The following is a 115,343-nucleotide window of genomic DNA, read 5'->3' as shown; positions in this document are numbered from 1 at the left end:
AGTAAGCGCTGCCATGCGAAAACGAAATCTTTCGCTGTTACAGGATCACCATTTGACCATTTTGCATCTTTTCGCAGTTTAAACGTATACTTTTTACCATCTTCACTTTTCGTACTAGACTCTGCCGCAGCAGGAATTGGCTTATTATCTTTATCAAGGCGATATAGGCCTTCCATCGTGTTCCCTAAAATTTGCGCACCTAATGTATCAGTAGATTTAGAAGTATCCATCGTCGGAATTTCTTGGTTTTCCGTACGATTTAATACTTGTTTCGCTGCATATTTAATATCTGATTTTTTTTCTTCCCCACTATTTGATGTAGTAGTCGTTTTCTTTTCCCCACCTGACCCAGAACATGCTGTCAATGCAACACTCATCGCTAAAACTGGTACTACAACCGCCGTTAACTTTTTCAGCTTTTTTCTCTTCATTTTTGTACCCTCCCTAATTATATGTACATTACCAACCCTTGAGAGACCCCTTATTAAAGATTCATTTTTCTGAAATTTACAACTAATGTTATTCTACTCTTTTTTTCGCATTTGTAAATAGTTTAATTTTAAATATTCTGACTTTTTATTTTGGTAGGATTTATCCCCATCTACTATATGTACATACTATACACCTTATTCTCCTCTATTTAACCATACTAAAAATTAGTATTTTAAGCTCACAAAAAAAGCATTTCAAAGTAGCCAAGCTACTTTGAAATGCTTTTTTAACTCTATTATTTTTCAGTTACATATGCCCATTTAAAGCTAAATTCTGGACTGATATTATGTTTTACTACTCCCTTTACATTTGGTTGTAAAACATAAGAATCTCCACGTTGATATAAAGGTACAATCGCTACATCTTCTTCAAGTAATGTTTTTTCAGCTTTCCCTAACTCTTCCCAACGTTTTTTCGCATCGCTCATTAATTCCGTTCCAGCTTTTTTCACCATGCCGTCATATTTAGGGTCAGAGAAGCTCATTTGGTTATGAGAATGTCCAGTCTCAAACATATCTAAGAACGTCATTGGATCTGCATAATCCGGATTCCATCCGCCATACGAAATATCATATTGTTGTTCAGTCTCTAATTTTAGTTTTTGCTTAAATGGTTGAAGTTTAATATTAACTGTTACACCTTTTAAGTTTTTCTCAATCTGATCTTTAATATATTCGCCAACTTTTTTCGCATTACCAGTATCGTAGTTTAAGAATTCAATCGTAACTTGATCTTTTCCAAGTTCTTTTTTCGCTTCTTCCCAAGCTGCAGCAGCTTTTTTAGGATTTGGTTTCAAACCGTTTTTAAATGTTTCTTGGAAATCTTTACCGTCCGGTCCAGTTGCTAATCCTTTTGGTACTAAGAAGTCAGCTTCTTTTGATCCATCATTTAAAATTACATTTGCTAAATTCTTTTTATCAATTGATAGCGCAATTGCTTCACGTAATTTTTTGCTCTTTAATGGCGTGTCTTGTCCATCACGTTTTTGGTTCATACGAATGAAATACGTACTCACTTGTGAATATGTGCCAAATTCATCTTTCTTGCTTCTATATTTATCTACGAACTCTCCAGTTAATAAAGCAAAGTCAACTTGACCGCTATCATATAAATTGATAAGAGTTGCTGGTTCTTTAACAACACTGAAGTTAACTTCTTCAAGTTTTACAGTCTTTTTATCCCAATATTGATCATTTTTCTTTAATTGCCATCCTTGTTCATGCTTCCAATCTTTAAGAACGAACGGTCCATTATAAACTGTTGTATCAGACTCTATACCGAACTTCTCCCCTTTTTCTTTTACGAATTTTTCATTTAATGGGTAGTACGATGGGAATGCTACTAAGTTTAAGAAGTACGGTACCGCTTGCTCTAATTCAACTTCAAGCGTAAGATCATCTACTGCTTTCACTCCTAATTCAGCTACAGGTTTTTCACCTTTATTAACCACTTCTGCATTTTTAATTGGGAATGCGATAAATGCATACTCAGCAGCTGTTTTTGGATCTAATAGACGTTGCCAAGCATATACGAAATCTTTCGCCGTTACTGGATCTCCATTTGACCATTTTGCATCTTTACGTAGTTTAAATGTATATTTTTTACCATCTTCACTTTTCGTGCTAGATTCTGCTGCAGCTGGAATAGGCTTATTATCTTTATCAAGACGATATAATCCTTCCATCGTATTCCCTAGCATTTGTGAAGATACTGTATCTGTTGATTTAGAAGAATCCATCGTTGGAATCTCTTGGTTTACTGTTCGATTCAACACTTGTTTTGCCGCTAATTTCCCCTCTGACTTGCTATCTCCACTTGAGTTTGTGCTTGTCTTCTTATCTCCACCTGATGTAGAACATGCTGTTAACGCCATGCTCATTGCTAAAACCGGTGCTACAACTGCTGTTAGTTTTTTCATTTGTTTCTTTTTCATTTTGTACCCTCCCTAATTCTTAACGATAGCTATTAAAGAATTTTCTGATAATTCTGTTTTTCTCTATATATTTATCAGACGATTCTTACTAATTCTTATTCTACTAATTTTTTAATTTTTGTAAAGTATTATTATTGAAAATTTTTAAAAAATTATTTTTTTACAGTAATATTCATAAAAATTCCATATTTTGTTCAAACCTTATTTCGCATTCATACACATTCGTTGTTTTAATCACTTTCATCTCATTTACCACTTGAATACTTGTTAATTATTGCTAATAAATAATGCATATATCTAAAAACATCTTTTCTACAAAAATAAAAAAGTCAGCAAAGCTGACTTTTTACCCGACCATTTTTTCTCTTTTCATTTCCTCTACTACTCTCGTATACTTCTCATCATCAAATTCATTTTCACTTTTCGCAACAACTACAGTTGCAATACCGTTACCAATTAAATTAACGATAGCACGTGCTTCTGACATGAAACGATCTACACCAAGTAATAACGCTAAACCTTCTAATGGGATAACATTCATTGCAGATAGAGTAGATGCTAGTACAATGAATCCCCCGCCGGTTACTGCTGCTGCTCCTTTAGATGTAACTAACAAAATAGCTATTATAGTTAATTGTTGACCTAGTGAAAGATCAACGTGAAAAACTTGCGCTAAAAATATAGTTGCCATTGATAAATAAATCGTTGTTCCATCTAAGTTAAAAGAATAGCCTGTTGGAATGACTAAACCTACTACCGGTTTCGAACACCCGAAGTCTTCCATCTTTGTCATCATCCGCGGCAGTACTGATTCTGACGATGATGTCCCGAGAACAATAAGTAATTCTTCTTTAATATGCGCTAAATATTTCCACAAACTAAATTTGTACAGTTTACAAATAAAATTTAAAACAATAAAAACAAATAATACCATTGTCGCATATACACAAATCATTAATTTACCAAGTGGTATGAGCGTGCTTAAACCATACTTCCCAATTGTAAATGCCATCCCACCGAATGCTCCAGCCGGTGCTAATTTCATTACAATTGATAAAATGTTAAAAAATACTTTCGATAATCTTTCAAAAAAGTCAATAACCGGTTGTCCATTTTTCCCTAACATCGTTAACCCTGCGCCGAATAAAATGGAGAAGAACAGAACTTGTAAAATATCACCTTTGGCAAATGCTTCAAACATGTTAGACGGCACGATATGTAAAAAGAAATCCATCCATTTCATTTCTTGTCCGCTTTGTACATATTGTGAAACATCTCCGCCCTTTAGTTTTGAGGGATCTAATCCATCTCCTGGACGTACAACATTCGCTACGATGATACCAATAATTAAAGCCGCTGTTGTAACAATTTCAAAATATAATAGTGCCTTCCCACCAACACGGCCTACCTTTTTCATACTTCCCATACTTGCAATACCGAGCACAATTGTTAAAAAGATAATCGGTGCAATAACCATTTTAATCATATTGATGAATGTTTCACCAATTGGCTTCATTTGTTGTCCAACACTCGGCCAAATTGCCCCTACTGCAATACCACAAATAATGGCCACAATAACTTGGAATGTTAAATTCTTTACGATTCTCATTTTTGATACTCCCCTGTATTTTCATTTCTCCCATACTATTTCAATAATTGCTAATGATATATTCTATGTAATAGCCCCCCTGTTATTTAACTTAAACTATAATTTTATGTTACACTATTATCTTAAACTTGAAAATAGTATATAATATTTACGGATAAAAGACATACTATTTAACATAATAAAAAAGCAGACATTACATCTGCTTTAATTCTCCTCAATCTTTTTTTCACTTAATCCTAGATGTGTTCTAAGAGTATTACTCAAACTCTGTAGATCTTTTTTATTAGGATTATAATAATATACACGTTGCCCGTTTGGGCCATTAGGTAAGTATAAATCATCACCAGCTAATTGTATTTTTTCAAATGAACCGTTTAAACCGTATTTATAAAAAGATAAAATATCATCCATTACTAAATTTGTTTTAAAATCACCATCAACCGCCTCAACTATTTTTTCTAGCTTCGTAATCGATCCTACACTTTTTAATTTACTTAAAATCGCTTCAATAACAAGTTGTTGGCGCTGTCCTCTCATTGCATCACTATCAATATGGCGCGTTCTTGCTAGTGCAAGTGCTTCTTCCCCATTTAATTTTTGTAATCCTTTTTTCAAATGAATCGCATCAGGTTCATCTTTACTATTTTGCTCCGTAAATTCAACTGGGACATCCACTTCAATACCATCTAACCCATCAACAATTTTAATAAAGGAACCAAAATTAAATTTCACAAAATAATCAACAGGCACCTGTAACAATTTTTCTACCGCTTCCACAGAAGCTTGCGGTCCTCCATCTTTACCATTTTTAACGAAACCACTTCCATATGCATGGGTTATTTTATCTTTTTTCTTTTCAACTGGAACATATGTATATGTATCACGCGGTATGCTCGTTAATTTCACTGTTTTATCGTCTTTATTAAAAGTCGCTAACAATAATGCATCTGTATGAAATGCACCATTATATTCCTTTTGTCGTTCTTGATTTTCATCAATTCCCATAATTAAAAGTGAAACATGATTTGCAATTGGCTTTACAGATTTCTCACGTAAATTGGATTTTTCACCTCGTGCTAAATTCAAATTAGATTTTTGTACAAGACTAGAAGTTTTCATATATACATAGGCTCCATAGCCAATTCCACCAAATAGTAATACCGCCAGTAGTAAACTTATTATCTTTTTCTTTTTATATTTTTGCTTATTTTTCTCTTCTCTTAAAGATGAATGATTCCCCATTTACTCTCCTCCTGTTTCTATTCATCCAATATGTTTTTCATTTTTTCATATTTAGCGCTATCCTTTTGAAACATACTTTCTTTCAATCCCTTATCTATTTGTATCCATTCAGTCGTAACTGAATATTGAATCAAGCCTTCTTGAAAACTAAGAAATTTCAACATAATCCCTGTATTTTTCTCCACAACCATTTCGAATTTCCCTCTTAAATCTTCAGAGGTGCTAACAGCCATCTCTATGTTTATAACTCCTTCAATTTTGTAACAATCTAATCCAAGATATTTCGTTTCTTTATAATTCCAATCTTTATATCGAATTAATAAATCTGCGAATTCTGATTGAATACTATATTTAGCTAGCCCTACATATTCATCATCATATCTCTTTTTCTCATCTGATTTTCTCACTAACCTTTCCGTAGGATTTAATTTTAATAGTTCATTGTTTCTTTCTTTCGGGTTCCATTTTGTCTCTTTGTAAGTATACTTCTCATCATCAAACTCTTTTTTCTTCCCCTCGTTATATATAATTGTTCGTTTTTTGGCTAGTTTATCTTCTTTCGAAGAGATACCTCTTTGTTTCTCCGTATCAATCGCATACTTATATGTTGTAGCAATTCTTGATGAGCTAGAATATTCCTCAAATTGTCCTGAAATATTTTTAAAATAATCAATAGAATCTAGCATTTTTTGATGAATCTTTTCTTTATCTGGATAATGTACATTCGATTTTATTTCTTCTTCATTTTCATAATCAGAAAACGCTTTTTTCTTTACATATTCAAATACTCCACCATTTTGCGCAAAACTTTGTATAGAAAACTCAGACATAGATACCACTGAAAGTATACAAACCGCTGCACTAATTATCATCATATGAATTTTGTAACTCTTCTTTTTTACCTTAAGATTATGTAGCGTGCCGTTAATCTTTTCATTTAACTCTGGAGGTACTATAACATTTTCATCTTTTATTCTCTTTTTTAATTTCTCATCAAATAATTTTTCATTATCCATCCTTTACACCCCCTATTCCATCTTTAATCGTTTTTGTAGTTGTTCCCTCGCACGTGATAATCTTGATTTCACTGTTCCTTTCGGTATTTCTAACAGCTTTGCTATACTCTCTTGATTCATGTCTTCATAGTAATAAAGCACCGTAACAGCTCTTAATTCTTCATGTAACGATTGAATCGCATTACACAAATCTATATCTTCATACTGATCACACGCACTCATAATGTAATCATTCTCTTCTGTCACAATTACATTTTTATACGCTCTAATAATATTGTTACACTCATTTATTAGTATTCGAATTAACCAAGTTTGAAAAAATTCTTCTTTTCTTAATTTTTTTATATTTTCATAGGCTTTTAAAATTGTTGTCTGTATCGCATCCTCTATATTTGTCTCATCACGTAACATCGCCTTTGCTATTCGATACATCTTCGCTTTTTCTGTATGTATAAGCGCTATAAAGGCTTCATGATCACCTTTTTTCGCTAAAGAAACATCCGTTTCTTCTTTTACAATCATTTTATATAAAGGGATTACTTTCACAATTGCTCCTCCTGTTTCATCCTCACTTCATCACTTCCAATTTAACTTTACATGTATTAGACGTATGAACCTAGAAAAAGGTTCACTTTTTTGAATATTTCTGTAATTAAAAAAAGAAATATCCTTTATAAGTGTTATGTGATAAACATACTAGTTTAAATTTACAAATAAAAAAAGCCCACTTTCTCAGTGGACTTTCTACTCTATAACGGTAAATCCCTCTTCCTAAATACTACAATCGCTACGATAAAAATACAAAGCGCTACAGTAGTTAACCCTATACTTACCGGCCATATATTATATGATCCTTCAGCAATTTCTTTCGGACGAAACAGCGTAAATAATGATAGGTTTTTCATCCATTCTAACTTATCACTTAACTTCCCTACCATATCCAATACGAAAAATAAGATAGTTAAACTCGCTGAATAACTTAGTGCTTTTCTTTCGTCATTACATATACAAGAAAAGAAAAATGAATACGCACTAACGACTAAAAATATGAGCCCTCCGACTACATTTATCTTCAAAAATAATTCTTTATTTAAGTTGTTATCTTGTAAAAACCATTCTGCACCTACTAACCCAGCTACATACGTAACAGATACAATAATTAGAAGTCCCAATATGAGAACAGCAGCTTGTGTAATCGCAATTTGCACTCTAGATACAGGTGTTGCTAGCAAGTATGCCATTGCTCCTTTATCTACATGACGAGCAATTAAATGTGTCGCAACTGTTACGCAAAAAATTGTTAAAATGATAATAAACAATAGACTATAGTATTCGCCCGCTAGAAAATCCATTACGTTTTGAATCGGACTTTCCATACCAACGATTTTTTTCACACTATCAGGCATGGCAGCTATTAATTCATTTAGCCCTTTCGCTGATACCATTGACGGGAATATCCAAATTAATAACCACAGATATAAAGCTGCACCAGACGCATAACTCAAAATACTTTTTTGTGTTTCTTTCAAACTAGCTAAAAATAATTGCTTATTCATGCGTTACCCCTTCTTTCTTATCGTAATAATGCATAAATAAATGTTCTAAATCCATCGCTCTCGTTTGAAGTGCCGTTACATTATAGTTTGAAAGTGTTTGTAAAACAGTTTGATAGTTTCCTTGTACAATGATAGATGCCTCTCTACCTTTTACCGCTTCAAATTGCAAATTACACTTTGTAAGGGACTCAATCTCTTCTTGTGATGATACTGTTACATCTATCACCTGTCTTCTCATACTTTGTAAATTGTGAATATTTTCAACCGTTACGAGTCGACCATCTTTAATAATAGCTACTCTGTCACAAGTTCTCTCAATTTCAGTAAAAATATGTGATGACATTAGGATTGTTTTTCCTCTTTGCTTTTCCTCTAATATTAAATCTATAAACACTTGTTGCATAAGTGGATCAAGTCCAGATGTTGGTTCATCTAAAATTAACACCTCTGGATCGTGCATAAATGCAGCGACTATCCCTACTTTTTGCTTCATTCCTTTAGACATTTTGCGAATCGGTGTTTTCACATCAAATTGCAGACGCTCTATCAGTTCATCTCGTCTTTTCGTATCCTTTAATCCACGCATTCCCTGCATTAATTTTAAAAACTCTAATCCATTCATTCCTTCAATAAAAGAAATTTCACCTGGCAAGTAACCAACTTCCCTTTGAATTTTCGCTGCTTCATTCCAACAATCTAATCCAAAAATTGTCGCTTTACCAGCTGTCGGTTTTATAAATCCCATTAAATTACGAATTGTCGTTGATTTTCCGGCACCATTCGGTCCTAAATAACCAAATACTTCTCCCTCTTTTACATCAAATGTAATATGAAACAAACCTTTTCCATTCGAAAACTGTTTTGTGACATCTTGAACTGAAATCATAATTCCACCTCATTTTTTGAAATATTTAATGTTTGATATTTCAAAATTATTGTACTCCTCATCTTCCATATTCGCAACAACTTTTTGAAATATTTATTAGTCCATATTTCAAAATTATTGTTTTCCATTATTTTTTCTTGTATATTTTAAGTGAGGTGATTGCATTGAACGGCTTTGAAAGAGTAAAAGAAAAGAAAAAGCGTGCCATTAAAGAAGCAGCATTCGTATTATTTTCAGAACGTGGATTTAATGAAGTGAAAATAGAACATATCGCAAAAGAAGCAAACGTTTCTCAAGTTACAATTTATAATCATTTCGGAAGTAAAGATGCGTTATTTAGGGAGCTTATACAAGAATTTATCATATCTGAATTTCAATATTATAAAGAGCTTGCAGAAGAAAAATTACCTTTTCATGATATGATGCAAAAAATGATTGTAAGAAAAATGAATACTGGCGGATTATTTCAACCTGATATGTTACTACAAATGATGCAAAGGGACGAAGAACTCCGTAAGTTTATTTATAGTTATCAAAATGAAAAAATCCTACCCTGGTATTTAGAAATATTAGAACAAGCTCAGCGCAAAAACGAAATTAATCCACACCTTACTAAAGAAATGATGTTACTTTACATTCAAATGTTTACAAAATTAGGTGATGAATTTGGAGCACAACTTCTTGAAGGAGATCGGGAAAAACATATAAAAGATATCGTTACGATGTTCTTTTATGGACTGTCCGTCCCAGAAAAATAATTGTTTCTAAAAAACAAATACAATCACCAAAAAGCCCTTTGGATATTTAAATCTCAAGGGCTTTTTCATATCAAATAAATAGCTAAAACTAACTTTATCTTAAAGAAGTTAAATGCTGCTTTATAGATAACACCTTATTATAGATTAACTCTTTTAGCATAACAGGCTGAATTGAAATAATCGTTTCACCGAAATTCAGAAAATAATTTGAAATAAAATCAGATTCTTGCTTGTTAAAATAGCCTGTTATAATGTAATTTTCATTTTCCTTTTGCAACCTCATGGAAGGGTAATTCTCTTTATCAAAAATGTCTTTTCCTTTTTGATTAACAATGACGCTAAAATCAATTGCATCAGACTTTCTGTGAAAGGTAGTAAGATAACTTAATAATTCTTCAAGATTTTTTGGATGAACATTGCTTGTTTCCACAATAGAAAGAATTTTATCACATCTAATTATTTGAACATGATTTGTCTCAAAATTAAAGATTTTAGCATACCACTGGCCAAATTTAGATTCTATTCGAATAAATTGGGCAACCAATGCTTTCTCCTCACCTTTTTTTAAATATGTTAAATGATAAACTTGCTCAGCAAAAATTCCCTGTAAAATTTCTTTTAAGAACGGACTAAAATTACTATGATTTGTTACTTCAAAGGAAAGCGTTCGTTCCATAATTGAAATATTTTTACTCACATTATCAGGTAATACATGTTTAAATTTATTTTCAAGCGCAATACTTTCTACATTAAATGGTTTTGTCTTGTATCCATTTAGCGTAAGAATTGAAAAGTATAACGCATACATTTCATCCACACTAAAATAAATTGGCGATAACACACTATTTTCTATAATTTTATAACTTCCATTTCTACCTAATTCAGAATATATGGGTACACCTATTTCTTCCAATGATTGAATATCTCGCAACGCAGTACTTTTAGAAATATCATATCTAGCCATTAAATCTTTTAAATTAAAATATCTTTTATTATTTAAGAAAATAAGCATGTCATTTATTCGTTCAGTTTTTTTCATATTTCCCTCCCAAAAAGGTATCATGTATTGAAACCTTTTTAATCTATATTATAATTATCAACTAATAAAGGAGTTATATATTTATGACATTAGAGATAGCTATTTTTCTTTCAATGAACGGGCAAGCAAAGGAGGCGATTAACTTTTATACACGTAATTTAGAAGCCAAAAAATTAATGATTGTTACGTATGAAGAACTGGCGAAAAGAGATAGTTCTTTTAAAATTACAAGTGAAAATAAAGATCATATTGCTCACTCTGTTTTACAAATTGGGAATACAAAGCTAATGATAGCAGAAGATACAATGAAGCATAATGAACGTTATAACGTTGGAAATAACATGTCACTTTGCATTCAAAGCGCTAATTTAGAAGAAATACAACGGTTTTATAATAATTTAATTTCCGATAAGCATGTGAAAATAATCTCTCCGCTAGAAAAAAATATATTTAGTGAAGCATATAGTATTATTGAAGATCCTTATGGCATACAAATCCAATTAATGTATGATAAACGACTAAACTAATTAATTAATCATATTCACATATTCCTAATAAAAAAGACACGAATTTCGTGTCTTTTTATTTTATAGAAATGACTCTACCCTTTTCACTACTTTCAATCGCTAATTGAATCATTTTAATAACATCTAAACCTTCTTTTGCTGTTACAGGTAGTTCCTCACCATTTAATATACTATCTCGTACACCTTTATAATAATTGTCATAACAACCGACTTCTGTTGGAATACGCTCTAAGCTTTCTTCTGTTTCTAAAGTAGCAAAATTCTCTTCATCGTCTACTCCATAACCGTTATCACCTGGCTTCATTCCATTTTTTAATTGCTCTTCCTGCGAATCCATACCGTACTTCACGATAGAACCTTTCTCTCCATGCACTATAAAATGTGGTCCAGCTTTTTTCACATAACTGCTACTACGTAAAATGACACGTTTAACTCCGTAATGAAGTACTATGTGGAAATAATCATCCACCTCTGCACCTGGTCGTTGTTTTATTACATCTGCACTTATCGCATCTGGTTTCCCGAATATTGATAACGCTTGGTCAATTAAATGCGATCCTAAATCGTATAATATACCGGAGCCTGGTAGATTTTTTTCTCTCCATCGATCACGTACATGTGGACGGAAACGATCAAAATTCGATTCATATGCGTATACATTCCCTACTCTGTTTTCTCCTAACAATTTCTTAATTGTTAAGAAATCATTATCAAAACGACGATTATGATATACGCTTAACATTACATTATGCTGCTCTGCTAATGAAATAAGCTCTTCCCCTTCTTCAATTGAGACAACAAATGGTTTTTCTACAACAACATGCTTACCATTTAAAATTGCTTCTTTTACATATGGAAAATGAGTTGTATTAGGTGATGTAATAACAACTAAGTCAACATCAGCTCGCTTCACCAATTCATCAATTGTACTAACAACATTAGCGTTTGGTAATGTGTCTTTTACTACCTCTTCTTTTGAGGATAATACAGCACGAATATCATATTCTTCTATTGTTTGTAATAGTGGGATATGAAATGTCGTACTAGAAAAACCAAATCCTACAATCCCTACACCTATTTTTTTCATGTTGCCCCTCCATTTGTGCCGCTTTAACGAGCAGTAAGATTCCTAACCCAAAATTCAGTGAAAGCTAAGGAATTAGGTGAGGAATCAACTGCTTGTTAAAGCCCGATTAGTTGAACTTTATGAGAACGATTTCATTCAGTTATTATAACAAGATTATTATTATTTACATAATAAATTGCCTAGAAAAAAGCATCTTGCTACTATTCATAGCAAGATGCCCTCTTTATTCTGGTCTTTTCTTCGTCCACGTTTCTACTACTTCACCAGTATCATTAACATCTAGCACAAGGCTACCATTACTATACCGGTCTTTATTTCGATACGCTTTCGGATCAATTTCTTCTACAATGTTTTTCTCTGTCTTCATGTAAACTAATTCATCGTCCCGAACGATTTCAATACCGACAATGCGGTACGGATTACGTTTTAATTCTTTGAAAATAACAAGACCTCGCTTCGCCCTCGTTGATTTCTCAATTTCTGATGCTTTTAGGCGTTTTACAGCACCGCGCTGTGTTACGAGAATAAGTTGATCTTTGTCACCATTTAACGGTTTACCAGAAGCGACATAGTCATCTTCTTTTAAATTAATTGCTTTCACTCCAGCAGCTCTTACACCGACTGGACTTACTTCCTCTTCATGGAAAATAAGTGCATATGCACCGTGTGTAGCAAGAACGATATCACTCGTTCCATCTGTCGCAAATATATCGACAACTTCATCATCTTTTTTCAAGTTTACAGCAACGAATGCTCTTGAATAACGCTGAACTTTATATTGATTTAATTCTGTTTTCTTTATCATACCATTTCTTGTTACAAATACGATAAATCGTTTTTCTTCCTCAAAGTTCGGTACAACAGTTGCCCAAATGATTGTTTCATCCCGGTCGAGTGAAACGATATTAGCAACGTGCTGACCTAAATCTTTCCAACGAATATCTGGCATTTCGTATACTGGCAGATATATATAGTTTCCTTTATTCGTAAATAAGAGGACTGTCTCTGTCGTATTCGTATCGAATCGTTCAAGTAAGATGTCACCCTCTTTCATACCGAAGTCTTTGCCGTTTGAGGCATTATGTGAGCGCCATCCAGTACGTTTCACATATCCTTCTTTCGTTACAGTAACGATGACATCTTCTTGTGGGATCATCACTTCTACATCGATTTTAATTTCCTCGATTTGATCTTCAATAATCGCGCGTCGATCATCACTATACGTTTTCTTAACTCTCTTTAAATCAGTTTTAATTACTTGAAGTAATCTTTTTTCACTTTGTAAAATTGCCTGTAGCTCAATAATTTTCTTATTAAGCTCATCTGCTTCTTCTTGTAACGCCGTAATGTCTGTATTCGTTAAGCGATATAATTGCAAGGAAACAATTGCTTCTGCCTGTGCTTCTGTAAAGCCAAATTTTGCACTTAAATTATCTTTTGCATTACGCTTATCTTTTGAAGCTCGAATCGTTTCAATAACTTGGTCTAAAATCGATAATGCTTTCTTTAAACCTTCTACAATATGTTGACGATTTTCTGCTTTTCGTAATTCATATTGTGAACGTCTCGTAATAACCTCTTTTTGATGTCCAATATAAGCATCCAAAATTTTCGGTAATGTCATAAGTGTTGGACGACGATTATTGATCGCTACCATATTAAAGTTATATGGAATTTGTAAATCTGTATTTTTATATAAATAATTTAAAATACCTTCGGCGTTTGCTTCTTTCTTTAATTCAACAACAATTCGTAAACCAGTACGATCTGTCTCATCACGCACTTCAGCAATACCATCTAACTTTTTATCTAGACGTAATTCATCCATTTTCTTTACAAGGTTTGCCTTATTCACTTCGTAAGGAATTTCAGTGATTACAATTTGTTGTTTCCCACCGCGCACTGTTTCAACTTCTGCTTTTCCGCGAATAATAATTTTACCTTTACCTGTTTCATACGCCTTTTTAATACCATCAATCCCCTGAATAATACCGCCTGTTGGGAAATCTGGTCCTTTCATAACTGTTAATAAATCGTCAACAGTACTATTTGGCTTATCGATACGCATCATTGTAGCATCAATAACTTCTCCAAGATGATGGGGAGGAATTTCTGTTGCATAACCAGCGGAAATCCCTGTAGATCCGTTCACTAATAAATTGGGGAACGCTGCTGGTAATACAACTGGTTCTTCACTCGTATCATCAAAGTTTGATACGAATTCTACTGTTTCTTTATCAAGATCACGTAATAACTCAGATGCAATTGGTGATAAACGAGCTTCCGTATAACGCATTGCTGCTGCTGGATCCCCGTCAACACTACCGTTATTACCATGCATTTCAACTAAAACATTACGTACTTTCCAAGTTTGGCTTAAACGTACCATCGCCTCATATACAGAGGAATCACCATGTGGATGATAATTACCAATAACGTTACCGACTGTTTTAGCTGACTTACGGAACGCTTTATCATGTACATTACCTTCTACATACATAGAATATAAAATACGTCTTTGTACTGGCTTTAAGCCGTCACGCGCATCTGGAAGTGCACGATCTTGAATAATATATTTACTATAACGTGCAAAGCGATCACCTAACACGTCTTCAAGCGGGAGGTCATGAAACTTCTCTGCTTGCATGTTATTCCACCTCCGTCTCCATAATCATTTCATTTTCTAAAATATTTCCTTCTTCTTGCATACCAAACTGTACATTACGTTCAATCCATTTACGGCGCGGTTCTACTTTATCACCCATTAATGTTGTTACGCGGCGCTCTGCTCTTGCTGCATCATCAATTTTCACGCGAATTAATGTACGCGTTTCAGGATTCATTGTTGTTTCCCATAATTGATCCGCATTCATTTCACCAAGTCCTTTATAGCGTTGTAACATATAGCCTTTTCCAACTTTTTTCGTTACATCGTCTAATTCCTCATCTGACCAAGCGTATTCAATTACCTCACTCTTACCTTTTCCTTTACTTACTTTGTATAAAGGAGGAAGTGCGATAAACACTTTACCAGCTTCGATAAGTGGCTTCATATATCTGTAGAAGAACGTTAATAACAATACTTGAATATGAGCCCCATCCGTATCGGCATCGGTCATAATTACAACTTTATCGTAGTTAATATCTTCAACATCAAATTCATTTCCTACACCGCCGCCAATCGCATAAATGATTGTATTAATTTCTTCATTTTTAAAGATATCAGCAAGCTTTGCTTTTTCTGTATTAATTACTTTACCACGTAACGGTAATACGGCCTGGAAACGTCGGTCTCGTCCTTGTTTTGCAGAACCACCGGCAGAGTCACCCTCTACTAGGTATAGTTCATTTTTTTGCGGGTTACGTGATTGTGCAGGTGTCAATTTCCCGCTTAACGTACCTTCTGATTTTTTCTTTTTCTTACCACTACGCGCTTCTTCTCTTGCTTTACGGGCTGCTTCACGGGCTTGTGCTGCTTTAATTGCTTTTCTCACAAGAAGTGTAGCTACATCAGGATTTTCTTCTAAAAAGTATGCTAAATGCTCAGATACAATGGCATCAATTGAAGAACGCGCTTCACTTGTACCTAGTTTCCCTTTCGTTTGCCCTTCAAACTGAAGCACTTCTTCTGGTACACGTACCGAAACGATAGCCGCTACACCTTCACGAATATCTGTGCCTTCTAAGTTTTTATCTTTTTCTTTTAATAGTGCTACTTTACGAGCATACTCGTTAAACACACGCGTCATCGCTGTTTTAAATCCAGCTTCGTGTGTTCCACCATCTTTTGTACGTACGTTATTTACAAACGATAAAATGTTTTCTGAGTAGCCATCGTTAAATTGAAATGCTAGTTCTGCTTCAATTCCATTTTGTTCACCAGTGAAATATACAACTGGATGAATGGAATCTTTTTCTTCGTTTAAATATGAAACAAAAGCTTCAATTCCCGTTTCATAATGAAATACATCCTCTAAATCATTTCGTTCATCTTTTATCGAGATTTTCATTCCTTTTAATAAGAATGCAGATTCACGTAATCTCTCACATAATGTTTCATAATTATAATTTGTTGTGCTGAAAATCGTTGTATCTGGTTTGAAATGCATCGTAGTACCAGACTCTTTCGTCTTCCCGATTTTCTCAAGCGTCGTTACAGGAACACCGCCATTTTCAAAGCGTTGTTCGTAAATATTTCCGTCACGCTTAATCGTTACGACTAACCATTCTGATAAGGCATTTACAACTGATGCCCCAACACCGTGCAAACCACCACTCGTTTTGTAACCACCTTGACCAAACTTACCACCGGCATGAAGTACAGTTAAAATAACTTCAGGTGTAGGTTTCCCAAGTTTATGCATTCCCGTAGGCATTCCTCGCCCTTTATCTATAACGCTAATACTATTATCTTTATGTATTACGACTGAAATTTCGTCGCCAAATCCCGCTAACGCTTCGTCAACGGAGTTATCTACTATTTCATATACTAAATGATGCAATCCACGGCTGTCCGTGCTCCCGATATACATACCCGGGCGTTTTCGAACGGCTTCAAGTCCTTCTAACACTTGAATCGCATCTTCATTATATTGGAACTGATGCTTCGCCAAACTCCTTGCCCCTTTCCTAATCCAAAATCAGAACATATGTTTCTATTATAGAATAACGCCTCGACTATCGTTTTGGCAAGTTATCTTATCTCTTTTATATACCATTTTCAATAGAAAAATCCTTGTTTTCTCACAAGGATTCCTCTAGGCTACTATTTCAGAAAAATAATCGTTTGTCAACGAGAAATGGATATGTATTCCAAGATTACACATTCCAAACCTTTATTATGATCCAAATGATCAAGATCCAAAATGGGATTACAAATAACAATCCCCAAAAACAGCCTTTAAAAAATCTCATGATGAACACCTCGTTCATCGGCCCTACTTATCTATAATGAGGGCTGAATCAATCTTTCTACCTTTAAATCTATACTATTTTGTCATCGCATGTTCTACTTTAATACAACGATCCATTATTACAGTATAGTCTTTTTCTTTTAAAAGTTTATATGTATCCTCATCTTGTACTCCTAATTGTGCCCAAAAAACATCTGCATCAATCTCTACAAATTCTTTTGCAACATCCATTAAAAACTCTGAGCGACGAAATACATTTACAATGTCAACGTGTTCCTTGATATCCTTTAGTGAAGAAACTGCCTTTTCTCCAAGCACCTCATCTACTGTTGGGTTAACTGGAATAATGCGGTATCCAGCATCTTGCATTGCTTTTGAAACCATATACGATGTACGTTCTGGCTTATCTGATAATCCAACAACCGCAATTGTTTTGCTTTTCTTTAACACTTCACCAATTTCCGTACGAGTTGGGTTTTCAATTGTCATAATTAATCCCTCCTATTCCTTTAGTATAGCCGATAAAGAAAGTCTCTTTCAATATGAAAGAGACTTTCTTTTATTTCGATTATTGATTCTTTGTAGCTGAATTATCTGCTAAAGTAGCCGATTTCGTCATTTTTTGACCGTTACGGTAGAATGTAACTTCTACTTTCTCGCCTACTTTTTTCTTTTCATATAAATATTTACGGAATTGAAGAGCATTCTCTACTTTTTGATTATCTAATGCTACTACAATATCATATTGCTCTAAACCAGCTTTTTCAGCCGGTGAGATTGGATAAATTTTACCTAATACAACACCATTAGTTACTTCTTTCGGTACTTTCAATTGATTGACTGCATAAGCTTGCACATCTTCTAATGAAACAACACCTACTCCAAGCGCTGGACGTTTTACTACTCCATCTTTTTCAAGAGATTCAATAACTGGTTTTGCGATATTAATTGGAATAGCAAATCCAATTCCTTCAACTTCTTGTTGTGCAATTTTACTTGAATTAATCCCAATTATTTCACCATTTTGGTTAAATAATGCACCACCACTGTTACCAGGGTTAATCGCTGCATCTGTTTGAATAACTTGCGCTTGCCAATCTGGTCGTTTATCGCCATCAATATCAACCGGAATTTCGCGTTCTTTACTACTGATTATACCTTCCGTTACACTTCCATCAAATCCTAGTGGGTTACCGATTGCAATGGCTTTTTCACCCGCACGAAGTTTACTTGAATCACCTAAAGTGGCAACTTTATTTACATTAGATCCATCAATTTCAACAACTGCTAAGTCTAACCAAGGGTCCTTACCAACTAATTTCGCATCAACTTGCTTTCCGTCGCTCAGCTTCACAGCAAGTTTATTTGCTCCATCCACTACATGGTTGTTTGTTACAATATATGCTTTATTCCCTGCTTTTTTATAAATAACACCTGATCCTGAACCAGCTTGTTGTTCTTGACCTGTCGGTTGCATTGCAAATGGATCAACACTTTGTTGCATATTAATAACACCTACAACAACATCTTTCGCCCCTTCAATCATACCAGGTAAATCAGTTTCATTTTTCGCTTTATTTACAACAGGAACTACAGTACCTTCTACTTTTGAATCCGAACTAAATGATGATACTGGCGCTCCATTATTTTGAGCCCATGGCATATATGGTGCTGCAAAACTAATCGAAACCGCTCCGACTACAGCTCCCACTAAACCTGTGAAGAAATAGCCTTTTTTACTACCTGATTTTCTCACTTCTCTCGTTTCACTATGCTCTTCATTTAAATTTGGTCCGTCGTAATATCCCATGTTTTATTTCCCCTCTCTGGTGAATTCGTATTTTCAGTATAGTCACGTTTTGTGTCCTTCTTGTGAACTCATCGTGAAATCCAATTAAAAAAATACACTTATCTAACATTGTAGACAAAAAAAGTATTTTTTGTACATTTTACCTTCAAAAGAGAGTATAAAATTACCATTTCCCTAGGCTAAATTACACAAATCGTTCTAGATTATTCTTCAAATTTATAACCAACTCGAATAACAGTACCGATATGCTTCGCTTTATCTCCTAGCTTATTTCGAAGTTTTTTAATATGGGTATCAACCGTTCGGTCATCCCCGTAATAGTCATATCCCCATAACTGGTCTAATAAATGTTGACGTGATAACACAATTCCTTTGTTCTCCATTAAATACACAAGAAGTTCAAATTCTTTATGTGTCAATATAATTTCTTCTCCATCTACTAAAACAGTTCTAGATAGACGATTCACTTCTATTCCAGCTAAAGACATAGCATTTTCTTCCGCTACTCCTACCGCACCATCCGCACGTTTCAATAACGTCTTTGCACGAGCTACTAATACTTTCGGGCTAAATGGTTTCGTTACATACTCGTCTGCACCTAATTCGAAACCTAGCAATGTATCATCCTCATCCGAACGCGCTGTCAACATAATAATTGGTACTGCTGATTCTTTTCTAATTCTTCTACAAACAGACCATCCATCTATTTCCGGTAACATAATATCTAACATAATTAAATCAATTTCATGCTCTGCAAATAACTCTAGCGCTTTTTTTCCATCTTCTGCTTCGATTACTTCAAAGCCTTCATTACGAAAATAATCACTAACAATTTCACGTAATCTTCTTTCATCTTCAACAAGCAATACCGTTTTGTTCATATAATCTATCCCGCCTTTTTACTCTTTCAATCGAATAATACGTTGATTGGAGCTTCCGCGAAATGGAAGTGTTAAATCTTTTTCCTCAATTTCAAACCTTCCATCGACTAAAACATCCCCATAATGTAACAACTCTATCATATCATTATTTTGAGAACTCTGTATCTCTTCTAACGTATAACCTGTATACATCCATAAGTTTTTTTTCAAATCTTTCACGATTTTTGCTACCTTTTTCACTTCAGCAGCTTGAAAAAATGGATCTCCACCTGAAAATGTTACATCAGTTAATGGATTACTTGCAATCTCTTTCACAATTTCTTCTACTGTCATTTCCGTTCCGTTGCAAATATTCCACGATTTCGGATTGTGGCAACCAACGCAACGATGCGGACAGCCCGCAAAAAACACGACTGTCCGCAATCCTTCTCCATCTACTACACTATCATGAATAATATTCATCACTTTCATTTATGTTTCACCCGATCTATCTCTTCACTACGTTTCGCACTATTCCACTTTGACATATCTCCTACAAGATAGCCTGTTATACGGCGAATTCTTTCTATATTAGCCTCATCTTCATTCCCGCAACTTGGACATTCATTCCCAATAACCCCGTGATAACTACAGCACTTACAACGGTCAACAGGATGATTAATTGAACCGTATCCAACGCCATGTTCTGCCATGGCTTGTACAATTTGTTTTAATGCCTTTTTGTTATGCATTGCTGCTCCGTCTAGTTCAATATAAGTAATATGTCCTCCATTACAGAGAGCATGGAACGGACCTTCTAAACGAATTTTATTTATCGCTTGAATGTTATAATAAACTGGAATATGGAATGAATTCGTATAGTAATTATGGTTCGTTATGCCGCTAATCACGCCAAATTCTTTTCTATCTTTTTTCACAAACTTCCCTGATAATCCTTCTGCTGGAGTTGCAATTACTGAGAAATTCAGTTGATGTTCTTCTGTCGCTTTATCCATTCTATCTCTCATAAAGGAAATAATTTCATACCCAAGTTTCCATGATTCTTCATCTTCCCCATGATGCTTTCCTGTTAAAGCTACTAAACATTCCGCAAGACCGATAAAACCAATACTTAACGTCCCTTGTTTTAAAATTGAGGCTACGGAGTCTTCAGGATGCAACGTTTCTCCACCACGCCATACACCTTGTGAATATAAAAACTGAAAATCTCTTGCTCGCTTCGTACATTGATACGCAAATCTTTCTAATAACTGCTTAATTCCTAAATCTAAATAATAGTTTAGCGCTTCAAAAAACGCTTCTTTTGAACCACTAATTAACGCTAATTTCACTAAATTAATAGACGTAAATGATAAATTCCCTCTACCAATCGCTGTTTCTTCTCCATGTATATTAGACATAACACGGGTACGACATCCCATGTAACATACTTCACTTTCTGGTCTTCCATCATAATGCACTGCATTAAACGGAGCATCTAAAAATGAAAAGTTAGGGAATAATCGCTCTGCGGTTGTCTCTAATGCTAATTCAAATAAATCGTAGTTCGGATCACTTTCTTCAAAATTCACACCTTTTTTCATCTTGAAAATTTGAATCGGAAAAATCGGTGTCTCTCCTTTACCAAGTCCAGCTTGTGTCGCTTTTAAAAGTTGTTTAATTAACATTCTTCCTTCTTTTGATGTATCTGTTCCATAATTAATAGAAATAAACGGTACTTGTCCTCCGCCCCTACTATGCATACTATTCGAATTATGAACGAAAGCCTCACACGCTTGATACGTATCATTTTCCGTTTCTTTCCATGAAAATTCTTCTATTTGTTCTTTCGTAAGCGGATATGATTGTAATCGTTTTTTATGTCTCTCAATTGTTTTTCGTACATAAGGTGCTAAATCAATATCAAAGAGTGCAAACGATTGACCACCATGCTGCATATTTTGATTCGCTTGAAAAATAATAGACGAAAGAGCCAATGCACTTTTAATGTCTTGCGGTTGTCTCATATGTCCATGTCCAGTATGAAAACCATTAGCAAGCATTTGCGCTAACGGAATTTGTGAACAAGTCGTCGTTCCTGTTGCATAAAAATCTAAATCATGTGGATATAATATATTTTCATTTATCGCTTTTTTCACTTGATCTGACAATAAATTCTCAACAGCATAATATTTTGCACTCTCAGATGCGAACGTTCCCATTACGCCCATTGGAGAGCGGCCGTCTACATTTGCATTTTCTTGCATCAAATCTTTTTCATTGCCGTGGACTATTGTCTCAAACACTTTCATTAATTCTTCTTCTCCACGTGTATTATTTTGTAACATTTATAACCCTCCACCAATATGTTGTTATCTTTTGATTAAAATGTTACTACATATAGTCTTACTGTTTCTGTGAGAAATGTAACATTACTGTGAAATTTTTTTCACGAAATAATGAATTTTTCATTTACAAAAAAGAAATGTGCTCTTTACAAATGTATGGTACAATATACGGGAAAAACTCTTTTTACCCTTTATCAACACATTTGAATAAAGGAGACTGAACTTATGGTTACTACATATCTTTTATTTATCGTTGCCTACTTACTTGGCTCGATTCCATTTGCACTAGTTGTTGGAAAAATCGGCTACGGAATCGATATTCGTGAGCACGGGAGCGGTAATCTAGGCGGAACAAACACATTCCGCACATTAGGGAAAAAAGCAGGTTTTACCGTTACAATTGCTGACATTTTAAAAGGGACATTAGCAACAAGTCTACCAATGATTTTCGGATTAGATATTCATCCACTATGGTTCGGGTTAGCGGCTGTTCTTGGACATGTCTATCCAATCTTCGCGAAATTCCGCGGTGGTAAAGCAGTTGCAACTTCTGCTGGGGTGCTATTATGCTATTCACCAGTTGTTTTTGCAATATTGGCTGTTGTATTTTTCACCCTTTTATTTACAACAAGATACGTATCACTTTCTTCTATGGTAACAGCAGTTGTTGCTGTTATTGCATCCATTGTTAGCGGGGATAAAATCTTCATTATTGCGATGTGTTTATTAGCAGGTATGGTTATTTATAAACACCGTGCAAATATCGGACGAATTATAAATAAAACTGAACCAAAAGCAAACTTTTCAAAAAAGCAAAAATAAGATCGTAACCCACATAACGCAAAAAGAAAACGTGAAGCATATTAATAGCGTCTTTTTGCGTTATTTTTTATACTAAAGAAAAAGCAACATAATTTGGAGGAACTATACATGAATCTTTCCGTAACAAAAGAAGCAGCACAATGGTATAAAAATGAATTAAACTTACAATCAAATGAAACACTACGCTTTTTCGTACAATACGGTGGTTGCAGTACTGTGCAAAAAGGACTTTCTTTAGGTATTCGTAAAGATGATCCTGCACATCCTGCTGTTCAAATTCAAGAAGAAGGTATTAACTTCTTTATTGAAGGCGATGATGAATGGTTCTTCGATGGACATAATTTATCTGTTACACTTAACGAAGGTGACGACTTCCCACAATTTAATTATGAAAAATAAAAAAACGTGGCTTCTGCCACGCTTTTTTATTTTTTCTTAATTTCCTCATATTTCGCATACCACTCAGGATATAACTTTTTAAATGATACAGGGCGGAACCCTTCTTTTTTCGCACAAATATTCGTTGTACTTGCAGTAATACAAAGTTCACCATCACCATTATATATTTCATATCCATATACAACGCGAAGTGGGCTCACAGTATCTACCCATGTTTTTACGATTGCTTTTTCTCCGTAACGCATCGCTTTACGGTATGAAATTTGTAAATCTAACACAGGAGAAATAATTCCTTCTTTCTCCATTTCAACATATGAAAAACCTAAATCTTGTATAAGTTTCGTGCGACCTAACTCAAGCCACACTAAGTAGTTTGAATGGTAAACAACACCCATTTGATCTGTTTCCGCATAACGGATTTCAACTTCATGTTCTGCTACAAACATATGTATTCGCCTTCTTTCACTTCTGCTACCTTGCATACATTTAATCATAATACAGTGACATCAAAAATAAAATAAAAATAGTGAATCTTTTACCGAAAGGAGCAAGCATATGATTCAAATTGTAACGGTTCGTAGCGGTGATAGCGTATATAGCTTGGCATCAAAATATGGATCAACACCTGACGAAATAGTAAAAGACAATGGATTAAATCCAGCTGAAACGCTCGTTGTTGGTCAGGCACTTATCGTTAATACGAAAGGGAATAATTATTATGTACAGCCTGGTGACAGCCTATATCGAATTTCTCAAACATATAATGTCCCCCTCGCTAGTTTAGCTAAAGTTAATAATTTATCTTTAAAATCTATTCTCCATGTCGGACAACAATTATACGTACCAAAAGGTACAAAACGAGCTGTAGAATCCATCGCTTATTTACAACCTTCCACTATACCGATTAAAGAGAGTTTAGTTAATGCTACACGTGCCATCAATCCATTTTTAACATACTTAGCTTATTTTAGTTTTGAGGCAAAAAGAGATGGCACATTAAAAGAACCTACTGAAACAGCTAAAATCGCTAATATTGCAACGCAGGGTAAAACAATCCCTATGCTCGTTATTACAAATATTGAAAATGGTAATTTCAGTGCCGATCTAACATCGGTTATTTTACGCGACGCAACGATTCAAAACAAATTTATTACAAACATTTTGCAAACAGCTGAGAAATATGGTATGCGAGACATTCATTTCGATTTCGAGAGTGTAGCACCTGAAGACCGCGAAGCGTATAATCGTTTTTTACGAAATGTAAAAACACGCTTACCTAGCGGGTACACATTGAGCACAACTCTCGTACCGAAAACAAGTTCAAATCAAAAGGGAAAATTTTTCGAAGCTCACGATTATAAAGCGCAAGGGCAAATTGTTGATTTCGTCGTCATTATGACATATGACTGGGGATGGCAGGGCGGGCCACCGATGGCGATTTCTCCTATCGGTCCGGTGAAAGAAGTACTTCAATATGCAAAATCTCAAATGCCTCCCCAAAAAATTATGATGGGGCAAAATTTATACGGATTTGATTGGAAGCTTCCATTTAAACAAGGAAATCCACCCGCAAAAGCAATTAGCTCTGTCGCAGCTGTTGCACTAGCTCGTAAATATAATGTCCCTATTCGTTATGATTTCACAGCCCAAGCTCCTCATTTTAATTATTTTGATGAAAACGGCGTGCAACACGAAGTTTGGTTTGAAGATTCACGGTCTATTCAAAGTAAATTCAATTTAATGAAAGAACAAGGTATAGGTGGTATTAGTTACTGGAAAATCGGTTTACCATTCCCACAAAATTGGCGTTTACTCGTTGAAAATTTTACGATTACGAAAAAGGGCTGACAAAAGTCAGCCCTTTTTGTACATTTTGTTAAGATTCATCTTTGATTTCACTTTTTAATGAGTCAATACTTTCTAAACGTCTTTGATTTTTTGCTTCAATAGCAGCACGATCTTTTTCATTAGAAAGTTCCGCTGTTTCTTTTGCTTCATTAAAGTTATCAACTGTATTTTGCACCATTTCTTGTAACTTTTCAGCGTTGTCACTTCGATTATCTGGATTTGGCATGTACTTCCCTCCTAATATTGTATATACACACCATCTTAAATTACCTATCTTCCCTCAAATTTATACATAAAAAAGGAGAATGTAATATTCTCCTTTTCTTTAACCGTTATCAACAATCGGTTGTTTACCTGTTTGATCTTGCATTTGCTTTCCTTTATTTCCACCAGCTTTTTTCGATTGTGTTCCAATATGATTTGGCGCAAAGTCTTTTGAATTTTTTTTCGGATTACCCATTACTATCGCCTCCTTAACACTAGTATCGTACTAGTGTTAAGAATTATTCAGCTTGCTTAAAAAGTTTCATTTCATAACGTTTTTCAATGCGCTCTTCAATGCGATCAATTGCATCACGATCGCTTAATAATTGTTGTTTATTTTCATTTACAAGTTCTTCAAACGATTTACGGCGACTTCTTCTCATGTTGTTCACCCTCTCTCCTTCGCTTTCTTATTACATAGTATGAGCAAACGAAAAACTCTTTAATCAGATTTGTAAGAAAATTTTATGTTTTAGTACTCCTAAAAAAACTCCGTGTACAATATATTGCACACGGAGTTTTTTATACCATAATATTCAAATACTCTTTTAACTTTTCATCCGCATTCATTTCATTTTCTTTATAATCATGAAGCGCCTGTAATACAAAATCATACTGCTCTAAAATATAACTTTCTAATTTCATAACATCCTCTAAGCTATTAAGCATAATTCGCGTATTACCAACTTCACTTTTTAACGCTGGTTCACATTTTAAGCTTGTACATATTTCTTTCACATCTTCTTCTAATATGTCTGTTAATACATATTTCTTTCGCCCTTTTACCTTTACTCTCATAACTGGATAAAAAGCTTTTATATCTAGATAACTTCCTACGTTCATACAACGTAGCCATTCTACATTACGTTTATTACGTGCAAGCATTTCTTTCACCGCTTTGTATACTACAATTTCATCAAGTGAGACCTTATTTACTTTTCTGTGTCCTTCTTCTTCAATAGCTGCACACTTTTGATAAACAGCAGCACACGTAATGCAATCGTCAAATGCATTATGAGAGCTTAAACGAATTCCAAGCATTCGTTTTAACGTTTCAAGTTTATGATTAGGCGCATGCTTCATGTATTTCTTCGCTAAAAATACAGTATCAATTACTTTATTTTTAGGTTCAGGCAGCCCCAGCATATTTACATTACTTTTCAAAAAGCGCATATCAAAAGAAGCATTATGAGCCACAATAACATTTGTATGTAAAAATGCTAAAAATAAAGGTAACACTTCTTCAATCGTCGGTGCATCTGAAACGCGATAATTGGTAATACCTGTTAAACTCGTTATTCGGTCCGGAATTGGCCGCTCTGGATTCACGTATGAAACAAATTGATCTACCAGTTCATGATTACGATATTTCACCGCTGCAACTTGAATAATTTTATCATTATAAGGGTTAAATCCTGTTGTTTCAAAATCAATTACAACATAATCTAACGGTAAGGATACATTCCCCACTCCATACACTCCTTTATCTCTAAACGTTTATATTTCTTACATCATATCATGAAGTGATTACTACTTGAAAAAGAAAAGGCAGAAATGGGAACTCTCCATCTCTACCTTTTCACCATTATTTTAATTTAGCAACCCTTTTCTCCATCTCTTTTTGCGTCATCGGCCCAATAAACTTATCTTGAATGACACCTTTTGTATCTATAAAATACGAAGTTGGAATCGTAATTACTTTATACGCTGTTGTCACATCAATGTTCTTGTCCAATAAGACAGGAAAAGTAATTCCTTTTTCTTTAATAAAATTGCTTACCTTTTCTTCCCCCCCACCTTTTTCTGAAGGCGTATAATTGATTGCTAAAATTTCTACGTTTTCTTTATGTTCTTTATAGAAAGCCTCCATATCAGGCATTTCTTGCTGACATGGTCCACACCACGTAGCCCAAAAGTTTAAAATTACTTTCTTTCCTTTTAAATCCGATAACTTTACATTTGTCCCATCTAACTTAGTTAATTCAAAGTCTGGTGCGCTCTTCCCTATCTCAATACCATTCCTTGCGATAATCTCTTTCATCGCAGCTTCACTTTTTTCTTGCTTCACTTTTACCGCCTGCTCTTTATTACCAAACTGTTCATAAGCTGCATATCCCGCTAAACAAAGTAACACTACAATAATCGTAAGCTTCCGCCACATTTTATATCACCCTAACGTATTATCTTCTTTTAACACATTCATCAAAATACTATATATCTTATTTTAGCTTATACGGACAAGCTTGGAAATATTCAGAGTCGAAATAATTAGAATATTCTTATTTGAAGTGTAATCTTTTCCTTTTTATCATATGATTAGAAAAACAGATGAAGTGTTGTTTATCTTCTTATGGGCCCATTCACCTTTTTACTTTCGTAGTTATATAAACTTCAACAAAAGGGGGATTTTTTATGAATTCATTCGAAAAAATAACATTATATATTCTTAGTTTTCTTTTATACCCAATCGGTATTATTACATGGATCATTTCACTCTTTAGTAACGATCTTGAAAAAAAGAAAGTAGGGCGTATTTGTCTTTACATCTCTCTAGTCTCATTCGTCCTTTTCTTAATCCTTGGAATTGCAACTTTCCTTATGACTGCTACTTTTAACGTAGATCTAAATCATTCAGAATCTATCCAATATCAAATAAATGATGTTGAATAAAGATAAGGTCACTGCTCTTATCTTTATTCACATCTCTTTCAAAATGAATGACTATTTATTAATTTTTCAGGACTTCCACATGCAACAATACTTCCTTCTCTCATTATGACAACACGATCCGCTAGTATCACTTTCTCTACATCATGTGTTGCCACAATTCTCGTTACATCTCTTCCTAGTCCTTCAATCATATTCCAAACAGTTTCTTGATTACTCGGATCTAACCCCGCAGTCGGTTCATCTAAAATAATAAGATTCGGATTTGAACCAATTGCTCGTAATAATGCAAGACGTTTTTTTTCGCCTCCTGAAAACTCTTCACCGCTTTTATGTAGCACAGTTTGACTCCCTTCAGGTAACCCTCTAATAATCGGCGTTGCATTTATAAGTTCACTATTTTTTTCTAACTGATTTTCTAAACCCTCTTCCCCGAAATACATATTCTCTGTTACCGTCGTTCGGAAAAAACGTGGTTCTTGCCACACTGTAGTCATACGAGCTTCATTAGCATAATAAGCAATGCTACCGTTAGATGGTTTATACAAGCCTGTTATTAACTTTAAAAGCGTTGTTTTTCCTGCACCACTTTCTCCCACAATAATAACGAGTTCACCAGGACGAATTTGCAAATCAATATTATGAATTCTGCATTTCTTTTCATCATTCTCCTGAAATGAAACATTTGTTATCCTGATCCCCATCGCTCTTTCTACATTACTATCTGCCACTCTTTTATCTAAAAAGGAAAAAACTCTATTTGCCGAAGCGACTGCAACTTGTGTCATCATTAATAAATCGCCCACGTAACGGACTGGGAAAAAGACCATTTCAATTGTAGCTAACACTGCAACAAGTGAACCAACTTCCATTTCCCCTTTCATTATTTTTTGTGCACCTACAATGAGAACAACGATATATGCTCCTGTTTCAATCACTGTTTCAACTACTCCAATGCAATGTTGCATCATCGTCTTCTTTACTTCCGATTTATAAGATTGTGCCGTTACTCCTTTAAATAAGCGAATGGCCCATTTTTCTTTTTGTAAACTACGTAAATCTTGTATACCTTTTACAAACTGTGACACCATCTCTACAACACTCGATTGATTTTTTTGAGCAATGCTTGCAATATCCCTTACCTTTCCTCCCATCAGTATTGGAACAATTGCACTTAAAAATAAAAACGGAGTTACCCACAATATAAACTGCAAATCTATATGTTGTAGTGCTATGAAAGCTCCAATAAATTGGGCAATAGCGTGTATATACTCTATTAATATAGAGCCATATAATCTGACCCAGTTCGGAATATCAGATACGACCAAAGTTTCTAACTCCCCTTGCTTAATCTTCTCACTCTCTTCAAACGGTAATGAGAAATAGTGACGCAATAATTCTATACGTTTCGTTTGTAATATACGTTGACTCGCTTTTGAGCTTATATAATCAAATAAAAGATTGTTCGTCCACATTAAAAAGCGAATACCCGCAAACAAAGCTATATATAAATACGCACCTTTTAGCTCCCTTTGAATAAGATTGTCTACAATTAATCCCATGAAAATTGGGCGTGATAAATTTAAAATGGCAGCAATTATCCCACTACATACAGCTGCCATTACTAATATTTTCTCTTTTCGTAACGGCAACAATATTCTTTTATATTCTTTCATGACGTTCCCTCCACTTTTCGTAGTAAAAAAAAAGGGATGAAACCATATGGTTTCATCCCTTTCCATAAAATAAGGAAGCTAACTATTGTTAGCTTCCTTATTGTTCATTTCAATTATTTAGTTCGACACTTTTGACTCTTCGATTTTCTCACGAAGAACCATTTGCAGAATACCACCGTGACGGTAGTAGTCAATTTCTACTTCACTATCGAAACGAGCTACTACTTCAAATTGTTTTTCGTTGCCATCTAAATCAGTTGCAACTACTTTTACAAGATCGCGTGGTCTAACTGTTTTGTCGATTTGAATTTCAAATGACTCGTTACCAACAAGACCTAACGTTTCAGCACTTTCGCCATCTTTAAATTGAAGTGGTAGTACACCCATTAACACTAAGTTACTGCGGTGAATACGTTCGAAGCTTTCTGCGATTACTGCTTTAATACCTAATAAGTTAGTACCTTTCGCAGCCCAGTCACGAGAACTTCCCATACCGTAATCTTTACCAGCAACAACTAGAAGACCTGTTCCATCTTCCTTATATTTCATAGCAGCATCATAGATAGATGTTACTTCACCAGTTGGCCAATATGTTGTATATCCGCCTTCTGTTCCTGGTGCGATTTGGTTTTTAATACGGATGTTCGCGAATGTACCACGCATCATAACTTCATGGTTACCACGACGAGAACCGTAAGAGTTAAAGTCAACTGGTTGTACGCCGTTTTCTAATAAGTAGCGTCCAGCTGGTGTATGCTTACCGATTGAACCTGCTGGTGAAATGTGGTCTGTCGTTACAGAGTCACCAAATTTACCAACTACGCGTAGGCCTGATAATGTTTCAACTTCACCTGGCTCTTTAGATAAACCTTCAAAGAATGGTGGGTTTTGAATATATGTTGAATCATTATCCCAAGTATATAAAGCTTCGTTTGAAGTTTGGATTTCATTCCAGCGCTCATTGCTGTTAAATACTTGTGCATATTCTTTCTTGAACAGTTCAGATGTAACAACGCTTTGAACTACATCTTCAATTTCTTTAGCTGATGGCCAAATATCGTTGAAGTAAACAGCATTGCCATTTGCATCTTTACCGATTTCATCATTTTTCAGGTCAATATCAACAGTACCTGCAAGTGCATATGCCACAACAAGTGGTGGTGATGCTAAGTAGTTCGCTTTTACAAGTGGATGAATACGACCTTCAAAGTTACGGTTACCAGATAAAACAGATGTTACTAATAAGTCGTTTGCTGCGATTGCTTCTTCTAATTCTGGCGCTAATGGACCAGAGTTACCGATACAAGTCGTACAGCCGTAACCAACTGTTTGGAAACCTAATTGATCTAAATATGTTGTTAAACCAGACTTATCTAAGTACTCTGTAACAACTTTAGATCCTGGTGCTAATGATGTTTTTACGTACTCAGGTACTACAAGGCCTTTTTCAATTGCTTTTTTCGCAACCAAACCTGCTCCAATTAATACGTATGGGTTTGATGTATTTGTACAGCTTGTAATTGCAGCGATTGCAATTGCACCTGTTTTCATCGTTACTTCTTTATCTTCTAATGTAACCTTCACTTCTTTATCGAACTCTTGCTCATTAAATCCAAGTCCTTGTGTTCCAACTGGTGCTACAACAGCTTTGTGGAACGCATCTTTCATATCTGAAAGTGGAATTAAATCTTGTGGGCGTTTCGGTCCAGAAAGGTTAGATTCAATTGTATTTAAATCAATTTCAACAAGATCAGTGTAAATTGGATCTTTGCTGTCTGCTGTATAGAATAAGCCGTTCGCTTTACAGTATTCTTCAACAACGCGAATTTGTTCTTCATCTCTACCTGTTAAACGTAAGTATTCTAATGAAATATCATCGATTGGGAAGAATCCACAAGTTGCGCCATATTCTGGTGCCATGTTTGAAATTGTTGCACGGTCAGCTAAAGGCATGCTCTTTAGTCCATTACCGAAGAACTCAACGAATTTACCAACTACACCTTTTTGACGTAATACTTGTGTTACTTTTAATGCAACGTCTGTCGCTGTAGTACCACTTGGAAGTGTACCAGTTAATTTTACACCGATTACTTCAGGTACTGGGAAGTATGAAGGCTGTCCAAGCATTCCTGCTTCTGCTTCAATACCACCAACGCCCCAACCAAGAACGCCGATACCGTTAATCATTGTTGTATGTGAGTCTGTTCCAACTAATGAATCTGGGTATGCAACTAAGTCACCTTCAGCATTTTTCACCGCGTGAACAACTGGTGCTAAATATTCAAGGTTTACTTGGTGTACAATACCTGTAGCTGGTGGAACTGCGCGGTAGTTATCAAATGATTTTTGTGCCCAGCTTAAAAATTTATAACGTTCTTCATTACGTTTAAACTCTAAGTCCATGTTGAATGCAAGCGCGTCTGCCGTACCCGCTCTATCAACCTGTACAGAGTGATCGATTACAAGGTCTACAGTAATTTCCGGATTAATTTTATCAGGATCCCCACCCATGTCTGCCATTGCTTTACGAAGCGAAGCCAAATCAACAACAGCTGGAACACCAGTGAAATCTTGTAAAATTACACGAGATGGTTTAAATGGAACATCGATATCTTGCACATCTTTCGTTCCCCATTTCGCTAAATTTGTAACATGCTCTTCTGTGATTACACGTCCGTCTACTTGACGAAGTACTGATTCAAGTAAAACTTTCACGGAATATGGTAATTGAGATACGTTGCCAACCCCTGCGTTTTCAAGCGCTTTCAAATCATAATAATGATACGTTTTTCCATCTACTTCAAAAGTTGCGCGTGATTGAAATGGATTATGTTTGACCATTATGTTTCCCCCCTGTTAAACGTGACTAAGTTGTCTGAATATAAAATGTAGACAAACTTTTCAATACCTTACGATAATATCTTATTACAACTTTCTAAATAAGTAAATAATAAGAAACTTATAGATTATCATAAGTTTTCTTTATGTTTCTAAATTTGAATAGTGTTCATGTTCCTTATGAATACTATTACCATAAAGTAAAGTGCTCTATTAGCGCTTTCTTTACAGTTCATACATACTATGAACTGCTCATCATGCAACTTACAAAAAAAGTTATAGAGGTGAAATAAAATGGGTAAAAGAAAAGCAAATCATACTATTTCAGGAATGAATGCGGCATCTGCACAAGGACAAGGTGCTGGTTATAACGAAGAGTTTGCAAATGAAAACTTAACTGCTGCAGAACGACAAAATAATAAGAAACGCAAAAAGAACCAGTAACGAAAAATCCCAAAAGGAGCATTCACCTTTTGGGATTTTTTCTAATGTTTATAACGTAACAATTCCGAAACCGTTACAAATCGATAGCCCTGCTTTTTCAGTTCAGGTAAAATTTTTGCTAGCGCTGCTACTGTTTGACTACGATTATTTCCCCCATCATGTAACAATACAATATCACCACTTTTTGCATTTTTCACTACATGATTTACAATGGATTCAACCCCTGGATTTGCCCAATCACGTGGATCTTGATGCCACGACCATAGAACAGTTTGATAACCAGCTTCTTTCGCTGTTTTAAATACAGCATCGTTAATATATCCACCCGGTGGACGGAATAGCAAAGGTTCTTTCACCCATTTTCCGAAAAATTTCTTTCCATCTAAAATATCATTTTCTAATTTTTCATCTGATGAATTACTCGCATACAAATGATTCATCGTATGATTTCCAATTTCATGTCCCTCTTTTAACACTTGTTTCACTAAATATGGATTACGCTGAACCCGAAATCCAATCATAAAAAATGTCGCTTCTGCTTTATATTGACGTAATAAATTTAAAATTTGTGGTGTATAAGTTGGATCCGGTCCATCATCAAATGTAATAGCAATAATCTTTTCATTATTAGGTACTTCCCATGTTACATAGCCAGTTGGTTCTAGCTCTTTTCTGAGCAACATTTTCGCTTCCACTTTTTCAACTTGAAATATATGTAATGCGCATAATAAAGAAAAAACGAGTAGAAAATTTTTCTGTTTTAGCATAATGTTCGTTAAAGTAATGAGGTTGTCGAATACACAACAACCTCATTTACTTTTCTAATTGATCTACATGCTGCATAATATTTTGAAGGTTATTTTCGTATTGCTCAAGTTGTGGGCGTTGTGTTTCTGAAGCTACTTCTAGTGCATTTTGAATTTGTTCATACGCTTCCTGAACCTCTTGGCGTAATTCTTTTAAATCATGACCGTAGTTTGGATCATTTTTTATAATGTTGTTAAATGCATTTTCTGCTTGTGTAACACCTTGCTGAGCTGCTTGAAACGCTTGTTGTTTATCTTTATGATATGGCATTATATAATCCCCTTTCTGTAATAGTTAGTCCCAATTATCTTTACCTTTTTTTCTAAAAACATTCTCGTATAAATTTGCAAACTTCTCTCATTCTAAAGAGGAAGAGGAGGTGTCACATACAATGGGAAAAAACAATCGTGAAGCGAAAGAAAAAAAAGGACAACCTGAACCATTAAGCGGATCTCATAAAGTAAAAAACCGTAACCATTCACGCCAAAAAAATCATGCGCATCATGACATGTAAAACAAAAAGTGCACACTAGCTATCTTTTCCACATACAATGTTTATATTTTTCCATTTATTCTTCACCCCTAATTCATTCATGCATAACATAGTATGAATTGAGATTTTACGGAGGGTGTCTTACATGGGCAAGAAAAAGAAGGATTGTCTTTTTCATGTTGATGGTTTCGAAGAATGGATGGATCAGTTTTGTTCTGATTCTTGTAGCAACTTTAGTTTCCCAAATCAAATTCATATTGACCTTTGTGAAACAGAACAAGAATACATTTTGGAAACAGATGTACCAAATGTAACTGAACAAAATGTAGCCATTAAAAAGATGGAGACAGGCCTAAACATTTGCATACTTCATAAAAATATTTCTTTACAGCGGATCATTCCTTTACCCGATAATATTATTTATAAGAAGATGCTAGCCTGCTTAGAAAATGGATATTTAGCCATTCATATTTCCAAAAATGAAGTTGCTGATAAGCATGAAAAGAAAGTTCTTTTTTCAAATTAAGAGTTAATATAATACACACTAAGCCCCAGTTGGTTACTGGGGCTTATGTTATTTCGCATGTATTTCTATATTAGAATTTCTATCATATCTTTTTTTCGATAAACCTTTTGTAACTAAAAGCACAGGAAATGCCACAGTTGAAAATATAGCTAATGCTGAAAATACTGCAAACCCATTTTGGTACCCGTAGTAATCGAGAAGTACTCCTCCAAACCACGGACCTATTACTGCTCCAATTCCCGAAAAACCCATCGCACCGAAGTATGTTCCTTTTAGATGCGCAACAGCAATATCATCAATAAATACATCCGTCATCGAAAACATTAAGACTTCTCCAATTGTAAAAATAATTGTACAAACGGCAGCACCTAGCATAGATTCTACTATTCCAAAGCCAAATAATCCCCCGCTCACAAATAAAGTCCCAACCATAATTGATGTTAACGGTGTATACTTTTTGCACATTTGAATAACAGGGTATTGGATAATCACTACAACAATTGCATTTAAAGCGAGCATATATGAGAATAGCTTCACTCCATCCTCAAATATATGTGCATTTGCAAAATATTGTGATACTGTCGTCGTTAAGTGAGAAAAACCACAATTACTCAAAATAATACCAACTAACGCAACTAAAAATACGACATCCTTTCGTAATATACGCAGCGCATTTAGCATTGTAACAGGCTTTTCTTTATTGATTGTCTTTTGTTCCACTGGATATTTCTTGAATTGGAACGCTAGTATAACTGTATATAGAATATATACTCCAGCTGCTACTAAAAAAGGAATTGTTGATTTTGCGCTTCCAATCTGTAATCCGACAAGTGGCCCAATCGCTACTCCAACATTGATTGCACCGTAACGCAAATTATATACGAGTAAACGATACTCTGGTTTCGTTAAATCTGATAATAATGCTCTTGACGTCGGTTCAAAAAAGGACCTACATAATCCATTTAAAGCATTTAATAAAAAGAAACTTAAAACATGATCTGCAAGTGAAAATCCTATGAATACAAACACCCAAACGATCATGGAGCATATTAGAATCATATTTCGACCGAATCGATCAGATAAATTCCCTCCGATAAAACTAGCAAACACTCCAACAAGTGCACTCGTTCCAATAATAGCACCCGTCATTCCAGCTGATACGCCTTTAACAGTCGTTAAATAAATTGCTAAAAAAGGAATACTCATTGACGTGGCGAACCTCGCAAATAAAGTCCCTATTATAATTGTCATTCCTAACGGATGAATATTTTGTAACTTCCCCTTCATCTTAAAAACCTACTCTCCCTGTTATCACATAAAAAAAGAAAGCAAAGGATCTGCTTTCTTTTCCCTTTTTATACTTGAGCTGTTGATACTCGAGCTGTTCTCGTTATATCCATATCTATGCCATATGTAAACTGTAATTCTTTACAAACATCTTTAATTAAAATTACGACATTATACTTCTCATTAAATTGTAAAACGATGTTTTCTACTTCTTCATATGTATACTTATATTCCCCTGTAATGACACTTTTTAGATCAAAGCATTCATTTATACAAAGTTGCACAAGCAGCTGGTCATATTTCTCTATTACATCTTCTTTCTTCCACAGTACCTCTTTTACATATAACCGATCAAACTTCACACTTTCTCGATTACAGTCCGTTAAAATCCGGGTCATTTCATTTAATTCTCGATACAATTCAGAAATATTTTTGCTTAAACTAAGCAGTTTATCTACGCCGTTTTCATATAACATATTCATTCCACCCCCGCATTTTCTTTTTCTTATTATAGCAAGAAAATTCTAAAAATAGTTTCTTTCTTCTGAAATATTAGGAAACTAATTTCAATTGCTTTACAATGAAACTAGTTAATGCGAGAGGAGAAAGAAAATTGGAGCACAAATTATATTACACTGACGCTTATAAGCAAGACTTTACTACTAAAATTATAAAGCAAGATTATGATAAAGACGGTAACTTATACGTTGTTTTGAATGAAACAGCATTTTATCCGACAGGTGGCGGACAACCATATGATACTGGTACATTAAATGATATCAATGTAATCAATGTAGAAGAGATAAACGGAGAAATTCGTCACTACATTGCAGAACAATTACATACAGAAGACGTAGAAGGTAAAATCAATTGGGAGCGCCGTTTTGATCATATGCAGCAACATGCGGCTCAGCACATTTTATCTGCTGCTTTTTGGGACCATTTTAACATGCCTACAATTGGATTCCATCTTGGTAAAGAAACAGTAACAATTGATTTAGAAACAGAAAATCTTCATGCAGAAACGGTTGAAAAAGCAATACAAATTGCAAACAAAATTGTTTTTGAAAACCATCCAATCCGCATCCAGTGGATGAACTTAAAAGAAGCGAAAACGTTGCCCCTTCGTAAAGAACCAACTATGACAGAAAATATACGCGTTGTTATGATCGAAAACTTTGATTATAACGGCTGTGGCGGAACACACCCGAAACGTACTGGTGAAGTAGGTCCTATTCAAGTTCTTAGCTGGGAACGCAATAAAGGTGGCATACGACTAACGTTTATCGCTGGCTGGCGCACACTTAAATTAATGGGACAACAGCAACAAATTATGAAGAATGTTTCCAAACAATTAAATAGTAGCGAAACTGATATTCCAGCAAAAGTGGCGCAACTGCTTACTTCTCAAAAAGAAAACGAAAAAGCAATACAAACAATGAATGAAAAATTATTATTTGCAGAGGCAAATGAACTACTTCAACACCCTACGGAAATACATGCCGGCATACTTATTTCTAAAGTATTTACAAATCGTTCTATGCAAGAAATTGCAAAGCTTTCCGCTATTATTACAGAACAACAAGAGCATGCAATTACGTATTTCGTCATCGAAAATGATGACAAACTACAATGTATTCTCGCTTGCGGAAAATCAGTATCACTCGATATGAATGCTCTTTTAAAAGATGCTCTTCCTACAATTGAAGGAAAAGGTGGCGGAAATAAAAAGAGTGCTCGCGGTGGCGGGAAAGCAATTTTGAGCGGAGATGAATTTTTAAATCAGCTTGTTTCTTCTTTACAGTCGGCGGTGTAAAACATTTTTAGGAAGGATAGCTAATAGCTATCCTTCCTCTATAGTTACAGGCCAATATTTTGTTTCAATCCTTGGTAACTCCCTGCATTTAAAAAGCCTTCACTTATAAGAGTTATAAAAGTTTCCGAAAAACCATAATGACTTAAATCTTTAATCGGCACCATTTGTACATCATGAATCGGATTATGATCAAATTCATTTGAGGGGAACGTAATTTCCCCTGTAATCTTTTCAAGTAGAAATGTAATATGTAATAAAGATGGCCTGGCATCCGGTTTATCACAAACATAGAGTAGCTTCTTAATTTTAACTTCTAATCCCGTTTCTTCTCTCATTTCTCTAATCATCGCCTCTTCTAACATTTCACCATTCTCCACTCTTCCTCCAGGTAAAGACCAATTCCTATTAGCAACTTTTTGCTTTACTAGCAATACTTTTTCACCTTCAATTAAAATTCCCGTAACACGAACTTGCATTACATTTTCCATATGTAATCTCCTCTTCCCATTATATTTACAAATTAATCCTTCCATAAAAAGAACGTATGTTTTATAATTAAAGAAAATTATGGAAGAAAGTAGTTGTTACATTCATGCGTCCACCTTTAACAAAGTCTATATCACTTGAAGATTTCCAAAACTATTATTGGTTAAAAGCAGAACTCCAAACATTTTGTCGTGAGCATGGGTTGCCAGCTAGTGGCTCTAAGATTGAAATAACCGATTGTATCTCACATTATTTAACTACAGGGAAAGTCTTAAAAAACAGCTCTGGGCAAAAAGTGAGTAAAGCTTCCCTCTCTTATAAAGACCTTTCTCTTCAAACGATTATTACTAAAAATCACCGCTGTAGCGAAGATGTTCGTGCTTTTTTCAAAGAAAAAATCGGAACAAACTTCCGCTTTACAGTAGCTCTTCAAAAATTTTTCAAAGAGAATGTTGGAAAAACATATGAAGACGCGGTAGCTTTTTGGCATGAAGAAAACGAACGAAAAAAAGACCCTACATACAAAACAACTATCAGTGCACAATTTGAATACAATCGCTTTACTCGTGACTTTTTCGAAGATCCAAATAATAAAGGAAAAGCAAAAGCTGATGCGATTGCTGCTTGGAACGAAATGAAAGCGAAGCCTGGTAGTAATGTTTATGTTCCTCAAAAAGTAGAAAACTAGTTACCTCGCTAGTCTTCTACTTTCTCAAATAATAGCGCAACCCCTATCCCGCCTCCAATTCCTAATGTAGCAATTCCATATTTCATAGACTCTCTCTGAGCCTGATAAAACAAACGTGTTACAAGCATAGCCCCAGATGCACTGTACGGATGACCGAGCGCAATTGCCCCACCATTTACATTTAATTTTTCATACGGAATTTGTAACTCTTTTGCGCAAGCAACAACTTTTGAGGCGAATGCTTCATTTATTTCAAAATAATCGATGTCCTCTACTTTTACATTCATTTCGTTTAATAATCTGTTCACCACAAATATCGGACCAGTCCCTGGAAGATTGGGATCCACTCCTACTACAGCACTACGAACGAAACGAAGGACAGGTTTATAACCTAACTTTAGGGCTTGTCCCTCTTCCATTACAAGAACAGCACATGCCCCATCATTTACACCACATGAATTACCTGCCGTCACTGTTCCATTTTGTAAAAATGCGGGCTTTGTTCTTTTAATGATTCGTTCATAATTCATTTCTGGTTTTATAGATTCATCTAATAATCCATTAAAAGAAAATATTTCATCATGTATATAGCCTTTTTCTAACGCTTGCAGTGTCCGCTTATAACTAAGACAAGCGTACTCGTCTTGCATTTCTCTCGTTATGTTATAACGCTCCGCAACAGATTCAGCCGCTACTCCCATGTCAGGATCACCAATTGTTTCAGGTGAAAATCGTGCTCTTTTTTGAAAAGGTGACGTACTTGTACTCTCTACTCCTCCGGCGATATAGCACTTACCTGCTCCGCCTTGAATGAGATGACACGCAGTTCGAATGGCTTCTAAACCAGCACCACATTGCCGATCAATCGTTACACCAGGAATATGATAGCCAAGTCCTGCCTCTAAAGCAGATAATCTTGCAACATTCCCTCCTGGTCCAACAACATTCCCTAATATAACATCGTCTATCTCTCTCTTAATTCCTTTACTTAAAAACGTAAGAAGCGGCGCTGCTAATTGCTGAACTTTATACTCTTTTAATATCCCATTCTTCTTACCGATAGGTGTTCTTTTTGCCTCTACAATAACTGCCTTATTCATATGTTTTCTCCCGGTTTTCAATCATGCTTTTTGCTTCCATACGAGCGATTTTCCCACTATTTGTATAAGGTATTCTATCTACAAAATGCCATTCTTTCGGTATTTTAAACGAGGATAATCGTTGTAAGCAAAAACTTTTTAATTGTTGTTTTGTAGCACTTCCTTTTACGATCGCGACGGGCTTTTCACCCCAGTAACTATCTTTCACACCAATTACAACTATTTCATCAACAGCTGGGTGTTCATGTAATACACTTTCTATTTCTTCTGGATAAATATTGATTCCTCCAAATAAAATCATATTCTTCTCTCTACCAACAATATATATAAAGCCTTCTTCATCTTCATAGCCTACATCTCGCACTGTCATCCAGCCTTCTGCATTCAACTCCCGTGTTAAAACCCCATCTATTATGTATCCCATAAAAAACTGATCACTTTTCACATAAACAGTTCCTATTTCACCTTTCGGTACTTCTTTTCCTACTTCATTACATATTCGAACTTGCACATTATGACAAGGTTTTCCTACTGAATTTGGCCTTCTTTCGCTTTCTGCATCGACTAGTGCTGTTACAAAACTTAACTCTGATGCACCATAAAATTCATATCTTTTCGCATAAGGAAATATATTCTTTATTTTTTCTTTTGCTTCAGCTTCCCATTTCGCTCCTGATGAAATAATTTTCATTTTATTTTCTATTAATCTATTTTCTTTATATAAAGATTCAAGCATTGTCGGAACTGTATACATAACCGATATATTTTCAGTTTCTAACTTATCTAATACTTGATTCGGAATGAACTTTCTCATAATGTGCACTGTTTGTCCTACATATAATGCACTTATTGCCCCGTATAAGAAAAGAGAATGAACGAGCGTCCCAGCTATTAAAATTGAATCCTCCATTTTCATATGAAAGTCATGTACATTACAATCAAAACTATGAACCCACGATTGCTGTGCACGTAAAAATGCTTTTGCTGTTCCTGTTGATCCTGATGTAAATCCCATATAAAAAGGAGCATGTTGTACACTTTCTACAGTGGAATATGTAGGAAGATATTTCTCTATCATTCTTTTCCACTCATCAATTTCAATTACTCTTCCTTCTTCATCCAATAGATTATTCACCTTATATCGTTCTGTCACAATCATATCCGGATTACTAATTTCAATTCTTTCTCTGCGCTCATCTTGTTTCCACTTTATATCTAACGGAACACAAACCCACCCAGCCATAGCGGCACCAGCAAATAGTTGTAAAAACTCTATACGATTTTCTAATAGGATTGCTATTGTTTTATTTTTTGATTCTGTTGCGTGCAACCAGTTTGCTACTTTACAAACTGATTCGAACCACTCTTTATATGTTAAAACTCTATCATTTTCCTTTATCGCTATTTTATTTGGTTGTAAAGAGGCTTGCTTTTTGTATTTTTTTGTAACACCCATATGAGACGTCCTTTCTTTACAAAAATAATAAAAAGAAACACGCAATGTACGTGTTTCTTCCCTTTATCATCCCGCATTTGTATATTTTCTATTCTTTAAAGCGGGTGTAATAATATGTTTCAATGAACGATGTAATTTTGTTACGAGAACTGCCGCAATAATTGCTTTTATACAATCCCCTGGTAAAAACACAGCACTCACTTTCATTGTCTCCCATACAGAAACATCCATTAAAAACGCTTGTACAGTAATACCAAATACATAAACTACGAAAATACCACCAATTATATTAATACATAATACTTTTATAATAGAAACTTCACGTAAACGCTCAATTAAATAACCAATAACAAACGCTCCAATGATGTAACCAAGTAAATATCCTGCACTTGGCCCAACAAATACACCAAGGCCACCGCGTCCACCAGCAAGTAATGGTGCTCCAACTCCTACAATAAGTAAGAAAATAAGCTGACTTAACGCACCTAGACGTGATCCTAACAACCCACCCGCAAGCATAACACCGAGTGATTGCAATGTAATCGGAACTGGTGTAATAGAAAGAGCAATCGGAGGTATTAACCCTAACACTCCCATAATAGAACTAAATAAAGCGACGAAAACTAAGTTTTTTGTATTCATATTTGCTTCTCCTATTTGTAAACTTACAATTGTTTTTAGATAACATATTACAAAAGTTATATTATCTTTCCGCCCTTCTTTTGTCAACTATTAATTCGTTTAAGTTTACAAATAAGAATTCACTTATTTCTCTCTATGCAAATGCTCCAGTTCTTTCCGAAGCACCTGTTTTAAAAACTTTCCAACAGATGTTTTTGGTATTTCTTCCATAAATACAATATCGTCTGGCAACCACCACTTCGCAAACTGTGGTTTTAAAAACTCATATATTTCTTCTTTTGTAACCGTACTATTTTTCTTTTGAACAACGCAGGCAATTGGTCGCTCTTGCCACTGAGGGTGAGGAATTGCAACGACAGCCGCTTCAAATATAGCATCATGTGCCATTAAAGCATTTTCAAGATCGACCGAAGAAATCCATTCTCCCCCGCTTTTAATAACATCCTTCGTACGGTCAACAATTTTCACGCAACCTTCCTCATCCACTGTGACAACATCACCAGTATACAACCATCCATCGCGAAACCCTTCGACAGTACGATCATCGTTATAATAGCTTTCAGCGATCCACGGTGCTCGTAAACATAATTCTCCCATCTCAGTACCATCCCACTTCACTTCACCATTTGTCCCGACTACTTTCATCTCGACACCAGGTACAAGATATCCTTGTTTAGAGCGAATTTGTAGTTGCTCTTCATACGATAATTCCGTTTCATAACTTTTTAAACGTGCAAGTGTTACGAGTGGACTCGTTTCAGTCATACCATATGCATGTATGAACGGAACATTATGTTTCTGTTCAAATGCTTTAATAACACTTTTCGGCGCCGCTGCACCTCCGCATAGTATTCTCGTCATACTAGATAAATCGTAACTATTATTTTCTAACTCTTGTAATACGCCGAGCCAAATTGTCGGCACACCCGCAGCTAACGTCACTTTTTCTGATTGAATCATCTCTAATAAAATTTTCGGAGTAAACATCGGTCCAGGAAGAACTTGTTTTGATCCAAACCAAGTCGCCGCAAAAGGAAGTCCCCAAGCGTTCACATGAAACATCGGGACGATTGCCATTGCTGCATCACTTTCCGATAAAGCAGCTGTATCAGCTAAACCGAGTGCCATACAGTGTAAAACAGTACTACGATGCGTATATACAACACCTTTCGGATTTCCTGTAGTTGCTGACGTATAACACATACCAGCAGGTGTATTTTCATCAATATCTTTTACAAATTGGAAATTTGGATCGCCTTCTTCTAATAGCTTTTCATAATGATATACAGGCTTCAGCGTCGTATTTGGGAGTTCATCTTTATCCGTCATAATAATGTAAGCTTGTACAGTTGATAATTGTGATTGAATATTTTCAACGAGCGGTACGAGATCTTCATCTATAAGTAGAACTCGGTCTTCTGCGTGCTGAATAATGTATGAAATATGTTGAGGAGATAAACGAATATTAATTGTGTGCAAAACAGAAGCAATACCTGGAATAGCAAAATACGCTTCCACATGTCGATGATGGTTCCACGCTAACGTTCCTACACGTTCACCTTCTTTAATTCCAAGCTCTTTCAACGCACTGGAAAGTCTTCTCGTCCTTTCCCCTAACTGCTTATACGTTAACGTTGTAACTGTATCATACGTCCGTGAAACAATTTCTTTCTTCGAAAACAGTTTCTCTGCTCTTTCCATCATAGAACTAATTGTTAGCGGTACATTCATCATCATATTGGTTATGTCCCCCTTTAAAACGTTTTCATTTTCCGTTTATTATAACAGACTTCTACAAATGATTACGACTTTTTTCTGTATTTTCTGAATTATTTCTTTGGAAATAATTCAGAACGATAAACTATCTACCTTTTTTCTTACTTTCTTTTTCAGTTTAAAAATAAAACGATTACTGTATTCCTTATTTTCTACTAAAATTCGATATATCTTCCATACTCCTAACACACGAACAAAAAGATAAACTCCGATTTATTGTTATCAAAATAAAAAAACTCCTTGATTCATTTAAAGGAGTTTTTCAATGTAAGATATTTCATTGATTCATATATCCTTCTCTAGATATACAATATCTTTTTGTATCGCGATTCTTACCTTTAATAAACATATCCTTCTGAATTGTATATTTGTACTCCATATTCAAACGTTTCATTAATTTTTCAGATGCTTCATTTTCTGAATCACATCCCGCTTCAATACTATTAAGATGCAACTCATGAAAACCATAGTAGAAAAAAGCTAATGCAGCCTCCGTGGCTAATCCTCTTCCCCAATATTTTCGAGATAAGGCGTATGCAATTTCTGCTGTATGTGTGACCAAATCATATTTTATAAATCCACACGTGCCTATAAGTTTTTTCTCCTCTTTTAATACAATTCCAAGAGGTGCTACTTGCCCTTCATTATATTGCCCCACAATTTCTTCTACATAGTTATATGTGTCACATAACGATCGATGAGCATCCCATACAGTAAAAGTTGTCATCTCTTTATCTGTAGCATACTCATATATATGTAAACTATCACTCATATTCATTTTCCTTAACATAAGTCGTTTCGTATACAACGTTGGATATGACCATTTCTCAATGATCATAACGGCTTCTGCTTAAACTTTTCATAATGTCGTACTTTTAATAGAAGGATATTCCCGCAATCTGTACAAATATAAGCATCCACCGGTGAAGATGTGAACATCGTTTCCTTTTTCCGTATTTGTGCATATCCGACAAACTCACCTTCTCCTATGTTTTGAGAACCACAATTAGAGCATGTCTGCACGGTTTTTTGTTTCATGAGAGCACCACCTTTAATCTGTTTCCACTCCCTTCGACAGCTCACTTCCATTTCCCTTCCAAAAAACCTCTTATTCTCTCACATTTCAACAGGAATCTCAAAACAAAAATCGTATATGTACTATGAAATATATTTATTAACGGAGGAATTTTATGACTACTGTTATGACACTCGATATAGCAACAGAAATTGAAAATGCAGAAATTGACATGCTCTCTTCTAGATTAGAGAGACTACAAACAATAAGCGGAAACCCAATGCAAGTGCAAATGAAAAAATTCGGTAGCGCCACTGCCTTTTCATCAAAAATAATTGCTGGTCCTGCTTTTAATACGGTAAAAGGTATTACAAATGCAGATGCGATTGATGCAATCATTTCTTATTATGAATCACTACAAATCCCTTGTCGTTTTGAAATTACCCCAGCACAAGGTACAACTGAATTATTTCAATACTTATCTCAAAAAGGGTTTTATCAATCTAGCTTCCATACTGCTTTGTATAGTATACCGAGAGAGGGTTCACCACTTCCTCCTTCTAATATTACAATACGAAAACTAAAAGAAAATGAGTTTGTTATTTTTGCAGACATTTATGTACGTGGATTTAATATGCCATCCTTTACAAAAGATAGCGTGCGCCAAAATAATGAAATTCTTTACAATGAACCAGGATGGCATTTTTTCATAGCTGAAGTTCAAAATATCCCTGCTGGTATTGGTGTCCTGTATATAAATAAGGGTGTCGCATCATTAGCTGCTTCTGCTACTTTGCCAGAATTTCAGTGTAAAGGCTGTCATACTGCATTAATTCAAAAACGAATTAAGACAGCTATTGAATCCAATTGTACTTTAATAGTTGGACAAGCAAGATTCGGTAGCGGCAGTCAAAATAACATGGAACGTGCCCACCTGAAAATTGCTTATACAAAATCAATATGGACCGCAAAAGACATATTATAATTTACTTTATTTCTCCTTCCGTTACATTTTTAAACATTTTATGACAATTCCTTTTCTATCCTATTAATCATTTGAATATTCAAACTAGATTTGTTACGCTATTACTAGATACATCATTCAACTTGCAATATGAAAAGAGAATTCTAATCAAACTACAAGGAGGAGAAATGTATGACTAAACATGATCATGGTTTAAAAGAAAAAGTAGAAGGTGCCATTGATAAGGTAAAAGGTGAAGTAAAAGAAGTTGTTGGGAAAGTAACTGACAATAAGAAATTACAAGCTGAAGGAAAATGGGATAAGGTGAAAGGCACTGCTAAAGATACAGTTGGTAATGTGAAAGAAAAAGTACATGAATATAAGGAACATAAGAAAGAAAAATAAAAAAGAGCCCATCGGCTCTTTTTTTATTTCCCTTCATTTTTCTCTAACACGTATAAATCTTCTTCCATATTCGTTAATTTCTCACTTACAAGCTTTCTTGCATCTCCAATTGCTTGATTGTATGCAAATGGTCCAACTAATTTAATCATTTCTTCTATTAAACGCTCTGCTTGGAAACGCCCAATTTCATCTAGATCTTCTTCCATGAAAAATTGCTGAATTTGCGCTACAAGCTCTTCTTTTTTATCATTTGGTATTTTTATATTCATCATCGTTGTTACTCCTCTATATTTAAGATAATATCTTCCTTAACTCTACCATAGAAAAACGATTACCAGGACAGCTTTTTGTAACTCCTTCTAACTCCCTATGACCTAGTATATTTTCTTTCTTTATAGCAAATTGCTTCATAAACATTTTGCATAAAGAATATAATGCATTCACTTGCGGGGGAGTGGGATCGTATTTATCGAAATTTCCCGTCATACATATTCCAATTGTATGACGGTTATGGTCTTTCGCGTGCGCTCCAATATGTAAACCTCGCCCTTCCACTACAGTTCCATCCTTTTCGATAAAATAGTTGTAACCAATTCCGCTCCACCCCCTTACAGTTTGATGAAATTCATGCGTTTTATACACGTCCCATCCATCTTCAGCTGTATGGTGAATAATCAGTTTGTTTACTTTTTCTAAAGGAACTAATTCATCTTGAAATGTTAGATTGACACGTTTAATTTCCATTTGAACTGCCTCCTCTTAAAAATCAATCATAATAATCGTTTTATCATCTGGCCTTATTCTCTTTTCCGCTTCTAGCTCTTCAATAATTGCTATATATTCGTTTATACTATTCTTTCTTATATATGCAACAGTTTGTTCTAATGACCAATCTGGGTGAAATAACCCGTCTGAACAAATGAAAATCCCACTCACTTCATCTGTATGTAATTCACCATGTTGTAAATAATGTATCGCTTCTTTCATTCCATTTGCAACTGAATAACCATTTGGCATATTTGCAAGATAACGATTGTATTTTAACTGTTCTCGAACATCTTGAAAAACATATTCTTCTGGTACAGATAACCCTTTTTTACGATCTTCTTCCCTCTTCTTTTTTGCTCTTTTACTAATTCCTTCAACTGTGTCTTTCGTTAATACTTGCATCGTTCCATTTTGAAAAGTTGCGACAATCATACAGTCCCCAAGCTGCGCATATTCAATTTTCTCACCAACTATTTGGACTGCCGCGATACATGTGCACCATAAATGCTCTTTTTTTCTCGTGTCTACTTCATATTCTAACATTTTGCTTTGCAATGCTTCATTTGCTTTGGCAACTGCAAATTGTAAACTATGATTCTCTCGTAATGCAGTAAAATAACTTGCAAATAAATGCGAAGCGATGTATGCTCCATTATGTCCCTTTTCATCACGAAACGGGACAAGTGGTGTTGCACCGTCACATACACCATAAATCTTTTTTTCTTTATTACAAAAATAAGAATCCTCACATTCTTGCTTCAACGGGCTTTTCTGTTGATATGTTTTTATCTTCACAACTGTATCCCCTTTCAAATGATAAAATACTCAAATTCTTTTGATTAATCTAATTTACCTAAATAAACTGTTTTTACCCAAAACTTTCAATATCATATATAATCTTGAAATAATATGAATTTTTCAGTGAAGGACGGGAAAGAAATGGTCAGATTCCTTGGTGTTATTATCGGTTCTATTATTATTGCGGTTGCCTTTAATCTTTTCCTTATCCCCCACAAAATTTTAAGTAGTGGAATTGGCGGAATTGCTATTATTTTAGGGATTGTAACCCCTGTAAACACAGGCATTATTAACTTTGTATTAAACTTACCTATCCTTATTTTAGGGTACATAGGTCTTGGAAAAAAAGTAATTTTTAACACAGTTGTCTCTGTAGTTGTATTATCTGTTGCATTATACTACGTTCCAGTAAAAGTCGTAGCAACAGATCCATTGTTATCTTCTATCTTCGGAGGTGTAATCGCCGGAGCTGGTATTGGTCTTGTTTTTAACTGTAATGGATCCACTGGTGGATTTGATATTATCGGTATGCTTTTATCCCGCAAGCGAGACATTAAACTTGGCGGATTCCTTATTATTTTAAATGCAGTCGTTGTAATAATCGCAGGATTCTTCTTCACCTGGGATGTTGCACTTACAAGCTTACTTTCAATTTATGTAACTGGTAAAGTAATTGATGCTGTTCATACAAAACATCGTAAAGTTACACTTATGATTGTAACAAATGAAGCAGAAAAAATGAAAAAACAACTTCTTTCAACTGTTGTACGTGGAATAACGTTACTTGATGGCGAAGGTGCTTATTCAAGCGAGAAAAAGCGTGTACTTATGACCGTCGTTTCTCGTGAAGAATTAGCAAGTATGAAACTAACAATTTCTGAAATCGACCCGAATGCATTCGTTAATATTACAGAAACTGTAGAAGTGTTAGGACTTTTCAGAAGAAGTTAAAGACTAGGTGGGAATCCACCTAGTCTTTATTTTGCATAAATTCAATTCGGTTTCCAAATGGATCTGACACGTAAAATCGAATTACATCTGGCCGTGCATAATCATCAATCACTTTAACACCTTGCTCTATAAGTGTTTGCTTAAATTCATTAATTTCATTCACATAAAAAGCTGGATGAGCCTTTTTAGCTGGTGTAAAGTTCCGCTCGACACCAATATGGATTTCTTGATTTCCGCATTTAAACCAACATCCACCTCGTTTTTTCAACTCTTCTGGCTTTGGAATTTCTTCCATACCAATCGTATTCCCATAAAAATCACGCGCCTCTTCTTCACACCCTACAGGTGCAGCTACTTGCACGTGATCAATCCCTTGAATATAATTTTTCATTTTCTCTCCCCCTCCTCTACCCTAATGTTATACGGAAAACAGCCGTCTGTAACTTACAAAAGGTTTATAAAACAATATAAGCTCCCCTTATTACCATCCTGCATTCACCTTGCAAAAAATAAAAAAAAACAAAATTTATTCTATAACTTCCATTTTTTATAGAAATACACATTACATCTATATTATAGTTATGAATAGACAAATCTTTTTAGATGCTATTTGTACGGAGGAACTATTATGAGTCGTAAAAAATATTCACCAACTCAAAAAAAACGTCATCCGAACATTTCTAGACGTTTGCGAAACCATATACAAGATCGTTCATTAACAGAAATGTACGCATCTCTGTTCGAACACAATCCTGATAGTATTATTTCATTAAATTTAGAAGGAGTTATTCTACATATAAATCCTTCTGCCGAAAGAATATTAGGTTACACTTCTTTAGAATTAGAACAGAAAAATATTACCTCTATTTTAGAAGCCCATATTTCTGAGCAAGTATTACAAAATATAAAGAATACTGAAGCGGATAATCAACAAGAGTATATCTTATCTATTTATCATAAAAATGGATTCTTATTAGATGTTGTGACAAAACTAGTTCCTATTTTTGTTCAAAATCGTCTTACTGGCGTATATGCTATTATGAAGCCGCTTGAAAAATCAGAAAGAATTGAGAATATACTAAAAGAAAGTGAGAAGAGATTGCGTACATTAGTAAACTCCATGCCTGCCTTTGTTATTTTTAAAGATCATGAAGGGCGCTGGCTTGAGGCAAATGACTACGCACTTTCTTGCTTCAATTTCCATCATGTACCTTACCACGGGAAAAAAGATAGCGAACTCATTCAATATAATGAAGCATACCGAGAAGCTTTTTTACATTGTGAAGAAATTGATGAACTAGCATGGCAACAAAGACAAATTCTTCATGGCGAGGAATTTATTATACATAGAGATGATTTCGATCTAATCTTAAGTATATCAAAAGTCCCGCTTTATCATCCTGACGGTTCTCGCAAAGGTCTTATCGTGATGGGGAGAGATGTTACTGAGCTAAAAGAAACTGAAAAGTTATTACGAAAATCTGAGAAGCTCGCAGTAGTCGGACAACTGACAGCTGGAATTGCCCATGAAATTCGAAATCCACTCACTTCTCTAAAAGGTTTTCTAACGTTGCTCCTCCCTGAAATAAATGAGGAGCAAAAATGGTATATCGATGTTATGTTAAGTGAGATTTCACAAATGGAATCCATCACGAGTCAATTTATGGCGATGTCTAAGCCACAAGTATTATCTATCCAAACTTGTAACATACAAACTTTAATTGAAGAGGTAGTTACATTTATTTTACCGACTGCAATTATGTATAGCGTTCATATCATCATGGATCATTTTGATTACGTATATGATATTCAATGTGACGGTAACCAATTAAAACAAGTTTTTATAAACATATTAAAAAATGCGATAGAAGCGATGCCAAATGGCGGAAATATTTTCATCCAAACAAAACCATTAGAGGATAATTTCATCTTAATACGAATTATCGATGAAGGTTGTGGCATTCCAGAAGATCGTATCTCCCGTCTAGGCGAACCTTTTTATAGTTTAAAGGAAAAAGGCACAGGACTAGGATTAATGATGTGTTACAAAATAATTGAAGAACATCATGGTAAATTACACATTTCAAGCGAATTAAATAAAGGTACGATTGTTGATATTGAGCTACCACTTTCTTCATCTCATCTTGCAATCAAGTCTTAAATAAAAAAGAAGCATCTGCTAATCGTTAGCAGATGCTTCTTTTTTTAAAATGCTTTGTCATACCACTCTTTTGCTTTTTCTACTTCACCCATCGTTAATTGATGCCCTCGATTTTCCCAATGCATTGTTACATTCGCATTTGCATTTTCTAATAGTACCTTCAATTCCTCTGACTCTGCTGATGAACAAATTGGGTCATTTGTCCCAGCAGCAATAAACACAGATTTCCCTGCTAAATTTGCTAATTGCATTCCTCTTCTAGGTACCATTGGGTGATGAAGCACAGCACCTTTCAATGCATTTTCGTAATGGAATAATAAGCTTGCTGCGATATTTGCCCCATTCGAATAACCGATAGCTACAATGTTATTTCTATCGAATTTATATTCTTTAGCCGCTTCATCTAAAAATTCATTTAATTCCTTCGTACGGAAAATTAAATCCTCTTCATCAAAAATGCCCTCTGCTAATCGGCGGAAAAAACGCGGCATCCCATTCTCTAACACATTTCCCCTAACGCTTAATACCGACGCTTCCGGATCAACTATTTCTGCAAGTGGTAGTAAATCTAATTCATTACCACCTGTGCCATGAAGTAATAACAGCACTGGTTTTGACGTATCTTTTCCTTTTTGAAAAACATGTTTCATCATAATCCTTTTCCCCCTTCAATCACTTTAATCTAAATTTCTCACTTCAAATGGTAAAAGCGTTTGTTCAATCTGTTTTCTATGTTGTTCATATTGTTCCGGTAACTTTAATTCCTCCCCCATCGTCTCTAACGATTCATCATGAGCGAAACCAGGAGGATCTGTTGCAATTTCAAATAAGATTTCACCATGTTCTCTAAAATAAATCGCGTTAAAATAATTTCGATCTTGTACAGGAGTTACGTGATATCCAAAACGCGACACATACTCTTTCCAGTCTAGCTGATCAGCATCATCACTCGCTCTCCAGGCAATATGATGAACTGTGCCAACGCCCATTTGGCCACGACCGATTGTTGATAATTTCAAATCAATAATATTTCCAATGTCAGCAGAAGAACGGAATCGAACAAATTCGCCCTCTTCTCCAATTTTTTCAAGACCCATAATATGTTCTAACAATTCAGCTGTTTTTTGAGGCTGTGCAGATAAAAGAACAGCACCTCCAAACCCTTTAATTGCTACTTCTGGTGTAACTTCTCCAAAACTCCAATTGTTTAATTCGCCTGCTTCTCTTTCAACTAATTCTATATGCAAACCATGCGGATCATCAAATTCTAAATACTGCTCTCCAAAACGAGTCATTTTTGTATACGAAACATCGAATTTTTCTAATCTATTTTCCCAAAACTCCATTGTACCTTTTGGTACAACGTAAGACGTAATTCCCACTTGACCGTCCCCAATAATACCTTGACGAGCACCTGCCCATGGGAAAAACGTAATAATTGTTCCGGGCTTTCCTCCTTCATTTCCAAAATAAAGATGGTACGTACCTGGATCATCAAAATTCACTGTTTGTTTCACTAAACGTAACCCTAATACACCAGCATAAAAGTCTACATTTTCTTGTGGATGCCCTACAATCGCTGTAATGTGATGGATTCCCATTGTTTTCTTTTCCATTTCTTCCACTCCTTTTTTATTTCATTATAAAAATTCTTTTACATTTAAATTCATTATTCATTTTGTCCATGCTGCAAAGTAAAATCCGTTATAATAATTTTATCTCGAATTCGAGATATTAATTACAAAAATACCTATTGGTGTCTAACCTATCAAATTATCTTGAACTCAAGATAATTTACAAAAAATATTCGTTCGATTTATAACCATAATATTTCTTCATTATGCATGTTATTTATCTCGAACTCGAGATTTATTATAAGTTACTTATTTTTTATTGTCAATAAGTCCTTACTTTCATTTTACATGTAAAAAGAGTAAACGCTATTCATCGTTTACTCTTTTTGCAAATCATTTCTTTTCTTCTTCCAGTACTGCTTCCATCTCATTAAATTCACGATGAACTGCCTTAACGGGTTCTTTCGTTAATAAACTTACAACGATAACAGTTAATAAACTACAGAAGAATCCAGGTACCATTTCATACATAGTCGCTTTTAAACTTGGAATTTGTACCCAAGTGATAACAACTAATGCACCGACAATCATCCCAGCAAGAACGCCCCATTTGTTCGTTCTCTTCCAATATAAACTTAATAAAATTGCTGGTCCAAATGCTGATCCAAATCCTGCCCAAGCATATCCAACAAGCGTTAAAATTGTATCACTCGGATGATACGCTAAAACAACTGCAATCATCGCTACAACTAATACTGACAGCCTACCGATAAATACAAGTTCTTTATCACTTGCATTACGACGGAAAAATGTTTTATAGAAATCTTCCGTTACTGCACTTGAAATAACAAGTAATTGTGAGGAAATACTACTCATAATCGAAGCCAAAATAGCTGATAATAAAAATCCTGTAATATACGGATGGAATAAAATATTTGAGAATGTTACAAAGACCATTTCTGGGTCTTGTAATGTCGCATTATTTTTAGCATAATAGGCGATACCAATTAGACCAGTAAGCATTGCACCTATAATTGAAATCGTCATCCAACCGATACCGATTCTACGAGAAGTTTTTAAATCTTTAATAGAGGTAATTGCCATAAAGCGGACAATAATATGTGGTTGACCAAAATATCCAAGGCCCCATGCTAAAAATGAAATAATACCAAGTATTGTGGTCCCTTTAAACATATCTAAATGCGATGCATCGACTTGCTTAATCGTATTAAATGTTTCTGTTACACCACCGACATCCGTAAAAGCAACAATTGGCACTAGTACAAGCGCAATAAACATAATACAACCTTGCACAAAGTCCGTCCAACTTACGGCTAGAAAGCCACCAAATAGTGTATACGCAACAACGACACCTACTGTTACAAATAAACCAATTTTATAATCAAGGTTAAAAGAATTTTCAAACAAACGTCCACCTGAAACTAAACCAGCCGACGCATAAAATGTGAAAAATACTAAAATGACGATAGCGGAGACAAAACGAAGTATTTTCGTACGATCTTTAAACCGATTCTCTAAAAAGTCTGGAATCGTAATTGAATCATTTGCCACTTCTGTATACGTTCGTAAACGCGGGGCAATGATTAAATAGTTTGCATACGCACCTATTAATAAACCTATCGCAATCCATACACTTGATAATCCTGTTGCATACATCGCACCAGGTAATCCCATTAGCATCCAGCCACTCATGTCAGAAGCACCAGCTGATAAAGCTGTAACTGCTGGACCAAGTCCCCTTCCACCTAACATATAATCTGATAAATCGGATGTCTTCTTATAAGACCAATATCCGATATACAACATACCTGCCATATAAATAGCAAGCGAAACCATAATTTCAATCTTCACCAAATCTCTCCCTTAGTCCATAAGCCATTCAAAATTTCGAAAAATGACTTTTTCTATTTTCTTGTTTTCGCTTATGGTTCCCTACCTTAACAAACATTTTTTGTTCTTTCAAGTGAACGAGCACTTTTCATTACATGTGAAAACCTTTATAAACGCCTTTATCCCAGTGGATTACCCTGTTTTCAAAAGAAATTAAAGTAAAAATATTCAGATAATTAAACGCCTTATTTTTTAATAAAAATAAGCCATACAAATGTATGACTTTTAATCTATTAAACATATCTTACTATTTACTCGTAGGAAACAATTCTGAGAGAGGAACTACCCGCCCCATCTCGTCTTTAAATACAATATGCTCTCTCTTTAAATGACGCGGGCTCTTCACTCCCACCGCTGCCGCTAATGAAAATAAACTATATCTCATACTAATAATATAATTCATGACTCGCCACTTCTTCTCATACGGATCTAACGCTTTTTGATAATGCGGATTCGTCGTGGCTACACCAGATGGACATTGGCCAGAATTACATTGAAGGGCCATAATACAGCCGCTTGCCATCATAAATCCGCGGGCTGAACTTACAGCATCCGCCCCAATCGCTAAAGCAATCGCTACTTTATCTGGTGTGATTAATTTACCCGATGCAAATACTTTAAACTTGTTACGAACACCATAATGGTTTGCTGTATCAATAAATGTAAGTAATGCTGGAATAAGCGGCAGTCCCATACAATCTGCCATCGATTTATACGTTGCCCCTGACCCGCCTTCTGAGCCGTCTATTGTAATAAAATCTGGATAAATGTTTAGTTCTTTCATTGTTTTTATTAACTCTTCCAAAGGCTTCTGCTGACCAATTACAATTTTCATTCCAACTGGTTTACCGCCGCTTTCTTGCAACTGTTGAATAAAATAAAGTGTATCCGCTGCATTCTTTAAAAATGAAAATCGATTCGGTGAATTAATCGTCTCTCCCTTTCGGACGTTGCGAACAAACGCAATTTTCTCATTTACTTTTTGCCCCTCTAAATGACCACCACGTATTTTAGCACCTTGCCCAAATTTCAATTCGAATGCTCTAATATTACTTTCTTTCACTTTCTCCATGAATTTTCCCATTGAAAAATTACCGTCTTCATCACGGTATCCAAATAACCCTGGACCAATTTGCGCAACGATATTCGCTCCTGTATGTAAATGTTCTGGAATAACGCCACCTTCACCCGTATTAATCCACGATCCGCCTGCCATTTTTGCTCCAAGACCACTCGCTAAAATATAATTTTCTCCAATCGCACCATAAGAAGTCGCAGATGCACCAAACATGCCATGTAGCTTCCACGGATATTTACGGTTCTCACCGACTATAATTGCATCATCTTCTTCGTACAGCCAAAGATTCGTTGTATCCGCTGTCAATTTTTCTCTTCTTGAAAATAACCCTTCTTTATGAATCACGTACTTTTTACCTTCTCGCTCTTGCGTGAGATTCACACTTAATTCCTCCGTTAATATCGGAAATAATGTATTAGCAATATAATATCCAGAAGCTTCAAAATCTCGTTTTGATCCAAAACCAAGTATTTCAGAGCGATATTTCGCTAAAAACATAACACTTTGAAAATCATAACGTGAGAAAGGCTTTCCATCCGTATCATGATCAAACCAATATTGTCGAAATTCAGGCCCTATCTTTTCCAGTAAGTAGCGCATTCTTCCTAAGTACGGATGTAATTTTAAAATAGAATGATGTGTTCGTTTTTTTATAAAAAATGTAATGATAAAAAAGACGATTAAAAGCAACATTAAAAATAGTAATATACTAATAATAACGAGTAGCGTTTCACTCATCCCGCTTCCCCCTATGAAATTCCATAATAAAAGGAGAACACTAGATGTGTTCTCCTTTTATCTTTATTCATACTAACGTAGCAAGATGCTCTTTCGCGTCATATTCAACTAAACTTTCAGCGTGTTTAATTCGATAAACAAAGTCTGGATTAGCAATTAACGGTCTTCCGAATGCCGCTACATCAATCGTTCCTTCTTGCAACGCTTCTTCGGCCTCTTTCGGATTTAAATTACCAACCCCAACAATCGTACCATCCCAATATTTTCTTACTAGTTGATGAAAATTCTTTCCGTCAGCAATCTCTTGGGTATAATTCATCGTTGAAGGATGGATCATCGTTAATCCAACCTCTTTAAACATATTTATGAACGTTTCAATTGCAAACTCAGGGTTTTCCCACATATAAGTAGGATTATCACCTTTGAAAGCAGAGAAACGAAGAAGTGTTTTATTAGCTCCAACAGCTTCTATTACAGCCGCCGTTACTTCTTTCATAAACGTTAACCTTTGTTTTAAATCACCGCCATATTTATCTGTTCGCTTATTCGCAAACTCATACGTAAATTGATCGATTAAATATCCGTGTGCACCGTGAATTTCTACTCCATCAAATCCAGCTTCGATTGCATTTTTCGCAGCTTGTGCGTATTGACCGATCACTTCTTGTATTTCTTCTAACGTCATTGCTTCTGGCGTATCAAACGGTTTACGAAAGCGTGGAACATTTCCCTCTGCAGCGATAGCCGACGGTGCTTGTGGCATTTTACCACCAATTATTTCATGATGACTCATACGCCCAACATGCCATATTTGAGCAATAATCGTCCCGCCTTCTTTATGTACTGCCTCTGTAACAGGTTTCCAAGAATCGATTTGTTCTTGTGTATAAATACCTGGTACTCCTGGGTTTCCTTTTGCTCTCGGACTAATGACAATTCCTTCTGTAATAATTAGTCCAATTCCATCCGCAGCACGTTTTCTGTAGTACTCCACTACATCCGCACCAACTACTCCAGTCTCATTATCTGCAAAGCATCTTGTCATCGGTGCCATCGCTATACGATTACGAAGAGACCAAGCTCCAACTTGAATTGGATCAAACAACTTTGTTTCTTCAACGTTTTCAAAAAATCCCCCAGCATTTACATTTGTTCCTTCATAAATACTCGCTGCTTTATTACTTGAACTTGTCATTTTTCTTCCCCCTAAAAAATCTTACTATAATCGCATCATACTTACTTTTAGATAGTAACGTCAATTTTTACGACTTTACAATAAAAAATTCGAATATCTAAAAAATAAAATGCTATAAATAATATTAAAAAGGTTTCCTTAGGAGGAAACCTTTTTTGTTGACCATATATGGCTGTCAATTCGTTTATCTCTTTAATAAAAAAAACACCTTATCAATAGAAGTGAAAATGGTTCAGTATTCTTCTAAAAATAATAACTTATATACCTAAAACAATGAAAGCCCTACCTCTCTTTCATCCTTACGGCTCCTCGTCCGTGCCAGTGTGAATCAGGATTGCAAAAATCAAGTAACTATTTTATCGAAGTATTCAATTAAACTTCGAACATTCATAAATGAAATTAAAAAATAAAAATGGATTTGATTGTAGTAATAACAATAGAGGTAATGCTCTAAAAGTGGTTTGAAAGAGTTGAATGTCTTTGAAATGATAAATTTTCTATAATTATGTTCCCAAAAAATTCAAGATCTTTTTTGGGATATAATACATTATTTGTAATGAACCTTAACAAAAGCTTTTTATCTGATTTTCTGTGATACCTTCAATTAATCCCAGTTCACTAATCAAAAATTCATATGCGTTATCTAACATCTTCTTTTCGCTTGCATTAAGTGCTTTTTCTTTCTGTATACGCATTAAATCACGCACAACTTCAGCACCTTCTTGCATTTTACCCGTCTTTATTTTATCAGTGTTCAATTTATACCTTTGTTTCCATGTAAGTAATCTATCTGATTCCCCATGTTGAAAAATATCCATTATGTGTGCTAATGCGGTTATATCCGTAACTGGACGTATATTCGAATTCAATATTCTCCCTGCTGGAATCATTAGTTCCATATTACTAGCCGACATTTTTATAACATAATACTGTTGTTTTTCTCCTGAGATTTCCTTCTCTTCTATGGCTTTAATTATACCTGCTCCCTGCATTGGATAAACAATGTTATCGCCAATTTGAAACAAATAATCCACCTCCATATATGGTAACCTTCTCAAGGTTAACACACTTTTAGTTTTTTAGCAAAATTTTTATTTTATCATAAAATTATTTTACACGTCAACACTTCAGAAGCAAGAAATTAAATTTACACAATACACTATAAAAATCGCAATTCCATTAACGGTTCCACACACATTCATTCTCTTTTAATACAAAAACACATCACTACATTTAAGTAGTGATGTGTTTTTGTTAAGGCATAAATAAAGATCTACTTTTCCGTCTATATACTAACCTGCTTACTAACTATTTCCCTCGCTAAAAGAAAACTCATAATCACTTGCGCCGCTACTCTACTCGTCATATCCCTGAAATCAAGAGTTGGATCAATCTCTACTATATCCATCCCTTGAACGAGCGGTTCTTTACCAAGGAATTCAATCGCATCTAGTAAAGTCGTACTATCCATTCCACCTGGCCCAATTGCTGGACAACCTGGTGCAAACGCTTGGTCTAGTACATCCATATCAAGAGAAATATAAATAGAAGTCACACCTTGTTTTCTTAACACTTCAATACTTTCCGTGATAATATCTTTTATTTCTCGCTCTCGTACGTCTTTCATTGTATACACTGTTACACCATGCTCTATTGCATATTCATGGTACGCACGTGCATTAGAAAAATTACGAATTCCAATTTGAACAAGTTGTTTCCCTGTAATGACATCATTTTCTAGTAAACTACGGAATGGTGTACCATTTGACGGGCCTCCATCATCTAAATTACGTAAATCATGATGAGCATCAAATTGAATAATTCCGACCTTTCCTTTACTGTTTGCAAAACCTGTTATACTCGGAAAACTAATCGAGTGGTCACCGCCAAGAACGATTGGTATCATGTTCGGGTTTATTTTCGTTACATGACCAACTGTTTTCGCAATTCGTTTATGACTTTCTTTTATATCCGTCACATGCATCGTAATATCGCCGCAATCATATAAGACACTTTCTTTCATATCGTGTTTTTCTGTAATTGCATATGTGCTATATGCATCTAACATCGCACGAATTGTCTTTGGAGCAAAACTTGCTCCTGAATGACTAATAGATGGTTTAGAAAGGGGTGCTCCAATTAAGGCAGCACCGAATATTTCTACGCCTTCCTCCCAATCTTTAATCATCTCACTCCATTTTGTCACTTCACGATCAATAAACTTTGCATTTTTCTTTAAATAGTGGCCGTGCTCCACGATTGTTCACCTCTTGTATATGCAATATTACCATTCTTCCATACTGTATTCACATGACTTACGCCGTAATGATACGGTACGTAAGCATAATTGTAAGCATCCCATAAAACTAAATCTGCCTTACGACCAACTCTAATTTTCCCAGCTACATCACCACGGTTAATAGCATATGATGAGTTAACCGTTACGGCATTCCAAACTTCTTCTGGTGTCATTTTCAGTTTTAGCATCGCAATGCTCATAATAAGCTGAATATTTTCAGTTGGACAGCTACCTGGGTTAAAGTCTGTAGCTAACGCAACTGCAACACCTTCATCAATCATTTTACGACCACGAGCAAAGCTTTCTTTATTTAAATAGAAAGTTGTTCCTGGTAATAATGTTGCTACTGTATTCGAGTTTGCAAGCATTTCAATCCCTTTATCAGAAGCTCCAACTAAATGGTCCGCTGATGCTGCACCGATTTCTGCCGCTGCTTCCGCACCACCAAGAGGGTCGATTTCATCTGCATGAATTTTCACATCAAAGCCAAGCTCTTTCGCTTTTAATAAAAATTCTTTTGATTCTTCCACAGAGAACACACCTGTTTCACAGAAAATATCAACGAACTCCGCTAATTGTTTCTCTTTCATTTCTGGTAATAAATCTAACATCCATTGTAAAAACTCTTTCGATCTACCTTTATATTCTTTCGGAACTGCATGAGCACCTAAAAATGTGGAAACTAAATCGACTGGATGCTCTTTTTGTAATTGTGCTGTTGCCTCTAATTGTTTCCATTCCGTCTCATCATCTAATCCATAACCACTCTTCGCTTCTACAGTAGTAACTCCGAAAGATAGCATACGGTCTAAATGGAATTTCGCTTTTTGAACAAGTTCTTCTTTCGACGCCTTTTTCGTTGCATTTACAGTTGCAAGTATGCCTCCGCCTTGTTCTAAAATTTCTAAGTACGGAACTCCTTGTAGTTTTAGTGCGATTTCATTTTCACGAGATCCACCAAATACAAGGTGAGTATGCGGGTCAACAAGACCAGGAGAAACCATTTTCCCGCCGCAATCAATAACTTCTCTCGCTTGTAATCCTTTCGCTTCTTCCGCTGTTCCAACGAAAGTAATTACACCATTTTCAATTCCAACCGCACCGTTTTCGATAACAGGAAGCGTGTTCATCGCTTCCCGTCTTAACAAGCCATCTTCTTGATCCATTGTTAGTAATTGACCGATATTTATTAGTAAAGTGTCCAGCATGTTTTCTCCTCCTTATTTCATCATCGGAATGTTAACGCCTTTTTCTTTCGCAGTTTCCACAGCTAAGTCATACCCTGCATCCACGTGACGAACAACACCCATACCAGGATCAGAAGTTAATACGCGCTCAATTCGTTTTGCTGCTGCTTCTGTTCCATCTGCAACGATAACCATTCCCGCATGAAGTGAATAACCCATACCAACGCCACCACCGTGGTGAACAGATACCCAGCTCGCACCGTTTACACTATTAATTAATGCATTTAAAATTGGCCAGTCAGCTACTGCATCACTACCGTCTTTCATCGCTTCTGTTTCACGGTTTGGAGATGCTACTGATCCGCAATCTAAATGGTCACGACCAATAACAATCGGTGCTGATAATTCACCATTTGCAACCATTTCATTAATGATGCGACCAAATTTCGCACGCTCACCGTAACCTAACCAACAAATACGTGATGGAAGTCCTTGGAACTCAACTTGTTGACCTGCCATACGAATCCAGTTACATAAATGTTCATTATCCGCGAACTCACGTAAAATTACTTCGTCTGTTTTATAAATATCTTCTGGGTCACCAGAAAGTGCTACCCAGCGGAATGGTCCTTTTCCTTCGCAGAATAATGGACGGATAAATGCTGGAACGAATCCTGGGAAATCGAAAGCATTTTTCAAACCTTCATCGAAAGCAACTTGGCGAATGTTATTTCCATAATCAAATGTAATTGCACCTTTTTCTTGCATCGCAAGCATCGCTTCCACATGTTTTGTCATACTTTCTTTTGATAATTGTACGTAACGTTCTGGATCTTTTTCACGAAGTTTCGCTGCTTCTTCTAATGTGTAACCTACTGGAATATAACCGTTTAATGGATCATGAGCAGATGTTTGATCTGTAACTAAATCTGGCGTAATATCACGCTTCACTAGTTCTGGTAAAATCTCTGCCGCATTTCCTAGCAAGCCAATTGAAATTGGTTCTTTCTTCTCTTTATACTCGTTCGCAACAGTTAATGCTTCTTCTAATGATTCTGTATACATGTCACAATATCTCTTTTCAATACGACGATCGATGCTACGCTTATCAACATCAATAGCAATGACAACACCGCCGTTCATCGTTACAGCAAGAGGTTGTGCACCACCCATACCACCTAAACCAGCAGTAAGTGTTAATGTACCTTTTAATGAACCGTCGAAATGTTGACGAGCTGCTTCACCAAATGTTTCATATGTTCCTTGTAGAATCCCTTGTGTTCCAATGTAAATCCAGCTACCAGCTGTCATTTGTCCGTACATCATAAGACCTTTTTTCTCTAGTTCTCGGAAGTGATCCCAGTTTGCCCATTTTGGTACTAAGTTTGAGTTCGCTAACAGAACGCGAGGTGCATCTTCATGTGATTTAAAAATGGCAACTGGTTTTCCTGATTGAACAAGTAACGTTTCATCGCTTTCTAACGTTTTTAATGAATCTACAATCGCCTGATAGCTTTCCCAGTTACGAGCTGCACGGCCAATTCCGCCATACACAACTAATTCTTCTGGTTTTTCAGCAACTTCCGGATCTAAATTGTTCATTAACATACGAAGTGCAGCTTCTTGCACCCACCCTTTCGTTTGTAACTCTGTACCTCTTGGCGCGCGAATTGTTTGTTGTACTTTTTCCATTTCAATCTCTCCCTTTTCTCATTTTATAGTGCTGCGTTTACGTCTAATCTTTCTTTTATTGAATAATTCGTTTTTAACCAGTGCGCAATATTTTCAATATCCGTTGAGAATATACGGTCATTTTTAATAGATGGCACCTGCTGACGACCTTGATGGTAGAAGCTCTTCGTCACTGTACTCATGTTTTCAATTCCGCGATATTCTGCCGCTTGCATCGCACAAATCATTTCAATTGAAAGAACACGTCTTACATTTTGAATAATTTGATGTGCATGACGTGAAGCGATTGTTCCCATACTTACGTGATCTTCTTGGTTAGCTGATGACGGGATTGAATCAACACTCGCCGGATGTGCTAACGTTTTATTTTCAGAAACAAGCGACGCTGCAGCATATTGCATAATCATTGCACCAGACTGAAGTCCTGGTTCTGGACTTAAAAATGGTGGTAAATCGTTTAACTGCGGATTTACTAAACGCTCAATACGACGCTCTGAAATGTTTGCAAGTTCCGCCATTCCTACTTTTAAGAAGTCCATCGCAAACGCAATCGGTTGACCATGGAAATTACCACCTGAAATTACTTTTTCACCGCCATCAAAGATTAGCGGATTATCTGTTGCGGCATTCATTTCAATTTCTAATTTTTCTTTCACATAATTCAAAACTTGCCAAGAAGCACCGTGTACTTGCGGGATACAACGAAGTGAATAGGCATCCTGTACACGTAGTTCTCCTTGTTTTGTTGTTAACTTACTATCATGAAGAATGTCACGAATTCTGCTTGCTACATCCACTTGCTCTTTATAACCACGTGCTTTATGAACATTTTCATCAAATGCATCAATAATGCCTTGTAACCCTTCAATTGTCATCGAAGCAATTAGTTCAGCTTGATACGCCGTTGCTTCTGCTTCTATATAAGAAAGAACTCCTTGTGCTGTCATCGCCTGCGTACCATTAATTAACGCAAGACCTTCTTTCGCTTCAAGTTCAATTGGCTCAAGCCCTTCTTCTGTAAGAGCAACCATTGCATGAACGCGTTTCCCTTTATAGAACACTTCACCTTCGCCTAATAATACGAGCGCAAGATGAGATAAAGGTGCTAAATCTCCACTTGCACCAAGTGAACCTTGTTGCGGAACGACTGGATGAATTTTACGATTTACAAACTCAAGAAGCATATTTACAACAAGCGGCCTTACGCCTGATACTCCTTTAAGCATCGTGTTCGCTCGTAAAATTAACATTCCGCGCGATACTTCTTCCGGGAATGGATCACCTATCCCACATGCATGTGACTGAATTAAATTATGTTGAAGTGCCTTTACATCATCTTTTTGGATAAGCACATCACTAAACTTTCCAAATCCAGTTGTAATACCGTAAACGACTTTTCCGTCCTCTACAATTTTCTCAACTACTTCGCGGCACTCCGCTACCTTTTGCATACTAGTTGGACAAGCTGTTACACCTTCTCCTTCCAGTAATAACCTCTTCATTTCTTCAACTGTCAATGTATGTCCTGTTAACGTAATCATCATTTTTCCTCCTTAAAAAGGCAAAAGGGGACCTTATCTTTTTAAGACAGACTTCTGTCCTAAAAAAGTAAGGCCCCCTTCTAACTAATAGACTATGGGCAAATCATATGTGATTAATTCCTAAACCAATCGCCTCATGCTCAGATCCTTTTACAGGTGCACCAATCGTTCCATATAATGCAACAGCAACCCATTCGCCTTCTTTTTTCCCGTCGTATGGTGTACCGCGCACAATCGCAAAACGAAGTCCTACTGTACGAAGAACGTCTGCTAACTGAATTTGACCTCTCGTCACTCCGTACAAAGCTTCCATAATTGCATGATAAAGTGCATGTGTTTCTCTGTAAACGTCTGTTTCAATAACTTGGTTGCTTTTAGCCGCTGTTTCCATTGCTGCGACAACCTTTTGCGAATTCATCGAACCCACTTTCCCCGTACAATACTTCCAACCTTTTGGAATGGATAATACAGGACTTTCATTCTCATCCGCAAGTGCCAACAGCATGGCCATACGACCAATTCGATGTGTTCCTTGAAGAAGCATGTGACTCTCTCATTTCTTTTGAATTATTTGAATATTACTTAATTTAAGAATATATGAAAACGGTTAAATCGTCAATAGTTTAAAATCATATTCAAACATTTTTTTCATCCCCCTAATTTTGTGTACACAAATGATTTACACAAAATTTCCAGACGTGCTATAGTCTCACTAACAGATGCAAAGGGGCGAAATTTCAGTGACAAAACGAAAAGATATTCATTTTCGAATTGAAGAGAAATTACTTGAAAGGTTTGAATCAGCACTCCATTACGAAGGTTTAAAGAAAACAGATGTATTAACACATGCAATCCAACAATTTTGTACAAAGGTAGAATGTGACAAAATGAATGATGTAAAACGTCAATATAACGTTAGCAACCATTTACAAACACGCATCGACACACATACACATTACGAAGAAAAACACGTAGATTTAGATAAGATCGTCATTGAACATTTACACCTTCAAGGGGATGAAAATATATTAGAGGTTGGGTGCGCTAATGGAAAATTTCTTTCCCTTTTACAAACAAATGGTCATAAAGGCCCATTAACCGGGTTTGATCAATCCGAAGCTATGCTTGCTGAAGCTGCTAAGACAAATAACTTAATAGAATGGAAACGAGGGGATGCTAGTAAACTCCCTTTCGAAACAAATTGTTATGACCTAATAATTGCAAGACATATGTTATACCATGTGAAAGATGTTAAAAAAACAATTCAAGGCTTTTATAAAGTCATTCGTCCTGGCGGAATACTTTTAGCTACAACAAATTCTAAAGTTTCATTACCTCGTATAGTTGAAATGTGTAACAACATGCTTGACGCATTTGATCTACCGAAAACATCACCAGCAGTCTCTCCATTTTGTTTAGAAAATGGTAAAGAGATAGTAGCATCTGCTTTTCCAACGGTTGAAGAAACAGTTATTCATAATGCGCTCGTTTTTCATCATGCTACTCCAATAGTAAACTATATTTCTAGCATGTTTCCGTCGCTAAATATACCTGATAATACATATCTTCACGCGGAAATGAAGGAATGGCTAAAAGAAGAAGTAGAAAATGAATTATCACTTCATAACGGTATATGGCGCGATCCGAAAACGTTAGCAATTTATCGATGTCAAAAAGAAAAAAGCTAGCATTTGCTAGCTTTTACACGTTTTCTCGTAAAAGTTTCTCCATTACTACATTGCCTTTACCACCATAAAAATTGGTATTATGTTCGTCTGCCACTCCAAAATAAGAGGCAATTGCTATTCCGAATGGCACAAATGCATGCCCTTGTGCTGTAATGATATTTGAGTGTTGCACAACTTCTTTATACACTAAATTTTCTATTGGAAAACAATCGAACTTTTGATAATCTATAGTCGCAGTATAAGAAATCCCCTTAAATAAGCCCGCTTTTGCTAGCGCATACGGTCCAGCGCAAATTGCCGCCACTAATTTTTCTTGTTCATGAAATTGACGAATGATTGAAAAAAGAGATTTTGCATCTTTCAACTGTACTTCTTCTCCACCTGGAATAAGTATCCCCTCATACTCATCTACACGTACTTCACTTACTTCTATATGCGGTTGCACTTGCAAACCTGTTTCACTTATAATCAATTCTTTTGTTAAGCCCGCTGTAATGATTTCAAATTTATTCTTCAGCAATGCCGTTGCTACTGTTATTTCAAACTCTGCAAATGTTGGGTATACAAATAAAAGTATTTTTTTCATAGCCCTCTCTCCTTTAACCAGTACATAAAATATACCTCTAGATCGTCCACTGTTAATCTATTCGTATCCAAATAAGTTACAGGAAATTGTTTATACCAATCTTTTTCCGTTTCTACTAATTTAAATTGCTCCTCAAATGTACTTCTGTTTCTTGTTCTATCATTATTTTTTCTATCATATAAATTACTTTCCGATACATCCAAATAAAAAATAGCATCCGAACGGCATTCTCTTAATTTATATAATTCATCTTTCAATTCAATTTCTATATCCCACTCTTTCCCTATAACCATCGGGTAAAAAAGTGTATAAAATTCGATGTCTTCTGGCCCACGATCAAAAATTACGACTGAATCTTTCACATTTTGAAACTCCTTTATTTTTGCTTCCATAAACATTTTTTGATTCATAATAAACCCTACTTTTGAATTCATATCTAAATTCAATTTTTTTCGCTTCTCTACAATTGGATATGGATTTTCATATATAACTCGAAACCCTCTCTTTTCTAACCTTTTTGCTAATGTTGTTTTTCCGCTAACCATCGGCCCTTGCAGTGAAATTACGTATGTCACACCTCTCATTCCCTTACACTTTAGTACACCTATAATATACAGAATCTTGAAAACTCTCAACATTATATATATCATCTTGTTTCTTATTCTTATCTAACTTATAATGAAAAATAGAGATTATGACGGACGCATCAATAATGTAAGCTTGGAAATCCAAGCTTACATTATTTTTTGCTTTCCCTTTTCTAATAAAAAGAGTATACTAGATTAGAACGTATGTTCTTAATAATTACATACAGTAAGGAGATAGAACAATGGTATACGACACAAAAGCAATTTCTTGGAATGAATCTTTAAAACAACTTCAACGCCGCTATACAAACAAACAAGTTGACCGAAAAGAATTTGAGGATATTGAACTGATGGAATTCTTCCGCGATAACGACTACATTTCTTTACCTACACACATAAGCGGCCTATCAAAAACACGTTTTACTTCTTACTCTATTTTCACAACTGAAGATAAAGATCGTAAAGTTGGCACATTAATCATTGAATATGTAGAAGATGATAATAATAATTTACATGTGGAACAACTATACTTTGTTTAAATGATAACGCTTGGTCAAAATGACCAAGCGTTCTTGCTTTCTATGAATCTCACTGTATATAATATGAATAAAAGAAAACCGCTATCATTAAGGGGGGATATGCTTGCTCGAAGGATGGTTCAGTTGGTTCATTGTATTATGGACGGTTATTTTATTAGGGCTTATGTCTATCGGTGGATACTTTATGTTCAGAAAATTTTTAAAACGTTTACCAAAAGAAGACGGCATGTCCATTTTGGATTGGGAAGAACACTACATAAATAAAACGAGACATTTATGGGCTGACGAACAAAAACAATTGTTAGAAGAGCTTGTAAGTCCTGTTCCAGAACTATTTCGCGATGTTGCAAAATCAAAGATTGCTGGAAAAATCGGGGAACTTGCATTACAAGAAAATGCCTCTCAAATTACACAAGACTTAATTATTAAAGGATATATCATTGCCACACCAAAGCGTGATCATAAATTTTTAATTAAAAAACTACAAGAAAAAAAGATTGATTATTCTAACTATCGATCTTTACTCGCAAAGTAACTTCATATTATTTTCGATAAAAAAGACAGCGCCTTTGACGCTGTCTTTTTTATTTGGTACATATACAGTTTTTAAGTTAGTTTCATATCTTTTTCATTATAAAAACCATCTTCTTTTTCCATTTCCTTTTGTAATTTCGTAAAGGAACGGTACATGGCAATTCTCCATGACACAATCATAGCAAACGCAAGTAAGAAGAACATGCCACTAAGTTGTCCTAAATCAAGAGATTGACTTAAGTATGTTTTAAATACAATCCGCACTACAAGTAATCCAATTAATATAAAAACAAAGGCTTTTGAACGCTTCAAATAAATCTCTTGTCCTCTAATTTCAAATTTAGATGTTTTAATAAGAAAAATAGAGAAAATCAAACCGACACCAATTGCTTCTAACATTTCCGCTGGAGTTAATCGAAATTCAGGAAAAACATACATCAATGCGCCCGTACTCATAAAAAATGGCGGAAGTATAATTTTTTTCAATGTTGCAGGTTTCTTAGCTGCTTTTAAACGAATAAACATCGCACCGACAGCCATACAAACAGCAACGATACTTGATAAAAGAACTATGTTCATATTTTCTCATCCTTTTTTGTGGCTATATGCAAAATATACTTTCATTATATGCTTTTCCGTTAGTATTTCCAACATTTTCGCAGAATAATACTAAAAACCGGTAAAACCACCAAATAAACTTGAGAAATATACGATAATTTTCGTCATCCAGTTAAAGTATAGGAAGACCCCCATAACAATCATAATATATCCTCCGACTTTCATGAAGGCCATACTATTTCTTTTAATCCAAGACATTTTCGTAATAAAGAATGACAGTACGAAAAACGGGATAGCAAATCCAAGTATGTAAGCAATCATGTAAATCATTGCTGATTCTGGGTTTGTTGCTGCTAATCCAATTACGGACACTAGAATTGGTCCGGTACATGGCGTCCACCCTGCTGCAAAGGCTAATCCAATTAGTACTGATCCAAAATAGCCACTTGGACGATTTTTAAATGTAAATTTACGGTCTTGCATTAAAAATTTTGGCTTAAACACCCCGACAATAATTAAGCCGAACACGATGATAAATATACCACCTAACTGTCTGATTAAATCTTTATAGTCAGTAAAGATTCCTCCAATAAAACTTGTACCAAATCCAATTGCAATAAATATAATTGAAAATCCAAGTAAGAAAAACGCTGTATGTATCATACTTCTTTTGCGAAGCATTGCATTTTCTTCTTTCAATTCAGAAACCGACATACCTGTTATGTACGATAAAAACGCCGGATAAAGCGGTAAGCAACATGGGGAAATAAATGATAAGAACCCGGCGCCAAACGCTAAAAAAATACTAATATCTTGCATCATTCCACTCCTCTCCCTAAATATTGTAACAAAAACACATAAAAATACTATGAACAATTCGTGAAATCACTTTTACAACGTGGCAATAAGAAAAACCGTACTTCCTCACAGTTTCTAATAAAACGGTTTCATTTCCTTCTATTATATAGAAAAAACTCAAATGGATTATGAAAACTCCTTTAATTGTCATTACCATAACAAAGGTAACATAGTTTCTCAAATAATTAGCACGTTACTAGTACGTCTATATACATATTGGTTTAAAAAATATTTTTTTCAAATGCTGGCTCTATACAATGCAAAGTTGATTTTATAATACTTCTACTATTAATAATTTCAAGATTATGCATAAATATCATACTTTTATTATTATTCTATAAAATGTCATACTTTTCTTTCATTTGACCCTTTATTTCTAATTTTGTATACTTCCCTCTAGTTATATATTTTCGATACGGAACAACTTCATATAGATGGGAGGAATTTTTCATGCTTCGTTATTCTCTTTTAGTTTTATTAGGAGCGTGTAGTTATGGAATTTTAGCTATTTTTGTTAAGCTTGCATATGCAGAAGGATTTTCACTTGGAGAGGTAATTGGCAGCCAATATTTGTTCGGTTGGATTATTTTGCTTGCTATTACACTTCTATTTTCTAGACATCGCGTTCCTTTAAAGCAAGCATTACTTTTATTCGTTGCAGGAACATCTGCAAGTTTTACCGGAATTTTTTATTATGCTTCATTAAAAACTGTACCAGCTTCTATTGCAATTATTCTTTTATTCCAATTTGTTTGGGTCGGAATTATCATTGAAGCAGTCGCAACAAAAACATTACCTTCAAGAGAAAAAGTTATTTCTGTTATTTTCTTACTTGTAGGGACATTTTTATCAAGTGGTTTACTTGAACAATCAGCAGGTGCTTTCAATACGACTGGGATCATTTTAGGTTTATTATCTGCTGTTACATTCGCAACATACATTTTCGTGAGCGGAAAAGTTGCTGTTGAAGTACCTTCATTACCGCGCGGTGTTCTCTTAATGACTGGTGCTTTAACTTTAGTCATGATTGTATTCCCACCAACATTTATTTTTAATGGTGCCATTTCTCAAGGTCTTTGGAAATACGGTTTAGGATTAGGAACATTTAGTATCGTAATTCCATCTATTGCCTTTACAATCGGTATTCCAAAAATCGGTTCTGGCTTAGCAACTATTCTTGGTGCAGCGGAACTACCAGTTACAACAATTATGTCCGTATTCGTTTTAAAAGAGGCTGTACTATCTTCACAATGGTTCGGTGTATCACTTATTTTAATCGGGATTGCAATCCCGCAAATTGCATACGCAATGCGTGGACGTTATCGTAAACATCATACGCATAAAAAAGTCGCAGCATAAAGCGAAACTTTAATTAGTTGAACCAATCGGACTGCCCATTAATACGGGATAAACGAGAGAGGATTTTCATTTGAGAATCCTCTCTTTTATTGTTGTATACTTATGATAAATATTTTGCTGAAGAAAGAAGGCATACTACATGGTATCTATTTCAAATCAACTAAAAGAAAAACTTATTTCCATCCGTCGACATTTACATGAGTATCCAGAACTATCGTATGAAGAGTTCGAAACAACAAAAGCAATAAAAAATTGGTTAGAAGAAAAAAACATTACTATCATTGACTCCAATTTAGAAACAGGAATTATCGCTGAAGTGTCTGGTAATAAAAACGGGCCAATTGTAGCAGTTCGTGCTGATATTGATGCCCTTCCTATTCAAGAAGAAACACATTTGTCCTATGCATCTAAAGTACGAGGAAAAATGCATGCTTGTGGACACGATTTTCATACAGCTGCCATTTTAGGTACTGCTTTCTTATTAAAAGAAAGAGAATCTTCCCTAAATGGAACGGTTCGCTTCATATTCCAACCAGCTGAAGAAAGTAGTAATGGCGCTTGCAAAGTTATTGATGCTGGACATTTACGTAATGTGCAAGCGATTTTCGGCATGCATAATAAACCTGATTTACCAGTAGGTACAATTGGCATTAAAGATGGTCCACTGATGGCTGGAGTTGATCGATTTGAAATTGAAATTCACGGAGTTGGTACACACGCGGCTGTACCAGATGCTGGCGTAGATCCTATTGTCGCATCCTCTCAAATTGTGATGGCACTGCAAACAATTGTAAGCCGAAATATAAGTTCATCTCATAATGCGGTTGTTAGTGTTACAAATATTCACGCAGGAAATACGTGGAACGTAATTCCTGAAAAAGCTACGTTAGAAGGAACGATTCGCACGTTCCAAGCTGAAACACGTGAAAAGATTCCAGCACTCATGGAGCGTATTATTAAAGGTGTATCTGATGCATTAGGTGTAAAAACGAAATTCCGTTTTTATTCAGGTCCTCCTGCTGTTCACAACGATAAAGCTCTTACAGACTTATCTACTCAAGTTGCCACAAAGATGAATCTTAATATCATCTCGCCTAGTCTATCAATGGCTGGAGAAGATTTCTCATTTTACCAACAGGAAATACCAGGTTCATTCGTCTTTATGGGAACGAGCGGTACACATGAATGGCATCATCCTGCTTTTACAATTAATGAAGAGGCACTGCCTATAAGTGCAGAATACTTTGCTTTACTAGCCGAAAGAGCACTTAAACAATTCTCATAAAAAAAGCCGTTCAAAGTGCATCTCAGCACCCTGAACGGCTTTTCTTATTAAGTTAAATCACGTTTTAAAAACACAGTATATGAAATACATAAAAATACGAACAAATAAAGTAGCAACATACATGATGCAAACGGGAATGTTACTCCATCAATAAAACTTCCGTTCTTTGAAATACTATATAAATCTGTGTTTGCTGGCAATAAATATTTCGCCCAGTTATATCTAGTGGCTGCTAATAACGCAATATTGCCTGATAAAGCAAGGAATAGTGAAATACCAATTGCACCTCCACTAGATCTCGTTAACACAGAAATCATAAATGCAAACGATGCGTACACAACCGTTGGTAACCACGATAAAACATAATATTTACTTGCTTCTACAAAAATGTTTTGTTTTATTATATTTCCATCTTGGAAAATAAACTCACTCCATGCAGGCTGTTGGAATTTATAAATAACAAGTCCACATAAAGCGGAGAAGATCATATTAAATATAAATAATAAAGCTGCAAATATAACGATTGCTAAAAATTTTGCTGTTAAAATTTTAAAGCGACTCGCTGGTCGTATCGTTAAAAATTTATATGTTCCCCAGCTATATTCATTCGCAAAAATTGTACTTGCATACACGAGGATAAATGGGAGCAAAATTGGAAATACGATAAAACCTGTATCTCTCATGAAAGAAAGTGGAGAACTGCTTGCCGGTGCTGTATCCGTATCTAAATGCTTCATCTTAAGCTGGTATTCTTTTACAAGCTCATCCCCTGATTTTTCTGCTAAAATAGCTTCTTTTTTCATGCCAAGCTTTTTCTCAATTTCTACAGTTCGTTCTGTATAATCTACTTTCCATCCTTTTGTTTCCGGTTCAAAATACTTTACCGTAACCCATCCTAATCCGATTATTAATACTGCAATAACTGCAAATGGAATAATCGTTCGCTTCCGCTTAAATATTTTATACAGTTCGTTATATACTAAATTAAACAATATCTTTTCCCCCTGTTAATTCTAAAAATTGCTCTTCTAACGTTTTTCTTTCTTCATATACACGATACACTTGAATATTTTTCTCAAGCAATGTACGAATAACATTTGGGATTTCTTCATCTTTTACATTAATAAGTAATTCATTATCTTTTACTAAAACATCATGCCCTAATATTTCTGCTGCTTTATTCGCATCATCTACACGTATACGGATCGTCTCCATCTCTTCGCTTTGGCTATGCTGAATATTTTGCGTAGCCACATATTCCCCGTGCTGAATAATGATAACTCTGTCACACATTAATTCAACTTCTGAAAGTAAGTGACTTGATACAAGTACAGCTTTTCCTTGTTCATGTGCAATTTTTTTTATGTACATTCTCATTTCATGTATTCCACTAGGGTCTAATCCATTTGTCGGTTCATCTAGTATCAACACGTCTGGATCGTGAATAAGTGCCTGAGCGATTCCTAAACGTTGTCTCATGCCGAGTGAATACGCTTTTACTTTGCGATCAATTACTTGTCCCATCCCTAACAATTTCACTACTTCATCGATACGTTCTTCGGTCACATTACCATTCATTCGTCCGAAATATGTTAAATTTTCATAGCCGCTCAAAAAAGGATAAAATTCAGGTGTCTCAATTACCGCTCCAATTTTCGCAGCTGTTTTTTCGAATTGCTGTTTCACAGATTGACCATCAATCCATACTTCACCTTCTGTCATACGGATCATACCAACCATCATTCTCATTAAAGTCGTTTTTCCAGCACCGTTTGGTCCGAGTAAACCGACAACCTCGCCTTTTTTCACTTCAAAACTAATATTTTGTACAAGTGTCTTTGATCCGATTCGCTTCGTTAACCGATCGACTTTTACAATTGATTGTTCATTTGTCATTCTATACAACCTTTCCTTCCCATTCTTTGTCAGGTCTTTTCACTGTAACATGATTATTTTTATGTGTAAAATGGAAAAAGGCATGATTTCTCATGCCTTTTTCTTGAAATGCAACGAATTTTTATCTTGTAAACTTTGAACAAATCGAAAACATTGCACCATCGATAATAGAAGGATAACAATCATAATTATACTCACTACTACTATTGCATATATTGTAATCGGTGCACTATTTATCCCTTGTATTCCTGCTATTCTTATAAAGATAATCGTAAATAATTTTAAAAATAACATCCCATTAACTAATCCAAAAACAAACGCTGCTCCATAAATGAATAATTGCTCCTGACATAATAAACATAGTACTTCTTTTCTTTTTATATTTTCTGCTACATAAGATGTAAACTCCTCTCTCCTCACTAGCAAAAGGGAGTACATCATTTTATATGTAGTAAAAATACATATGAAAATTAGTACAATAAACAGTGTGTAAAAATACATTTGAAATACAAATGCATCCCCTACTTTCAAAATAGCTCCTTCATTAAATTGTAACGATATCATAAAAAACAAAATCATAATACTCATAGCAATCCACATAAATTGCTTCATCCTTTTGGTAGCAAATGTTCTAATATTTTTTCTCGCTAACCGACATAAAGACATAAAATTCTTCCCCTACCTTATTACATACGCATTCTATACTACTAGTGTATAAAAATATGACATTTTAAACATCGCACTACAATCGGAATTTCTTCTAAGTCTTTAGTCCTAGAAAACGAAATGATAAAAAATCACATTTAGAATATAATTGTAAAAAGGAGGAGATTGCATGCGTATAAAATTACTATCAATCTTGTTTTTATTATTACTCACAAGTTGTAGCCAAATAAAAAACAATGAAGTTGCCATTGTTGAGCCATACAAATTAACAAAAGAGCAAGCTTCTATTTTACAAATGACTCCTTTTCAAGAAGGAAATAGCATGTTTTATAACGTTACGCTTAAAAATGATAAAGATGAAATAAATGCTACAATTGATTATTATAACAATGGTAAAAAAACAAAAGAAATTGCTAATATAGCTACCTCACATTTTTCAAAAAAGAAAGTAAAGCTTTCTTTTTTACCACCACATTTCCAATTCGATAAAGATATACAAGAAAAAAGGCAGTGGTATATGAATATTGAAGGTGCTTCAACGCTTGTTCATGAAGAAGCACCACCAAGCGTAAATAGCTCCGCAACTACTACAATCCAATCTATAAAAAATTTAAAATACAATCAAAAAACAATTTTAGCTGCTGTAATCCAAACAAGTAAAGAAACTGTAAGCGTCCCTACAATTGACGAAGACAAAGGTATTGATTTACTCTTAAAAGAGAATGAACACGTTTATCTATTTAGTATCGAGCTAAAAAAAGAACAATAAAGCGGAAATGCAACTTAAGTTGCATTTCCGCTTTATTGTTTAACAAGGTGTACTTTTATAAATCTGAATTAACTTCATTTTCTGTTACTACTATTACTCATCTTCTACTTCTATTCTTTTCTTCTCTCTTGCAATTTTTAAAAACTCTAGCAACTCTGGATTACTATTCATTTTTTTGTAAGCCACTGACATTTCTGCCACAAAATTAGAATCATATAATTCTTTATATACAACTTCTGTTTTATATAACTTATTTGCCGATACGGGTATTACTGTAATTCCAATCCCTGCCGCTACAAGCCCCATAACTGTTTGATACTCTGTTGCTTCTTGTACAATACGTGGACTAAATCCAACTTCTCTGCAAAGAGATAAAATTGTATCATACAAAGCTGGCCATACTGGTCTCGTAATAAATACAAACGGCTCATCTCGTAAATCTTCTATATGTATTTCATCTTTCTCTGCAAGTGGATGTGCCTTTGGTAAACATAAGGTACAAGATAACCTTTGAATTGGCTCTAATTCTAATAATTGTGTTGGAATTGGTGGACGTAAAAAGCCAATATCAATACGGTTATCATGAAGTGCATGAACTTGATCTGGTGTTGACAATTCATGTAATGCAACAGACACTCTCGGAAATTTCTTTCTATATTCCCTAACAATTGATGGTAAAATATCATATATCGCCGCACCTACAAAACCAATTGAAAGTGATCCTACTTCTCCCCTTTGCGCACTTTGTGCAACTTCTACTGCTTTTTCAATTTGTTCAAACGCTTTTTTTACTTCTTTTAAAAACATTTCTCCTGCTTCTGTTAGTTCAACCTTTCTTTTCGTTCTTGAAAATAATGTAACTCCCATTTCTTTTTCTAATTGCTGTATTTGTTGACTAAGTGGTGGTTGTGTCATTTGTAAACGAGCAGCTGCCCGTCCAAAGTGTAACTCTTCTGCCACAACAACAAAATATTGCAAATGCCGTAATTCCATTTTTGGACACCCTTTTCACTTTCGATTAATATGTCTAATATATTAATAACATATAATTTATATATTAGACAAATATTTTGAATGAACGTATAGTAGAAATTGTTAATTCTTTTTTACAATTTTTATGTAAAAAAAGAAAGAGGTGGTTACTGTATGAAATGGTGGAAGTTAAGCGGACAAATTTTGTTACTATTTTGTTTCGCTTGGACAGGTGAATGGATTGCAAAACAGGCACACCTCCCAGTTCCAGGAAGTATAATCGGTATTTTTTTATTATTAATTTCGTTAAAATTTAACATAGTTAAGAAAGAATGGATACAGGACGGAGCAGATTTTTTATTAAAAGAACTTATTTTATTTTTCATCCCTTCTGCAGTCGCTGTCATACGTTACAGAGATACATTAACACAATATGGAATCGATCTCATTTTAATTATTATGATTAGCACTCTTTGCGTTACCTTAGTTACAGGACTTTTAACAGAATTGCTACTAAAGCGGAAAGGATCAACGCAATGATCGGATTTCTTTGTTTATTATTAACACTATTCACATATTGGATATCAAAAAAAATGTATCAACGTTGGAATTGGAGTCTACTTTCTCCTCTTCTCGTCTGTCCCATTATTTTAATTGCTTTATTGCTCGGATTAGATACACCTTATGAAACATATGAATCTGGTGGTCACTGGTTAACTGAATTATTAAAGCCCGCAACAGTTGCTTTTGCATGGCCAATCTATAAATATTTTGATTTATTAAAGAAACATGGAATGGCTATCTTACTTAATGTCATTGTCGGTTCGTTTTTATCAGTTATTACTTCAGCACTACTAGCAAATTATTTTCAAATTGATTCATCACTAGAACATAGTTTAGCACCACATATCGTAACAACACCAATCGCAATGGCTATTTCAGAAATGATTGGTGGTATGTCACAATTAACTGCTGTATTTGTCGTTTTAACTGCCTTAACAGGAGCATTGCTCGGTCCTTCTCTCATACGTATTTGCCGTATTAAAACAGCAATCGCAAAAGGTATTATGTTAGGAACAAGCGCAAATGGAACCGGTACATCAAAAGCATTCGAAATCGGTCCTGTGGAAGGAACAATTGCAAGTTTATCCATGCTTTTAACAGCAGGCGCTAGTTTAGTTATCGTTCCGCTTTTCTTGTCTTGGATACATTAAAGAAGCAAGTATTTACATACTTGCTTCTTTATCTATATATTGGCACAGCAATTCATAATCCTCTGGAAAAGCTAAACACAATTGTTCAACTTCATGTATCCCTTTCCAAGCAATTTCATGTATTAACTCATCAGGATCTTGGATTTTCATATTACCGCCTATTTGTTTAACAAAATAATAATGGACATACACTGGAACACCGTATGTAATACCCTCTTTTTCATATATTTTATTTACCACTTCCACATTGTAACCTGTTTCTTCCCAAACTTCCCTGATACAAGATTCTTCTAGTGTCTCTCCCTTTTCAAGTCCTCCACTTGGGACAGACCATCTTTTTTCTTCTCCCTCTTTGCCCTGCAGTACCATTAAAACTTCATTTCTTTCATTTACACATACCGCTGCACTACCTATCCATCTCTCCATAAACATCCCTCCCCTACTAAAATTCGCCCTCTTTATTATTTTCCCCTTGAAAAAAGAGGAAAATAATAAAACAATGACGAAAAATTACATCAACTTCATAGACAATCCTTGTTTAGAAATTAAAACTGGAAGGATGAAAATATGATTTCTAATTATGTTGTGGAATGTGTCTTTTGTGAAGAAAATCGAAAGGCTCGCCAAGCTATTGTCACAGTTCCCGCGACTACTCAGCTACTAGCCATTGAAAAAGTGCGTGCGGAATGCAAACGTCGCTTCGGAAAAACTGTATTATTACAAACAGAAATTAAAGAAAAAATTGTTTTTGAACAAAAAGAAAGCCGACCATAAATTGGTCAGCTTTCTTATCCGATCATATTTTCACATGAAGATTAGGGGCATCCTCTTTAAGGATCGGGATTTTCCCATTATGTACGTTCCATAATGGTCATCGAACAATATATTTCTATGCAATTAACTATTGAATAGAATAGGGCAAAACTTGTTCGCATTTTTAGAAAAGGGATAGGGATATAATTCAAGTAGTACTTCGAATACTCGAACTTTACACTCATAATATTAAAACAAATCCTTTTATATGGGAAATATGAATTACCTACATAATTCATTCGTAAAATATATTAATAGTTTGCTATATTAATTTTATCCCGCTATTTGTAAGCAGTAACCCCCTACTTATTATAATTTCACCTTACTCTATCAATAGCATACATCCAGCTAAAACCGGTGTCATAATCATCGAAAACCTCAAAAGCATTCGCGGTGCATAATTTGTAAACTTCGCGCCAATATATGCCCCTAACATGGTCCCAATTAATACTTGCAATAACAATATATAATCTAAATATCCTTCCGAACTATATCCTAGACCGCCTCCAATTGCAATCGGTAATATAACAAGCATTGTTGTCCCTACAGATTGCTGAATCGTTAATCCCAATAGAACCATTAATCCAAGCTGAATAAACGGTGCAGAACCAATCCCAAATGAACCAGCCATCATTCCAGTAACTAATCCAAGGCATATACATTTCAACAAGTAGTTCATGGAAAACTCTTTATGCTTATATAAAGATGACTGTTCTTTGTTTTGGAACATAATTAATTTAATAAACATAAAAATTGCCGATAAAAATAACATCCCAGCTGTAAACCAATGAAGAAGATGTGCTGGTATAAGTGAACCAAATTTAGAACCAATATAAGAGCCAATTGCGCCAAATCCCCCAACAATCCCGCCTATAATAAGTGCTACATTACCTTCACGGTAATGACTGACAACACCTGATAATGTCGTAAACGCCATTGCAGTTAAAGATGTTGCAAGAGCAACATGAATAGGAATATGAAATACTAAAGTGAGTATCGCGATAATAAACCCAGCTCCTCCAGCTCCAACAAATCCTAATAAAATACCCATTACTAACATTGTTATAATAATTGCCACAGACTTTCCCTCCAGTAACACAATTATCCATCATATTTATCCTTACATACAAATAAAAAGCATCCTAGATGGATGCTTTTTATTTCAATGATATGTACTTAATCTTGATTAATCAAAATGACCGCTGGACCAGCTACTACTACTCCAGCTACTTCTATTTTTTCAAATTCCTTTACTGTAATAGATATAACTCCTTCTCTTTCCATCAATTCTTTACTCAGGACATCAGTCGGGATTGCTTTCACCGTCTTACCTCCTTTTCATTTATACAATATGATAAAGTGAAACTTTCATCAGTGGGGTTTTTGTCCGTACTTATTGATTATTAACCCTCACCAATCGGGCGAATAATCGCCCAATGCATCTATATATATGCATCACCTCCGCTTTCATTCCTTATTCCACTCAAAAACCTTCTCCCCCTTCCTTGACATATTGAAAAATAAAAAAGAAGCTATAACATATAGCTTCCCTCCACGTTTCTTTAATCTTTATGCACCGTATATTCCATGACTTTACCATCTCTATCAAATTGTAAAATAAGCTGTTCGCTATCTATTGGGATAAAGCCACGTTCAGTCCCAAGATAATACAAAGTGATAACTCCTTCTCCCCCACTTCTCGTTTCCGTTGGGGCTCCTAACAATTGTGTAATTTCTTCATTTGATTTCCCTTTTAATTTATATTTTTGTAATAGATCATCTACCATATGTACCCGCTTATCTGCATGATTTAACCATCTATTTTGATTAAACTTTGATGTATATTCATTTACACTTAGTTGTACAGTGCACACTATTAATGGTATGAGTGCTACTATTAACCCCCCCAACATTTGCTTCTTTTCTTCATTACGATTTTTAGAAACATATAAAATAGCCCTTTGAATCATGACTAATAAAACAAATGGTATGAATACTACAAAAATGCTCCTTACACTTAAGGGTATATGGACCATATCAATGACGAATATAAATACAATGTACATTACTATATATAAACAAAAAGAGACATACAAAATGCCACGTAGCATAGCGTTCAGAAAGATCTCCCCTTTTAACTCACTATATAATTCATCCGGCTAATCATTTCTTGAATCTGTTCTAATTCTTGCACTGTATATACTACTTCCCCTGCTAATATTTCATTTCTAAAGAACGTTACAATTTGCTCCCGATCTTTTAATCTAGGTGTTTCCTCACTAGAAAGGTCTACTATTTCTTTTCCATTTTTATTATAAAAATATACAACTGGTTTTACTTTTTCTTTTATACTATTAGCCTGCATTTCTTTCAAACCACTGTATAAAATTTGAGATAGTTTCTTCGCCCTATATACTGGATTCCCTTCATTTTTCACTTGTATAGTTGACGAATCTTTACCTACTATATATTCAAATGTCTCTTCTTTTTCAACTTCTTGTTGATACTTACCCATTTCATCAATCATAAATGAATATATACCAGCATTTTCTTTCGTTAAACCATGAATTAATTTCTCTTCCCATTCTTTCGTCTCAAGTAGATAAATACCAGTTTTGCACAAGATGAGATGATGGATTCGATTATCGTTTATTTCACTATTATTTTTAATAAAAACATTCGGCATGATTTGAATTTCAGCATCTAATATGGTGCCTTGCTCTATGAATCCTCGTTTCATATAATGTAATGTTTCGTACGTATTCATTTCAGCGCCGTTTTTAGTATATTCTCGTAGATTTGCAATTAGTTTTTGAAACATATGTATTTCGTTATTATGTTTATTTTGCATTTCACTACGTTCTTTACTATGCTGCACAGCTAATTGATTTTTCATCATACGCATATTTTCAATTTCTCTATTTGCACTTACTTGTAAATCATTGTATTTTTTCTGTTCCATATTTTTTAAATTATTTTGTTGTTCTTTATGCTCTATCACCGTAGCTGCAATTTCATTTTTATACGTTTCAATCGCTTGTTTCTTTTCAAATTCTACTTGCTGACTCTCTGATTCTAACTGTTTATTTTTATAAAACAGCACAAATACTACAGCTAATAATATTAAAACCGCACCTATTAGCACATAATTCATATTTTTACCCCTTTATTTCATTTTCGATTATTTTTTTATAAATATATCTATTATAGTATACTATGGTTTCGATATAGACTTTGTAAAAGTTGTATATTTTTAATAAAAGGCACCTCTGACGGGGCACCTTTTATTTTCACTCTATTGTACACCATACTGAATATAACTTGGATCATAGTATATCCATTGATTTGTCCCTAAGCAAAGCCATCCATCTTGCTTACTCCATACTCGATACGATTCACCATGATGTAACTGTCTTATAACATTTCCATTTAATGATGGAGCATCACGCAAATTTACATTATCACCAGTAATAGTCGCCACATAATGTTTATACTGAATATAACTCGGATCATTATATACCCACTGATTTGTCCCTAAACAAAGCCATCCATCTTGTTCTCCCCAAACTTCATATGTTTCGCCACGATTCAATTGGCGAATTACACTAGACTGCAAAGATGGTCCACTTCTCAAATTCACATTATCTCCATTAATTATAGCAACCCCGTACACTGGAGTTGCATTATTAGGCGGGGAAACATTACCTCCACCACTTGCTCCATTCCCTTTTAAAGCTTCTAATGAAACTGCAGCTGATACATCACAATTTCCTACGCCTGAAATTTGTCCAGAATCTGTGTACTGCCACGCTGTCCACGTTGTCCATCCACCAGCATCAGCAGGCGGTGTACTCGAGTATTTAGCAATCCAAAGCGGTATATCACTTAATCCGCTAATTCCGAACTCATTAATATACCAAACTCCTGTATATAACATTACATCTTTTCCAGTAGCCTGTTTCACATAATTTATGAAGCTTCTTGCCCAATTCGATATAGCGTTACCAGTTAAATTACTGTTACTCGGATCTATTGGTGATTCTAAATCCAGAACTGGCATTAAGTCTGTCTGGTTATTTTGTAATATACTCACAAAATATTTTGCCTCTGAAATTGCATCATTTTGTTCTGGGCGCGCAAAATGGTATGCACCAATTAATACATTCGCATTTCGTGCTGCTTGTACATTCTTAGTAAAAGTAGGATCAATGTAGTTTACACCTTCTGTCGCTTTTGCATACGCTGCTGGAATTCCAGATGCCTTCACTGCATTCCAATCAATATTCCCTTCCCAATGAGACACATCAATAAACGTAACATTTGAACTTGATCTGTTTTGCATATAAAATCTCCTATCATTTTTTTACTTCGTATACATACAATATGTACAAGTTTCATAAGAGGACACGACATTTATGCTATAGAAACAAAGAGTAAACATATTTTGTATACAAAATAAAAAAGACCTTATATTACAAGGCCTTTTGCAAACTCACTTTATTTTGTAGCAAATACATATTATAATACAAACCTTGCTCACTTAATAATTCTTGATGTGTCCCTCTCTCTACTATCTCTCCATCATGCATCACAAAAATTTGATCCGCATCTTGAATTGTAGATAACCTATGCGCAATGGCTATCGTCGTTCTACCTTTTCGCATTTGTTGCAACGCTGTTTGAATAGCCTCTTCTGTTTCTGTATCGATATTAGCTGTTGCTTCATCTAATACTAATACTTTCGGATTCGTTGCTATCGTTCTAGCGAAAGCAATTAATTGTCGTTGACCGCTTGAAAATGCTGCACCTCTTTCTACTACTTCTGTTTCATACTGTTTTGGTAACTTTTCAATAAACGTATTCGCTTGCACAAATCGAGCAGCTTCTTTTACTTCTTCATCCGTAATTTCTTCATTATACATACGAATATTTTGCTTTACATTTCCAGCAAATAAAAATGCATCTTGCAATACGAGTCCTATTTTCTTTCTAATCTCTCGTTCTTCAAATTTTTCTAAATCTACACCGTCTATTACAATATTTCCTGACTTAATATTATAAAATCGCATTAACAAATTCATAATCGTACTTTTTCCGCTACCAGTATGCCCAACAAAAGCAACCGTTTGCCCTTGTTTCACGTGAAATGATACATTTTTTAAAACGTCACGCTTTCCATCATATGAAAAAGTAACATTTTTAAATTCAATATCTCCATCCACGATTTGAGGATTCTCATTACCTTTTTGAACCGGTGCTAAATCTTTCTCGTCCATTAAATGAAATACACGTGATGACGAAACAAGTGCCTGTTGGAAGAAGGACAATTTCATCATCATCTCATTTACAGGTTGGAAGAAACGATGTATATAGTTAACAAAAGCATATAAAACTCCTACTTCAACAGGGCTCTTTAAAGCATCAATCCCAAATAAACCTAGTACTAACGCAATAGCTACAATATGTACTAAATCCGTAGCTGGTCGTAAAAGTAATGCGTCTAACTTCAAAGTACGTCGCCCTGCACTATAATGTTTATTATTCACTTCTTCAAACTCTTTTCTCATACGTTTTTCTTGTCTGAACACTTGAACAATATTCATTCCTTGTATGGACTCGTTCAACCTTGCATTTAACACGCTTAGTTGATTACGTACTTCTAAATAAAAAGCTGCACTTTTCCGGCGATATAATACCATAATCGCAAACATTATCGGAATTAATACGAGAGAAAATAGCGCTAATTTTACATCTAATAAAAACATCGCTACTAAAATACCTACTAAAAAGACTACATTTTTTACAAATGTTGATAATACACTGACATAAAAATCTTTAATCGCTTCCGTATCATTTGTTATACGCGATACAAGTGTACCAATCGGCGTACGATCAAAGAAACTTAATGACAGCTTTTGAACATGTTCATATACTTCAACTCGCATATCTTGAACAATCTTAAAAGCAATGTTCTGAAAGTACAATAGATTTAAATACGTAAATAGTACTTTTAATAAATGAGCAACTATGTAAATTACAAATAAAGTAACGAGCGCTGATCGTTCAAAATCCCGCGGTACTAGGTGTTCATCGAGGAATTGTTTAATTAAAAAAGGACCCATCATTTCCGTTACTGTCGCACCAACTAAAAAGATAAATGCTAAAGATAGTAACCCTTTATATGGCTTCATATAGGAAAGCAATCTACTTAAATCACTTCGCTTCTTCTCTACCATCATACGCCTCCTTTCTCGACTAAAGCTTCTAATTGCTGGCTTTCATACATTTCCTTATACCAGCCGTTTTCCTTCATTAATTCCTCATGTGTACCTCTTTGTACAATTCTACCTTCATCAACAACAAGAATAAGATTGGCATGCTGAATTGCACTTAATCGGTGTGCAGTAATAATCGTCGTTTTCCCTGCTCTCTCCCTCTTTAAGGCACTTAAAATCGTCTCTTCTGTTTTTGCATCTACCGCTGATAAACAATCATCCAAAATTAAAATTTCAGCATTTGTTAATAAAGCACGAGCAATAGAGATTCGCTGTTTTTGACCACCAGATAACGAAACACCTCTTTCCCCTACTACTGTTTCATATCCTTCTGAAAATTGGAGGATGTCATTATGAATACAAGCAATCTCTGCTGCTTGGGTAATTTCATTATATGTAGCATCCGCCTTTCCAAAGGCAATATTCTCGCCAATACTTGCTGAAAATAAAAAATGATCTTGCGGCACGTATGAAATGGCAGAACGGACACCATGAAGTGTTATATCTCGAATATCTCGCTCCCCAATTTTTAATTCACCATTAAAATGATCATACTCACGGATTAAACATTTTAATAAAGTCGTTTTCCCTGCGCCTGTACGTCCTACAACTCCTAGCGTTTCGCCCTTCTTCAAATCAAAGTGAATATCGTTTAAATGTAACAATTCATTTTTCTTATACGAAAATGAATCAACGGCAAACGAAACATTACCGCTCGCTATTGTATGTACAGCATTTTCGCTATTTACTACATCTGATTTTTGTGAAAGAATTTTTTCTACACGGTCATATGAAGCACGCCCACGCTCCATAATATTGAATAACCATCCAAACGCTAACATTGGCCAAACGAGGGTACCTAAATATGTCGTAAATGTAACGAGATCACCTACTGTTAATTCACCTCTTACAACTAATACCGATCCGTAACATACTGCGATTAAAAAAGAAAATCCAACGATAAGAGAGATTGTCGGATCAAATAACGAATCAATACGTGCAACTAACACATTTTTATGTACAACATCTTCTGATTTTCTTCGAAACGCCTGTAAATCTTCTTTCTCTTGTCCAAGCGAACGAATCACTTTCATTCCACTCATACTCTCTTGCACTTTATCATTGATTTCCGAAAACGATTGCTGTGCTTTATGAAACCTTTTATGTAATAAAGTTCCATAATAATTTGTCGAAATAGCTACAATCGGCATTGGAATTAAACTTAATAATGTTAACTTCCAACTAATTGTAAAACCCATCGCTACGAGTACACATCCTCCGACAGCTAATGAGTCAACAAGCGTCAAAACACCTGCTCCAGCAGTTTGCTGGATCGCTTGAATATCATTGGTCGCATGTGCCATTAAATCACCTGTCCGATTTGACTGATAGAAAGATGGACTCATCTTTGTAAAATGTTCATACAAATTTTTTCGTAATTGGCGAGCTAATTTTAATGAAGACCCGAAAATCATAATACGCCATATGTAACGTAATATGTACATCGTAATACCTACAATTACTAATAGTACAACCCATTTTAGTAACTTATCGGTCGTCAATGTTCCATCATTAATTTCATCTACAACGATTCCAATTACTTTTGGTGCTACAAGTTCTAAAAGTGCAACGCCAAACAATAAAATAATTCCAGTTATGTACGCTCGTTTTTCTTGTTTAAAAAACCACGCTAAATTCATAAACACTTTCATTTTTTTCCTCCTCCCTTAAAATGAGCGATGTTTTCAGTTTACCAAAAATACAGAATTTTTAAAAGTTTTAAAAACTATAACTAACAAAAAGAAAGACACTCTTAGCGAGTGTCTTTTAGCGCTTATTTCATTTGTTGCTTGTTCATTGCGCTCATCATTTGATTGATTTTCTTTTGGGAAGGTTTTTGTCCCATTTGCATCATCATCATTTTTAACATTTGTTCGTTAATTGGTGGATTTTTTTGTAAGTAATTCATCATGTATTTGCGGGCAATGAAAAATCCTAACGCCACGCCTGCTACTAGTGCTACTACGCCCACTAGAATACCTAACCAAATTGGCATATATTTTCCTCCTTCATGTTGTCTACCTTACAGTGTACTAAAACCTTTTCAATAAGACAAGATACAATTCGACATTTTTTACACATATGTTCGTACTTGTTTTAGAGGATTCAGCCATCCGTACTTTGTATTTTCATAATCCATAGCTAAAAATGTTAATTCACACTTTCTTAACACCTCAAAGAACGTCGTTTCCATAGAGACATTTCCAGAGGTATTCATACGAATATAGTGCGGTTTCACCATTATTTCGCCGTACTCCGCTCCCGTATAAAGTGTATGTGTATGATGTGTTCTATCATATTTACCAAGAACGCGCAAAGCTTGTTCTAATTTATGATGAATTTTCATTACTTGCAATGGCATCGTTATATACATCATTTGCTTATATAACACTTTTTTCTCCGAAAGGGACCCAGATTCTGAAAATCGAGCAAATAAATCAAAAAACAAATATTCACGACCAAAATAAGCTTTCGCAATATCCTCTTGAATTAAATACAATTCATACGTTTTCATTTTTCCACTCCCAATCTGGACAACCTTTTCTCTTCATTATATATAAGAAAATTTGCAATGATTGTCTGACTGCGGAGAGATAAAAAACTTTTTCTGTCGAAAAAACTCATTTACATAGAAAAACCTCTCCATGCCGGAGAGATTTTTCTGAAATCATTAAAGCATTTCTTTTACTTTACGAACAACGTTCTCTACAGTAAATCCATACTCTTCCATAATCTTCTCACCAGGAGCAGAAGCACCGAATGTATCGATACCTAACACATCTCCTTCAAGACCTACGTAACGGTGCCATCCGAATGTAGCACCCATTTCGATTGCGAAACGTTTTGTTACTGCTTTTGGTAATACAGATTCTTTGTACTCTGCAGTTTGAGCTTCGAAGCGATCCATAGATGGCATGCTGACAACAGCTGCGTCAACGCCGTCTACCGCTAATGCTTTTTGAGCTTCAACAGCTAGGCTTACTTCAGATCCAGTTGCAAGTAAGATTACGTCAGCCGTTTCTTTCTTGCTTGCAGAAACTACATATGCACCTTTTGCTACTTTTTCATACGTATCATCTTTTGCACCTTCTAATGTTGGAAGGTCTTGACGAGTTAATACTAAAGCAGTTGGTTTGTTTGTAGATTCTAAAGCTAGTCTCCAAGCTGCAACAGATTCGTTACCATCAGCAGGACGGATAACAGAAACGTTTGGCATTGCACGAAGCGCTGCTAATTGCTCGATTGGTTCATGTGTTGGACCATCTTCACCAACAGCGATACTGTCATGTGTGAATACATACGTTACTGGCAATTGCATTAATGCTGCAAGGCGAATTGCTGGACGTAAGTAATCAGAGAATACGAAGAACGTACCACCGTAAGTTTTTAAACCACCATGTAGTGCAATACCGTTCATTGCTGCACCCATTGCGAACTCACGTACACCGTACCAAATGTTTTTACCGCTGTAATCATCTCTTGTAAAGTCTTTTTCGTTATTCATGTATGTTTTGTTAGAACCAGCAAGGTCAGCAGATCCACCGAAGAATGATGGTACAGACTCTGCAATTGCATTAATTACAGCACCAGAAGAATTACGAGTTGCTGCTTTTGATCCTAATTCATAAGTTGGTAAGTTTTGCTCCCAACCTTCTGGAAGTTGACCGTTCATTGCTGCTTGGAATTCGTTTGCTAATTCTGGGTATGCTTGTGCATATTCACCTAGCATCGTGTTCCACTCAGCTTGCGCAGTTTCACCAACATCTTGTACTGTTTTACGGAAGTTGTCATATACTTCTTCTGCTACGTGGAAGTCTTGCTCAGCAGTCCAAGCATATGCTTCTTTCGTTAATTTTGTTTCTTCTACACCAAGTGGAGAACCATGTGAAGCTGATTTTCCTGATTTGTTTGGAGAACCGAAACCAATTGTCGTTCTTACTTCAATTAGCGTTGGGCGTTTTTCGTCAGCTTTCGCTTCTTCAATTGCTTTCGCGATTGCTTCAATATCGTTTCCATCCTCAACACGGATTACTTGCCATCCGTATGCTTTGTAACGATCTTCTACACTTTCAGAGAATGAACGATTTAAATCGCCATCTAATGAAATATCGTTTGAATCGTAAAGCACAACAAGACGACCTAATTGTAAATGAGCAGCTAATGAAGATGCTTCAGCAGAAACGCCCTCCATTAAATCTCCATCACCACAAATAGCGTATGTATAATGATCTACTACATTATACGCATCACGGTTATATTTAGCAGCTAAATGTCTTTCAGCCATTGCCATACCTACAGCAGTTGCAATACCTTGTCCAAGTGGACCAGTCGTTGCATCTACACCAGCTGTATGACCGTACTCAGGATGTCCTGGAGTTTTGCTTCCCCATTGACGGAAGTTCTTTAAGTCATCCATTGTTACATCATAACCAGATAGGTGAAGTAGGCTGTATAATAACATTGAACCATGACCTGCAGATAATACGAAACGATCACGGTTAAACCACGTTGGGTTATTTGGATTGTGTTTCATAAATTGAGTCCATAATGTATAAGCCATTGGTGCTGCACCCATTGGCATTCCTGGGTGACCAGAGTTTGCTTTTTCAATCGCATCGATGGATAATGTGCGAATCGTGTTGATAGAAAGTTGTTCGATTGAATGTGACATGCTATTCTTCCCTTCGCTTATATTAGTAAACGTTTTATACATTTATATGATAGCTTCCCACGCAAGATTATACAACATGTATCGACAAATATGTTGATATTTTTTTGATTTTTTATAAAAAAATCAATGTTTCCGGGAATGTATGGGCATTCAATATGACATACTTTTTCATTATTTTTATTTTAAAAAGAAAGGGAATTATCTGTATATTTATACAAATTTCTTCTATACTTACTTTTTTAAATAAGTTTTTAAAAACATAAAAAAAGCATCTAACTTCGATGCTTTTCAAATAAGTTAAACAATCCGTTTCCGAATCGAGCTTGAAATCAAATCAATTATAATTACCATTAAAATAATACCTAATAAAATAATACCAACACGAGACCAATTCCGTGAACTCAGCGCAAAAATTAAAGGTGTACCAATCCCTCCTGCTCCGATAACTCCTAAAATCGCAGCGGATCGTACATTAATTTCAAATCTGTATAACGTATACGATAGAAAATCTGGTAACACTTGCGGTAACACCGCATACCAAAGTATTTGAAAACGATTTGCTCCTGTTGCTAGTAACGCTTCCGTCGGTCCTTTATCTATGTTTTCAATTCCTTCTGAATATAGTTTTCCTAACATTCCAATAGAATGCAATCCTAAGGCTAATACTCCTGCAAAAGAACCTGGACCAACAGCTTTTATAAATAAAAGAGCCATAACTAATTCAGGAAACGTACGAACAAAACTAAGTACAAATTTCCCAAATCCTGAAGTTAATTTTCCACTACTCATATTCGTTGCCGCCCAAAAAGCAAACGGAACAGATAAAAATGCAGAAATAAATGTACCTAATATCGCAATTGCCAACGTATCAATTAATCCATGTAATAAATCTTCACCATCTGGCAAAGATACATACGACCAGTCTGGAGTCAATATCCCTGTCATAATTGCTTTTGTAATTTCTCCCGCCGTTTCCTTTATTCCCTCTAGCGGTACTCCTGAAAAAGCCCATATATAAACAAATGTAAGTGCTATAAAAATAAACGAGCGATACACACTCGGTTTCTTCGGTTTTGGTACGATTATCGTCGTTTTACTCATTATAATTTCTCCCGCAACAATGTACTTACATAATCAATTACCAATACAACAACAAGAGTATAGATGATAATAGATGCAGTTTGTTGATATTGTAAAAATCCAAGTGTACGATCATAATATAGTCCAATACCACCTGCTCCTACTAAACCTAGGACAGCCGCTGCCCGTACATTCACCTCAAATGTATATAGTACATAGGAAACAAAGTGTGCTTTTACTTGTGGAATGACTCCATAAACAATCCATTGCACCTTATTAGCCCCTACAGCTGTCATCGCTTCTAGTGGGCCAGGGTCAATTGATTCAATTGATTCATACAACAATTTCGCCACGAGCCCAATTGAGAAAAAAGTAAGAGCTAAAATACCCGGAAGTGGTCCTATTCCAAAAATAGCTACGAAAATTGCCGCTAATAATAAATCTGGTATCGTTCGAATAAAATTTAAAATCAATCGAGCTGGACTGTATAAAAATGTACTAGTAAACACATTACTTGCCGCAAACAGTGCAAGTGGAATAGCTAAAATCGCTCCTAAAGTCGTCCCAATAATCGCCATACGTATTGTATCTAACATTGCTGTTGTAATAACTTGAAAATAACTCCAATCTGGCGGCACCATTTCTTTTAACAAATCCATTATATTAGGAAAACCAACTACTAGCTTTGAAAATGATGCGTCGACCTGTATACTACTTCCCCACAACAGTAAAATGAATAGAATAAACGTTAACATATGTTTTAACTTACTCGGCGGCTTCGGTATCGACTTCGAATATATCGTCACATCATTCATTTAGCTGCCACCTCTAACAATTCACTTTTCTGTGCTACGTCACCATAAATTTCAGCAAACTTTTCATCCGTTGCTGCTTCTACTAAACCATCAAAAACAATTTCGCCTGCATGTAATCCAATAATACGCGTCGCATATTGCCTAGCTAAAGCAATAGAATGTAAGTTTACAATTGTTGTAATTCCAAAATCTTCATTAATTTTCTTTAAATCATCTAATACTTGCTTTGTTGTTAGCGGATCTAACGACGCAACAGGTTCATCTGCCAATATGATTTTTGCTTCTTGCGCCAATGCTCTAGCTATCGATACACGTTGTTGTTGTCCTCCTGATAATTCATCAGCACGTGCATATGCTTTTTCTAAAATATTCACTCTTTTTAACGCTTGAAATGCGAGCTCCACATCCTCTTTCGGAAACAAACCTAACGTTGTACGCAATGTCGAATGATATCCAACACGGCCAGCTAATACATTCTTCAATACTGTTGATCGCTTTACAAGGTTAAAACTTTGAAAGATCATACCAATATCCCGGCGCATACGTCGTAAATCTTTTCCTTTTGCAGCAGTAATAGACTCACCTTCAATCATGATTTCGCCTGCTGTAATCTCATGAAGACGATTTACCGATCTTAGAAGTGTAGACTTTCCAGCTCCGGACAGCCCTACCATTACAACAAACTCACCTTTTTGAATTTTCAAGTTTATATTCTTCAATCCTTTTGTACCATTTGGATACACTTTGGAGACATTTCGAAACTCTATCACACATCTTACCTACCTTCTATATATTCAAAACGGCAAACTAACTGAAAATATTCCCTTTCAGCTAGCTGCCATTTCCATATGTATTATTGCGTTTTTACTTTCTTTCCATATTCACGAACGATGTCAAATTTACTATCATCAGATTTAACATATCCTTCATGTGAATATACTTCTTTAATGATTTTGTGACCTTCCTCATTTTTTCCAATTTCAATGAAAGCATCTTGTAATTTCTTGCTCCACTCTTCATCTAAATCAGAACGTACCGAAATCGTATCGTTTGGAATTTTCTCCGTAAATTTCACTATTTTCGTTTGCTCGAATATATTCGGATAATCTTTTTTTACAATATTACGAGCATCTTGGAATACAACAGCTGCATCTACGTCACCATTTAAAAGAGCAATAAGCGACTGATCGTGACCTTTTAATGTAACAGGTTTCACATCTTTTAACGGATCAATTCCCTCTTTTAATAGAACAGCTGCAGGCCATACATACCCTGCTGATGATGTTACATCTTGATAACCAATCTTTTTACCTTTTAAATCTTTTACACTATTTATATTAGAGTCTTTTTTAACAACAAACTCAGATTTATAATAATCTACTAAATCTTTTGTAGGAGCTCCTGTTTCATCCTCTACTCCAAAACGTTGTGCTTGTAAAATTACATTTGCAGCCTTCTTTTCATGTGCTAATACGTACGCTGTTGGCGGTAAAAATCCTACATCTACTTGTTTAGATGCCATCGCTTCTACAATTGTATTGTAGTTCGTTGAAATACTAACTTTTACTGGAATATTTAACTTATCACTTAATAGCTTCTCAAGCGGTTTTGCCTTCGCCTCTAACGTATCTGCATTTTGAGAAGGAACAAATTGAACATTTAAAGTCTTCGGTACATACCCTTTTTTCGTATCTTCATTTTTACTTGCACTTGATTCCTTCGTTCCACAGCCACTTAATAATCCCGCTGCTAGTACAACTGTTGTGCTCATTGCAAAAGCTTTTTTCAACATATTAATGCCTCCATTTTTCATTGTTATAAAATAACCTTTCATAAACATGAAGAAATATATCACATATTTTTACAAATAATTGATTATTTACAGAATCTTTACACATTCTATACACTCACATTAAAATTCTCTTCACATATTTGATATGATGAATTGGAAGATAACAATAGAAAAGGTGAGTCATATTGGAACAAAATCAAACTGTAACTTTAAACATCTTATTAACAAGCGATATACATGGCACTGTTTATCCTATTCACTACCAAGATAACTCCCCAGCAGAACTTGGTTTAGCTAAAATTTCTACTCTTATAAAAAAAGAACGTTCCCAAAATACAAACGTTCTTTTAATTGATAATGGCGACTTTATTCAAGGAACACCATTTACCTATCATTATGTTACATACGAAAAAAACAAAAAAAACCCAATGTCCTTATTAGCGAATTACTTACAGTATGACGCTGCAATTATCGGCAATCATGAGTTTAATTACGGGATGGGTATATTAAATAATGCTGTGACTACTGCGAACTTCCCGTACCTATCAGCAAACATTTTAGATAAAAACATAAAGAAACCTTATTTCGGAAAACCTTATATAATCAAACAGATTGAATCCAATATAAAAATTGCTATTTTAGGGGTGACAACGCACTACATTACCAATTGGGAACAACCCCATCACATTAAAGACTTACAATTTGAAGATGCATTAGAAACAACGAAAAAGTGGGTTTCTTACATTCGCAAACATGAGAAACCAGATTTACTAGTCGTAGCGTATCACGGGGGAGTTGAACGAGATTTACAAACCGGGGTACCGACTGAAGTTTTAACAGGAGAAAACCAAGGATATGCAATGTGCCATGAAATTGAAGACATAGATATTTTATTAACAGGCCACCAACACCGGGAAATTGCTCACACAATGGCTAACGGTGTAACAATTTTACAGACTGGATGTAATGGAAACTTAGTTGGAAAAGTAAAAATAACATTCGAAAAAACAAAACATAAATGGGTTAAAAAAGAGAGTTTTTCTGAATTATTATCTGTACAAGGAGTTGAGGCTGACCAAGATGCACTTTCATTGGTAGCCGATTACGAAGAGAAAACACAAAAGTGGCTTGATCAACCTATTGGAATCATTCAGGGGGATATGCAAATTTCAGATGCTATGCAAACTCGTTTGCATGATCATCCTTTTATCGAATTCATAAATAAAATACAGATGGATATAGCTAATGTATCAATTTCTTGTACAAGTTTGTTCCATAATACATCTCCAGGTTTCCCGGAACATGTAACAATGCGTGACATCGTTTCTAATTATATTTATCCGAACACATTAAAAGTAATTAGACTAACTGGAGCGGACATAAAAAATGCTCTTGAACTCTCTGCTTCTTATTTCACATTAAAAACAGATGGATCCATCACCGTAAGTCCTACCTACATAGAACCAAAGCCACAACATTATAATTATGATATGTGGGAAGGGATTTCATACGTATTAAACATTTCAAAACCAATTGGTGAAAGAGTAGAATCTTTACAGCATAACAGTGCTCCTCTTAATATGAATGAAGAATATGACGTTGTAATGAATAATTATCGTGCAAGTGGCGGGGGAAATTTCTTTATGTTTCAAAACAAACCGGTAGTAAAAGATATCCCCACAGATATGTCTGAACTTATCGCTAATTATATATTGGAACATAAAACGATAGAAGCAACAGTTAATAACAACTGGAAAGTTATTAAATAACGATTTTTACATATAAAAAAGATGGGCTTCGCCCATCTTTTAATTTAATCTTGCATTATCTTGCTTTTTTAAAGCTTTTAATTTCGTCGGTGTAACATCTGTACCTTCTTCGTTAACAACTTTAATACCTTTAAGTTCGTTTAACATATTTTGACGAAATCCTTTTAAATATTGTTCACGTAGCGATTGACGCTCACGTTGCTCTTCTTCAGTTAAACCTTCAGCTTTTGCTTTTTTCGCTAAGAAGTTAATGCGTTCAACGAGTTCGTGATTAATCATCTCGAATCCCCCTTCTAATCAAAACTGATTATTATCATACAATAGTTACTCTTCTTTATCAAGCAATTGCTTCGTATACTCTACATATCTACGATGTACAGTCGCCTTTGAAACATTATGACCAAATCCACGTAATGTTGCTGCAATTTCTTCAAACGTGAGTTCACTTTTTCGCAAACGTACAATTTCCTCAATTGGCACTTCTTTTTTCTCTCTTCCTACACTTAAATGACGATTTTTTAAATTTTTTTCTGGACGATAACCTTTTTCTACTGCACGTTGCATACCTCGTTTAATTTTCAAATTATGAATCTTTCTTTGATATTCTTCAACAATACCAATAATATCTAATACCATTGAATCAGAATCCGACAATTGTAATTCACCATTATGTGTATGCGTATATACTTTTATGCCTTCTTTATGTAAACAATGCATTAACGCGATCTTCGCATTTCCTCTACCAAGACGCGTTTCATCTTGTATAAGTAACACATCAATTTGTTCGTCTCGAATTGTATCCAACACCTCTAATATACCGTCACGTTCAATTGTATATCCACTAGCCTGCTCTTCAATCACCTTAGTAACATTCATTTGATAGCGCTCAGCTAAATGCAATAATTCATCTTTTTGACGTAATAATGATGTTTCTTGCGCTTCTTTCGTTGTACTCACACGTGCATAAATAATTGCATTCATTTTGAACCCCTCTTTCTCCCTATTATTTCCCTATAGTGTAACATAAATCCGCCATTTGTTCGAACTTATGTTTGTAGAATGTTTTTTCACATGTTATACTTATTAATAAGAAAAATGAAAGAAAACGAGGTGTTAGAAAACATGGAAAAGTTAACGAAACGCCAGCAAGACATTCTCGACTTTATTAAGCTAAAAGTACAAGAAAAAGGATATCCACCTTCCGTACGTGAAATTGGTCAAGCAGTCGGCCTCGCTTCTAGTTCTACAGTGCACGGACATTTATCACGATTAGAAGAAAAAGGATACATTCGACGCGATCCAACAAAACCACGTGCCATTGAAATTTTAGGTGAAGACCGAATGGATACGGAAACACAATCTGTTATTCAAGTTCCAATTGTCGGAAAAGTCACTGCTGGTTTACCAATTACAGCGGTCGAAAGCGTAGAAGAACATTTCCCACTTCCAGCTAGTATTGTTGCTGGAGCAGACCAAGTGTTCATGTTACGTATTTCTGGAGATAGTATGATTGAAGCTGGTATTTTCGATGGAGATTTAGTTGTTGTTCGCCAACAGCAGTCTGCATATAATGGTGAAATTGTAGTCGCTTTAACAGAGGATAACGAAGCAACAGTTAAACGTTTCTATAAAGAAAAAGACCATTTCCGTCTACAACCAGAAAACTCTTCATTAGAACCTATCATTTTAAAACAAGTGTCAGTTATCGGGAAAGTAATTGGCGTATATCGTGATTTACATTAAAAATAACAAAAAGAAGATAATTACCTTATTTATATACGGTAATTATCTTCTTTTTGTATTTTGATAGATTTCCATGCATTCTATTTCTTATTAACGAGTTTCAATCGTCACATCTCCCGCAGCCGTTTTACCGCTAATCTTTTTACTACCATTTCCAATTGTTACATTTTTATTTTCTTCATTAAAAATTGTTACATCTCCAGCAGCACTTTGCCCAGTAATTACCGCATCTTGTGGTTTTTCCGATAAAGTAATATCTATATCTCCCGCAGTTGAACTTGCTTCTAGATTATACTTAGAATCATGATCTTGAATATTTATTTCCCCACTTGTTGTTTTTGCGGTCACTTTCCCTAATACCTTCTTAAAGTTCACCTCACCAGCTTTTGTCGATCCCTCCACATTCTTAGCCGTTACTTGTTTCAACTCTACTTCTCCAGCAAGTGTTCTAACACTTACGCTATCACTTTTCACATCACTCATTTCGATTTGTCCAGCAGATAAATTTACTTTTACATCTTGGTAAGAGCGTTCGGGCACAAGGAGAGTCAATTTAGACGTTTGAAACCTAAAATCGTAAAAAGAAAAATCAAATGAAGCACCTTTTTCTCTTTCCCCAATAATTTTTAATGTGTCACCATCTTCTGCGATACGAATCTCTTGTTTACGTACATCTCCCGATTGCTTTACATAAAAAGAAGAGTCAGGAGATTTTTGGACAATAATATCCCCGGCATCTAACTTAACTTCTATATTTTTTAATGTTTCGTTTTTAATTACATTTTCTTTATCGCCTTTTTCAGCAGTTTGTACTGCTTTTTCATATGTTTGGGAAATTCCTATTACTCCAATAATGATACAAGCGATAGCGATTAAAAATAGTTTTTTCATCATTTACTCTCCTTTTATCATTTTGAAGTTCCATATTACATATCGTACACACAATCTCTTAAACCACTTTGTACTATAAAAAGCGATAATACATAACAATAAACCTACTCCAACAAACGTTATACTAACGAAAAGATCCAACCATATAAAAGTACCCATAAATACTTTTCCAATAACGAAAAATGGTGTTACTACACTAGCAATACCACCGATCCAAAAAGAAAATATAAAAGCAATAATTGCGACTAACGGGCCTAACACAATAATAAAATTAAACAAACTAAGTCCAATCGCTGCCATAACAGCTCTTGTCACATTTGAAGTCGATGGATTTTTTTTCATTTCATCGAAGCGATACATCGCAAGTAATTCTTTCGCGATTACTTTCGGAGAACCAAGGCCCTGTATTATTTCCGATTCAGTTTTCCCCTCTTCTAGTCCAAACTGAAAGTGCTCTTCATAATCCAATAAAATATCTTGCCTCTCTTCCTCTGGTAACTTTCTAAGATAACTTGATAATTCTTTAAGAAACCCTTCTTTACTCATCCCATTCCACCCCTTCAATAATTTCTTGTACCCCTTTCGCAAAATCACGCCATTCTGTTACTAACAAATGAAATTGCGTCTCCCCTTGCTCTGTTAATTGATAATATTTACGAGGTGGCCCTTCCGTAGATTCCTTTAAATACGTTTGAAAATACCCTTCTTTCGTCAAACGACGTAATAAAGGGTATACTGACCCTTCCGATATTAAAAATTTATTAGAAATTTGCTGAACAAGTTCATAACCGTAACTATCTTTACGTTTTACAAGTGCTAATACACAAAGTTCAAGCACACCTTTTTTAAACTGAACGTTCAAGTGCCATCCTCCTTTCCTATCTTAGTACTGTTCAATACACGGTACCTGTTTTATCCATAATATACCACTTAGTATTATTTATTGCAAGGTACTAAACTATATTTATTCCCTAAATTTAGAAAATGAACTAACAAAATCCTGAATAAGACTATGTTATAACTAAGCAGCATTCAAAGTTTCATTTCATTTACATTAATATTAGACTTCATTCACTCTTTCCTCTTGAAAAATCCACCACAACCTTATTCACTATAGCTAATGAGAAAAAGCCCCAATACTTATCGGTATTGGGGCTTTTTCTCATTAGCTATATATTAATCGAATTCCTATTTGAGAACCTGCATATGCGACAAATACTTTAATACCATATTTTATTTCTCATCATCGTTCCCCAAGATTTTTCGCTTAACATCTGATAAATCCTTCGACAACGAACTAAATGCTTTTGCTTGTTCTTCAATGACCTGTTGATTTTTTTCAATAACTTTTTGATATTGTTCTTCGCGCTGTTCATTCTTTTTTTGCGTAGTAAACAGCATCCATACAAATAAAGCTGCGAATGCTCCTTGTTGAATCATTGAATTGAAGATTTGTTCTTCCATCGTTCTCATCTCCTTTTCAAAAATTAAAGAGAATCATACGAGTGATCCTACTCTCATATCCTTATCTCACATTAAAATGTTCTTCTTTTACCCATGTGTTTTGCCCAATATCGATATAACCATCTTTTCTTGCAAAAATCCCATATGGATAAGATCCATCCACATTTCCTTTATAATTTCCATTTGGACCATCATATGTGTTAATGCCATAACCTGCGGGATATTTTGAGTAAGCATGGAACCACTCTACTTCAAAGTGTTCTTCTTTCGCCCAGGCTTCCCAACCTAGACATAACATATTTTCATTCCCGCCATACCAAGCAGCATCTATAATTAAATATGGCATTTTTGTATTAATGACATGACCTGTAAACCAAGCATCTTTTCCAGGACCACTATATAAATTGATGCCCCATCCTTCTGGGTATTTAGACGTTGCAATTCCCAGTCCTTTTGGTTGTAGTGGTTTATTATTATCTTCATTAAATGCTTTGTTTATCTTCTCAATGAATTGATCCACTCTTCCTTCATCGAGCATTCGATGTGGGCAATGCTTTCCACTCCACGATTTATGTGTACGTACATTACTAATCGGTATATTGAATTGTTTCATTAACTGAGCAATAACAATTGCTGCATTATCCTCCGCCTTGTAATATCTATCCCCACCACTTAGAGAATAGCAAATTTCCACTCCGATAGATTTACGATTACCATTTCCGTTACCATCACCTGCATGCCAAGCATTACGATCAAACGGAATACCTTGTACTGCTTCTTTGTCATCTACTGCAACATGAAACGACACTGAATTATTATTCCCAATCATATACGATATCTCATTTTCTGCTGATGCATCATTGTACGTATTATGTACTGTGATGAATTCTGGTGTCATTGTATTGGGACACTTTATACCATATTTACTTGGATCCACTAATTTTTTTCTAATTTCCATTACTGATTATCTCCTTTTTTATTTTTTATCATTTAAAATTCCACTGAATTATTAAGTACATCTAGAAACTAAATCCTCAGACAGGCCATATTCTATATAATGGGTTATGGTCCTCACATTCAAAAAAAGAAAAAGAGCAACTTTTTACATCAGTTGCTCTTTCAAAAATCGCACTCTATATTCCGCCCAGCATTTTACAGATATTACTCTCATCTCAAGAGGTATGATAACAAGTTTTTTCATCCTACTTAATACATGCTGATTTAAAGATATTATCTTACATTAAAATGCTCTTCTTTTACCCATGTGTTTTGTCCAATATCAATGTAACCATCTTTTCTCGCAAAAACACCATATGGATAAGATCCATCCACATTTCCTTTATAATTTCCATTTGGACCATCATATGTGTTAATACCATAACCTGCTGGATATTTTGAGTAAGCATGGAACCACTGCACTTCAAAGTGTTCTTCTTTTGCCCAGGCTTCCCAACCTAGACATAACATATTTTCATTCCCGCCATACCAAGCAGCATCTATAATTAAATATGGCATTTTTGTATTAATGACATGACCTGTAAACCAAGCATCTTTTCCAGGACCACTATATAAATTGATGCCCCATCCTTCTGGGTATTTAGACGTTGCAATTCCCAGCCCTTTTGGTTGTAGCGGTTTATCAGAAGGTTCAGTTGTACCACCACCGTCTCCTTTTCCTAAGTAGTCTAATGGATTCACAGCATTACTCTTATTGATGTTCCAAGACCCTTTATGCAATTCAAAATGCAAGTGTTGACCACTAGAATCCCCTGTGTTCCCCATAACCCCAATAGTTTGTCCTTGTGTAACATAATCACCTTCTTTTACTGTTCGAGAACCGCTACGCATATGGGCATATACTGTTTCCCATGTAACCCCATCAATAGTGTGCACAATCATAATACATTCACCATAACTGGATGAAATATAAGAACGACTAACTCGTCCGCTAGCTGCTGCATAAATTGGATGATAGCCCGATTCAGCAAGATCTATCCCATGATGATCTGGTCTGCTCCCCCGAAATCCACTTGTTACTCTCGTTGTATCTGTTGGATAAATAAATTTTGCCATAATAATCTTCCTTTCTATTCATACGTAATATAAAAAGGCACTTAAAAAAGCACCCTTTTATATTTTTTCTATATATTAAAATTTATAATTTTAAATCAAATAATAAAAAACTTTGTTATTACCTTACATTAAAATGCTCTTCTTTTACCCATGTGTTTTGTCCAATATCAATGTAACCATCTTTTCTCGCAAAAACACCATATGGATAAGATCCATCCACATTTCCTTTATAATTTCCATTTGGACCATCATATGTGTTAATACCATAACCTGCTGGATATTTTGAGTAAGCATGGAACCACTGCACTTCAAAGTGTTCTTCTTTTGCCCAGGCTTCCCAACCTAGACATAACATATTTTCATTCCCGCCATACCAAGCAGCATCTATAATTAAATATGGCATTTTTGTATTAATGACATGACCTGTAAACCAAGCATCTTTTCCAGGACCACTATATAAATTAATGCCCCATCCTTCTGGGTATTTAGACGTTGCAATTCCCAGCCCTTTTGGTTGTAGCGGTTTATTGTCACCGCCACCAGTTCCTCCATCAAAATCTACATATTGTTTAACAATTTCAGAGTAGAAGAAATTCCCCCCGTTTTTATATCGATAACCACCATTGTAGGCAACAGCGATAGGGTTACTATATTTCACCATAGCACCGGTCGTATTTCCAAGTGATGGCGCAACAACCGTTTTAGAATACAGATCTGCCACCGGTAATGAATGCTGTTTATTGTTAGATGCTAACCAGCGAAGGTAAGCTCGTCCAAAATTATATGATTGAACAATGGCACTTAAATCTGTAATGCCATTTTTCTTCGCATCATCAAAAGCACCCTTTAAATGCTTCACTCCGTAATAAATTGAATCTTTCGGGTTTTTAATTGTATTCATTGCCCACCCTTGTGATTCACTGGATTGCATAATATCAGGTGTCGTTTCAGAATTCCCTCCACTTTCCACCATAATAATTCCAAGCACGTAAGGAACTAACTCAGGTACACCTTGTGCAGAACATTCGCTTTCTACCATTGATTGCCAACGTAACACCTGTTGTGGCAAATTCTTTGTTTTGACTGAAGCAGCTAATAAACTCATCATTAAACATCTCCTTATTTTTCTATTATTTTCGCCTGTAAAACTACTACTTTACTAAATATAACTAGAAGCTAAAGACCTATTAATCCATCAAATCACTTCATATTACTCACCTTCTTTCACACCAAAAAGAGCAACCATAAAAATAGTTGCCCTTTCGTCGAAATCTTATATTACTACTATAAATCACTTTTTCAATACTTTCTGTACACTGCATGTATCCTACAAAAAGGTAACACTAAAATCCATCTAAAAACTTGACAATCTTCCTTATTTCAGCATGTTTTCGGCGTATATAGCCTGTACTATAATGTAATTCAAACGCAATTTGCTCTAAAGTCATTCCATCAACATATTTCATTTTAAGTATTTGATGATCCAGTCCTGTAAACTTATTAATCAAAAGCTTTAAATCATACTCTTCATTCATTTTATGAGCTAATTCATATTCAATTGCTTCAATCCGCCCTTCTACCTTAGTCCCTTCCGATTCAGCGGTTAATCGTACATTTTGCAAATCACCGCTAATCCAACGCTTCAATTCGGCTTTTGATTTATCTAAGTTGTATTCTAAATAAGCAATTTCTTCTTCTAACTTCTTATAATCTTTGAGCCATTCGAACACTTACTGATTCACCCACTTCCGTTCTTTTTACAAAGTCTCTTAATACTAATTTAATAGCATGAATATGCTTATTAGCCTTTTCAATCTTTATTGCTTGTAAATCATCTAGCATTTTTTCTTATGACCTATATTTATTTAACACTTCTTGTAATCTCTCACGCTCTTCATCAGTAGACTGCACGGTTTTTCTTTCCTCTTCTAGATTTGTTGATTCATCATCTTTATATAACCAATCGGGTACAATCTCTTTTCTATTTGAATACTTCCTACCTGTCCCGTTATATTTCTTTTTCTTGCTCATTTCGAAACGTCTATCTAGTATAGCCACATCAACTAATGTTTTAACTTCTTGCTCCTTCCAATTCCTCAATATAGCCTTAATGTAGTTCCATCTTGGCGCATTCTCATCAACAGCTTTATTAATTGCATGCTGAATTAACTCCCCACTAAACAAATTACAAAAGCTCCCCAACTCTGCAATTGCAATTTCACTTAACGGAATGCCCATCCCCTTAATAAAGTTACAACTTACTTTAACCCTCTCATTGATGAATACACGAGATTCTAATTTATCCATATCATCATAATCATTATTATTTCGTTTATTAGTATTTAGTCTATTAGTATTTAGTCTATTAGTATTTAGTAGTTTCTGATTTTCCTCATATGGCTTTACCACATCTTGGTTTTCCATTTGTGGCATGTCCCTTTGTGGCGTTTCGTAAATTTCCGTATCCCACCTTGTAATTTTTTTCGTATTCCCATCACGAACAGGATAACGTTTTACATAACCTAATTCTTTTAATTCCTTAAAACCTGTACGGAGCGAATCTTCTCCATCCTTAGCATGTCGAGCTAATTCACTAATATGAAAAGTCCAATCGTCTGGTAATGTAAGCGCATAGGCTAAGATTCCTTTCGCTTTCCATGACAACCTTTCATCTTTTAAACCAGTATTATTTATAACGGAATAATTACTATCTTTTTTCACTCGAATAATCCCCATACTAGCCACCTCATAAATTCTCAAAAACGGTATTCAATGTTATACTTATCTAGAGATATTTTTTCTTATAGAATCCGCTGCAACGGATTCTTTTCTTATGCATTCATTCAAAACAATCATGCTATCCATATCTATTTTCTTCTAAACCTCTCTTATTCCTCAAGTTCAACATCCACTTGAATTTCGATATTCATTGGAATTTCTTGTGTTATACGAATCACATTTTGACTCATTCCTTTTTGAATAAGCTTTCTAACCTGCTCTTTTGCATCTTCTTTTGTTTTAAATTCACTGACAGTTGGTAACCCTGCTAAACTGCTAGTAATTACTAAAATCTTTCTTTGCATGTTCTTTCCTCCTACTGAATGTCTGCCATATTTATTTGTGAGTTTTTAACTGTAATTTCTTCATTTAAAACAGTTGGAATTGAATATTCTTCATTAATCATTTGTATTGCTCTATCCAAATGATAACGTTTAATAGCTTTATAACTATTCACACCAAATTCCCGATGTAACTGACTATAAATATCTCTATATAACTTCCTTCTAAGGCCGATATCCTGATAAGAATTTGAATTTTTACCTCCCAACAACATAACACCTAAGCTTTTTACAGCCCTTGTTATCTCTTCACACTCGATAGCATAAAGCGGCGTATTTTCTCGCAAACCCTTCACCTCAGACTTTATCTCTTGTATCTGCTGAGTATGTCCTTCTAACGCAGCAAATGTTAACTTTAAAACCCCCATTGGGTCCTTTGGCACATTTTGTTGATTTTGTATATATTGCTTCATTCGTTTGAACTCTTTCATAAATTTAATTTTCATTCCAACCGCTTCTCTACTGGTATATCCCATAACAAGTAACGTGAATGCTTCTTCTGTTAAATCATATTTAGGGATTCGCCTATTCTTTGAATTAAAATAAGTGGACTCGTGAAAATTTTCTCCTCCAAACTCTTCACCTACATATACAATTTGTTTTCGAACTTCCTTCAAAACGTCGAAGTGATTTTTTTTGAATATCTTCGCAATTACCAAACTATCCGTTACTACTTTGCCATTAACTTCAAATACTAATGAACTATGTACTGATGAGTCAATTAATTGCCCCATCCTCATCTCCTCCTCACTACTAATTTTGGACTATCTTTATTGCATTGAGATAATTTCGCACTACGCATAATTCTTTACTTTCTTTTTACAAATTAACTAGTTATCAGAATTTAAATTAAATACTTTGATATGAACCCTCTTATTAAATCATCATTCAATAATTCGATTATAGGGTTACATTTTAAGTAAATTTCCTCCGATTTCAATTCGCTTCATTTTCTTCAAATTCAAAAAGATATTCCAAACTATGTTCTGGAAAAAAAGTTTTCTTAATTTCAAAAGCTTCATCATAATAAAAACGAAATTTACCATTTATTTTGTCGCTCACTGTTGCGTGGCGAAGTTTCAGATGCGAAGAAATTTGTGTAATCATAATTCTTTTTCTCGCCATCTCTGCACGCAAATTCGGATACATTTACTCACCACCTGTTTTTTGTACGATATTGCGTTCATTTCCATTTAAATATAAACTCAATTTCGTATTTAGTCAACAAAAAAACGTATTTAAATACTCAATTTCGTATACTTTTCTATTTACTAACAATTTTAGTTAGGTTATGATATATACAGAAATACGCAATATCGTATACATTTTAATAAGAAAGATGGTGAAAGTAATGAAAAAAGCAGAGGTTGTAACACGCTTAATAAAAGAAGCTGGCTATAGTAAAAGAGCCTTCGCCGAAAAAATAGGTCTCCCCCCCACAACACTGCAATCCATGTTATCAAGAGGGATTGGTAAAGCATCTGTTGATAATGTCATAAAAGTTTGTAAGGGATTAGGAATCACTACTGATGATTTAGAAAGACTCGCAACTCAAGAGGACAATACTGTTAAAGAAGAAGTTTCTATTTATGAAACCATCCAAAACGATCAATCAAATATTATTTACATTCCTATCATTGGTTCTGTAGCAGCCGGTACACCCATACTCGCTGAAGAAAATATCGAAGGCTATTTACCCATGCTAAGTACATTTTTAAACAAGCGTAAAAAGTATTTTTATCTTACTGTAAAAGGCACTAGCATGAATCTCGAATTCCCTGATGGTTCTTATGTTTTAGTAGAGGAAACTCCTTATGTTGAAAACGGACAAATTGCTGTTGTAAAAGTCAATGGTTATGATGCTACCGTGAAAAAGATTTCAAAATCCGGAAGCATCATTACTTTAATACCATTGAGTAATGACCCTATCCACGAACCAAAAACTTACGACCTTTCAGCTGAAGATGTAAAAATAATTGGTCGCGTTGTACAGGCAGTAAAGAATTATTAAGTTATAGCACAAGTGATTTAAAAAAAGATAAAATCAATTCTTTTGAAAAGATTTTCTTAGTAACATGATTCAAAATAACCAAAAACAATCCATTATCTAGTAGTTAATATATCCAATAACTTCACTAAAAAAGCCCTGATACCGTAGTATCAAGGCTTTTTTAGTTCATAAATTATATAAAACTTACGTTTATCTGATAATGTTTTTCTATGATATCACTACTTGTTATTAATTATTGGCTTTTATGTGACTGTTTTTCATTTTGCAACCACATAAAATTGTAATAATAGGGAATTAAAAAACCCTTGATACGAGTTGTATCAAGGGTTCAAGCCTCTTAGTATAGAGACATATATTGATCGCGTTCCCATTGGTGAACTTGTGTTCTAAAGATATCCCACTCAATCTCTTTCGCTTCGATGAAGTGCTCAAGTAAGTGTTCTCCTAGTGCACCGCATACTACTTCATTAGATTGTAATGTAACTAATGCTTGCGCTAATGTTGCTGGTAAGTCAACGATACCTGCTTCTTCGCGCTCTTCTTTTGTCATTACATAGATGTTACGATCTACTGCTGCTGGTGGAGTTAATTTGTTTTTAATTCCATCAAGACCTGCAGCTAATAATGTAGCCATTACTAAATATGGGTTTGCAGCTGGGTCAACACTACGTACTTCTACGCGTGTACTAATACCACGAGATGCAGGGATACGTACTAACGGACTACGGTTTTGTGCAGACCATGCTACGTAACAAGGCGCTTCATATCCAGGTACTAGACGTTTATATGAGTTTACAGTTGGGTTTGCTATCGCTGTAAATGCTGGTGCATGTTTTAAAATACCTGCGATGAAGTGACGAGCATCATCACTTAATTGTAAGTCACCGTTTGCATCAAAGAATACGTTCTCACCATTTTTAAATAATGATAAGTTACAGTGCATACCTGAACCGTTCACACCGTATAGTGGTTTTGGCATAAACGTTGCGTGTAAACCATGTTTACGAGCAATTGTTTTTACAACAAGTTTGAATGTTTGAATGTCATCACATGAGCGAATTGCATTTGCATATTTAAAGTCAATTTCGTGCTGCCCTGGAGCAACCTCATGGTGAGATGCTTCAATTTCAAATCCCATTTCTTCAAGTTCAAGAACGATATCACGACGACAGTTTTCCCCTAGATCCATCGGCGCAAGGTCGAAGTATCCACCGTTATCGTTTAGTTCTAATGTTGGATTTCCTTTTTCATCAACCTTAAATAGGAAGAATTCTGGCTCTGGTCCAAGATTGAAGTCTGAAAATCCTAAAGCTTCCATTTCTTTTAACACACGTTTTAAGTTGTTACGTGGGTCTCCATCAAATGGAGTGCCATCTGCATTGTAAATATCACAGATTAGTCGAGCTACTTTACCTTTTTCAGCTGTCCAAGGGAAAATTACCCAAGTGTCTAAATCAGGATATAAATACATATCAGACTCTTCAATACGTACGAAACCTTCAATCGAAGATCCATCAAACATCATTTTGTTATCAAGAGCTTTCGTTAATTGTCTCACTGGAATCTCTACGTTTTTAATTACCCCTAAAAGGTCCGTAAATTGTAAACGGATATACTTTACATTCTCTTCTTTCGCCAAACGGAAAATATCTTCTTTTGTGTATCTAGACATTATAAATTCCTCCTTAGTCCCTCTAATCGCCTTCAGAATCAGTTATCTTTAGTGAAAAAATCTTGAAATGTCACCTTGTCGCAATGAAGTTCGATTGAATCTACCTGTATGTTGTAGTTCATCTCGAAGTATTTTGCGAAGCTCAGTTTTTGAAATTTCTTTCGTTTCTTCTTTTACTTTCACTGCTTCTGTTTGATTTTCTTTCATTAGTAACACTTGTTTAATACCAGCCATATTCAGGCCTTGATCTAACAAATCTTTAATTTCTAACAACTTATCTACATCGTTAAATGAAAATAATCTACGATTCCCCTTTGTACGGGTTGGAGAAACAAGATTATGCTCTTCATAGTAGCGAATTTGACGTGCAGACAATTGTGTTAAATCCATAACAATACCAATTGGAAACAGCGGGGCAGAACGTCTATCTTCTTTCATTTTTCAGTTCCTCCTTCGCCTTAACTGCTTCTCATTTTATAACATGTTATGTTTAGTGTCAATAGATGTTAGCTTTTCTTACATGATTTTTTTATAAATTTTTTCATTCTTTTTTCTAATCGCATAAATCGTTACTTTTATACGAAAAAAGCTGCCAAAATCGACAGCTTCCCATTAAGAAATTATTAATAAATTCTTTTCAATCAATTCGTCAATCGCAGAACAAATCGCAATTTTAACATGCGAATACGTTAAGCCACCTTGCACATACGCAACATACGGTGGTCTAATTGGACCATCAGCAGACAATTCAATACTTGCACCTTGAATAAACGTTCCCGCCGCCATGATTACATCATCTTCATAACCTGGCATATAATTTGCATACGGAGTAAAATGCGAATTAATTGGAGATGCATATTGAATCGCTTGGCAGAAGGCAATCATACGGTCTTTATCATCAAATTGAACCGATTGAATTAAGTCTGTTCTTGGCGCATTCCACGCTGGTGACGTGTTCATTCCTAACTTTTCTAAAAACGCAGCTGTAAAAATTGCACCTTTCAGCGCTTGTCCTGCAACATGTGGCGCTAAGAAGAACCCTTGATACATTTCTTGCAGACTGTATAAAGACGCTCCAGCTTCCGCACCAATTCCCGGAGACGTTAAACGATATGCACACGCTTCAACATACTGTTCTTTCCCGACAATATAACCACCAGTTTTAACAATTCCGCCGCCCGGGTTTTTAATAAGCGAACCCGCCATTAAATCTGCACCAACATGACAGGGCTCTTGCTCTTCAATAAACTCGCCATAACAGTTATCTACAAACACAACAACATCAGGTTTAATTTCTTTAACAAACGCGATCATCTCTTTAATTTGAGAAATAGTAAACGATGGACGAGTAGCATAACCTTTCGAACGCTGAATACCGATCATTTTCGTATTATTATGAATCGCTGCTGCAACAGCTTCAAAATCAACAAGCCCACCTTCAGTTAGCGGAACTGCATTGTAACCAATATTATATTCTTTAAATGAACCTACACCTTTCCCACGCACGCCAACGATTTCCTCTAACGTATCATACGGTTTTCCAGTGATGTACAATAACTCATCTCCTGGACGTAAAATACCGAATAACGCTGTAGAAATAGCGTGAGTACCTGAAATAATTTGCGGACGAACAAGTCCAGCTTCCGCTCCAAACACATCAGCATACACTTTTTCTAACGTATCACGGCCAATATCATCATAACCATAACCTGTCGTCGGGATAAAATGCGAGTCACTAATTTTATGTTTACGAAAACTTTCTAATACACGAAACTGATTACTTTCAATTACTTCATCCGCACGTTTATGTACTTCTGTAATCTGACTCTCTACTTCTTTTACGATTGGAGCAATTTTTTCTCCATTTTTCAAACGATCAAACATTTTTATTTTCTCCTTCTTCCACTAAAAATCTCTTTAATTGCACATTAAGCGATGAATGAGTAAAAATATACCCTGCACAATCATATACAAATTTATCTTCCAGAAGCTCCATCTTTGCTAATAGCGTTTCCGTCTTTAAAAGCGTTAATAACTTACCTTCACTCGGAGGGATTTCTACTCGATAACGATCCATTTCTTTCTTCATTTTCATTTCTATCGCTTCTTTTATACGCAATACATCACTTTCTTCAAAAGCACTAGTCATTAAGAAATCACTTTTCGGAAACGGAATAAAGTTTTGATGTAATTCATCTTTTTTATTATATAACGTAATAATAGGAATATGATTAATTTCAAGTTCTGATAATAATCGTTTTACTGTTTTTTCATGCCCTATGTAGTTAGGATCCGCAGAATCAACTACATGTAAAATGACATCTGCTTCCCCCGCTTCTTCCAGTGTCGAACGAAAAGCAGCGATTAATGAAGTGGGTAAATCTTGTATAAAACCAACAGTATCGGTTAGTAATACTGTATAACCAGAAGGTAACGGCATCTTCCTCGTCGTTGGGTCTAATGTTGCAAACAGAAGGTTTTCTTCAAACGTATCAGCTTCCGTTAATCTATTAAACAGTGTCGATTTCCCTGCATTTGTATACCCTATTAACGAAACTTGAAATACTTTATTATCTTTTCTTCTCTCACGATATCTTTTTCGATGTTCCACAACAACTGCAAGTTGTTTCTTTATTTCATCAATACGGGATCGAATATGACGACGATCCGTCTCTAATTTCGTCTCACCCGGTCCTCTCGTTCCAATACCACCACCAAGACGCGATAAGGACAATCCTTGCCCCATAAGACGCGGCATTGTATATTGCAACTGAGCTAATTCTACTTGAAGCTTACCTTCCCTCGACTTCGCACGTTGCGCAAAAATATCCAGTATTAGTTGCGTTCGATCAATTACTCTCGCATCTAATACTGAGGATAAATTCCGAATTTGACTCGGCGTTAATTCATTATTAAATACAATAACATCCGGCTCTAATTCTTCAGTTAACATTGTAAGCTCTTCTAATTTCCCTTTACCTATGTAAGTTGCCGGATGAAACTTTGGTCGTTTTTGCGTTGTTGACACTAACAATTCTGCTCGTGCAGTCTTCGCTAGTGATGCAAGCTCTTTCATGGAATGCATAAATTTTTCATCATCATCTTGTGGCAATTGACAGCCTACTAATATGACTTTTTCTTTTTCTTCCATCAAATATGTTCACTCATCCTTTTCGAAATTTAAACCTTCTAATATAATAGCAGAGGAAGCACATTTCATCTAGTTAGCGGGGGAGAAAATTCATGGCATGGGAGATTTTTAGCATCATAGGCACAATCGCTTTCGCACTAAGCGGAGCCATTGTTGCAATGGAAGAGGATTATGATATTTTCGGGGTGTATATTTTAGGAATGGCAACCGCATTTGGGGGAGGTGCCCTTCGTAATTTATTAATCGGTTATCCGATTGTCGCGTTTTGGCAACAAGACATGTTATTCCAAATCGCACTTTTATCAATGACTATTATTTTTCTTTTTCCAAATAAGTTAATTAGACATTGGAAAAAGTGGGAAAATATCACTGACGCTATCGGCTTATCAGCATTTGCTGTACAAGGAGCATTATATGCCCAAAAATTAAATTTACCAATTAGCGCCACAATTGTAGCAGCTGTTTTAACTGGTATCGGCGGCGGTATCATTCGCGATCTTTTAGCCCGCAGAAAACCTCTCGTTCTTCGAGCTGAAGTATATGCCTTTTGGACAATTTTAGCAGGTTTCTTAATTGGCGCTCAAATTATTGTTAGCGATTGGGCTCTTTACATTTTATTCATTTTAATTGTTTGCTTCCGCATGGTTTCTATTCATTACAAATGGCATTTACCGCACAGACGTATCGAAACGAAAGAACGTTCAATGCATAAATAGCAATCTAACCTCTTTACATATCGTAAAGAGGTTTTTCTTTTCTAACGATTTTTTCTTTATATAATGTTTATACTAATTTTTAAAGTGAGGTGAATACACATGACAAACCACGTTAATAAAGGAGCTCAAAAAAGCTCAGTAAATCAATTCGGGCACGATCCTAATTCAGCACACGAAAAGAGCGCTAAAATGGAACACTTCCATAAAGCACACCAAGAAAAAGCAAAAAAAGAGTAAACGAACTTATACACAAAAATCGACGCACAGTTTATGTACTGTGCGTCTCCTCTTCGAGCATCAAATCCATACTCGATATTCCAATTAAATCATTTTTATCATAGGCATCTTCTTGCAACAACCGCATCGCCTGTGTACGAATTGATTTTTCAACAATATTCCGTACATACCGCCCATTACTAAACGATGTAATTTGCGACGAATACTTTACAGCATGTAAATGATCCCTAAATTTCCATTCAGCCTCTTTCGATAACTGATATTCACGCTCTTCATACATTCTTTTCCCAATTTCCAACAACTGATTTACCGAGTAATCCGCAAATTCAATAATAAATGGAAAACGAGATTGCAGCCCTGGATTTAATGAAAGAAAGTGATTCATCTCTCTTGAATATCCAGCTAAAATCAATACAAAACCATGTTGTTTATCTTCCATATGTTTTACAAGCGTATCAATTGCTTCTTTTCCAAAGTCCTTCTCTCCTCCTCGAGCTAAAGAATACGCCTCATCAATAAACAAAATACCTCCCATTGCTTTTTTTATTAAGTCTCTTGTTTTTTGGGCTGTATGGCCGATGTACTCTCCTACAAGATCAGCACGTTCAGCTTCAACCAAGTGGCCTTTCGATAGAATATTCATCTCAAACAGCAATTTTCCTATCATTCTAGCAACTGTTGTCTTCCCTGTACCTGGATTCCCTTTAAACAGCATATGAAGTACTTGCTTCTCTGACTTCAATCCCTTCTCTTGTCTTTTTTTATTCACATAAATCCAAGCATATATTTCTTTTATTATCTTTTTTATATCATCCATCCCAACAAGCTTCCCCATCTCTTCTTCAATTCTCTGCAGCATTTCATGTTTAATTGTAGTTTCATTTGAAATTACCGTTTTATTTTCTGCGGCTGGCAAAGAAATTTTCTTTCGATGGTTTAACACAATATTAATTTGATTATTGTTTTTCTTTCGCATCGATTGTTCCATACAATCACCTCATTTTATCCACTCACCAAATATTATTATTCCTGTCCCCCTTGTAAATGCCTATTTTCAGAAAAGTTTGCTATAATATAAGAAATAATTAAGGTGGTGGGACTATGGAGACAACGGAATTCCATGATACAATACAAGCCTTTTCTATTTTTTTATTGAATAAAGGCCGAAAACCCTCAACTATTAAACGTTATGTTTATGACGTTGAAGACTTCGGACATTGGTTAGAAAAAAACAAAAAGCTCCCTTCCAGTAATATATGGGCTACACTTTGTACAAAAGACTACGAAGATTACTTTTCCGATTTAAAAACGAATCGACATTACTCAGAAAAAACGATGCATCGTGTATTTATTGTACTAAATAGAATGCATCATTTTCTAAACATTCCTAATCCATTGAAAAATATGGAGATATCTATTCAACCAGACCGTACACTTCGTAACGAAGATTTCATTTCACCTGATGAAGAAAAAAGGTTAAAGTATATAGTCACTTCATTAGAAGGACTTTCAGAAAAACAACTTCCTGTGCGCCCCTTATTAATGGATCGCAATATTGCTATTTTAAATCTATTGATTGACTACGGTTTATCCTTACAGGAACTTACAGCATTAACAATGCATCACGTTCACTTTGAAACTAACACATTATCAATCCCAGCAACCGCAGGTGTAGAAAGAACAATTACATTAGCAAAAGAAGACAAAAAACAACTATATAATTATTACAAAAGCATCCCGGAACCAGTTCGCCCCAAATACCATAGTGATGATCCATTATTTGTCGCATTCGATTTTAACCGTGGAACATACAGATGGGTATATGAAAATGATGCACCAAAGGCATTAACGGAAATTGCTATACAAAAAATGATTCGCCTCGAAGTGGCTAGAGCCAATTTACGTAAAGGAATTTCAGGACAACATTTTCGTAACACCTATATTTTAAACTTAATAAAAAAAGAAACTCCTGAATCAGAAATTATAAAACTCGCTGGATTCAAATCAAAAATTTCATTAAAGCGATATTATCAATACGCAGAAAATAGAAAAAACGCCTTATTGTAAGGCGTTTTTTCTATTTTTTCTTTAAACAAACGATTTTACTATGACCATTTAACTAATTTCTGCATCTACTATGATGAGTTTCGTTCACATTTTCGTGAGAAAGGAGAGATTTAATGTCTCGTTATAACGACAATCAAAACAAATTCTCCAAACCATGCTTTCCAAGTAGCGCCGGACGAATCCCAAATACTCCATCAATCCCAATTACTAAAGCTCAACTTAGAACATTTCGTGCGATTATTATTGATTTAACAAAAATAATCCCAAAACTTTTCGCAAATCCATCTCCCCAAAATATTGAAGATCTAATCGATACATTGAACCTACTGAGTAAATTTATTTGTTCACTAGACGCTACTTCCTCCCTGAAAGCACAAGGGTTAGCTATTATTAAAAACTTAATAACTATATTAAGAAATCCAACCTTTGTAGCAAGCGCTGTATTTATTGAGCTTCAAAATCTCATTAACTATTTACTATACATTACAAAATTATTCCGAATTGACCCTTGCACACTTCAAGAGCTTCTTAAATTAATAGCAGCATTACAAACTGCTCTAGTTAATTCTGCTTCGTTTATTCAAGGACCTACCGGACCTACTGGACCAGCAGGCGCTACTGGTGCCACTGGACCTCGAGGTAACACTGGTGCCACTGGACCTCAAGGACCTCAAGGTAATACAGGCGCTACCGGTAATACAGGCGCTCAAGGACCTGCTGGTGCTACCGGCGCTACTGGACCTCAGGGACCTCAAGGTAACACGGGCGCTACCGGCAATACAGGTGCTCAAGGACCTGCTGGTGCTACCGGCGCTACTGGACCTCAGGGGCCTCAAGGTAACACAGGCGCTACCGGCAATACAGGTGCTCAAGGACCTGCTGGTGCTACTGGTGCTACTGGACCTCAAGGGCCTCAAGGTAACACAGGTGCTACCGGCAATACAGGCGCTCAAGGACCTGCTGGTGCTACTGGTGCTACTGGACCTCAAGGGCCTCAAGGTAACACAGGTGCTACCGGCAATAC

The 115,343-nt window shown here is 35.2% G+C and carries 125 protein-coding genes and 1 pseudogene (1 of these 126 running past the window's edge); 31 read left to right on the top strand and 95 right to left on the bottom strand.

Annotated elements, in window-relative coordinates; all coding sequences use genetic code 11:
• The 8 genes from ACS2QP_RS13750 to ACS2QP_RS13715 all read right to left on the bottom strand — a co-directional run.
• On the bottom strand, window positions 1-431 hold the beginning of the coding sequence (locus ACS2QP_RS13750; protein WP_438882515.1) for a peptide ABC transporter substrate-binding protein. It extends 1,285 nt beyond the left edge of the window; 431 of the gene's 1,716 nt are visible here — the first part of the coding sequence; it begins with the start codon at window positions 429-431; its stop codon lies off the left edge, out of view.
• 296 nt (window positions 432-727) lie between these two features.
• Window positions 728-2,425: a peptide ABC transporter substrate-binding protein gene (locus ACS2QP_RS13745; protein ID WP_000730151.1), complete on the bottom strand. Its 1,698-nt coding sequence runs from the start codon at window positions 2,423-2,425 to the stop codon at window positions 728-730.
• Between the two features lie 346 nt (window positions 2,426-2,771).
• A complete protein-coding gene (locus tag ACS2QP_RS13740) occupies window positions 2,772-4,034 on the bottom strand; it encodes a dicarboxylate/amino acid:cation symporter (protein WP_017673160.1) in 1,263 nt (420 codons plus the stop codon).
• A gap of 204 nt (window positions 4,035-4,238) precedes the next feature.
• Window positions 4,239-5,276 (bottom strand): LCP family protein, encoded by a 1,038-nt coding sequence (locus tag ACS2QP_RS13735; RefSeq protein WP_438882514.1) that lies wholly within the window; start codon window positions 5,274-5,276, stop codon window positions 4,239-4,241.
• A gap of 17 nt (window positions 5,277-5,293) precedes the next feature.
• On the bottom strand, window positions 5,294-6,292 hold the full coding sequence (locus tag ACS2QP_RS13730; RefSeq protein WP_438882513.1) for an anti-sigma factor: 999 nt from the start codon (window positions 6,290-6,292) through the stop codon (window positions 5,294-5,296).
• A gap of 12 nt (window positions 6,293-6,304) precedes the next feature.
• Window positions 6,305-6,838: a sigma-70 family RNA polymerase sigma factor gene (locus ACS2QP_RS13725; RefSeq protein WP_438882512.1), complete on the bottom strand. Its 534-nt coding sequence runs from the start codon at window positions 6,836-6,838 to the stop codon at window positions 6,305-6,307.
• A 203-nt stretch (window positions 6,839-7,041) separates the two neighbouring features.
• Window positions 7,042-7,848, bottom strand: a complete 807-nt coding sequence (locus ACS2QP_RS13720) for an ABC transporter permease subunit (RefSeq protein WP_025688680.1) — start codon at window positions 7,846-7,848, stop codon at window positions 7,042-7,044.
• Complete coding sequence (locus tag ACS2QP_RS13715) at window positions 7,841-8,734, bottom strand: ABC transporter ATP-binding protein (RefSeq protein ID WP_438882511.1); 894 nt, start codon at window positions 8,732-8,734, stop codon at window positions 7,841-7,843. The genes ACS2QP_RS13720 and ACS2QP_RS13715 overlap by 8 nt, the downstream gene beginning before the upstream one ends.
• Window positions 8,735-8,889: 155 nt before the next feature.
• Between ACS2QP_RS13715 and ACS2QP_RS13710 the strand changes: the two genes are divergently transcribed.
• A complete protein-coding gene (locus tag ACS2QP_RS13710; protein ID WP_002041614.1) occupies window positions 8,890-9,492 on the top strand; it encodes a TetR/AcrR family transcriptional regulator in 603 nt (200 codons plus the stop codon).
• A gap of 94 nt (window positions 9,493-9,586) precedes the next feature.
• Here the strand turns inward: ACS2QP_RS13710 and ACS2QP_RS13705 are convergent, their stop codons facing one another.
• Window positions 9,587-10,555 (bottom strand): helix-turn-helix transcriptional regulator, encoded by a 969-nt coding sequence (locus ACS2QP_RS13705; protein ID WP_002041615.1) that lies wholly within the window; start codon window positions 10,553-10,555, stop codon window positions 9,587-9,589.
• A 59-nt stretch (window positions 10,556-10,614) separates the two neighbouring features.
• Here ACS2QP_RS13705 and ACS2QP_RS13700 point away from each other — a divergent pair, with 59 nt between their 5' ends.
• Window positions 10,615-11,058: a VOC family protein gene (locus tag ACS2QP_RS13700; protein ID WP_017673166.1), complete on the top strand. Its 444-nt coding sequence runs from the start codon at window positions 10,615-10,617 to the stop codon at window positions 11,056-11,058.
• Between the two features lie 55 nt (window positions 11,059-11,113).
• Here ACS2QP_RS13700 and ACS2QP_RS13695 read toward each other — a convergent pair whose 3' ends face one another.
• The 8 genes from ACS2QP_RS13695 to ACS2QP_RS13660 form a co-directional block, all read right to left on the bottom strand.
• Entirely contained in the window at window positions 11,114-12,145 is a 1,032-nt protein-coding gene (locus ACS2QP_RS13695; protein ID WP_438882510.1) for an oxidoreductase, read from the bottom strand.
• A 223-nt stretch (window positions 12,146-12,368) separates the two neighbouring features.
• Complete coding sequence (gene parC, locus ACS2QP_RS13690) at window positions 12,369-14,792, bottom strand: DNA topoisomerase IV subunit A (RefSeq protein WP_001147464.1); 2,424 nt, start codon at window positions 14,790-14,792, stop codon at window positions 12,369-12,371.
• Between the two features lies 1 nt (window position 14,793).
• Window positions 14,794-16,758, bottom strand: coding sequence for a DNA topoisomerase IV subunit B (gene parE / locus ACS2QP_RS13685; protein WP_153581163.1), 1,965 nt, complete (start codon window positions 16,756-16,758; stop codon window positions 14,794-14,796).
• A 375-nt stretch (window positions 16,759-17,133) separates the two neighbouring features.
• Entirely contained in the window at window positions 17,134-17,547 is a 414-nt protein-coding gene (locus ACS2QP_RS13680) for a CoA-binding protein (RefSeq protein ID WP_000151390.1), read from the bottom strand.
• Window positions 17,548-17,626: 79 nt separating this feature from the next.
• The gene (locus ACS2QP_RS13675) at window positions 17,627-18,868 is read right to left on the bottom strand and encodes a S1C family serine protease (protein WP_000542646.1); all 1,242 of its coding nucleotides are present in this window, start codon (window positions 18,866-18,868) and stop codon (window positions 17,627-17,629) included.
• Between the two features lie 203 nt (window positions 18,869-19,071).
• The gene (locus ACS2QP_RS13670; RefSeq protein ID WP_001044679.1) at window positions 19,072-19,749 is read right to left on the bottom strand and encodes a response regulator transcription factor; all 678 of its coding nucleotides are present in this window, start codon (window positions 19,747-19,749) and stop codon (window positions 19,072-19,074) included.
• Between the two features lie 18 nt (window positions 19,750-19,767).
• Window positions 19,768-20,220, bottom strand: coding sequence for an anaerobic ribonucleoside-triphosphate reductase activating protein (gene nrdG / locus ACS2QP_RS13665; protein WP_000867076.1), 453 nt, complete (start codon window positions 20,218-20,220; stop codon window positions 19,768-19,770).
• Window positions 20,217-22,076, bottom strand: coding sequence for an anaerobic ribonucleoside triphosphate reductase (locus ACS2QP_RS13660; RefSeq protein ID WP_438882509.1), 1,860 nt, complete (start codon window positions 22,074-22,076; stop codon window positions 20,217-20,219). Before ACS2QP_RS13660 ends, nrdG begins: the two co-directional genes overlap by 4 nt.
• A gap of 225 nt (window positions 22,077-22,301) precedes the next feature.
• Here ACS2QP_RS13660 and plsY point away from each other — a divergent pair, with 225 nt between their 5' ends.
• Window positions 22,302-22,898, top strand: a complete 597-nt coding sequence (gene plsY / locus ACS2QP_RS13655) for a glycerol-3-phosphate 1-O-acyltransferase PlsY (RefSeq protein ID WP_000258974.1) — start codon at window positions 22,302-22,304, stop codon at window positions 22,896-22,898.
• Between the two features lie 108 nt (window positions 22,899-23,006).
• Entirely contained in the window at window positions 23,007-23,297 is a 291-nt protein-coding gene (locus tag ACS2QP_RS13650; protein ID WP_001054453.1) for a HesB/YadR/YfhF family protein, read from the top strand.
• Between the two features lie 26 nt (window positions 23,298-23,323).
• On the opposite strand, the gene ACS2QP_RS13645 is transcribed toward ACS2QP_RS13650, so the two are convergent.
• Window positions 23,324-23,743, bottom strand: coding sequence for an acyl-CoA thioesterase (locus ACS2QP_RS13645; RefSeq protein WP_000495812.1), 420 nt, complete (start codon window positions 23,741-23,743; stop codon window positions 23,324-23,326).
• Window positions 23,744-23,852: 109 nt separating this feature from the next.
• On the opposite strand from ACS2QP_RS13645, the gene ACS2QP_RS13640 reads away from it, so the two are divergent.
• Window positions 23,853-25,145: a glycosyl hydrolase family 18 protein gene (locus ACS2QP_RS13640; RefSeq protein WP_153581159.1), complete on the top strand. Its 1,293-nt coding sequence runs from the start codon at window positions 23,853-23,855 to the stop codon at window positions 25,143-25,145.
• A 28-nt stretch (window positions 25,146-25,173) separates the two neighbouring features.
• Here ACS2QP_RS13640 and tlp read toward each other — a convergent pair whose 3' ends face one another.
• The 5 genes from tlp to ACS2QP_RS13615 all read right to left on the bottom strand — a co-directional run bounded on the left by tlp (window position 25,174) and on the right by ACS2QP_RS13615 (window position 27,570).
• Window positions 25,174-25,371, bottom strand: a complete 198-nt coding sequence (tlp, locus tag ACS2QP_RS13635) for a small acid-soluble spore protein Tlp (protein WP_001133511.1) — start codon at window positions 25,369-25,371, stop codon at window positions 25,174-25,176.
• 99 nt (window positions 25,372-25,470) lie between these two features.
• Complete coding sequence (sspN, locus tag ACS2QP_RS13630) at window positions 25,471-25,605, bottom strand: acid-soluble spore protein SspN (protein ID WP_000527987.1); 135 nt, start codon at window positions 25,603-25,605, stop codon at window positions 25,471-25,473.
• A gap of 43 nt (window positions 25,606-25,648) precedes the next feature.
• Window positions 25,649-25,792 carry an FbpB family small basic protein gene (locus ACS2QP_RS13625; protein ID WP_001254699.1) on the bottom strand — a complete coding sequence of 48 codons (144 nt, stop codon included), beginning with the start codon at window positions 25,790-25,792 and terminating at the stop codon, window positions 25,649-25,651.
• 139 nt (window positions 25,793-25,931) lie between these two features.
• Window positions 25,932-26,879: a 3'-5' exonuclease gene (locus ACS2QP_RS13620; protein ID WP_326262884.1), complete on the bottom strand. Its 948-nt coding sequence runs from the start codon at window positions 26,877-26,879 to the stop codon at window positions 25,932-25,934.
• 115 nt (window positions 26,880-26,994) lie between these two features.
• The gene (locus tag ACS2QP_RS13615; RefSeq protein ID WP_000269084.1) at window positions 26,995-27,570 is read right to left on the bottom strand and encodes a redoxin domain-containing protein; all 576 of its coding nucleotides are present in this window, start codon (window positions 27,568-27,570) and stop codon (window positions 26,995-26,997) included.
• 251 nt (window positions 27,571-27,821) lie between these two features.
• On the opposite strand from ACS2QP_RS13615, the gene ACS2QP_RS13610 reads away from it, so the two are divergent.
• Window positions 27,822-28,079, top strand: coding sequence for a hypothetical protein (locus tag ACS2QP_RS13610; protein WP_001083876.1), 258 nt, complete (start codon window positions 27,822-27,824; stop codon window positions 28,077-28,079).
• A 38-nt stretch (window positions 28,080-28,117) separates the two neighbouring features.
• Here ACS2QP_RS13610 and ACS2QP_RS13605 read toward each other — a convergent pair whose 3' ends face one another.
• Together ACS2QP_RS13605 and acnA are read right to left on the bottom strand one after the other, a co-directional pair.
• Window positions 28,118-29,752: an ABC transporter ATP-binding protein gene (locus tag ACS2QP_RS13605; RefSeq protein WP_326262883.1), complete on the bottom strand. Its 1,635-nt coding sequence runs from the start codon at window positions 29,750-29,752 to the stop codon at window positions 28,118-28,120.
• 117 nt (window positions 29,753-29,869) lie between these two features.
• Window positions 29,870-32,593 (bottom strand): aconitate hydratase AcnA, encoded by a 2,724-nt coding sequence (gene acnA, locus ACS2QP_RS13600; protein WP_000238566.1) that lies wholly within the window; start codon window positions 32,591-32,593, stop codon window positions 29,870-29,872.
• A 291-nt stretch (window positions 32,594-32,884) separates the two neighbouring features.
• Here acnA and sspO point away from each other — a divergent pair, with 291 nt between their 5' ends.
• Window positions 32,885-33,034: an acid-soluble spore protein SspO gene (gene sspO, locus ACS2QP_RS13595; RefSeq protein WP_000518051.1), complete on the top strand. Its 150-nt coding sequence runs from the start codon at window positions 32,885-32,887 to the stop codon at window positions 33,032-33,034.
• A 41-nt stretch (window positions 33,035-33,075) separates the two neighbouring features.
• On the opposite strand, the gene pdaB is transcribed toward sspO, so the two are convergent.
• A complete protein-coding gene (pdaB, locus tag ACS2QP_RS13590; protein ID WP_438882508.1) occupies window positions 33,076-33,801 on the bottom strand; it encodes a polysaccharide deacetylase family sporulation protein PdaB in 726 nt (241 codons plus the stop codon).
• A gap of 46 nt (window positions 33,802-33,847) precedes the next feature.
• Window positions 33,848-34,111: a hypothetical protein gene (locus ACS2QP_RS13585; RefSeq protein ID WP_153581156.1), complete on the bottom strand. Its 264-nt coding sequence runs from the start codon at window positions 34,109-34,111 to the stop codon at window positions 33,848-33,850.
• Window positions 34,112-34,232: 121 nt separating this feature from the next.
• Between ACS2QP_RS13585 and ACS2QP_RS13580 the strand changes: the two genes are divergently transcribed.
• Together ACS2QP_RS13580 and ACS2QP_RS13575 are read left to right on the top strand one after the other, a co-directional pair.
• Entirely contained in the window at window positions 34,233-34,355 is a 123-nt protein-coding gene (locus tag ACS2QP_RS13580; RefSeq protein WP_000517650.1) for a small acid-soluble spore protein P, read from the top strand.
• 124 nt (window positions 34,356-34,479) lie between these two features.
• Window positions 34,480-34,860 (top strand): Hsp20 family protein, encoded by a 381-nt coding sequence (locus ACS2QP_RS13575; protein WP_000516740.1) that lies wholly within the window; start codon window positions 34,480-34,482, stop codon window positions 34,858-34,860.
• A 48-nt stretch (window positions 34,861-34,908) separates the two neighbouring features.
• Here the strand turns inward: ACS2QP_RS13575 and ACS2QP_RS13570 are convergent, their stop codons facing one another.
• Together ACS2QP_RS13570 and ACS2QP_RS13565 are read right to left on the bottom strand one after the other, a co-directional pair.
• A complete protein-coding gene (locus tag ACS2QP_RS13570) occupies window positions 34,909-36,147 on the bottom strand; it encodes an MDR family MFS transporter (RefSeq protein ID WP_000676833.1) in 1,239 nt (412 codons plus the stop codon).
• A gap of 68 nt (window positions 36,148-36,215) precedes the next feature.
• Entirely contained in the window at window positions 36,216-36,623 is a 408-nt protein-coding gene (locus ACS2QP_RS13565; protein ID WP_120341735.1) for a hypothetical protein, read from the bottom strand.
• Window positions 36,624-36,760: 137 nt separating this feature from the next.
• On the opposite strand from ACS2QP_RS13565, the gene ACS2QP_RS13560 reads away from it, so the two are divergent.
• Window positions 36,761-37,963, top strand: coding sequence for an alanyl-tRNA editing protein (locus ACS2QP_RS13560; RefSeq protein ID WP_153581155.1), 1,203 nt, complete (start codon window positions 36,761-36,763; stop codon window positions 37,961-37,963).
• Window positions 37,964-38,007: 44 nt separating this feature from the next.
• On the opposite strand, the gene ACS2QP_RS13555 is transcribed toward ACS2QP_RS13560, so the two are convergent.
• Window positions 38,008-38,451 (bottom strand): NUDIX hydrolase, encoded by a 444-nt coding sequence (locus ACS2QP_RS13555; RefSeq protein ID WP_438882507.1) that lies wholly within the window; start codon window positions 38,449-38,451, stop codon window positions 38,008-38,010.
• Between the two features lie 104 nt (window positions 38,452-38,555).
• On the opposite strand from ACS2QP_RS13555, the gene ACS2QP_RS13550 reads away from it, so the two are divergent.
• Window positions 38,556-39,137, top strand: coding sequence for a DUF6434 domain-containing protein (locus tag ACS2QP_RS13550; RefSeq protein WP_088351676.1), 582 nt, complete (start codon window positions 38,556-38,558; stop codon window positions 39,135-39,137).
• 8 nt (window positions 39,138-39,145) lie between these two features.
• Here ACS2QP_RS13550 and ACS2QP_RS13545 read toward each other — a convergent pair whose 3' ends face one another.
• The 7 genes and pseudogenes from ACS2QP_RS13545 to ACS2QP_RS13515 all read right to left on the bottom strand — a co-directional run bounded on the left by ACS2QP_RS13545 (window position 39,146) and on the right by ACS2QP_RS13515 (window position 45,149).
• Complete coding sequence (locus ACS2QP_RS13545; RefSeq protein ID WP_438882506.1) at window positions 39,146-40,237, bottom strand: acetyl-CoA C-acyltransferase; 1,092 nt, start codon at window positions 40,235-40,237, stop codon at window positions 39,146-39,148.
• Window positions 40,230-41,693 (bottom strand): acyl-CoA synthetase, encoded by a 1,464-nt coding sequence (locus ACS2QP_RS13540; protein ID WP_153581152.1) that lies wholly within the window; start codon window positions 41,691-41,693, stop codon window positions 40,230-40,232. The genes ACS2QP_RS13545 and ACS2QP_RS13540 overlap by 8 nt, the downstream gene beginning before the upstream one ends.
• Window positions 41,694-41,759: 66 nt before the next feature.
• Window positions 41,760-42,335, bottom strand: coding sequence for a biotin transporter BioY (locus tag ACS2QP_RS13535; protein ID WP_153581151.1), 576 nt, complete (start codon window positions 42,333-42,335; stop codon window positions 41,760-41,762).
• Window positions 42,336-42,458: 123 nt separating this feature from the next.
• Entirely contained in the window at window positions 42,459-44,072 is a 1,614-nt protein-coding gene (locus ACS2QP_RS13530; RefSeq protein ID WP_153581150.1) for a long-chain fatty acid--CoA ligase, read from the bottom strand.
• Window positions 44,073-44,183: 111 nt separating this feature from the next.
• A pseudogene (locus ACS2QP_RS13525) lies at window positions 44,184-44,324 on the bottom strand (helix-turn-helix domain-containing protein); the annotation flags it as partial.
• 64 nt (window positions 44,325-44,388) lie between these two features.
• Window positions 44,389-44,949 (bottom strand): GNAT family N-acetyltransferase, encoded by a 561-nt coding sequence (locus ACS2QP_RS13520; RefSeq protein WP_000582845.1) that lies wholly within the window; start codon window positions 44,947-44,949, stop codon window positions 44,389-44,391.
• A complete protein-coding gene (locus ACS2QP_RS13515) occupies window positions 44,946-45,149 on the bottom strand; it encodes a hypothetical protein (RefSeq protein WP_000810948.1) in 204 nt (67 codons plus the stop codon). Before ACS2QP_RS13515 ends, ACS2QP_RS13520 begins: the two co-directional genes overlap by 4 nt.
• A 152-nt stretch (window positions 45,150-45,301) precedes the next feature.
• Here ACS2QP_RS13515 and ACS2QP_RS13510 point away from each other — a divergent pair, with 152 nt between their 5' ends.
• A complete protein-coding gene (locus ACS2QP_RS13510) occupies window positions 45,302-46,111 on the top strand; it encodes a GNAT family N-acetyltransferase (RefSeq protein ID WP_153581148.1) in 810 nt (269 codons plus the stop codon).
• A 171-nt stretch (window positions 46,112-46,282) separates the two neighbouring features.
• Window positions 46,283-46,495 carry a CsbD family protein gene (locus ACS2QP_RS13505; protein ID WP_000160410.1) on the top strand — a complete coding sequence of 71 codons (213 nt, stop codon included), beginning with the start codon at window positions 46,283-46,285 and terminating at the stop codon, window positions 46,493-46,495.
• Between the two features lie 23 nt (window positions 46,496-46,518).
• On the opposite strand, the gene ACS2QP_RS13500 is transcribed toward ACS2QP_RS13505, so the two are convergent.
• The 3 genes from ACS2QP_RS13500 to ACS2QP_RS13490 are packed head-to-tail and all read right to left on the bottom strand — an operon-like array spanning window position 46,519 to window position 48,076.
• Window positions 46,519-46,767 carry a DUF2164 domain-containing protein gene (locus ACS2QP_RS13500; RefSeq protein WP_000981066.1) on the bottom strand — a complete coding sequence of 83 codons (249 nt, stop codon included), beginning with the start codon at window positions 46,765-46,767 and terminating at the stop codon, window positions 46,519-46,521.
• Window positions 46,768-46,786: 19 nt separating this feature from the next.
• Entirely contained in the window at window positions 46,787-47,239 is a 453-nt protein-coding gene (locus ACS2QP_RS13495; protein WP_000404002.1) for a peptidoglycan recognition protein family protein, read from the bottom strand.
• A gap of 15 nt (window positions 47,240-47,254) precedes the next feature.
• Window positions 47,255-48,076 carry a protein phosphatase 2C domain-containing protein gene (locus ACS2QP_RS13490; protein WP_002041632.1) on the bottom strand — a complete coding sequence of 274 codons (822 nt, stop codon included), beginning with the start codon at window positions 48,074-48,076 and terminating at the stop codon, window positions 47,255-47,257.
• 96 nt (window positions 48,077-48,172) lie between these two features.
• Here ACS2QP_RS13490 and ACS2QP_RS13485 point away from each other — a divergent pair, with 96 nt between their 5' ends.
• Window positions 48,173-49,012, top strand: coding sequence for a YitT family protein (locus ACS2QP_RS13485; protein ID WP_002005544.1), 840 nt, complete (start codon window positions 48,173-48,175; stop codon window positions 49,010-49,012).
• 19 nt (window positions 49,013-49,031) lie between these two features.
• Here ACS2QP_RS13485 and ACS2QP_RS13480 read toward each other — a convergent pair whose 3' ends face one another.
• Window positions 49,032-49,403, bottom strand: coding sequence for a VOC family protein (locus ACS2QP_RS13480; RefSeq protein ID WP_000800772.1), 372 nt, complete (start codon window positions 49,401-49,403; stop codon window positions 49,032-49,034).
• 237 nt (window positions 49,404-49,640) lie between these two features.
• Between ACS2QP_RS13480 and ACS2QP_RS13475 the strand changes: the two genes are divergently transcribed.
• Complete coding sequence (locus ACS2QP_RS13475; protein ID WP_438882505.1) at window positions 49,641-51,173, top strand: BA3702 family sensor histidine kinase; 1,533 nt, start codon at window positions 49,641-49,643, stop codon at window positions 51,171-51,173.
• Between the two features lie 44 nt (window positions 51,174-51,217).
• Here ACS2QP_RS13475 and ACS2QP_RS13470 read toward each other — a convergent pair whose 3' ends face one another.
• The 11 genes from ACS2QP_RS13470 to hutP form a co-directional block, all read right to left on the bottom strand.
• Window positions 51,218-51,826, bottom strand: coding sequence for an alpha/beta hydrolase (locus ACS2QP_RS13470; protein WP_000975488.1), 609 nt, complete (start codon window positions 51,824-51,826; stop codon window positions 51,218-51,220).
• Window positions 51,827-51,850: 24 nt separating this feature from the next.
• Window positions 51,851-52,789, bottom strand: a complete 939-nt coding sequence (locus tag ACS2QP_RS13465; RefSeq protein ID WP_000412739.1) for a ring-cleaving dioxygenase — start codon at window positions 52,787-52,789, stop codon at window positions 51,851-51,853.
• A gap of 351 nt (window positions 52,790-53,140) precedes the next feature.
• Window positions 53,141-54,619 (bottom strand): sodium/proline symporter PutP, encoded by a 1,479-nt coding sequence (gene putP / locus ACS2QP_RS13460; protein WP_000687591.1) that lies wholly within the window; start codon window positions 54,617-54,619, stop codon window positions 53,141-53,143.
• 286 nt (window positions 54,620-54,905) lie between these two features.
• Entirely contained in the window at window positions 54,906-56,474 is a 1,569-nt protein-coding gene (locus tag ACS2QP_RS13455) for an FMN-binding glutamate synthase family protein (RefSeq protein WP_332284444.1), read from the bottom strand.
• 67 nt (window positions 56,475-56,541) lie between these two features.
• A complete protein-coding gene (locus tag ACS2QP_RS13450) occupies window positions 56,542-57,669 on the bottom strand; it encodes an alkene reductase (protein ID WP_153582451.1) in 1,128 nt (375 codons plus the stop codon).
• A gap of 563 nt (window positions 57,670-58,232) precedes the next feature.
• Window positions 58,233-58,694, bottom strand: a complete 462-nt coding sequence (locus tag ACS2QP_RS13445; protein ID WP_170317877.1) for a CarD family transcriptional regulator — start codon at window positions 58,692-58,694, stop codon at window positions 58,233-58,235.
• A gap of 260 nt (window positions 58,695-58,954) precedes the next feature.
• Window positions 58,955-59,926, bottom strand: a complete 972-nt coding sequence (gene hutG / locus ACS2QP_RS13440; RefSeq protein ID WP_326263243.1) for a formimidoylglutamase — start codon at window positions 59,924-59,926, stop codon at window positions 58,955-58,957.
• Entirely contained in the window at window positions 59,905-61,176 is a 1,272-nt protein-coding gene (gene hutI / locus ACS2QP_RS13435; RefSeq protein ID WP_153582452.1) for an imidazolonepropionase, read from the bottom strand. The genes hutG and hutI overlap by 22 nt, the downstream gene beginning before the upstream one ends.
• A 12-nt stretch (window positions 61,177-61,188) precedes the next feature.
• Window positions 61,189-62,847, bottom strand: a complete 1,659-nt coding sequence (gene hutU, locus ACS2QP_RS13430) for a urocanate hydratase (protein WP_438882504.1) — start codon at window positions 62,845-62,847, stop codon at window positions 61,189-61,191.
• A gap of 23 nt (window positions 62,848-62,870) precedes the next feature.
• On the bottom strand, window positions 62,871-64,388 hold the full coding sequence (hutH, locus tag ACS2QP_RS13425; RefSeq protein ID WP_000631872.1) for a histidine ammonia-lyase: 1,518 nt from the start codon (window positions 64,386-64,388) through the stop codon (window positions 62,871-62,873).
• Between the two features lie 103 nt (window positions 64,389-64,491).
• Window positions 64,492-64,932 (bottom strand): hut operon transcriptional regulator HutP, encoded by a 441-nt coding sequence (hutP, locus tag ACS2QP_RS13420; RefSeq protein WP_000926516.1) that lies wholly within the window; start codon window positions 64,930-64,932, stop codon window positions 64,492-64,494.
• A 196-nt stretch (window positions 64,933-65,128) separates the two neighbouring features.
• On the opposite strand from hutP, the gene ACS2QP_RS13415 reads away from it, so the two are divergent.
• Complete coding sequence (locus ACS2QP_RS13415) at window positions 65,129-66,076, top strand: class I SAM-dependent methyltransferase (RefSeq protein ID WP_438882503.1); 948 nt, start codon at window positions 65,129-65,131, stop codon at window positions 66,074-66,076.
• 13 nt (window positions 66,077-66,089) lie between these two features.
• Here ACS2QP_RS13415 and ACS2QP_RS13410 read toward each other — a convergent pair whose 3' ends face one another.
• Both ACS2QP_RS13410 and ACS2QP_RS13405 read right to left on the bottom strand, forming a co-directional pair.
• Window positions 66,090-66,662, bottom strand: a complete 573-nt coding sequence (locus ACS2QP_RS13410; protein WP_326263240.1) for a DJ-1/PfpI family protein — start codon at window positions 66,660-66,662, stop codon at window positions 66,090-66,092.
• Window positions 66,659-67,246, bottom strand: coding sequence for an AAA family ATPase (locus ACS2QP_RS13405; protein WP_332284452.1), 588 nt, complete (start codon window positions 67,244-67,246; stop codon window positions 66,659-66,661). The genes ACS2QP_RS13410 and ACS2QP_RS13405 overlap by 4 nt, the downstream gene beginning before the upstream one ends.
• Window positions 67,247-67,491: 245 nt before the next feature.
• On the opposite strand from ACS2QP_RS13405, the gene ACS2QP_RS13400 reads away from it, so the two are divergent.
• The gene (locus ACS2QP_RS13400) at window positions 67,492-67,788 is read left to right on the top strand and encodes a hypothetical protein (protein ID WP_000262401.1); all 297 of its coding nucleotides are present in this window, start codon (window positions 67,492-67,494) and stop codon (window positions 67,786-67,788) included.
• Window positions 67,789-67,891: 103 nt separating this feature from the next.
• Entirely contained in the window at window positions 67,892-68,323 is a 432-nt protein-coding gene (locus ACS2QP_RS13395; protein ID WP_000889373.1) for a DUF2621 domain-containing protein, read from the top strand.
• 71 nt (window positions 68,324-68,394) lie between these two features.
• Here the strand turns inward: ACS2QP_RS13395 and ACS2QP_RS13390 are convergent, their stop codons facing one another.
• The 3 genes from ACS2QP_RS13390 to ACS2QP_RS13380 all read right to left on the bottom strand — a co-directional run bounded on the left by ACS2QP_RS13390 (window position 68,395) and on the right by ACS2QP_RS13380 (window position 69,865).
• Window positions 68,395-68,901: a CcdC family protein gene (locus ACS2QP_RS13390; protein ID WP_001028440.1), complete on the bottom strand. Its 507-nt coding sequence runs from the start codon at window positions 68,899-68,901 to the stop codon at window positions 68,395-68,397.
• A gap of 90 nt (window positions 68,902-68,991) precedes the next feature.
• Entirely contained in the window at window positions 68,992-69,699 is a 708-nt protein-coding gene (gene ccdA / locus ACS2QP_RS13385) for a cytochrome c-type biogenesis protein CcdA (protein WP_001152676.1), read from the bottom strand.
• Window positions 69,700-69,715: 16 nt separating this feature from the next.
• Entirely contained in the window at window positions 69,716-69,865 is a 150-nt protein-coding gene (locus ACS2QP_RS13380) for a peptidase T (protein WP_332284463.1), read from the bottom strand.
• Window positions 69,866-70,188: 323 nt separating this feature from the next.
• Here ACS2QP_RS13380 and ACS2QP_RS13375 point away from each other — a divergent pair, with 323 nt between their 5' ends.
• The gene (locus ACS2QP_RS13375; RefSeq protein WP_061457608.1) at window positions 70,189-71,097 is read left to right on the top strand and encodes an EamA family transporter; all 909 of its coding nucleotides are present in this window, start codon (window positions 70,189-70,191) and stop codon (window positions 71,095-71,097) included.
• Between the two features lie 139 nt (window positions 71,098-71,236).
• Complete coding sequence (locus ACS2QP_RS13370) at window positions 71,237-72,382, top strand: M20 peptidase aminoacylase family protein (RefSeq protein WP_000253675.1); 1,146 nt, start codon at window positions 71,237-71,239, stop codon at window positions 72,380-72,382.
• Between the two features lie 47 nt (window positions 72,383-72,429).
• On the opposite strand, the gene ACS2QP_RS13365 is transcribed toward ACS2QP_RS13370, so the two are convergent.
• The 3 genes from ACS2QP_RS13365 to ACS2QP_RS13355 all read right to left on the bottom strand — a co-directional run bounded on the left by ACS2QP_RS13365 (window position 72,430) and on the right by ACS2QP_RS13355 (window position 74,944).
• A complete protein-coding gene (locus ACS2QP_RS13365) occupies window positions 72,430-73,374 on the bottom strand; it encodes an ABC transporter permease (protein ID WP_000482759.1) in 945 nt (314 codons plus the stop codon).
• Window positions 73,367-74,278: an ABC transporter ATP-binding protein gene (locus tag ACS2QP_RS13360; RefSeq protein ID WP_000180622.1), complete on the bottom strand. Its 912-nt coding sequence runs from the start codon at window positions 74,276-74,278 to the stop codon at window positions 73,367-73,369. The genes ACS2QP_RS13365 and ACS2QP_RS13360 overlap by 8 nt, the downstream gene beginning before the upstream one ends.
• 90 nt (window positions 74,279-74,368) lie before the next feature.
• Entirely contained in the window at window positions 74,369-74,944 is a 576-nt protein-coding gene (locus tag ACS2QP_RS13355; RefSeq protein WP_000050617.1) for an ABC transporter permease, read from the bottom strand.
• Between the two features lie 169 nt (window positions 74,945-75,113).
• On the opposite strand from ACS2QP_RS13355, the gene ACS2QP_RS13350 reads away from it, so the two are divergent.
• Window positions 75,114-75,713, top strand: a complete 600-nt coding sequence (locus ACS2QP_RS13350) for a hypothetical protein (protein WP_001220617.1) — start codon at window positions 75,114-75,116, stop codon at window positions 75,711-75,713.
• 93 nt (window positions 75,714-75,806) lie between these two features.
• Here ACS2QP_RS13350 and alsR read toward each other — a convergent pair whose 3' ends face one another.
• A complete protein-coding gene (alsR, locus tag ACS2QP_RS13345) occupies window positions 75,807-76,706 on the bottom strand; it encodes an acetoin biosynthesis transcriptional regulator AlsR (protein WP_000423234.1) in 900 nt (299 codons plus the stop codon).
• A 153-nt stretch (window positions 76,707-76,859) separates the two neighbouring features.
• Between alsR and ACS2QP_RS13340 the strand changes: the two genes are divergently transcribed.
• Window positions 76,860-77,225 (top strand): CidA/LrgA family holin-like protein, encoded by a 366-nt coding sequence (locus tag ACS2QP_RS13340; RefSeq protein WP_438882502.1) that lies wholly within the window; start codon window positions 76,860-76,862, stop codon window positions 77,223-77,225.
• Complete coding sequence (locus tag ACS2QP_RS13335) at window positions 77,222-77,899, top strand: LrgB family protein (RefSeq protein WP_000578954.1); 678 nt, start codon at window positions 77,222-77,224, stop codon at window positions 77,897-77,899. The genes ACS2QP_RS13340 and ACS2QP_RS13335 overlap by 4 nt, the downstream gene beginning before the upstream one ends.
• A gap of 12 nt (window positions 77,900-77,911) precedes the next feature.
• On the opposite strand, the gene ACS2QP_RS13330 is transcribed toward ACS2QP_RS13335, so the two are convergent.
• Window positions 77,912-78,325, bottom strand: coding sequence for an NUDIX hydrolase (locus ACS2QP_RS13330; protein ID WP_438882501.1), 414 nt, complete (start codon window positions 78,323-78,325; stop codon window positions 77,912-77,914).
• A gap of 141 nt (window positions 78,326-78,466) precedes the next feature.
• Here ACS2QP_RS13330 and ACS2QP_RS13325 point away from each other — a divergent pair, with 141 nt between their 5' ends.
• Window positions 78,467-78,673 (top strand): DUF3903 domain-containing protein, encoded by a 207-nt coding sequence (locus tag ACS2QP_RS13325; protein ID WP_000625222.1) that lies wholly within the window; start codon window positions 78,467-78,469, stop codon window positions 78,671-78,673.
• A 361-nt stretch (window positions 78,674-79,034) separates the two neighbouring features.
• Here ACS2QP_RS13325 and ACS2QP_RS13320 read toward each other — a convergent pair whose 3' ends face one another.
• The 14 genes from ACS2QP_RS13320 to ACS2QP_RS13255 form a co-directional block, all read right to left on the bottom strand.
• Window positions 79,035-79,790, bottom strand: coding sequence for a sulfite exporter TauE/SafE family protein (locus tag ACS2QP_RS13320; protein ID WP_059303518.1), 756 nt, complete (start codon window positions 79,788-79,790; stop codon window positions 79,035-79,037).
• Window positions 79,791-79,888: 98 nt separating this feature from the next.
• The gene (locus tag ACS2QP_RS13315) at window positions 79,889-80,035 is read right to left on the bottom strand and encodes a BC1881 family protein (RefSeq protein ID WP_000644411.1); all 147 of its coding nucleotides are present in this window, start codon (window positions 80,033-80,035) and stop codon (window positions 79,889-79,891) included.
• A 239-nt stretch (window positions 80,036-80,274) separates the two neighbouring features.
• Window positions 80,275-80,823 carry a hypothetical protein gene (locus ACS2QP_RS13310; RefSeq protein WP_017673069.1) on the bottom strand — a complete coding sequence of 183 codons (549 nt, stop codon included), beginning with the start codon at window positions 80,821-80,823 and terminating at the stop codon, window positions 80,275-80,277.
• A 23-nt stretch (window positions 80,824-80,846) separates the two neighbouring features.
• On the bottom strand, window positions 80,847-81,866 hold the full coding sequence (locus tag ACS2QP_RS13305) for an NERD domain-containing protein (RefSeq protein WP_001110280.1): 1,020 nt from the start codon (window positions 81,864-81,866) through the stop codon (window positions 80,847-80,849).
• A 141-nt stretch (window positions 81,867-82,007) separates the two neighbouring features.
• The gene (locus ACS2QP_RS13300) at window positions 82,008-83,054 is read right to left on the bottom strand and encodes a GH25 family lysozyme (protein ID WP_001181393.1); all 1,047 of its coding nucleotides are present in this window, start codon (window positions 83,052-83,054) and stop codon (window positions 82,008-82,010) included.
• 130 nt (window positions 83,055-83,184) lie between these two features.
• On the bottom strand, window positions 83,185-84,948 hold the full coding sequence (locus ACS2QP_RS13295; RefSeq protein ID WP_438882500.1) for an ABC transporter ATP-binding protein: 1,764 nt from the start codon (window positions 84,946-84,948) through the stop codon (window positions 83,185-83,187).
• Window positions 84,948-86,699: an ABC transporter ATP-binding protein gene (locus tag ACS2QP_RS13290; protein ID WP_000862455.1), complete on the bottom strand. Its 1,752-nt coding sequence runs from the start codon at window positions 86,697-86,699 to the stop codon at window positions 84,948-84,950. The genes ACS2QP_RS13295 and ACS2QP_RS13290 overlap by 1 nt, the downstream gene beginning before the upstream one ends.
• 122 nt (window positions 86,700-86,821) lie before the next feature.
• Window positions 86,822-87,043: a YneF family protein gene (locus ACS2QP_RS13285; RefSeq protein ID WP_001123317.1), complete on the bottom strand. Its 222-nt coding sequence runs from the start codon at window positions 87,041-87,043 to the stop codon at window positions 86,822-86,824.
• 78 nt (window positions 87,044-87,121) lie between these two features.
• A complete protein-coding gene (gene sirA / locus ACS2QP_RS13280) occupies window positions 87,122-87,562 on the bottom strand; it encodes a sporulation inhibitor of replication protein SirA (RefSeq protein ID WP_000860645.1) in 441 nt (146 codons plus the stop codon).
• Window positions 87,563-87,718: 156 nt separating this feature from the next.
• Window positions 87,719-89,719, bottom strand: coding sequence for a transketolase (gene tkt, locus ACS2QP_RS13275; protein ID WP_000019766.1), 2,001 nt, complete (start codon window positions 89,717-89,719; stop codon window positions 87,719-87,721).
• A gap of 297 nt (window positions 89,720-90,016) precedes the next feature.
• Window positions 90,017-90,820 (bottom strand): phosphonate ABC transporter, permease protein PhnE, encoded by an 804-nt coding sequence (gene phnE, locus ACS2QP_RS13270; protein WP_000047897.1) that lies wholly within the window; start codon window positions 90,818-90,820, stop codon window positions 90,017-90,019.
• Window positions 90,820-91,614 (bottom strand): phosphonate ABC transporter, permease protein PhnE, encoded by a 795-nt coding sequence (gene phnE, locus ACS2QP_RS13265; RefSeq protein WP_001000763.1) that lies wholly within the window; start codon window positions 91,612-91,614, stop codon window positions 90,820-90,822. Before phnE (ACS2QP_RS13265) ends, phnE (ACS2QP_RS13270) begins: the two co-directional genes overlap by 1 nt.
• Window positions 91,611-92,384: a phosphonate ABC transporter ATP-binding protein gene (gene phnC / locus ACS2QP_RS13260; protein ID WP_000569237.1), complete on the bottom strand. Its 774-nt coding sequence runs from the start codon at window positions 92,382-92,384 to the stop codon at window positions 91,611-91,613. Before phnC ends, phnE (ACS2QP_RS13265) begins: the two co-directional genes overlap by 4 nt.
• Window positions 92,385-92,467: 83 nt before the next feature.
• Window positions 92,468-93,406 carry a phosphate/phosphite/phosphonate ABC transporter substrate-binding protein gene (locus ACS2QP_RS13255; protein ID WP_438882499.1) on the bottom strand — a complete coding sequence of 313 codons (939 nt, stop codon included), beginning with the start codon at window positions 93,404-93,406 and terminating at the stop codon, window positions 92,468-92,470.
• 185 nt (window positions 93,407-93,591) lie between these two features.
• Between ACS2QP_RS13255 and ACS2QP_RS13250 the strand changes: the two genes are divergently transcribed.
• A complete protein-coding gene (locus ACS2QP_RS13250) occupies window positions 93,592-95,175 on the top strand; it encodes a bifunctional metallophosphatase/5'-nucleotidase (RefSeq protein ID WP_438882498.1) in 1,584 nt (527 codons plus the stop codon).
• A 39-nt stretch (window positions 95,176-95,214) separates the two neighbouring features.
• On the opposite strand, the gene ACS2QP_RS13245 is transcribed toward ACS2QP_RS13250, so the two are convergent.
• Both ACS2QP_RS13245 and ACS2QP_RS13240 read right to left on the bottom strand, forming a co-directional pair.
• Window positions 95,215-95,454, bottom strand: a complete 240-nt coding sequence (locus ACS2QP_RS13245; protein ID WP_000607016.1) for a DUF896 domain-containing protein — start codon at window positions 95,452-95,454, stop codon at window positions 95,215-95,217.
• 45 nt (window positions 95,455-95,499) lie between these two features.
• Window positions 95,500-96,156 (bottom strand): YneB family resolvase-like protein, encoded by a 657-nt coding sequence (locus ACS2QP_RS13240; RefSeq protein ID WP_000991469.1) that lies wholly within the window; start codon window positions 96,154-96,156, stop codon window positions 95,500-95,502.
• A 141-nt stretch (window positions 96,157-96,297) separates the two neighbouring features.
• Between ACS2QP_RS13240 and lexA the strand changes: the two genes are divergently transcribed.
• Window positions 96,298-96,918, top strand: coding sequence for a transcriptional repressor LexA (gene lexA / locus ACS2QP_RS13235; RefSeq protein ID WP_000413738.1), 621 nt, complete (start codon window positions 96,298-96,300; stop codon window positions 96,916-96,918).
• Between the two features lie 90 nt (window positions 96,919-97,008).
• On the opposite strand, the gene ACS2QP_RS13230 is transcribed toward lexA, so the two are convergent.
• The 12 genes from ACS2QP_RS13230 to ACS2QP_RS13175 all read right to left on the bottom strand — a co-directional run bounded on the left by ACS2QP_RS13230 (window position 97,009) and on the right by ACS2QP_RS13175 (window position 105,614).
• The gene (locus ACS2QP_RS13230) at window positions 97,009-97,812 is read right to left on the bottom strand and encodes a DUF4097 family beta strand repeat-containing protein (protein WP_438882497.1); all 804 of its coding nucleotides are present in this window, start codon (window positions 97,810-97,812) and stop codon (window positions 97,009-97,011) included.
• Complete coding sequence (locus tag ACS2QP_RS13225) at window positions 97,813-98,355, bottom strand: DUF1700 domain-containing protein (protein WP_000031383.1); 543 nt, start codon at window positions 98,353-98,355, stop codon at window positions 97,813-97,815.
• Window positions 98,348-98,671: a PadR family transcriptional regulator gene (locus ACS2QP_RS13220; protein WP_001102628.1), complete on the bottom strand. Its 324-nt coding sequence runs from the start codon at window positions 98,669-98,671 to the stop codon at window positions 98,348-98,350. The genes ACS2QP_RS13225 and ACS2QP_RS13220 overlap by 8 nt, the downstream gene beginning before the upstream one ends.
• A 371-nt stretch (window positions 98,672-99,042) precedes the next feature.
• Window positions 99,043-99,273, bottom strand: coding sequence for a BhlA/UviB family holin-like peptide (locus tag ACS2QP_RS13215; protein WP_000392444.1), 231 nt, complete (start codon window positions 99,271-99,273; stop codon window positions 99,043-99,045).
• A 61-nt stretch (window positions 99,274-99,334) separates the two neighbouring features.
• Window positions 99,335-100,231 carry a peptidoglycan recognition protein family protein gene (locus ACS2QP_RS13210; protein WP_000405766.1) on the bottom strand — a complete coding sequence of 299 codons (897 nt, stop codon included), beginning with the start codon at window positions 100,229-100,231 and terminating at the stop codon, window positions 99,335-99,337.
• Window positions 100,232-100,503: 272 nt separating this feature from the next.
• Entirely contained in the window at window positions 100,504-101,346 is an 843-nt protein-coding gene (locus tag ACS2QP_RS13205; protein WP_006920050.1) for a M23 family metallopeptidase, read from the bottom strand.
• 118 nt (window positions 101,347-101,464) lie between these two features.
• Complete coding sequence (locus tag ACS2QP_RS13200; protein ID WP_033692154.1) at window positions 101,465-102,451, bottom strand: lysozyme family protein; 987 nt, start codon at window positions 102,449-102,451, stop codon at window positions 101,465-101,467.
• Between the two features lie 238 nt (window positions 102,452-102,689).
• The gene (locus tag ACS2QP_RS13195) at window positions 102,690-103,076 is read right to left on the bottom strand and encodes a DUF1492 domain-containing protein (RefSeq protein ID WP_438882496.1); all 387 of its coding nucleotides are present in this window, start codon (window positions 103,074-103,076) and stop codon (window positions 102,690-102,692) included.
• Window positions 103,077-103,194: 118 nt separating this feature from the next.
• Window positions 103,195-104,082, bottom strand: coding sequence for a DnaD domain protein (locus tag ACS2QP_RS13190; RefSeq protein WP_438882495.1), 888 nt, complete (start codon window positions 104,080-104,082; stop codon window positions 103,195-103,197).
• 152 nt (window positions 104,083-104,234) lie between these two features.
• A complete protein-coding gene (locus ACS2QP_RS13185) occupies window positions 104,235-104,429 on the bottom strand; it encodes a hypothetical protein (protein WP_001189065.1) in 195 nt (64 codons plus the stop codon).
• 11 nt (window positions 104,430-104,440) lie between these two features.
• Window positions 104,441-105,199, bottom strand: coding sequence for an ORF6C domain-containing protein (locus ACS2QP_RS13180; RefSeq protein WP_000531225.1), 759 nt, complete (start codon window positions 105,197-105,199; stop codon window positions 104,441-104,443).
• A 202-nt stretch (window positions 105,200-105,401) separates the two neighbouring features.
• A complete protein-coding gene (locus ACS2QP_RS13175; protein WP_000283431.1) occupies window positions 105,402-105,614 on the bottom strand; it encodes a hypothetical protein in 213 nt (70 codons plus the stop codon).
• A 202-nt stretch (window positions 105,615-105,816) separates the two neighbouring features.
• On the opposite strand from ACS2QP_RS13175, the gene ACS2QP_RS13170 reads away from it, so the two are divergent.
• Window positions 105,817-106,476: a LexA family protein gene (locus ACS2QP_RS13170; protein ID WP_011110319.1), complete on the top strand. Its 660-nt coding sequence runs from the start codon at window positions 105,817-105,819 to the stop codon at window positions 106,474-106,476.
• A 337-nt stretch (window positions 106,477-106,813) separates the two neighbouring features.
• Here ACS2QP_RS13170 and glnA read toward each other — a convergent pair whose 3' ends face one another.
• From glnA to hflX, 4 genes are all read right to left on the bottom strand, one after another.
• Window positions 106,814-108,148 (bottom strand): type I glutamate--ammonia ligase, encoded by a 1,335-nt coding sequence (glnA, locus tag ACS2QP_RS13165; RefSeq protein ID WP_000092763.1) that lies wholly within the window; start codon window positions 108,146-108,148, stop codon window positions 106,814-106,816.
• 48 nt (window positions 108,149-108,196) lie between these two features.
• Window positions 108,197-108,586 carry a transcriptional repressor GlnR gene (glnR, locus tag ACS2QP_RS13160; protein WP_000656783.1) on the bottom strand — a complete coding sequence of 130 codons (390 nt, stop codon included), beginning with the start codon at window positions 108,584-108,586 and terminating at the stop codon, window positions 108,197-108,199.
• Between the two features lie 174 nt (window positions 108,587-108,760).
• Complete coding sequence (locus tag ACS2QP_RS13155) at window positions 108,761-110,032, bottom strand: aminotransferase class I/II-fold pyridoxal phosphate-dependent enzyme (protein ID WP_438882494.1); 1,272 nt, start codon at window positions 110,030-110,032, stop codon at window positions 108,761-108,763.
• Complete coding sequence (gene hflX / locus ACS2QP_RS13150) at window positions 110,025-111,299, bottom strand: GTPase HflX (RefSeq protein WP_438882493.1); 1,275 nt, start codon at window positions 111,297-111,299, stop codon at window positions 110,025-110,027. Before hflX ends, ACS2QP_RS13155 begins: the two co-directional genes overlap by 8 nt.
• A 92-nt stretch (window positions 111,300-111,391) precedes the next feature.
• Here hflX and ACS2QP_RS13145 point away from each other — a divergent pair, with 92 nt between their 5' ends.
• Window positions 111,392-112,015 carry a trimeric intracellular cation channel family protein gene (locus ACS2QP_RS13145; protein ID WP_000312267.1) on the top strand — a complete coding sequence of 208 codons (624 nt, stop codon included), beginning with the start codon at window positions 111,392-111,394 and terminating at the stop codon, window positions 112,013-112,015.
• 99 nt (window positions 112,016-112,114) lie between these two features.
• The gene (locus ACS2QP_RS13140; protein ID WP_000181500.1) at window positions 112,115-112,252 is read left to right on the top strand and encodes a hypothetical protein; all 138 of its coding nucleotides are present in this window, start codon (window positions 112,115-112,117) and stop codon (window positions 112,250-112,252) included.
• A 31-nt stretch (window positions 112,253-112,283) separates the two neighbouring features.
• Here ACS2QP_RS13140 and spoVK read toward each other — a convergent pair whose 3' ends face one another.
• Entirely contained in the window at window positions 112,284-113,240 is a 957-nt protein-coding gene (gene spoVK, locus ACS2QP_RS13135; protein ID WP_000438178.1) for a stage V sporulation protein K, read from the bottom strand.
• 113 nt (window positions 113,241-113,353) lie between these two features.
• Here spoVK and ACS2QP_RS13130 point away from each other — a divergent pair, with 113 nt between their 5' ends.
• Both ACS2QP_RS13130 and ACS2QP_RS13125 read left to right on the top strand, forming a co-directional pair.
• Window positions 113,354-114,319 carry a tyrosine-type recombinase/integrase gene (locus tag ACS2QP_RS13130; RefSeq protein WP_000450326.1) on the top strand — a complete coding sequence of 322 codons (966 nt, stop codon included), beginning with the start codon at window positions 113,354-113,356 and terminating at the stop codon, window positions 114,317-114,319.
• A gap of 113 nt (window positions 114,320-114,432) precedes the next feature.
• Window positions 114,433-115,343, top strand: a 911-nt coding sequence (locus ACS2QP_RS13125; RefSeq protein WP_438882492.1) for a collagen-like repeat preface domain-containing protein, incomplete at its 3' end; no start/stop codon positions are given.

The organism is Bacillus cereus group sp. Bce019 (genome assembly GCF_051781745.1).
Lineage (GTDB): Bacteria > Bacillota > Bacilli > Bacillales > Bacillaceae_G > Bacillus_A > Bacillus_A cereus.
The sequence above is the reverse complement of the archived record's forward strand: the minus strand, read 5'-3'. Positions and strand labels throughout refer to the sequence as shown.

Excerpts from the sequence above, each read along its gene's own strand:
- ACS2QP_RS13745 (WP_000730151.1), bottom strand. The coding sequence starts at position 2,425 with ATGAAAAAGAAACAAATGAAAAAACTAACAGCAGTTGTAGCACCGGTT.
- ACS2QP_RS13740 (WP_017673160.1), bottom strand. The coding sequence starts at position 4,034 with ATGAGAATCGTAAAGAATTTAACATTCCAAGTTATTGTGGCCATTATT.
- ACS2QP_RS13735 (WP_438882514.1), bottom strand. The coding sequence starts at position 5,276 with ATGGGGAATCATTCATCTTTAAGAGAAGAGAAAAATAAGCAAAAATAT.
- ACS2QP_RS13730 (WP_438882513.1), bottom strand. The coding sequence starts at position 6,292 with ATGGATAATGAAAAATTATTTGATGAGAAATTAAAAAAGAGAATAAAA.
- ACS2QP_RS13720 (WP_025688680.1), bottom strand. The coding sequence starts at position 7,848 with ATGAATAAGCAATTATTTTTAGCTAGTTTGAAAGAAACACAAAAAAGT.
- ACS2QP_RS13715 (WP_438882511.1), bottom strand. The coding sequence starts at position 8,734 with ATGATTTCAGTTCAAGATGTCACAAAACAGTTTTCGAATGGAAAAGGT.
- ACS2QP_RS13705 (WP_002041615.1), bottom strand. The coding sequence starts at position 10,555 with ATGATACCTTTTTGGGAGGGAAATATGAAAAAAACTGAACGAATAAAT.
- ACS2QP_RS13700 (WP_017673166.1), top strand. The coding sequence starts at position 10,615 with ATGACATTAGAGATAGCTATTTTTCTTTCAATGAACGGGCAAGCAAAG.
- ACS2QP_RS13695 (WP_438882510.1), bottom strand. The coding sequence starts at position 12,145 with ATGAAAAAAATAGGTGTAGGGATTGTAGGATTTGGTTTTTCTAGTACG.
- parC (WP_001147464.1), bottom strand. The coding sequence starts at position 14,792 with ATGCAAGCAGAGAAGTTTCATGACCTCCCGCTTGAAGACGTGTTAGGT.
- ACS2QP_RS13680 (WP_000151390.1), bottom strand. The coding sequence starts at position 17,547 with ATGACAATTGAAAACCCAACTCGTACGGAAATTGGTGAAGTGTTAAAG.
- ACS2QP_RS13675 (WP_000542646.1), bottom strand. The coding sequence starts at position 18,868 with ATGGGATATTACGACGGACCAAATTTAAATGAAGAGCATAGTGAAACG.
- ACS2QP_RS13670 (WP_001044679.1), bottom strand. The coding sequence starts at position 19,749 with ATGAACAAAACGGTATTGCTTGTTGAAGATGAAAGAAGATTACGTGAA.
- nrdG (WP_000867076.1), bottom strand. The coding sequence starts at position 20,220 with ATGAAAGTGATGAATATTATTCATGATAGTGTAGTAGATGGAGAAGGA.
- ACS2QP_RS13660 (WP_438882509.1), bottom strand. The coding sequence starts at position 22,076 with ATGTTACAAAATAATACACGTGGAGAAGAAGAATTAATGAAAGTGTTT.
- plsY (WP_000258974.1), top strand. The coding sequence starts at position 22,302 with ATGGTTACTACATATCTTTTATTTATCGTTGCCTACTTACTTGGCTCG.
- ACS2QP_RS13650 (WP_001054453.1), top strand. The coding sequence starts at position 23,007 with ATGAATCTTTCCGTAACAAAAGAAGCAGCACAATGGTATAAAAATGAA.
- ACS2QP_RS13645 (WP_000495812.1), bottom strand. The coding sequence starts at position 23,743 with ATGTTTGTAGCAGAACATGAAGTTGAAATCCGTTATGCGGAAACAGAT.
- ACS2QP_RS13640 (WP_153581159.1), top strand. The coding sequence starts at position 23,853 with ATGATTCAAATTGTAACGGTTCGTAGCGGTGATAGCGTATATAGCTTG.
- tlp (WP_001133511.1), bottom strand. The coding sequence starts at position 25,371 with ATGCCAAATCCAGATAATCGAAGTGACAACGCTGAAAAGTTACAAGAA.
- sspN (WP_000527987.1), bottom strand. The coding sequence starts at position 25,605 with ATGGGTAATCCGAAAAAAAATTCAAAAGACTTTGCGCCAAATCATATT.
- ACS2QP_RS13625 (WP_001254699.1), bottom strand. The coding sequence starts at position 25,792 with ATGAGAAGAAGTCGCCGTAAATCGTTTGAAGAACTTGTAAATGAAAAT.
- ACS2QP_RS13615 (WP_000269084.1), bottom strand. The coding sequence starts at position 27,570 with ATGTGGCGGAAGCTTACGATTATTGTAGTGTTACTTTGTTTAGCGGGA.
- ACS2QP_RS13610 (WP_001083876.1), top strand. The coding sequence starts at position 27,822 with ATGAATTCATTCGAAAAAATAACATTATATATTCTTAGTTTTCTTTTA.
- ACS2QP_RS13605 (WP_326262883.1), bottom strand. The coding sequence starts at position 29,752 with ATGAAAGAATATAAAAGAATATTGTTGCCGTTACGAAAAGAGAAAATA.
- acnA (WP_000238566.1), bottom strand. The coding sequence starts at position 32,593 with ATGGTCAAACATAATCCATTTCAATCACGCGCAACTTTTGAAGTAGAT.
- sspO (WP_000518051.1), top strand. The coding sequence starts at position 32,885 with ATGGGTAAAAGAAAAGCAAATCATACTATTTCAGGAATGAATGCGGCA.
- pdaB (WP_438882508.1), bottom strand. The coding sequence starts at position 33,801 with ATGCTAAAACAGAAAAATTTTCTACTCGTTTTTTCTTTATTATGCGCA.
- ACS2QP_RS13585 (WP_153581156.1), bottom strand. The coding sequence starts at position 34,111 with ATGCCATATCATAAAGATAAACAACAAGCGTTTCAAGCAGCTCAGCAA.
- ACS2QP_RS13580 (WP_000517650.1), top strand. The coding sequence starts at position 34,233 with ATGGGAAAAAACAATCGTGAAGCGAAAGAAAAAAAAGGACAACCTGAA.
- ACS2QP_RS13575 (WP_000516740.1), top strand. The coding sequence starts at position 34,480 with ATGGGCAAGAAAAAGAAGGATTGTCTTTTTCATGTTGATGGTTTCGAA.
- ACS2QP_RS13570 (WP_000676833.1), bottom strand. The coding sequence starts at position 36,147 with ATGAAGGGGAAGTTACAAAATATTCATCCGTTAGGAATGACAATTATA.
- ACS2QP_RS13565 (WP_120341735.1), bottom strand. The coding sequence starts at position 36,623 with ATGTTATATGAAAACGGCGTAGATAAACTGCTTAGTTTAAGCAAAAAT.
- ACS2QP_RS13555 (WP_438882507.1), bottom strand. The coding sequence starts at position 38,451 with ATGGAAAATGTAATGCAAGTTCGTGTTACGGGAATTTTAATTGAAGGT.
- ACS2QP_RS13550 (WP_088351676.1), top strand. The coding sequence starts at position 38,556 with ATGCGTCCACCTTTAACAAAGTCTATATCACTTGAAGATTTCCAAAAC.
- ACS2QP_RS13545 (WP_438882506.1), bottom strand. The coding sequence starts at position 40,237 with ATGAATAAGGCAGTTATTGTAGAGGCAAAAAGAACACCTATCGGTAAG.
- ACS2QP_RS13540 (WP_153581152.1), bottom strand. The coding sequence starts at position 41,693 with ATGGGTGTTACAAAAAAATACAAAAAGCAAGCCTCTTTACAACCAAAT.
- ACS2QP_RS13535 (WP_153581151.1), bottom strand. The coding sequence starts at position 42,335 with ATGAATACAAAAAACTTAGTTTTCGTCGCTTTATTTAGTTCTATTATG.
- ACS2QP_RS13530 (WP_153581150.1), bottom strand. The coding sequence starts at position 44,072 with ATGATGATGAATGTACCGCTAACAATTAGTTCTATGATGGAAAGAGCA.
- ACS2QP_RS13520 (WP_000582845.1), bottom strand. The coding sequence starts at position 44,949 with ATGATCATTGAGAAATGGTCATATCCAACGTTGTATACGAAACGACTT.
- ACS2QP_RS13515 (WP_000810948.1), bottom strand. The coding sequence starts at position 45,149 with ATGAAACAAAAAACCGTGCAGACATGCTCTAATTGTGGTTCTCAAAAC.
- ACS2QP_RS13510 (WP_153581148.1), top strand. The coding sequence starts at position 45,302 with ATGACTACTGTTATGACACTCGATATAGCAACAGAAATTGAAAATGCA.
- ACS2QP_RS13505 (WP_000160410.1), top strand. The coding sequence starts at position 46,283 with ATGACTAAACATGATCATGGTTTAAAAGAAAAAGTAGAAGGTGCCATT.
- ACS2QP_RS13500 (WP_000981066.1), bottom strand. The coding sequence starts at position 46,767 with ATGATGAATATAAAAATACCAAATGATAAAAAAGAAGAGCTTGTAGCG.
- ACS2QP_RS13495 (WP_000404002.1), bottom strand. The coding sequence starts at position 47,239 with ATGGAAATTAAACGTGTCAATCTAACATTTCAAGATGAATTAGTTCCT.
- ACS2QP_RS13485 (WP_002005544.1), top strand. The coding sequence starts at position 48,173 with ATGAATTTTTCAGTGAAGGACGGGAAAGAAATGGTCAGATTCCTTGGT.
- ACS2QP_RS13480 (WP_000800772.1), bottom strand. The coding sequence starts at position 49,403 with ATGAAAAATTATATTCAAGGGATTGATCACGTGCAAGTAGCTGCACCT.
- ACS2QP_RS13475 (WP_438882505.1), top strand. The coding sequence starts at position 49,641 with ATGAGTCGTAAAAAATATTCACCAACTCAAAAAAAACGTCATCCGAAC.
- ACS2QP_RS13470 (WP_000975488.1), bottom strand. The coding sequence starts at position 51,826 with ATGATGAAACATGTTTTTCAAAAAGGAAAAGATACGTCAAAACCAGTG.
- ACS2QP_RS13465 (WP_000412739.1), bottom strand. The coding sequence starts at position 52,789 with ATGGAAAAGAAAACAATGGGAATCCATCACATTACAGCGATTGTAGGG.
- ACS2QP_RS13455 (WP_332284444.1), bottom strand. The coding sequence starts at position 56,474 with ATGAGTGAAACGCTACTCGTTATTATTAGTATATTACTATTTTTAATG.
- ACS2QP_RS13450 (WP_153582451.1), bottom strand. The coding sequence starts at position 57,669 with ATGACAAGTTCAAGTAATAAAGCAGCGAGTATTTATGAAGGAACAAAT.
- hutI (WP_153582452.1), bottom strand. The coding sequence starts at position 61,176 with ATGCTGGACACTTTACTAATAAATATCGGTCAATTACTAACAATGGAT.
- hutU (WP_438882504.1), bottom strand. The coding sequence starts at position 62,847 with ATGGAAAAAGTACAACAAACAATTCGCGCGCCAAGAGGTACAGAGTTA.
- hutH (WP_000631872.1), bottom strand. The coding sequence starts at position 64,388 with ATGATTACGTTAACAGGACATACATTGACAGTTGAAGAAATGAAGAGG.
- hutP (WP_000926516.1), bottom strand. The coding sequence starts at position 64,932 with ATGCTTCTTCAAGGAACACATCGAATTGGTCGTATGGCCATGCTGTTG.
- ACS2QP_RS13410 (WP_326263240.1), bottom strand. The coding sequence starts at position 66,662 with ATGAAAAAAATACTTTTATTTGTATACCCAACATTTGCAGAGTTTGAA.
- ACS2QP_RS13405 (WP_332284452.1), bottom strand. The coding sequence starts at position 67,246 with ATGAGAGGTGTGACATACGTAATTTCACTGCAAGGGCCGATGGTTAGC.
- ACS2QP_RS13400 (WP_000262401.1), top strand. The coding sequence starts at position 67,492 with ATGGTATACGACACAAAAGCAATTTCTTGGAATGAATCTTTAAAACAA.
- ACS2QP_RS13390 (WP_001028440.1), bottom strand. The coding sequence starts at position 68,901 with ATGAACATAGTTCTTTTATCAAGTATCGTTGCTGTTTGTATGGCTGTC.
- ccdA (WP_001152676.1), bottom strand. The coding sequence starts at position 69,699 with ATGCAAGATATTAGTATTTTTTTAGCGTTTGGCGCCGGGTTCTTATCA.
- ACS2QP_RS13375 (WP_061457608.1), top strand. The coding sequence starts at position 70,189 with ATGCTTCGTTATTCTCTTTTAGTTTTATTAGGAGCGTGTAGTTATGGA.
- ACS2QP_RS13370 (WP_000253675.1), top strand. The coding sequence starts at position 71,237 with ATGGTATCTATTTCAAATCAACTAAAAGAAAAACTTATTTCCATCCGT.
- ACS2QP_RS13360 (WP_000180622.1), bottom strand. The coding sequence starts at position 74,278 with ATGACAAATGAACAATCAATTGTAAAAGTCGATCGGTTAACGAAGCGA.
- ACS2QP_RS13355 (WP_000050617.1), bottom strand. The coding sequence starts at position 74,944 with ATGTCTTTATGTCGGTTAGCGAGAAAAAATATTAGAACATTTGCTACC.
- ACS2QP_RS13350 (WP_001220617.1), top strand. The coding sequence starts at position 75,114 with ATGCGTATAAAATTACTATCAATCTTGTTTTTATTATTACTCACAAGT.
- alsR (WP_000423234.1), bottom strand. The coding sequence starts at position 76,706 with ATGGAATTACGGCATTTGCAATATTTTGTTGTTGTGGCAGAAGAGTTA.
- ACS2QP_RS13340 (WP_438882502.1), top strand. The coding sequence starts at position 76,860 with ATGAAATGGTGGAAGTTAAGCGGACAAATTTTGTTACTATTTTGTTTC.
- ACS2QP_RS13335 (WP_000578954.1), top strand. The coding sequence starts at position 77,222 with ATGATCGGATTTCTTTGTTTATTATTAACACTATTCACATATTGGATA.
- ACS2QP_RS13330 (WP_438882501.1), bottom strand. The coding sequence starts at position 78,325 with ATGGAGAGATGGATAGGTAGTGCAGCGGTATGTGTAAATGAAAGAAAT.
- ACS2QP_RS13325 (WP_000625222.1), top strand. The coding sequence starts at position 78,467 with ATGATTTCTAATTATGTTGTGGAATGTGTCTTTTGTGAAGAAAATCGA.
- ACS2QP_RS13310 (WP_017673069.1), bottom strand. The coding sequence starts at position 80,823 with ATGCTACGTGGCATTTTGTATGTCTCTTTTTGTTTATATATAGTAATG.
- ACS2QP_RS13305 (WP_001110280.1), bottom strand. The coding sequence starts at position 81,866 with ATGAATTATGTGCTAATAGGTGCGGTTTTAATATTATTAGCTGTAGTA.
- ACS2QP_RS13300 (WP_001181393.1), bottom strand. The coding sequence starts at position 83,054 with ATGCAAAACAGATCAAGTTCAAATGTTACGTTTATTGATGTGTCTCAT.
- ACS2QP_RS13295 (WP_438882500.1), bottom strand. The coding sequence starts at position 84,948 with ATGGTAGAGAAGAAGCGAAGTGATTTAAGTAGATTGCTTTCCTATATG.
- ACS2QP_RS13290 (WP_000862455.1), bottom strand. The coding sequence starts at position 86,699 with ATGAAAGTGTTTATGAATTTAGCGTGGTTTTTTAAACAAGAAAAACGA.
- ACS2QP_RS13285 (WP_001123317.1), bottom strand. The coding sequence starts at position 87,043 with ATGCCAATTTGGTTAGGTATTCTAGTGGGCGTAGTAGCACTAGTAGCA.
- sirA (WP_000860645.1), bottom strand. The coding sequence starts at position 87,562 with ATGAAAACGTATGAATTGTATTTAATTCAAGAGGATATTGCGAAAGCT.
- tkt (WP_000019766.1), bottom strand. The coding sequence starts at position 89,719 with ATGTCACATTCAATCGAACAACTTTCTATCAACACGATTCGCACATTA.
- phnE (WP_000047897.1), bottom strand. The coding sequence starts at position 90,820 with ATGAGTAAAACGACGATAATCGTACCAAAACCGAAGAAACCGAGTGTG.
- phnE (WP_001000763.1), bottom strand. The coding sequence starts at position 91,614 with ATGAATGATGTGACGATATATTCGAAGTCGATACCGAAGCCGCCGAGT.
- ACS2QP_RS13255 (WP_438882499.1), bottom strand. The coding sequence starts at position 93,406 with ATGTTGAAAAAAGCTTTTGCAATGAGCACAACAGTTGTACTAGCAGCG.
- ACS2QP_RS13245 (WP_000607016.1), bottom strand. The coding sequence starts at position 95,454 with ATGATTAATCACGAACTCGTTGAACGCATTAACTTCTTAGCGAAAAAA.
- ACS2QP_RS13240 (WP_000991469.1), bottom strand. The coding sequence starts at position 96,156 with ATGAATGCAATTATTTATGCACGTGTGAGTACAACGAAAGAAGCGCAA.
- lexA (WP_000413738.1), top strand. The coding sequence starts at position 96,298 with ATGGAAAAGTTAACGAAACGCCAGCAAGACATTCTCGACTTTATTAAG.
- ACS2QP_RS13230 (WP_438882497.1), bottom strand. The coding sequence starts at position 97,812 with ATGATGAAAAAACTATTTTTAATCGCTATCGCTTGTATCATTATTGGA.
- ACS2QP_RS13225 (WP_000031383.1), bottom strand. The coding sequence starts at position 98,355 with ATGAGTAAAGAAGGGTTTCTTAAAGAATTATCAAGTTATCTTAGAAAG.
- ACS2QP_RS13215 (WP_000392444.1), bottom strand. The coding sequence starts at position 99,273 with ATGGAAGAACAAATCTTCAATTCAATGATTCAACAAGGAGCATTCGCA.
- ACS2QP_RS13210 (WP_000405766.1), bottom strand. The coding sequence starts at position 100,231 with ATGGAAATTAGAAAAAAATTAGTGGATCCAAGTAAATATGGTATAAAG.
- ACS2QP_RS13205 (WP_006920050.1), bottom strand. The coding sequence starts at position 101,346 with ATGGCAAAATTTATTTATCCAACAGATACAACGAGAGTAACAAGTGGA.
- ACS2QP_RS13200 (WP_033692154.1), bottom strand. The coding sequence starts at position 102,451 with ATGAGTTTATTAGCTGCTTCAGTCAAAACAAAGAATTTGCCACAACAG.
- ACS2QP_RS13190 (WP_438882495.1), bottom strand. The coding sequence starts at position 104,082 with ATGGGGATTATTCGAGTGAAAAAAGATAGTAATTATTCCGTTATAAAT.
- ACS2QP_RS13185 (WP_001189065.1), bottom strand. The coding sequence starts at position 104,429 with ATGCAAAGAAAGATTTTAGTAATTACTAGCAGTTTAGCAGGGTTACCA.
- ACS2QP_RS13180 (WP_000531225.1), bottom strand. The coding sequence starts at position 105,199 with ATGGGGCAATTAATTGACTCATCAGTACATAGTTCATTAGTATTTGAA.
- ACS2QP_RS13175 (WP_000283431.1), bottom strand. The coding sequence starts at position 105,614 with ATGTATCCGAATTTGCGTGCAGAGATGGCGAGAAAAAGAATTATGATT.
- ACS2QP_RS13170 (WP_011110319.1), top strand. The coding sequence starts at position 105,817 with ATGAAAAAAGCAGAGGTTGTAACACGCTTAATAAAAGAAGCTGGCTAT.
- glnA (WP_000092763.1), bottom strand. The coding sequence starts at position 108,148 with ATGTCTAGATACACAAAAGAAGATATTTTCCGTTTGGCGAAAGAAGAG.
- glnR (WP_000656783.1), bottom strand. The coding sequence starts at position 108,586 with ATGAAAGAAGATAGACGTTCTGCCCCGCTGTTTCCAATTGGTATTGTT.
- ACS2QP_RS13155 (WP_438882494.1), bottom strand. The coding sequence starts at position 110,032 with ATGTTTGATCGTTTGAAAAATGGAGAAAAAATTGCTCCAATCGTAAAA.
- hflX (WP_438882493.1), bottom strand. The coding sequence starts at position 111,299 with ATGGAAGAAAAAGAAAAAGTCATATTAGTAGGCTGTCAATTGCCACAA.
- ACS2QP_RS13145 (WP_000312267.1), top strand. The coding sequence starts at position 111,392 with ATGGCATGGGAGATTTTTAGCATCATAGGCACAATCGCTTTCGCACTA.
- ACS2QP_RS13140 (WP_000181500.1), top strand. The coding sequence starts at position 112,115 with ATGACAAACCACGTTAATAAAGGAGCTCAAAAAAGCTCAGTAAATCAA.
- spoVK (WP_000438178.1), bottom strand. The coding sequence starts at position 113,240 with ATGGAACAATCGATGCGAAAGAAAAACAATAATCAAATTAATATTGTG.
- ACS2QP_RS13130 (WP_000450326.1), top strand. The coding sequence starts at position 113,354 with ATGGAGACAACGGAATTCCATGATACAATACAAGCCTTTTCTATTTTT.